We start from the raw sequence: 84,604 nt of genomic DNA, 5'->3' as shown, positions 1-84,604 counted from the left end.
GGTTACTTTAAGAAGTTTCAAAGTTTCCCCTGCAACTTCAACCACTTGCGCTTTCGATCTCTCGTTAGCGGGAGGCGAATTCTACAGCGTTACTCGCTGCTGTCAACACCTCTTTTACAGCGCTTCGATCGAGTAGATCGAATCGTTAACAAGGCTCAAACCCACCGCCTTATCAACTCCTTCCAGGCTTCCATGAACTGAAGCCAGTTACAACCTAAAATCGTTTAACTCATTGAAACTCAAGGAGTTTTCCGTTTCGACTGCGCCGGAAGTGGGGCGAATTATAGACCTCCAGGATTTGCCGTCAACCCCTATTTCACGCTTTTGTCGCCGGTGATTGCTTTTTCGTGATTAAACGCGGAATTCGCCGGCTAACAGGCGGGATCCGCAGCAGCATTAACAGCGCACCTATAGAAGCATAGATCGCCCACTCCTTCAGATCCGCCCGCACAATCCACAACATATGCAGTAAACCCAAGCCCAATATCACGTAGGCCAAGCGATGCAGCTTCTTCCAACGCGCACCCAAGCGCCGTTGACTGTAGCGATTGGATGTCACCGCCAGCGCCAGCAAACACAGGAACGCAAGGGCTCCGACAATAATGTAAGGCCGCTTACGCAACTCAACGCCCAACTGCGACCAATCGAAGCCGAGGATAAACGCCGCATAAGCGCAGAGATGAAGGGTCACATGAGCAAAACACCACAACCCCAACTGACGCCGAACCGCGATCCACCCCGCCCAGCCCGTCAGTTTCTGCAGCGGCGTCATGCTCAAGGTAATCAGCAACAGAATCAGCGTTCCAAGCCCAAGCCGATCCACCAGCACCTTACCAGGATCCGGCCCCAGCACGTCCGCCCAAGCCTGATACACCCAAAGCAAAGGCCAAACCGCTGTGACTATAAAGACGGCAACACGCCAAACGGGGAAGCGCATCAGTAGTTCTTCCTCAGATCGAGACCTGTATAGAGAGAAGCAACTTCATCCGAGTATCCGTTGAACATCTGTGTATCACGGACATTCGGTTTGAACAGGCCACTCGGCAGCCGTCGCTCCCGTGCCTGGGTCCAACGGGGATGGTCGACCGTTGGGTTCACATTGGCGTAGAAGCCATACTCGTCCGCCGCAATGCTCTGCCAGGTGGTCTTCGGTTGCTCACTGACCAGGCTGATACGCACGATGGATTTGACGCTCTTGAAGCCATACTTCCAAGGCACCACCAGACGTAACGGCGCGCCGTTTTGATTCGGCAGCTCCCGTCCGTACATGCCCACCGCAAGAATTGCCAACGGATTCATCGCCTCATCCAATCGCAGCCCCTCGACATAAGGCCAGTCGATCAGGGCAAACCCCGAGCGCTGCCCCGGCATGCTTTGGGGATCCTGCAGTGTTTCGAAACGGATGAATTTGGCCTTGGACGTCGGCTCCACCTCCTTGAGCAGGGCCGAGATTGGAAAGCCGATCCACGGAATGACCATCGACCAGGCTTCGACGCAGCGCAGCCGATAGATGCGCTCCTCCAACTGATAGGGCCTCATGAAGTCTTCGAGTGCATAGCGCCCGGGCTTACCAACCTCGCCGTCCACCACAACGCTCCAGGGTTCAGTTTTCAGCGAGCCCGCATTAGCTGCCGGGTCACCTTTGTCCGTACCGAACTCATAGAAGTTGTTGTAGTGCGTGGCGTCCTTGAACGGCGTGATCGCCTCATCCTTGACGTTGACCGCGCCCCATTTGGTTGAAGGCAGCTTCTCGGCAAACCAAGCCGGCGCCTTGCCGGGTTCGACGTCAGGATAATGCGCAGCTTCTTGCGCGCCGACCCAACGGGGAAGACCGGCGACGGCCAAACCGGCGGCGGCCGCACCGAGCACTTTACGACGGGAGAGATAGAAAGCTTCAGGCGTGACGTCCGACTCTTGGCAGTCGGACGCTTTGGGGACTTTGATCAGCATGGCAACTCCGCAGCGTTGGAAACAGATGCACCAATAGACTGCGGAGTATGAGGGAAATTACATCACTCGGCGCTTTTGCGACGACGAAGATGCAACAAATACTGGACCGGGCCGGACGCCGCGTAGGCGAGGAACACCAGCAGCAGAATGCGCGGCGGATCGCTGAAGACCACGGCGAACACCAGCACCACCGCCAATATCGCCACGAACGGTACGCGCCCCTTCAAGTCCAGCTCTTTGAAGCTGTTGTACTTGATATTGCTGACCATCAGCATGCCCGCCGCGGCCACCATCAGCGCCACCAGAAAGGACATCTTCGAGCCCTGAATTCCGAAATCGCTGAACGCCCAGACAATACCGGCCACCACACCGGCAGCCGCCGGGCTCGCCAGGCCGATGAAGTAGCGTTTGTCTGCGGTGCCGACCTGGGTATTGAAACGCGCCAGCCGCAATGCCGCGCCGGCAACGTAAATGAAGGCGACCATCCAGCCGACCTTGCCCATATCCCCCAGTGCCCAGCCAAATGCGAGCAATGCTGGCGCGACGCCGAAAGCGACCATGTCCGACAGCGAGTCGTACTCGGCGCCAAACGCGCTCTGGGTGTTGGTCATGCGCGCCACCCGGCCATCGAGGCCGTCGAGCACCATGGCGACGAAAATCGCAATGGCGGCGAACGCGAAATACTTGCTGGCATTGGCCGAGTCACCGGCGCTTAACGCCGCCTGTGCGCTCATGGAATTGATGATGGAATAGAACCCCGCGAAGAGGTTCGCGGTGGTAAACAGATTCGGCAGAAGATAGATCCCACGATGTCGGACTTTACGGCCTTCAGCGTCGTGCCCTTCTTCGATGTGTTCATCGATGGGCAGCAGGCTTTCGGCGTCAGAAGCCTGATGTGGCTCTTCGGGACGTTCGCTCATGGACATTACCTTACAACGGTGTGGAAAAATTTCGACAGGAGCCGGCGGCGGCGGTTCGCCCGGCAAACGATGCAGCTTTATACCAGAAGCCGCTGCCCAAACGAAAAAACGCGGCCTAGGCCGCGTTTTCCGTACAAGTGCGCGACTTAGTTTTTAGCTTTGTCGACGATCTTGTTGGCACCGATCCACGGCATCATGGAGCGCAATTGCTCACCGATGATCTCGATACCGTGGGCGGCGTTGTTACGACGCTTGGCGGTCATCGAAGGATAGCCGGTCGCACCTTCACTGATGAACATCTTGGCGTATTCGCCGTCCTGAATACGTTTCAGGGCGTTGCGCATCGCCTGACGGGATTCGGCGTTGATCACTTCCGGGCCGGTCACGTACTCGCCGTATTCAGCGTTATTGGAGATCGAGTAGTTCATGTTGGCGATACCGCCTTCGTACATGAGGTCAACGATCAGCTTCAGTTCGTGCAGGCATTCGAAGTAGGCCATTTCCGGGGCGTAGCCCGCCTCAACCAGCGTTTCGAAACCGGCTTTCACCAGCTCAACGGTACCGCCGCACAGAACGGCTTGCTCGCCGAACAGGTCGGTTTCAGTCTCGTCCTTGAAAGTGGTTTCGATGATCCCGGTACGACCGCCACCCACACCAGCGGCGTAGGACAGTGCAACGTTCTTGGCATTGCCCGACGCATCCTGGTAGATCGCGATCAGGTCAGGGATACCACCGCCTTTGACGAACTCGGAGCGCACGGTGTGGCCCGGCGCTTTCGGCGCGATCATGATCACGTCGAGGTCGGCGCGTGGTACAACCTGGTTGTAGTGGATCGCGAAGCCGTGGGAGAAGGCCAGTGTGGCGCCTTTCTTGATGTTCGGCTCGATTTCGTTCTTGTACAGCGCGGACTGGAACTCGTCCGGGGTCAGGATCATGACCAGGTCGGCAGCGGCAACAGCGGACGCCACATCAGTCACTTTCAGGCCATGAGCTTCAGCCTTGGCCACGGTGGCCGAACCTTTACGCAGGCCAACGGTAACGTCAACGCCGGAGTCTTTCAGGTTGCACGCCTGCGCGTGGCCCTGGGAGCCGTAACCGATGATGGCGACTTTCTTGCCCTGGATGATCGACAGGTCGCAGTCTTTATCGTAGAAAACTTTCATGAATTTCCTCTCTATATCCTGGCCGTTCAGGCCAATCGCTAATTTGGTTTAGATGCTGAGTACTTTGTCGCCGCGGGCAATGCCGGTGACGCCACTTCGCACGGTTTCAAGAATCGAGGCCGTACCGATCGATTGAATAAAGCTGTCGAGCTTGTCGCTGGTACCGGTCAGTTGAACGGTATAAACGCTGGCGCTGACATCGACGATCTGCCCACGATAAATATCGGTAGTACGCTTGATCTCGGCGCGCTGGGCGCCGGTGGCCTTGACCTTGACCAGCATCAGTTCGCGCTCGATGTGAGCACTCTCCGACAGGTCAACCAGTTTGACCACTTCGATCAGTTTGTTGAGGTTCTTGGTGATCTGCTCGATGACTTCATCGTGCCCTACGGTGGTCAGCGTCAGACGCGACAGGGTCGGGTCTTCGGTTGGTGCCACGGTCAGGCTTTCGATGTTGTAGTTACGCTGCGAAAACAGCCCGACTACACGAGACAGAGCGCCCGGTTCGTTTTCCAGAAGCAGGGAAATAATATGCCGCATGATTAAGTACGCTCCGTCTTGCTGAGCCACATATCGCGCATGGAGCCGTCTTTGATCTGCATCGGGTAGACGTGCTCACCGGCGTCGACCTTGATGTCAATGAACACCAGGCGATCCTTCATGGCGAACGCTTCTTCCATCATCGGCTTCAAATCCTTCAGATCCGTGATGCGCATGCCCACGTGCCCGTAGGCCTCGGCCAGCTTGACGAAGTCCGGCAGCGACTCCATGTAGGAATGCGAGTGCCGAGCACCGTAGCTCATGTCCTGCCACTGACGGACCATGCCGAGCACGCCGTTGTTGAGCAGGATGATCTTCACCGGCAAATCGTGCTGCAGACAGGTCGACAGCTCCTGGATGTTCATTTGGATGCTGCCTTCGCCGGTTACGCAGGCGACGTCAGCGTCCGGGAAGGACAGTTTCACACCCATGGCCGCCGGGAAACCGAAGCCCATCGTGCCCAGGCCACCGGAGTTGATCCAGCGGTTGGGCTTGTTGAAGCGGTAGTACTGCGCCGCGAACATCTGGTGCTGACCCACATCCGACGCGACGTAGGCATCGCCCTTGGTCACTTCGTGCAGGGTTTCGATCACGGTTTGTGGCTTGATGATGCTGCCGTCACCCTTGTTGTAAGGGAACATGTCGCGGCCACCGCGCCACTCTTCGACTTGCTTCCACCAGGAAGCGACAGACTCCTTGTTAGGGGTTTCGCCGATTTCCTTGAAGGTCGCGACCATCTCGGTCAAGACACTTTCCACCGGGCCAACGATTGGAACGTCGGCCTTGATGGTCTTGGAGATTGAAGCCGGGTCGATATCGACGTGGATGATCTTGGCGCTTGGGCAGAATTTTGATGCGCCGTTGATAACGCGGTCGTCGAAACGCGCGCCGACTGCCAGGATCACGTCCGCGTGGTGCATGGCCAGGTTGGCGGTGTAGCTGCCGTGCATGCCAAGCATGCCGAGGAACTGGCGATCGCTGCCCGGATAAGCGCCGAGGCCCATCAGGGTGTTGGTCACCGGCGCGTTCAGCAGTTGCGCCAACTCGGTCAATGCCGCCGAACCGTTACCGAGGATCACGCCGCCGCCGGCATAAACAATTGGCCGCTTCGCCGCCAACAGCATTTCCACGGCTTTGCGGATCTGGCCGGAGTGGCCACGGACCGCCGGGCTGTAGGATCGCAGCTTGGCTTTTTTCGGGAAAACGTATTCGAACTTCTCGGCCGGGTTGGTCATGTCTTTCGGGATATCGACCACGACTGGCCCCGGACGACCGGACTGCGCCAGATAGAAGGCCTTCTTCATGATTTCCGGGATTTCCGACGCATGCTTGATCATGAAGCTGTGTTTCACGATCGGCCGGGAGATACCGATCATGTCGGTTTCCTGGAACGCATCAGTGCCGACCATGGTGCTAGGCACCTGAGCGGTCAGGATCACCATCGGAATCGAGTCCATGTACGCGGTGGCGATACCGGTAATGACGTTGGTGGCCCCGGGACCGGAAGTCACCAGTACCACGCCGGCCTTGCCGGTGGCGCGCGCATAGCCATCCGCCATGTGAGTGGCAGCCTGCTCGTGACGGACCAGAATATGTTGAACAGCCGGCTCTTTGAACAATGCATCGTAGATATGCAATGCGGCACCGCCAGGGTACCCATAGATGTATTTGACGCCTTCGTCGCGCAAAAAGCGGACGAGCATCTCACCGCCAGATAAAAGCTCCACGTTGTTCACCTCTAAAACGCCAGAATACCGTCCACATAGCAGTGGGACGGGTCTTAATAGGTTTACTTCTCGGCAGAGCATGAGCGACGGTGGTCGCCGACTACGTCAGCACTGACTGAGCAAGTATTGGGATCGTCCCAAGTGTTGCGGGCCTTTCCCACCCAGCGCGAGGTAACGCGTTGCGGGTGTAACAGGTCGGCGCGGATGTGCGCCTCATGATCTGCCGAGTGGGCCTGCTTCTGGCAGTCCCTCTACAGCGGACTTTGGATTCTTCTGTTTCGCCCTCTGCAAGTCAAGTCGTCTATGTGCTTTATTCGAAGTAAGCGCATGAGAACGCAAGAAAAAACCCGGAAACCGCGAGTGTGTTAGCTTCAATTGCGCACTTACCGCAAGGAAACGCCATGCGAACGATGTTGTTTATAGCCAGTTTGTCGGTCAGCCTGAGCAGCGCCTGCCTGGCCGCCCCCATTTATAAGTGGGTCGATGCGCAGGGTGTCACGCATTTCGACGCCCAACCTCCGCAAGACCAGCCGGCCACCACTGTCATCACCGCGCCCTCGCCGCCCGCCAAGGCTCCACCGCCGCGCGCCAGCAAGGTGATCGGTGATCAGCAAGCGATCGACCAACAGGTCAAGAAAGAGGTCGCTCAACAGCAGGAGCAACTCAAGGTGTTTTGCCAGCAGGCGCGGACCAACCTCGCTCAGTTGCGTAACAACCCGAGATTGCGCGAAGAAACTGAAGGATCAATGCGTCGCCTGACAGAAGAAGACCGCCAGGCGCGCATCGTCGAGACCGAACAGCAGATTGCCGATAACTGCCAGTGAACGCTGGCAGTCATCGGCCTAGCGGGACTCGGTGATCAGCAGATCGAACTCTTTGAGCAGGACTTGGAGCTGCCGATCCTTGCCCTGGACACTGCGTCCGGCGAAAACCATCTCGGCCATTTCCTGAATGCCCGAGGCGTTGGGCAATGGCAGGTCCTGTTCGAGGATCATCTTCATCCGTGGCAGGAAAATCCATTGCAGCCATTGCTCGAAGTCCAGCGTATCGACCGAGAACGGCTCAACACTGGACAAGGCCTCGGCGCTCGGCGGCACGTCGTCCCACCAGCCTTGCACCCGCAGTTCGCGTTCGATCAGCAGCAACTGCTCAGCGATTTTCGGAAAACGTGCATCCATCACAGCGCAACCTTGGCCTTTTGTCGGGCCAGCGCCGCGCCAGCCGGGTCGCCCTGTTTCTCTCGGGCCTGGGCGATCAATTCCCACAAACTGGCCTGCAGATCCGGGCGGCCGTTGGCCATGGTCAGGCCGCGGCGGGCAAATTGCTCGGCTTGCGGGGCATCGCCCTGCGCCATGCGCACCTGAGCGAGGCGATACAGCACTTGCGGTTCACGCGGGGCAACACGTTGCGCGCGCTCGAGACTGGAAGACGCACCGTTCAAGTCGCCACCGGCCTGTTGTTGCTGCGCGGTGGTCAGCAGCGCCAGCACCGGGCCATCCAGCTGTTCATCGGCCGACAAACCGCCGGAACGCGCAGCGGACGGAATGCCGCTAGGGGTCGACGGCACGCTGTAGCTGCCCTGGTTGATCGGCGCCGACTGCACGGGCGCGGCATCGTAGGCGCCGGCGGAAATCGGTGCCGAGGATGGACCAGGCACGATCGGCGAGCTGCTGATCGGCGCGGACGTGGTTGCCCCGCCGCCCGGCACCATCACCACCACACCGGTGTCACCCTGAGGAATTTCCTGGGCCTGGGCCTGCACCGGACGCTTGACGGTGGTCTGGCGGAAGCCGCCGTTGGCCGACACGCGTTCGCTGTTGGACACAGCCGTGCCGGAATCCTGCACGGGGATAGAACCACGCTGCACGGAGGAGCAACCGCTGAGCAAAGCCAGAGCGGTGACAGTCACCGCTGGAATCAACCACTTGTTCACTTGAAACCCTCTTTGCTTAATTCATCCAGCCCTTGACCCAATCCATCACCGATTCGCCAGAGGCAGGGCTTTCGCCACCGCACGCGGCGCCGGGAGGCGGTTCACTGCCGCGAATATACGGCATCTGCACTGCACCTGGGCAGTTGGCGTCGGAACCTTGCCCGGTACGCGAATCGACCCAGGCCTGGACGATGTTATCCGGTTGCGGCATGTCCAGCGGCAACGGGTCGGCCTTGCGCATGAAACTGGTCCAGACCTGCAAGGCACCGGTGGCGCCGGTGAACGGCGTCTTGCCGTTGTCGTCGCGACCGAGCCACACCACCGCCAGCAGATCCTGGCTGAAACCGGCAAACCAGCTGTCACGGGAATCGTTACTGGTGCCTGTCTTGCCGGCCAGCGTCAGGGTTTTCGGCAACACGTTATAGACCGAGCTGCCGGTGCCTTCACGCATGACCCGCTGCATGGCGCTCTGGATCAGATAAATGGACGCCGGATCAAAACGCTGTTGAATCTGAAACGGATAGCGTTTGAGCGGCTCGCCCTCCGCGGTCAGCACGCTGCGAATCCCGCGCATCGGCGTGTTGAAACCACCGTTGGCCAGGGTCTGGTACATGGTCGCCACTTCGATCGGCGTCATGCCACCGGCGCCCAGCAGCATTGAGGGGAAGGCCGGGAATTCACGGGTGATGCCCAGTCGACCGAGAGTCTTGAGCACGTTCGGCACTCCGACCTCCAGACCGAGCCGGGCGGTCGACAAGTTGTAGGAGTGCGCCAGGCCCTGATAGAGGAACACCGTGCCGTGGGAGCGGCGATCATAGTTCTGCGGTTTCCACACCTGGCCGTCGGCGCCCTTCACCGAAAAGGATTCGTCCGACAACCAACTGGTCAAACTGTACTGGCTCGGTTTCTCCAGCGCTGTCAGATAAACCGCCGGTTTGATCAGCGAGCCGATTGGCCGCACCGCATCCAGCGCCCGGTTGAACCCGGCGAAACTGGCCTGGCGACTGCCGATCATGGCCTGAACTTCCCCGGTTTCCGGGTTAGTGACCACCATCGCCGCTTCCACATCGTCCGAACCTTTGCGGCCGGCCAGGCGTTTAAACGTATCGTTGACCGAGGCTTCAGCCTTCATCTGCAGGATCGGGTCGAAACTGGTGAAGATCCGCAGGCCTTCTTCGGTCAAGTCTTCGTCACGGTAATCTTCGCGCAACTGGCGCTTGACCAGATCGATGAAGCCCGGGAACGAACTGTCGGCCAATTTGCCGCGAGTGGTCACCCCCAGCGGCATTTTCTTCGCAGCGGCCACCTGCTCGGCAGTGGCGACGCCTTGCTGCTCAAGCACGTCGAGGACCAGGTTGCGCCGCTCCAGCGCCCGCTCCGGGTTACGGCGCGGGTTGTAATAAGACGGGCCCTTGACCATGCCCACCAGCAACGCTACTTGATGCAGCTTCAGCTCGGACAAAGGTTGGCCGAAGAAGAACTGACTCGCCAGACCAAAACCGTGCACGGCGCGCTGGCCGTCCTGACCGACGAACACTTCGTTGAGGTAGGCCTCGAGAATCTCGCGCTTGTCGTAGTGCAACTCCAGCAGCATCGCCATCATGGCTTCAGTGAGTTTGCGTGTCAGACTGCGCTCGCTGGTCAGGTAGAAGTTCTTGACCAGTTGCTGAGTCAGGGTACTGCCACCCTGAGTCATGCGGCCGCCGGAGGTGTTGACGTACACCGCGCGGGCAATCGATTTCGGCGAGACGCCCCAGTGACTGTAGAAATCCCGGTCTTCCACGGCGACCAGGGTTTCCAGCAGATACGGCGGCACCTGATCGATCTTGATCAGGATCCGGTCTTCGAGGTTTTTCGGGTAGATCCCGCCGATCAGCAGCGGCTCCAGGCGCACCACCGACAATTTCGTGCCGTTGGTGGCGGAGAGTTCGGCCACATAGTCGCCGGAGAAGCGCACGCGCACCGGCTGGGCTTTTTCCAGGCCTTCATAGAACTGGAAACCACGGGTGTTCAAATCGACCGTATTGCCATTCACCGCCGCCGCGCCGGGGCCGTTGCTCACGGCTTCGCGGCGATAACCCAAGGCATCGAGCTCGGTGAGAAAGTCTTCCTTGCTGAGCTTCTGCCCGGTAAACAGCTCCAACGGCCGGGCATACACCTTGGCCGGAATCGTCCAGCGCTTGCCGGAAAACTTTTCCTGGACGATAGCGTCAAGGTAAACCGCGAACCCGGCGAGCACCACGAGGCCGACCAGGCTGAGTTTAAGGGCCCAGCCCAACCAGGGACGCAAGCGGCTGGAGGGTGGTTTCTTGGGGGTGCGGGGGGATCGAGTACGAGTCATGGCGGCGGATTATACGCACTTTATTCATCCTCAACAGGAGCGCTCCGAGGTTTGCGTCAGGCGGACTTGCGGCCATAATGGCGGCCACTCTTTTTCCCCGACTCTGAAGGATCGCCTGTGAGCCAGTCCCTGATCGCTGCCCTGCAAAACCCTGCACTGTTTCCGCACCCTGTCGAGGGATTCCAGGTCATCGAGACCCACATTTCCTGGGTACTGCTCACCGGCCCCTTTGCTTATAAAGTGAAGAAACCCGTCAACTTCGGTTTCCTCGACTTCACCACGCTTGAGGCCCGCGAGCACTTTTGCACTGAAGAGCTGCGCCTCAACCAGCGCCTGACTCATGATTTGTATCTTGAAGTGTTGCCGATCACCGGCAGTGTCGAGTCCCCTGGATTCGGCGGCACTGGCCCGGTGCTCGATTACGCCCTGAAAATGCGCCAGTTCCCGCAGAGCCAGTTGCTCAGCACCCTGCAAGCCAACGGCGAACTGACCACCGCGCACATCGACGAGATGGCGGCGCAGATTGCGCAGTTCCACCTGAACGCGCCAAAAGTCCCGGCCGAACACGACGCCGGTACTCCGGACAGCGTAATGGCGCCGGTGCGTCAGAACTTCGAGCAGATTCGCCCGTTCCTCAGCGACAAAGCCGACCTGCTGCAACTCGACGCCTTGCAAGCCTGGGCGGAAAGCAGCTTCGATCGCCTCAAGCCGCTGTTCACCCAGCGCAAGGCCGACGGCTTCACCCGTGAATGCCACGGCGACATCCACTTGGGCAATGCCACGGTTATCGACGGCCAAGTGGTGATCTTCGACTGCATCGAGTTCAACGAACCGTTCCGCTTCACTGACGTGTACGCCGATACCGGTTTCCTGGCGATGGACCTGGAAGACCGTGGCCTGAAATCCCTGGCCCGCCGCTTTATCAGCCAATACCTGGAACTGACCGGCGACTACCAAGGCCTGGAAGTGCTGAACTTCTACAAAGCCTACCGCGCCATGGTGCGCGCCAAGGTTACGCTGTTCAGCATGCCGGCCGAAGCCGATCCGGTGCAACGCGCCACCACCCTGCGCCAGTACCGCAACTACGCCAACCTGGCGGAAAGCTACAGCACCATTCCATCGCGTTTCCTCGCCATCACCCATGGCGTGTCCGCAGTCGGCAAGAGCCGCGTGGCCATGCGCCTGGTCGAAGCCTTGGGCGCCATTCGCTTGCGCTCGGACGTGGAACGCAAGCGTCTGTTCGGCGAGCAGCAAGTACCGAACGATCCGCAAGCCGGCATCTATAGCAACGAGGCCAGCGTGGCCACCTACAAGCACCTGCATGGGATCGCCGACACCATCCTGCGCGCCGGTTTCCCAGTGGTGATCGACGCCACGTACCTCAAGCGCGAGCAACGCGATGGCGCAGCAAAAACCGCCGAAGCTACTGGCGCGCCGTTCCTGATCCTCGACTGCAACGCCCCGCAGGCTGTCATCGAAGGCTGGCTGAAGCTGCGTCAGGCCGATAATACCGACCCATCCGACGCCAATCTGGCCGTCATCGAAGCCCAGCACGCCAGCCGCGAAGCGCTGACCCCGGCGGAAATTCTCTGCAGCAAGCGCGTGCAGACCAATGAAAGCGGGACGCTTGACGTAGTTGTGGCGCAAATTCGCCAACGCCTGCCGGGCCTGTAAAAAACTATTTCAGTCGTGAGGCCGGCTTCGGCTTCACGACTGCAAGGTAGTGGCACTATACTGGCGTCATAAAACCATCAGGTGATGCGACATGAGCCAGCCCAAGCTTCTCGACAGTCTGCTGTATTCCTTGCTGCACAAGGACGACGTTGCCACCTTCAACAAGGAACGTCCCCTCGACGGGGCGATCGACATGCGCGATGGCGACTTTCGTGGCCTCGACCTGCGTGAACTGAATGCCGACGGCATCGACTTCACCAACGCTTACTTCCGCTCCGCCGACTTGCGCGGCATCGACTTCAGCAATGCGTCGCTGGAAGGTGCAAGCCTGGCCCATGCGCAGATCTCCGGGGCTTACTTCCCGCCTGAACTGAGCGCCGACGAAATTCTGATGTCGATGAATTTCGGCACTCGCCTGCGTTATCGCACTCGCTGATACCCGCAGCGCCTCCCTGATCCAGCGCAATACCTTGTGGAGCGAGCCTGCTCGCGAAAATGGCGTGTCAGGCAAACCGCCTTCGCGAGCAGGCTCGCTCTCACAAGACTTGCACCTCCCTCCGGGACTGAATTCGCAGACCCTTCGTACACCTCAAAGCCTTGCCTCTTAGAAGCTTTTGCGTCGAAACCGACCAAAGAATCACGCTTTTCCTACTGATGGCTACACTCCTCAGAAGCTTGCCCACGCACCATTCGGCCGTCGCAAGGAGGCTTGATGAATGATGAACTGCAACACCTGAAGAATCTTGGCAAGACGTCGGCGCAGTGGCTGCATGCCGTGGGCATTCACAGCGCTTCGGACTTGCGCCGATTGGGGGCGGTTGACGCCTATCGGGCCGTGCGCACGCGCGGATTCCGAGCCTCCAAGGTGTTGTTATATGCCATTGAAGGCGCACTGATGGATGTGCACTGGAACGACATTCCTGCTGAACGCAAGGAAGCCCTTAACCAGCAGCTGGACGCCATTTCTTCGCGCCACAAGAACTGACAGAACCAGGCACAGAAGTTGGGGCGTTTCAGCCACTCTCTGGGAGATTTCAAACCACTGCAAAATCAGTGGTTGACTTGGTAATGAGAATCGCTATGATTATCACAACTGGTCGCGAGACTAGTCGATCTTCTGAAAGACCTTGGTTCGGACTCTCAGAAAATCTCCTCATCAGGCTAATCACGGTTATTTGACCCGGCTCTTGCCGGGTCTTTTTTTGCCCGCAGAAAAGTGCCTCAGCGCTTGCCCATATGCTCGCGCATCTGCGCGCAATAATCTTTGGCCGGTTGCGCGGGCGTGTACCACACGTAATCCGCCATCGCCGCGGCCACCTCGTTGCCCTGCTCCGCCAACATCAACACCGCAAGGCGATCGCTCTCGCCTAAATCCAGCCCATGCAACGGTACACCAACATCCTTGCGCGCATGGTAAGCCCCCGCGAGCAACAAGGCGGGCGCAGGTGCCGCGAACAGCCGTTCAGCCATGCGTCGATCCCGTTGCTGCTGCACCGCCAGCATCGCCGGCATCTGTGTGGCAGGTAGCAAACCGCAGTGGGATTCGCTGATTTGCTCGAGCAACGTCGCTTTAACCGACGCCGCGTTGGCATGCGAGCCGCTTAAGCTCGGCGGCGTGGCATAGGTGCTGCGCACCTCGCCATCGTCGAGATTGGCCGCCAGCAGTGGATAAGGTTGTTGCACTGCGAACTCGACAATCGGCCCGTACAAGTTCCAGTCCCAACCCGGTTGCCAGGCCAGCGCGGCAGGCATATCCGCTGGCGGTGGCGATGCCTGGCGCACCGCATCTACCCGCGATTGCTGGGAAGGCGTGAGCATCTCCAGCAGCAGGCTGCCCTGCGTTCGTCGTTCGCCCAAGTCCTGCAACAGCCAAAGTTGCAATTGGTGATGATCACGATTGTCGTGCTGCTCGCCAACGATCACCCGCGAAGCCATGGCCAAGCGCTCGACCAATTGCTGCTCGGTCAGCGCTTGCCCGGTGCGTAAGTCCAGGATGTGTTCGCTGATCGGCGGCGGCGCCGTGACGTGCTGGCAGCCACCCAGCAGCAGGACGGCCAGCAGAAAAATCCTGTGCATGCATTCACCTCCATGATCGGATCAGCGGGCGATGATCAACGGATGACCGCGCTCCGGATGGGCCTGGACCAACACGTCCAGGCCAAACACCGCTTTCAGCGGCCCGGCCTGCAATACCTGCTGTGGCGTGCCGAGCACAAACGGCCGCCCGCCTTCCAGCAGCAACAGACGGTCACAATAACGCGCGGCCAGGTTCAAATCATGCAGGATCACCAATACCGCCGCGCCGCGGTCGGCGAAGTCGCGCACCGCTTGCAGGATGGTGTGCTGGTGCAGCGGATCTAGCATCGAAGTCGGCTCGTCCAGCAACAACGTTTGCCCGATTTGCCCCGGCCACAGCTGCGCCAGCACCCGCGCCAAATGCACCCGTTGCCGCTCGCCGCCGGACAAGCCCAGATAACTGCGTCCGTGCAAATGGCTGACATCGGCGGCGTCGAGGGCCGCGTTGACGATTTCGTCGTCACGCTGGCGACCGGTTTGATGCGGCAGGCGCCCCATGCCGACCACCTCCTCGACGCGGAAGGCGAAATCCAGGGTCGAGGCTTGCGGCAGCACCGCCAAACGCTGGGCTCGCTCGTTGCCCGGCCATTGGCTCAGCTCACGTTGATCTAGCCAGACCTGGCCCTGCTCGGCGCGCAACTCGCCGCTCAAGGCACCGAGCAAGGTGCTTTTGCCGGCACCGTTCGGGCCGAGCACACCCAGCACTTCGCCCGGTTGCACGGCCAAGGTGACGCCTGCCAACACGGTTTTGCGTCCACGCTGGATATGCAGATCCTCTGTGCGCAGCATCAGGCACGCCCCCGCAGCAACAGAAACAGGAAGAACGGCGCACCGATAAACGCGGTGACGATGCCGATCGGCAACTCCGCGGGCGCCAACGCCAGGCGCGCCACCAGATCGGCGAAAAGCAACAGGCTGGCGCCGGCCAATATCGAGGCCGGCAACAGCACTTTGTGATCGGGCCCGGCCAGCAGTCGCACCAGATGCGGCACCACCAGCCCGACAAACCCGATCATCCCCGCGGCCGCCACCGCCGCACCGACACCCAGCGCGGTGCAGAACACTAACTCGCGTTTTAACCGCTCGACATTAATCCCCAGGTGACTGGCTTCCGATTCCCCCAACAGCAAGACATTCAGCGCCTTGGCCCGTCGTGGCAGCCACAGCGCGACCGCGAGGCTGACCAGCAACAAGGGCCACAACCGCGCGTAACTGGCGCCGTTCAGGCTGCCGAGGTTCCAGAATGTCAGCGTGCGCAACGTGGCATCGTCCGCCAGGTAAGTGAACAGCCCGACCGCCGAACCGCCCAGCGCCGTCAGCGCGATCCCGGCCAACAGCATGGTGGCGACGTTGGTCTGGCCATTGCGACGACCGAGGCGGTACACCAAGGCCGTCACCCCGAGCCCGCCGATAAACGCACACAGCGACAACAGGTACGGGCCGAACGACTCCGGCAAACCGCCGAACAACGAGCCGCCGACAATCGCGATCGCCGCGCCCAGTGCCGCGCCGCTGGAGACACCGACCAGTCCTGGATCGGCCAGCGGATTGCGAAACAATCCCTGCATCGCCACGCCGGACAACGCCAGCACGCCGCCCACCGCCAGGCCGAGCAAGGTGCGGGGCAGGCGAATCTGTCCAAGGATCAGTTCAGCCTGTTCCAGGCCCTCAGCGGGTATCGGCAGGCCGAGCATCCGCAACGCCGCGCGCAAGGTATCGAGCAACGGCAAGCTGACCGGCCCCAGCGCCAGGGACAGCCAAATCGCCAACAGACACAACAGGCTCAAGCCGATAAACAAGGCTCGAGGTTTGAGCAGGGGTCTCATCGCGCAGTAGCGTCAGGGTAGAAACTGGCCGAGAGTTTCACCAGGCTGGCCGGTAGCCGTGGCCCGAGGCCGCCGACCAGCAGCGTCGGATCCAGCTCGAACACGCGTCCGGCCTTGGCGGCTGGCGTGGCGGAGAGGATCGGATTCTCCTTGAACAGCGCCGCGCGTGCCGCCTCGCCAGTCAGCGCGCGGTCCGAGATCACCAGCACTTCGGGACTGAGCCCGGCCAGGGATTCCAGGGAAAACGGTTTGTAGCCGCTATGAGTCGCCAGGTTGTGGCCGCCGGCCTGTTCCAGCAGCCAGTCCGCCGCCGTGCCCTTACCGGCGATCATCGGTTTGCCGCCCGCGTGGCCGAGCAGCAACAGCACACCCGGTGCCTTATGCGCGGTTTGCGCCTGAGCCACCCAGGCTTTCTGCTGCTCGATCTGCTGTTGATAAGTCGCATACAACGCGCCGGCCCGGTCCTCGGCGCCGAGCAGCGTGCCCAGGTGCTGGAGGTTTTTCTGCAACGTCGGCAAGTCCGGCTGGGCGGAGAACAACTCGACCTGCACCCCGGCGCTGCGGATCTGCGCCAACACCGGCGGCGGGCCCATTTCTTCGGTGCCCACCAGGATTTGTGGGCGCAAACTCAAGATGCCTTCGGCGGACAACGCCCGTTGATAGCCAATGCTTGGCAGGGCCTTGAGCGATTCCGGGTGCTGGCTGGTGGTGTCGACGCCCACCAGTTTCGCCTCGCCGCCCAGCGCGCTGACCCATTCCGACAACGCCCCACCGGCGCTGACCCAACGTTGAGGCAACTCGGCGGCGAGGCCCTGATGACTGGCCAGCAGGGCGACACACAGCGCGGCAACGCGGGTACTCAGGCGCATAAACAAGCTTCCTTCAAAGTTTTTCCCAAGGCGCCGGGCGCGGGTGCGACAAGCCAAGTATCCTCAACGCACCGTCTCGACCAATCGGGAGAAGGCGGCCATTTGATAATTGTTTGCATTTGAACGTCAAGCACAGACATTTCCCACAACACTTTGGGAAACCAGAGGATAGCCATGAAGCTTCTTTGCGCTGGCGCAGAATTGGCCGACGCCAGCAGTCGCGGTTTCGAGATGGACGGGCAAAAGCTTTTCGCCGTGCGCCGTGAAGGCAAGGCCTACGTTTACCTGAACCGCTGCCCGCATCGCGGCGTGGGCCTGGAATGGCGGCCGGATCAGTTCCTCGATACCAGCAACAGCCTGATCCAGTGCGCCACACACGGCGCACTGTTCCTGATCGAAGACGGCGAGTGCATCGCCGGGCCGTGCGCCGGGCAATCCCTGACCGCCATCGCCTGCCGCGAAGACGAACAGGGCCTGTGGATCAGCCTTTAACGGCCGAGGAACACCTCGAGTTTGCGATCCACCACCACTTCCTCGTTGGTCATGCGCACGCCGTAGGCCAGCACTTCGACGCCACTGGCCACCGCTTCGCGCAGCACCGCAGCGTAAGCCGCATCGATTTCCTCGGCCGGGCGCACCCCGTCGATGCCGGTGAGGTTGACGCAATACAACTGCACCGCACGAATCCCGTCCCGCGCCAAGTGCGCCAACTCCCGCAAGTGCTTGCCACCGCGCTGGGTCACCGCATCGGGAAACGCCGCGATCGACGTCCCGTCAAAGCCCAGGGTGACGCTTTTGACCTCGACGTAGGCCGGACCGCTTGGGTAATCCAGGCGAAAGTCGATACGGCTGCTTTCCTGACCATAGGCGACTTCACGCTTGAGTGCGGTAAACCCGCTCAACTCGCTGATTACCCCGGCGCGCAGCGCTTCCTCGATCAGGCTATTGGCGCGCCCGGTGTTGACGCAAAACAGCCGACCTTGCGGGGTTTCGCCGATTTCCCAGGTGCCCGGCAACTTGCGTTTCGGGTCGTTGGTACGGCTGAACCAGACCTGCCCGCCTTCCACCAGGCAATTGAGCATCGAGCCGGTGTTGGCGCAGTGAATGGTCAGCCGTTCGCCGGTCGAGGTTTCGATATCGGCCAGGAAACGCTTGTAGCGGCGGATCAGCCGGCCTTGTTCCAGAGGGGGATCGAAGCGCATCAGCCTTGCCAGCTCCGCAGTCCGCGACCAATGCGTTCCACCGCTTCCTGCAAGCGCGGCAGGCTCTGGGTGTAGGCAAAGCGCACGTGATGCCCGGCCTGATAGCGACCGAAATCCAGGCCCGGGGTGATCGCGACGTGCTCGGTTTCGAGGAAGTGCCGACAGAAAGCGAAGGCATCGCCGCCGAACGCACTGATGTCCGCATACAGATAGAACGCGCCCTCCGGCTCGACGGCAATGCCGAAGCCCAGTTCGCGCAAGGCCGGCAGCAGGAAGTCGCGACGGCGGCCGAACTCGGCGCGGCGCTCTTCGAAAATCTCGATGGTCGCCGGCTCGAAGCAAGCGAGTGCCGCATGCTGCGCCATACTCGGGGCACTGATGTACAAGTTCTGTGCGAGTTTTTCCAACTCGCTGACTGCCGCATCAGGCGCCACCAGCCAGCCGAGGCGCCATCCGGTCATGCCGAAATACTTTGAAAAACTATTAAGAACGAAGGCCTCGTCATCGACTTGCAGCACGCTGGCCGCGTCGGTGCCGTAGGTCAGGCCGTGATAAATCTCGTCCACCACCAGATGCCCGTGGCGCTCCTTGATCGCGGTCGCCAATCCGGCCAGTTCATCGCGGGTCAGGATGGTCCCGGTGGGGTTGGCCGGCGAGGCAACCAAGGCGCCAACGCTGTCGTGGTCCCAGTGCCGTGCGACCAGGTCGGGCGTCAGTTGATAACGCACATCCGGCCCGACGGGCACCAACTGTGCTGCGCCCTCGACCAGCCGCAGAAAATGCCGGTTGCACGGGTAACCCGGGTCAGCCAGCAGCCAGTGTTTACCAGGGTCGACCAACAAGGCACTGGCCAGCAGCAGGGCGCCGGAGCCACCCGGGGTGATCAGGATGCGCCGCGGGTCGATGCTCAAACCGTAACGTTGTTGATAGAAATTCGAGATCGCTTCGCGCAGCTCTGGGATACCGCGCGCCGCGGTGTAGCGGGTTTTGCCCGCCGTCAGCGCCGCTTGCCCGGCCCTGATGACCGGCTCGGCGGTGGTGAAGTCCGGCTCGCCGATTTCCAGGTGAATGACATCGTGGCCCGCCGCCTGCAATTCATTGGCCCGGGCCAGCAGCGCCATGACGTGAAAAGGTTCGATAGCGCGGCTGCGCGCACTGTAGGGCTGGGCCATGAGCCTTCCTTCAACGGAAAAAGAACCGATTCTACCCAAGCGCAGGAACGAGCGAGAATCTAAAGCGGTCAGAAGCCTCAGAGCAGACGAAAAACGGCCGGAGCGATTGCTCAGGCTTTGACTAAAATCAATATCTGATCAGGTCTCCAAAGCCGCCAGACAACGTAGCGCACCCTTTTGCAAGCTCCGCAGGACGCGGGCTCGACATCCGGGAGTAGCGCGCTCCGATTTGATCTGGTAAGTTCGCCCGCTTGCAGCCGCAGGGCCGGCAGGTGTCGGTGATGGAGCAATCCTGCGCAATGGATTACAAGAGTAGAGGCGGTCCATTCATGCCCACCCAAGCAAAGCAACAGCCAAACCAGTCGATCAGCGGTTTCGAACCCTATGTGGAATCCAAGGGTGAGGAATACATGGGCAAGCCCATGCGCGCGCACTTCACCAAGATCCTGAACAAGTGGAAACAGGACTTGATGCAGGAAGTGGATCGCACCGTGGATCACATGAAGGACGAAGCGGCCAACTTCCCTGACCCGGCCGACCGGGCCAGCCAGGAAGAAGAATTCAGCCTCGAACTGCGTGCCCGCGACCGCGAGCGCAAGCTGATCAAGAAAATCGACAAGACCCTGCAACTGATCGAAGACGAAGAATACGGTTGGTGCGAGTCCTGCGGCGTCGAAATCGGCATCCGCCGTCTCGAGGCCCGTCCGACAGCCGACATGTGCGTCGACTGCAAGACTCTGGCAGAGATCAAGGAAAAGCAAGTCGGCAAGTAACAGCGACTTGAAGCAACGACGGAGCGTGCGAACGCTCCGTTTTTGTTTCTGTCATTTATCGCGGCACACATCCTGTGGGAGCGAGCCTGCTCGCGAATCACGCAGTTGGACAGTCGACTTCAATGTCGGCTGACCCAGCGTTTTCGCGAGCAGGCTCGCTCCCACCGGGGGTTACTGCAGCCCCATACAAGTAACATCGCCACCATGACTGCCAAGACTTCCAGCTACATCGGCCGCTTCGCCCCAACCCCCAGCGGCCACCTGCATTTCGGCTCACTGGTGGCCGCCCTCGCCTCTTACCTCGATGCCCGCTCGGTCGGCGGTCGCTGGCTGGTGCGCATGGAGGATCTGGATCCGCCACGGGAAGAACCCGGCGCGCAGACCGCGATTCTCAAGGCCCTGGAAGCCTACGGTTTTGAATGGGACGGCGAAATGGTGCGCCAGAGCGATCGGCACGCCGCCTACGCCGAGGTGCTCGATAACTTGTTCAACCACGGGCTGGCCTACGCCTGCACCTGTTCGCGCAAGCAGCTTGAAGCCTACGGCGGAATTTACCCGGGCCTGTGCCGCAACGCCGGGCACGACAGCGCAGACGCGGCGATCCGTTTGCGCGTGCCGGAACTGAGCTACCACTTCATCGACCGGGTGCAGGGCGAATACCGCCAGCATTTGGGTCGCGAGGTGGGCGACTTTGTGATTCGGCGGCGCGACGGCCTCTACGCTTATCAACTGGCCGTGGTCCTCGACGATGCCTGGCAAGGCATCACCGACATCGTACGCGGCGCCGATTTGCTCGACTCCACACCGCGCCAGCTCTACCTGCAAGAACTGCTGGGCCTGCGCCATCCGCGCTACCTGCACCTGCCGCTGATCACCCAGCCCGACGGCAACAAGCTCGGCAAGTCTTACCGCTCGCCGCCGCTGCCCGAAGACCAGGCTACGCCATTGCTGCTGCGGGCACTGCGCGCGCTCGGTCAGCAACCGGATTCGGCCCTGCACGACGCAACGGCGCAAGACGTGCTGAACTGGGGCATTGCGCATTGGGATGCCAACTTGATCCCGCGCACCTTGACCCTGCCCGAAGCGCAACTGCAGTGATGCCGCTTGCAGTGGCGCGCCCATCCGTTACCATCGCCGCACGTTTTCGGGCACGCGCATAGAAAAGAGAGGCCGGGATGTACATCTACCGCTTGGTCCTGCTCCTGGTAGTGGGGATTTACCTGTTTTCCCCGGCCATCATGGATTGGTGGATCGACGCCACCGGTGCCTGGTACCGCCCGTATCTGCTCTGGCTGATTCTGATCGTCGTGACCTTTATTCTGCAGAGCCAAAAAGATGCCGATGAGCTTTAGCCTGACCCAGATGATCCTGATCAGCGCCGCCTACCTGGCCGTGCTGTTCGGCGTCGCGTGGATCAGTGAACGGGGCATGATCCCACGGGCGATCATCCGCCATCCATTGACCTACACCTTGTCGCTGGGCGTCTACGCCAGTGCCTGGGCGTTCTACGGCACCGTGGGCCTGGCTTATCAGTACGGTTACGGCTTCCTGTCCAGCTACCTCGGGGTGTCCGGGGCCTTTTTGCTGGCGCCGGTGCTGCTTTATCCGATTCTCAAAATCACCCGCACCTATCAGCTGTCATCCCTCGCCGACCTTTTTGCGTTTCGCTTTCGCAGCACTTGGGCTGGGGCGCTGACCACTATTTTCATGCTGATTGGCGTGCTACCGTTGCTGGCACTGCAAATTCAAGCGGTGGCCGATTCCATCAGCATCCTCACCCGCGAACCGGTGCAGCACCGTGTGGCCCTGAGTTTTTGTGCGCTGATCACCTTATTCACGATTTTCTTCGGCTCGCGGCACATCGCCACGCGGGAGAAACACGAAGGCCTGGTGTTTGCGATTGCCTTCGAGTCGGTGATCAAGCTGATCGCCCTCGGCGGTGTTGGCCTGTACGCCTTGTACGGTGTGTTCGACGGCCCACAACAACTGGAAATCTGGCTGCTGCAGAACCAGACCGCCCTCGCCGCCCTGCACACGCCGCTGCAAGAAGGCCCGTGGCGCACCTTGCTGCTGGTGTTCTTCGCCTCGGCGATCGTGATGCCGCACATGTACCACATGACGTTCACCGAAAACCTCAACCCGCGCTCGCTGGTCAGCGCCAGTTGGGGCCTGCCGCTCTTCCTGCTGCTGATGAGCCTGGCGGTGCCGCTGATTCTCTGGGCCGGGCTGAAACTCGGCGCCACCACTAACCCTGAATATTTCACCCTCGGCATCGGCATTGCCGCCAACAGCAAGGCCTTGGCGCTGCTGGCGTATGTCGGTGGATTGTCGGCGGCCAGCGGGCTGATCATCGTCACCACCCTGGCCTTGTCGGGGATGGCGCTCAATCATTTGGTGCTGCCGCTTTACCAGCCGCCGGCCGAAGGCAATATCTACCGCTGGCTGAAATGGACCCGTCGGGCGCTGATCGTCGCGATCATCATGGCCGGCTACGGCTTCTATCTATTGCTGGGCGCCGAGCAGGATCTGGCCAACCTCGGCATCGTCGCCTTCGTCGCCACCCTGCAATTCCTGCCGGGGGTGTTGTCGGTGCTGTATTGGCCGACCGCCAACCGGCGCGGGTTTATTGGCGGTTTGCTGGCGGGAATTCTGGTGTGGGTAGTCACCATGCTGCTGCCGTTGGTCGGCAATCTGCAGGGTTTCTACATTCCACTGCTGAACATGATTTACGTGCTGGACGACACCAGTTGGCACATGGCGGCGATTGCCTCGCTGGCGGCCAACGTGCTGATGTTCACCCTGATTTCACTGTTCACCAACGCCAGCGCCGAGGAAGCCAGCGCCGCCGAAGCCTGCGCGGTGGACAACGTGCGGCGCCCGCAACGCCGGGAATTGCACGCCGCCTCGCCGCAGGAATTTGCCACGCAACTGGCCAAGCCCCTGGGCGCCAAAGCCGCACAGAAGGAAGTCGAGCAAGCGCTGCGCGATCTCTACTTGCCGTTCGACGAGCGTCGGCCGTACGCCTTGCGCCGTTTGCGCGACCGCATCGAGGCCAACCTGTCCGGCCTGATGGGCCCCAGCGTGGCCCAGGACATGGTGGAAACCTTCCTGCCTTATAAGGCTGGCGGCGAAAATTACGTCACCGAAGACATCCACTTCATCGAAAGCCGTCTCGAAGACTACCACTCGCGCCTCACCGGCTTGGCCGCCGAACTCGACGCCTTGCGCCGCTACCACCGGCAGACTTTGCAGGAATTGCCGATGGGCGTCTGCTCTCTGGCCAAGGATCAAGAGATCCTGATGTGGAACAAAGCCATGGAGGAGCTGACCGGGATCGCCGCGCAACGGGTGGTCGGTTCGCGCCTCAGCACCATTGGCGAACCGTGGAAGGAATTGCTCCAGGGCTTTATCAACCGGCCCGACGAGCATTTGCACAAACAGCATTTGGCCCTGGACGGCCAGACCCGCTGGCTGAACCTGCACAAAGCGGCCATCGACGAACCCTTGGCGCCAGGCAACAGCGGCCTGGTGTTGCTGGTGGAAGACCTGACCGAAACACAGATGCTCGAAGACAAACTGGTGCACTCCGAGCGCCTGGCCAGCATTGGTCGGTTGGCCGCCGGGGTCGCCCACGAGATCGGCAACCCGATCACCGGCATCGCCTGCCTGGCGCAGAATCTGCGCGAAGAGCGCGAGGAAGACAGCGAACTGACGGAAATCAGCGGGCAGATCCTCGAGCAGACCAAACGCGTATCACGGATCGTCCAGTCGTTGATGAGTTTTGCCCACGCCGGCAGCCATCAGCACAACGACGAGCCCGTCTGTCTGGCGGAAGTGGCCCAGGACGCGATCGGCCTGCTGGCCCTCAACCGACGCAATTTCGAAGTGCAGTTCTACAACCTGTGCGACCCTGAACACTGGGTTGACGGTGACCCACAACGGCTGGCCCAAGTGTTGATCAACCTGCTCTCCAACGCCCGCGACGCCTCCAGTGCAGGCAGCGCGGTGCGGGTCAAGAGCGAAGCGTTTGAACACACGGTCGACCTGATCGTCGAAGACGAAGGCAGCGGAATTCCGAAGAACATCATGGATCGATTGTTCGAACCCTTCTTCACCACCAAGGACCCTGGCGAAGGCACCGGTCTGGGCCTTGCACTGGTCTATTCCATCGTTGAAGAGCATTATGGACAAATCACCATCGACAGCCCGGCTGATATTCAAAGCCAACGCGGCACCCGTATCCGGGTGACATTACCGCGCCATGTCGAAGCGACGTCCGCTGTGAACTGAGACCGTCGAGAGAATCGAATCAATGCCGCACATTTTGATCGTCGAAGACGAAACCATTATCCGCTCCGCCTTGCGCCGCCTACTGGAACGCAACCAGTATCAGGTCAGCGAAGCCGGATCCGTGCAGGAAGCACAAGAACGCTTCAGCATTCCCACGTTCGACCTGATTGTCAGCGACTTGCGTCTGCCAGGGGCGCCCGGTACCGAGCTGATCAAGCTCGGCCAGGGCAAACCGGTGCTGATCATGACCAGCTATGCCAGCCTGCGCTCCGCCGTGGACTCGATGAAAATGGGCGCGGTGGATTACATCGCCAAGCCGTTCGACCATGACGAAATGCTTCAGGCTGTGGCGCGCATCCTGCGTGATCGCCAGTCGGCGCACACTACAGCAGCCGAGCCGTCGGCGGCCAAGGCTGCCAATGGCGCGGGTAAATCCGGCGTCGACAACAGCAATGGCGAGATTGGCATCATTGGTTCGTGCCCACCGATGCAGGATCTCTACAGCAAGATCCGCAAGGTCGCGCCCACCGATTCCAATGTGTTGATCCAGGGCGAGTCCGGTACCGGTAAAGAACTGGTGGCCCGCGCCCTGCACAACCTGTCCAAACGCGCCAAGGCGCCGATGATTTCGGTGAACTGCGCGGCCATTCCGGAAAGCCTGATCGAGTCTGAACTGTTCGGCCACGAGAAAGGTGCGTTCACCGGCGCCAGTGCCGGGCGCGCCGGGCTGGTGGAAGCGGCGGACGGCGGCACGCTGTTCCTCGATGAGATCGGCGAACTGCCGCTCGAAGCCCAGGCGCGCCTGTTGCGGGTGTTGCAGGAAGGCGAGATTCGCCGGGTCGGCTCGGTTCAGTCGCAGAAAGTCGATGTGCGCTTGATCGCTGCGACCCACCGTGACCTCAAGAGTCTGGCCAAGATCGGTCAGTTTCGGGAGGACTTGTACTACCGTCTGCACGTAATCGCCTTGAAATTGCCAGCCCTGCGTGAGCGCGGTGCCGACGTCAACGAGATCGCCAACGCGTTCCTTGCGCGCCAGAGCGCCCGCATCAACCGCACCGACCTGAAGTTTGCCGCCGATGCCGAGCAGGCGATCCGGCATTATTCCTGGCCGGGCAACGTGCGCGAACTGGAAAATGCCGTCGAGCGCGCGGTGATCCTCAGCGAAAGCCCGGAAATATCCGCCGAGCTGCTGGGCATCGATATTGAACTGAGCGACCTGGATGACGACGACTTCATTGGCCTGGCACCGCAGCAGGGCGGTGCCAACAACACCAGCCATGAGCCGACCGAGGATTTGTCACTGGAAGATTATTTCCAGCACTTCGTCCTCGAGCATCAGGACCACATGACCGAGACCGAACTGGCGCGCAAGCTGGGCGTCAGCCGCAAATGTCTGTGGGAACGCCGTCAACGGCTGGGCATCCCACGGCGCAAAACCGGTGTCGCCAGCGAGAGCTGAGCCGCCGTAACAGACGGGGGAGTAACACCCCCAGCGGCGAACAAACTGTTACCTCAGTCATTTTCGCGTAACAAAGCCGGGGTTTACGGTAACGAAATCCCGGCTTTTTTTCGGCCTCGAAAAACTGCTGATTGCCGCCAGCCCCCGGTTTTACTGACCTTTACTAAAGTTGGCACGCACCCTGCTATATGTCTGGTACAACAACAATAACAAGCAATGCAAAAGACAATAAAAATAAGACGAATCGACTCACGCACAATAAAAACAAGACGGCGAGAGGCGTAGCTAACTGATTCTTTTGGAGAGGCGTTGTATTTGGGGCTTGCCCCGCGACCAGGCCGAGAACAACAAAAACTGTCCTAAGACAGAGCCTGAACTGGTTGGATCGATTGATCATTGCAGCACAGCGACCAAAGCAATCCGTTTGCTCTTGGCTCCCGATTGGGAGGGTCATGAAGCAAAGCTTCATGGCGAGGGCACTCAACAAAAACAAAAAGCCCGAAACCAATAATAAAAATAGAGCACGCAACTACTTCTGGGGGAGCTTCGGCTCCCCTTGTAGTTTCCGTTATCCGCACGTCACGCCTACCGCTTTTGAGCCTGAAGCTCGCGGCTTACAGCTCATATCTGCTGTGTCCTACACCATCCCCCGACTAAATGCTAGAATCCCCGCCCATCATGCGGTCATTCTTCTGGTATGGCCGAACATTCCTTCAAACAGTGCATCCCATGCTGAAGAAGCTGTTCCAGTCATTCCGTTCTCCCAAGCGTCATACGCAACACATCCGCAGCACGCCTGAAGTGCTCAACAGCGGCCAGCATTCGCTGCAGAAAGGGCAATTCAGCCGGTACGCGGTGAACATTGTCGAACGCCTGCAGAACGCCGGTTACCAGGCTTATCTGGTCGGCGGTTGCGTGCGCGACATGATGCTGGGCATCACGCCTAAAGACTTCGACGTCGCCACCAGTGCTACTCCTGAACAGGTCCGGGCCGAATTCCGCAACGCGCGGATCATCGGCCGGCGGTTCAAGCTGGTGCATATTCATTTCGGCCGCGAAATCATTGAAGTTGCGACTTTCCGCGCCAATCACCCGCAAAATGACGAGGAAGAAGACAGCAATCAGTCTTCCCGTAACGAGAGCGGCCGGATCCTGCGTGACAACGTCTACGGCACCCTGGAAGAAGACGCGCAACGTCGCGACTTCACCATCAACGCCTTGTATTACGATCCGGTCAGCGAGCGCATCCTCGACTACGCCAACGGCGTGCACGATATTCGCAATCACCTGATCCGCCTGATTGGCGATCCGAAGCAGCGTTACCAGGAAGACCCGGTGCGCATGCTGCGAGCGGTGCGTTTTGCCGCCAAGCTGAATTTCGGCATCGAGAAACATTCCGCCACGCCGATCCGCGAACTGGCGCCGATGCTGCGCGAGATTCCATCCGCGCGGCTGTTCGAGGAAGTGCTCAAGCTGTTCCTCTCCGGTTATGCCGCCGACACCTTCGAAATGCTGGTCGACTTGCAGCTGTTCGATCCACTGTTCCCGGCCAGCGCCGAGGCACTGGAACACAACCCGACCTACACCCACACGCTGATCAGCGAAGCGCTGGTCAACACCGACCTGCGCATCAAGCAGAACAAACCGGTGACCCCGGCGTTCCTGTTCGCCGCCCTGCTCTGGCCTGCCCTGCCGGCACGCGTGTTGCGCTTGCAGGACCGTGGCATGCCGCCGATTCCGGCGATGCAGGAAGCGGCGCACGAGTTGATCGCCGAACAGTGCCAGCGCATTGCCATTCCGAAGCGCTTCACCCTGCCGATCCGCGAGATCTGGGACATGCAGGAGCGCCTGCCACGGCGCAGCGGCAAACGTGCCGACCTGCTGCTGGACAACCCACGCTTCCGCGCCGGTTACGATTTCCTGCTGTTACGCGAAAGCGCTGGCGAGCAAACCGACGGCTTGGGCGAATGGTGGACCGACTACCAGGACGCCAACGACAGCGAGCGCCGCGACATGATCCGCGACCTCAGCGGCAAAGACGAAGCCGCCGGTGGCGCGCCACGCAAGCGTCGCCGCAGCGGTGGCGCCAAGCGCAAACGCACCGTGGGCGCACCGAGCGCCTCGGGCGAATAATCGTGGAACGGGTCTACATCGGCCTGGGCAGCAACCTCGCTGACCCGGCCGAACAACTGCGCAACGCGGTCCAGGCACTGGCACGGTTGCCGCACAGCGAACTGGCGGGCGTCTCGGCCTTCTATCAAAGCGATTCGCTGCTGCCCGGCCAACCGCGTTACACCAACGCGGTCGCCGCGCTGGACAGCGCCCTCGCGCCCCTGGACCTGCTCGATGCTTTGCAAGGCATCGAAAACGGCCAGGGCCGCGAACGCCTGGAACGCTGGGGCCCGCGCACCCTTGACCTCGACATCCTGCTGTTCGGCGATTGCCTGATCGACGAGTCGCGCCTCAAGGTGCCGCACTATCAGATGCAGGAACGGGCCTTCGTGCTCTATCCTCTGGCCGAACTGGCCCCCGCCGACCTGCGCCTGGCCGATGGCCGCACACTGCGCGATCTGCTGGCCGCCTGCCCGTTTGTCGGGTTGGAGCGCCTCTCCTGAGCTGATCGCAATCCCTGTGGGAGCGGGCTTGCCCGCGATGGCGTCTGTCCAGCCAACATCATTGTTGAATGAAAGCCCAATCCCACAGGTTTTCTATAGCCCGTGAAAAACTGCTGAATCGCATCACCCAACCCGGTAACACCGCCGACGTAACAGCCCGGTAACACACGCAATTGACTTCCCGAGTTCTCCTCACGACTATAGGCGTCCCGCTGCCGCCAACGCGGCGCATAGGGCGCAATCCAGGCCAAAAAAGCACGACAACAGAGCGTGCGCCTGAGTGAATGACGAACCACGCGCGTGACTCGCTGTAGTTTCCAGAGCGCCTGAACGAGGAATTTTTGACATGCCAGCCATTACCCTGACAACCCTTCAGAGCCTCAAGCAGAAGGGTGAAAAAATCACCATGCTGACCTGCTACGACGCGACCTTCGCCCATGCCTGCAATGAGGCTGGCGTCGAAGTGTTGCTAGTGGGGGATTCGCTGGGCATGGTGCTGCAAGGGCATGACAGCACCCTGCCGGTGACCACCGCGGAAATGGCCTACCACGTCGCCTCGGTAAAACGTGGTAACACCGACGCGCTGATCCTCGCCGACCTGCCTTTCATGGCTAACGCCACCCTCGAACAAACCATGCTCAACAGTGCCACGCTGATGCAGGCCGGTGCGCACATGATCAAGGTCGAGGGCGCGCTGTGGCTGGCGGACTCCATTCGCCTGCTGGCCGAGCGCGGCATTCCGGTGTGCGCGCACATGGGCCTGACCCCGCAAGCGGTGAACATTCTCGGCGGCTACAAGGTCCAGGGCCGTAACGAAAACCAGGCCCGGCAGATGCGCGCCGACGCGATCTCGCTCGAACAGGCCGGCGCGGCGATGCTGCTGCTCGAATGCGTACCCAGCGAACTGGCGGCGGAAATCAGCCAAGCAGTGAAGATCCCGGTGATCGGCATCGGTGCCGGCAGTGCCACCGACGGCCAGGTCTTGGTGCTGCACGACATGCTCGGCCTGTCGATTACCGGGCGGGTACCGAAGTTCGTGAAGAACTTCATGACTGGCCAACCTACCATTCAGGCTGCCCTGAGCGCCTACGTCACCGAAGTCAAAGCCGCGACCTTCCCCGGCGCCGAACACGGATTCTCTGCATGAACACCGTAAAAACCGTCCGCGAACTGCGGGCTGCCGTCGCCCGTGCCCGCAGTGAAGGCAAACGCATCGGCTTCGTGCCGACCATGGGCAACCTGCACAGCGGCCATGTGGCGCTGGTGACCAAGGCGTCGCAGCGGGTCGATTTCGTGGTCGCGAGCATTTTCGTCAACCCACTGCAGTTCGGCGCCGGCGAAGACCTCGACAAGTACCCGCGCACCCTCGCCGCCGACCAGGAAAAACTACTCGAAGCCGGCTGCCACTTGCTGTTCGCCCCCACCGTCGAGGAAATGTATCCCGACGGCATGGCCGGCCAAACCCGCGTCAGCGTTCCGCAATTGTCCGAAGGCCTGTGCGGCGCCAGCCGCCCTGGGCATTTCGAAGGCGTGGCGACTGTGGTCAGCAAATTGTTCAACATGGTCCAGCCAGACCTTGCGGTCTTCGGTCAGAAGGACTTCCAGCAGTTGGCGGTGATTCGCGCGCTGGTGCACGATTTGAACATGCCGATTCAGATCCTCGGCGAACCTACTGTGCGCGCCGCCGATGGCCTGGCGCTGTCGTCGCGCAACGGATTCCTCAGCGAAGCACAGCGAGCCACCGCGCCCGTGGTGTACCGCACGCTGTCGGCGATTGCCGAGGCGATCCAGCAAGGCGAACGCGACTACCCGGCCCTGCTCGGCGCACAGCGCCAGCAACTCGAAGGCGCCGGCTTGCGTCCTGACTACCTGGAAATCCGCCACGCCGTGACCCTGCGCCCGGCCACCGCCGAAGACCGCGACTTGGTGATTCTGGTGGCGGCGTTCCTCGGCACCACGCGGTTGATCGATAACCTGCACCTTAACCTCGACGCCACCGCTTGAATCCGCTGCCACGTTAGAAAACCGTTATAAAAAAGTACCGGCCGCAGGGCAGACAAAGCCGAGACAGAATCAGCGCCGAGGTTTACTGTTACCGCGCTGCGCAATTAAATCGTGATCACGCAGCCCGACCGGAATCCGCCGCCGTCATTGGCCAGGACATTCCGGTTTTTCAAGTGTCTCAAAAGGCAGTTCAAGCAAAAGGAAGCCCGCAGCGATGGCGTATTACCTCAATCCCCAAGACGTTACCGCTCTGCCCGCCTGGAAAGCGTTGAAAGATCACCGCCAGGCCATGCAGGATTTCAGCATGCGGGAGGCCTTCAATGCCGACCCGCAGCGCTTTACCCAATTCACCCTCAGCAGTTGCGGCCTGTTTCTCGACTACTCGAAGAACCTGATCACCGCCGAGACCCGCGACCTGCTGGTCGGCCTGGCGAATGCCGTGGACCTCAAGGGCGCGATCAAATCGCTTTTCGAAGGCGAGATCGTCAACACCTCCGAAGGCCGCCCGGCCCTGCACACCGCCCTGCGCCGCCCGGTGGGCGACAAGCTGTCGGTGAACGGTGTCAACGTGATGCCGGAAGTGCACAAGGTGCTTAACCAGATCACCGATCTGGTGGGCCGCATCCACGACGGTCTATGGCGCGGCTACACCGAGAAGCCGATCACGGACGTGGTCAATATCGGCATCGGTGGCTCGTTCCTCGGTCCGGAACTGGTGTCTGAAGCGCTGTTGTCCTACGCGCAAAAAGGCGTGCGCTGTCACTACCTGGCGAACATCGACGGCAGCGAGTTCCACGAGCTCACCATGAAGCTGCGCGCCGAGACCACACTGTTCATCGTCTCGTCGAAATCCTTCAACACCCTCGAAACCCTGAAGAACGCCCAGGCCGCCCGCGCCTGGTATCTGGCCCAGGGTGGTTCGGAAGCCGAGCTGTACCGGCACTTCATCGCCGTCTCGAGCAACAACGCGGCGGCCGTAGCCTTCGGCATCCGCGAAGAAAACATCTTCCCGATGTGGGACTGGGTCGGCGGCCGTTACTCGCTGTGGTCGGCCATCGGTTTGCCAATTGCGTTGGCGATCGGCATGTCCAACTTCAAGGAACTGCTGTCCGGTGCCTACACCATGGACCAGCATTTCCAGAGCGCACCGTTCGAACAGAACATGCCGGTGCTGCTGGCGTTGCTTGGTGTCTGGTATGGCAACTTCTGGGGCGCGCAAAGCCACGCGATCCTGCCGTATGACCACTACCTGCGCAACATCACCAAACACTTGCAACAACTGGACATGGAATCCAACGGCAAGAGCGTGCGCCAGGACGGCACGCCGGTGTCAACCGAGACTGGCCCGGTGATCTGGGGCGGCGTGGGCTGCAACGGTCAGCACGCGTACCACCAGTTGCTGCACCAGGGCACCCAGTTGATCCCGGCCGACTTTATCGTGCCGATCGTCAGCTTCAACCCGGTGGCCGATCATCACCAATGGCTGTACGCCAACTGCCTGTCGCAGAGCCAGGCGCTGATGCTTGGCAAGACCCGCGCAGAAGCCGAAGTCGAGCTGCGCGAAAAAGGCATGGCCGAAGACGACGTGCAGAAACTGGCATCGCACAAGGTGATCCCGGGTAACCGCCCGAGCAACACGCTGGTGGTCGAACGCATCAGCCCGCGTCGCCTCGGCGCACTGGTGGCGCTGTACGAACATAAAGTCTTCGTGCAAAGCGTGGTCTGGGGCATTAACGCCTTCGACCAGTGGGGCGTGGAACTGGGCAAGGAACTGGGCAAAGGCGTCTACAACCGCCTGGTCGGCAGCGAAGAAACCCCGGCTGACGACCCGTCCACCCAAGGCTTGATCAACTACTTCCGCGGACGTCACCGCGGTTAAATCGATCAACACCTGATCCCCTCGGTGGGAGCGAGCCTGCTCGCGAAGTCGGCCTGACAGTCAACATCAGTGTTGAATGCCGAGACGCTTTCGCGAGCAAGCTCGCTCCCACCGTTGTTTTAGGGGTGACTTGAACCCTCGCACCACTCGGCGCATCTTTATGACTTGTCGCAAAAACAAGAATAAGGAACCGTCATGTTCGATATCAGCACTTTCCCCAAAGCCGATGCCGTCCGCCGGGCTGCGCAACTGAGTCAGGACGAATACCGGCGCCTGTACCAGCAATCCATCCAGCAACCCGACCTCTTTTGGGCCGAACAGGCCACGCGCTTCCTCGACTGGTCCACGCCTTGGCAGACAGTCCAGCAGTCCGACATCCGGACCGGCCAGGCCCAATGGTTTGCCGGCGGCCAGTTGAACGTCAGCTACAACTGCATCGACCGCCACCTCGCCACGCGCGGCAATCAGACGGCGATCATTTGGGAAGGCGATGATCCTGCCGAGTCGGCAAACATTTCCTACAAGAAACTTCATCACAACGTCTGTCGCCTGGCCAACGTGCTGAAAAGCCGTGGTGTGAAAAAGGGCGATCGGGTGTGCATCTACATGCCGATGATTCCGGAAGCGGCCTACGCCATGCTCGCTTGCACGCGGATCGGCGCGGTGCACTCGGTGGTGTTCGGCGGTTTCTCCCCGGATTCGCTGCGCGACCGGATCCTCGATGCCGACTGCCGAACGGTCATTACCGCAGACGAAGGCGTGCGTGGCGGTAAATATGTACCGCTCAAGCACAACGTCGACAAAGCCCTGCAAAGCTGTCCGAACGTCAGCACGGTGATCGTGGTCGAGCGCACTCAGGGCGATGTCGCCTGGGTCGAGGGCCGTGACCTCTGGTATCACCAGGCCCTGCGCGACGTCAGCGACGACTGCCTGCCGGAGCCGATGAACGCCGAAGATCCGCTGTTCATCCTCTATACCTCCGGCAGCACCGGCAAACCCAAAGGCGTGCTGCACACCACCGGCGGCTATCTGCTGCAAGCGGCGATGACATTCAAGTACGTGCTCGACTATCAGGACGGCGAGGTGTTTTGGTGCACCGCCGACGTCGGCTGGGTCACCGGCCACAGTTACATCGTCTACGGCCCCTTGACCAACGGCGCCACCACCCTGATTTTTGAGGGTGTGCCGAGTTACCCGAGCAGCTCGCGCTTCTGGCAAGTGATCGATAAACATCAGGTCAACATCTTCTACACCGCGCCGACCGCCCTGCGCGCGTTGATGCGCGAAGGGGCCGAACCTTTGAAGGAAACGTCCCGCGCCAGCCTCAGACTACTCGGCAGTGTCGGTGAGCCGATCAACCCGGAAGCGTGGGAATGGTATTTCAACACCGTCGGCGAACAGCGCTGCCCGATCGTCGATACCTGGTGGCAGACCGAAACCGGCGGGATCATGCTCAGCCCGCTGGTGAGCGCGCAACGGATCAAACCGGGCTGCGCTACCCAGCCGATGTTCGGCGTTCAACCGGTGCTGCTCGATGAGCAAGGCAAGGAAATCAGCGGCGCCGGCAGTGGCGTCCTGGCGATCAAGGCGAGTTGGCCGGCGCAGATCCGCAGCGTCTATGGCGATCCGCAGCGGATGATCGACACCTACTTCAAACCCTACGCCGGCTACTACTTCACCGGTGATGGTGCGCGACGCGACGAGGATGGCGACTACTGGATCACCGGGCGCATCGACGATGTGATCAACGTGTCCGGCCACCGCATCGGCACCGCCGAAGTGGAAAGCGCCTTGGTGCTGCACGACAGCATCGCCGAAGCCGCCGTGGTCGGTTACCCCCACGACGTCAAGGGCCAGGGCATCTACGCGTTCGTCACGCCCATGAACGGCGTGGAACCGAACGACGAACTGAAGAAGGAATTGCTGTCCCACGTCAGCAAGGAAATCGGCAGTTTTGCCAAGCCGGACCTGATCCAGTGGGCCCCGGCGCTGCCGAAGACCCGTTCGGGCAAGATCATGCGTCGCATTTTGCGCAAGATCGCCTGCAATAAACTCGACAGCCTGGGCGACACCTCGACCCTGGCCGATCCGAGCGTGGTCGAGGGCCTGATTGATAAACGGCTGAACCAGTAAACAGCCTCTGAGACCAGGGCGCTCAGTGATGGCGGGCGAGCTTTCTTGTGGCGAGGGAGCTTGCTCCCGCTGGCCTGCGCAGCAGGCCCAATCTTTCGCGGCCGCCACCCGCCCAAGCAGGAGCAAGTCCGCTCGCCACAGACTTAATGCTGTTAGACTCCCGCGCCTTATTTCCCTGTTCGCAAGGCGCCCAGCATGTCTTCCTTGAATCAGGCGCTGCGCGCCGCCCTCGATCATCGTCAAGACCTGCTCGCCGAGCTGCATCAGCAAGGCACCGATTGCTATCGCCTGTTCCACGGCAGCCAGGAAGGTGCCGGCGGCCTGACTGTAGACCGCTATGGCCCGCAATTGCTGGTGCAAAGTTTCCATCAAGCGCTGGAACGCGACGACTTGCTGGCCTTGCACGACGCGATCAACCATCACCTCCAGCTCAACACCTTGCTGGTGTACAACGACCGCTCCCGGGGCAATTCGCGGATCGACCGCCAGGACACGGTGTACCGTGCCGATGACGCAGCGCTCGCTGATCTGGTCGGCCACGAATGGGGCCTGAACTACCGGGTGCGCGGCCGTCATGCCGGGCAAGATCCGCTGCTGTTTCTCGACCTGCGCAACACGCGCGGCTGGGTCAAGGCGCACAGCCAGGGCAAAAGCGTGCTCAACCTGTTCGCCTACACCTGCGGCGTCGGCCTAAGTGCCGCCGCCGGTGGCGCCCGTGAGGTGTGCAACCTCGATTTCGCCGAGGGCAACTTGGCGGTGGGTCGAGAAAACGGACAGCTCAATCCGAATCTTCCGACCATGGAATTCATCCAGTCCGACTACTTCCCGGCGATCCGCCAATTGGCCGGTCTGCCGATCAGCCAGCGACGCGGGCAGAAACTGCCCAGTTATCCGCGTCTCGAACAGCGCCAGTACGACCTGGTGCTGCTCGATCCACCGGCCTGGGCCAAGAGCGCATTCGGCACCGTAGACCTGCTGCGCGACTATCAGAGCCTGCTGAAACCTGCGCTCTTGAGCACCGCGGATGACGGCGTGCTGATCTGCTGCAACAACCTGGCGAAGGTCAACATGGACGACTGGCGCGAGCAAGTTTTGCGCTGTGCGGAGAAGGCCGGGCGGCCGGTCCGCGAATGCACAGTCATGACACCGGGTGCGGATTTCCCTTCGCTCGACGGCCAGCCACCCCTGAAAACCCTGATCCTGCAACTGTAGACACCGACGGCACTTTCAGACATTTCCTATGCCCCGTGGTTACTTCGGAACCGAAAACGCGTGCCATACTCCAAGGCACTCCGGTCAGACAGATGAAGCCACACATGCCCAAAGGATTGATCCGCGCCATCGGCGCCTTGTTGACTGCCATCGCGCTCTACAGTTTGTTGGGGTTTCTGATTTTGCCGGGCATCGCCTTGCGCGTGGCCAACCAGCAGTTGGCCAACTACGCCACCACCCCTGCGCATTTGCAGCGTATCGAGCTCAATCCGTTCAGCCTGGAAGTCACCCTCTGGGGCTTGGTCATTGGCGAACCGGGCAAGGAGCAGGTGGGCTTCGAGCGCCTGTACGCCAACCTGCAACTCGACAGCCTGTGGACCAAGGCGCTGCATCTGTCTGACATCGAACTGGATAAGCCCAAGACGGAAATCCTCTTCGCCAAAAACGGTCAGCTCAATTTGCGCGGCCTGTTCAAGCTGCCCGCCAGTGAACCCACGCCAGCGGACCCCGAGGCCAAGCCCTTCCCGTTGCGTATCGAACGCATCAAGCTCGCCGACGGCTACGTGCACTTCCAGGATGCGCGCCCCAGCGAGCCGATCGAGTTTCTCTACGACAAGCTCGACTTTGAACTGAAAAACCTCAGCACCTTACCGGAAGATAACGCCGACATGACCCTGGTCGCGGCCGGCCCCGAAGGCGGGCAGATCGACTGGACCGGTAATTTCAGCCTGATCCCGATCGCCTCCGAAGGTCAGTTGAAAATCACTGACGGCCAGATGAAGGTTTGGTGGCCGTACGTCCGTGACGCGCTGCCGCTGGTGCTGGAAAACGGCGTGCTTAATCTGAGCACCGACTACAAACTCAACCTGGCCAAGGAAACCGAACTGCTGCTGAGCAACGCCTCGGTCAGCATCGCGCCTTTTGCCATCAAGGCCCCGGACGGCCGGCCACTCGCCCGGCTGGAGCGGCTCGACGTCAGCGAAACCAGCGTCGACCTGGCCAAGCAGCAAGTGGTGGTCGGCAAGATCCGCAGCAACAAACTCGAAACCTGGGCCGCGCTGGAAGCCGACGGCCAACTCGACTGGCAAAAACTGTTCGCCAGCCAACCGGCCAAAACTGCGGCGAAAGCCAAGGCCGACGCCGAGCCGGTCAATACGCCCGCAGCGGCCGACTCGCCGAAACCGGCACCTGCCGCCCCAAGCAAACCCTGGCAAGTGCTGATCAAGGACGTGCAGCTGCGCAACTATCAGGTTCACTTGGCCGATCGTAAGGCCCAGCCGCCCGTGGTGATCGATGTCGGGCCACTGAACCTCGACCTGAAGAATTTCGACAGCCTCAACGGATCGCCCTTTGCCCTGAAGCTCGACACCGGCATCGGCAAGCAGGGCAAGCTGACCGCCGACGGCGAGGTCAACCTGGCACCGGTCGCGGCCAAGCTCAATGTGCAAACCAAGGACATCGACTTGCGTGTGGCGCAGTCCTACATCAGCCCGTTCATTCGCCTGGAACTGCGCAGCGGCATGCTCGGCAGTGACTTGGCGGTAGATCTGAAAAGTACCGATCCGCTGGCCTTCAGCGTGACCGGCCGGGCGCAAGTCGATCAACTGCATACCCTCGACACCCTCAAGACCCGCGATTTCCTCAAGTGGCAGCAACTGCTGGTCGAAGGCTTCAATTATCAACATGGCGACAGCCTGTCGATCGACCGCGTGAAACTGTTCCAGCCCTACGCGCGCTTCATGATCAACGACGATCGCAGCACCAACGTCGATGATCTGCTGATTCCGCAACCGGCCGACAGCGCACCGAAAACCGCCGCCGCCAAACCCGCTGCCAGCAAGGACAAGCCTCTGGGCATTCATGTGGGTGGCATCGATATCAACGATGGCTCGGCCAACTTCGCCGACTTCAGCCTGACACCTAACTTCGCCACCGCCGTGCAACAACTCAACGGTCAGATCGGCACCATCGACAGTCGTCAGGCCAAGCCCGCCACCGTCGACGTCAAAGGCAAAGTCGATCGGTATGCGCCGGTCACGATCAAAGGCGCGGTCAACCCGTTCGACCCCATGGCCAGTCTAGACATCGCCACCAGTTTCAAACGGGTCGAGCTGACCACCCTGACGCCCTACTCCGGCAAGTTCGCCGGTTACCGCATCCGCAAGGGCCGGCTTAATCTAGACCTGCATTACCTGATCACCAAGGGCCAATTGAAGGCTGAAAACAAAGTGGTGGTCGAGCAATTGCAACTCGGCGAGAAAGTCGACAGCCCGGACGCGGTCAACCTGCCGCTGAAACTGGCCATCGCCCTGCTCAAGGACGTCGACGGCAAGATTTCCATCGAGCTGCCGGTGACCGGCGACCTGAACAACCCGCAATTCAGTGTGATGCCTATCGTTTGGCAAACCCTGCGCAACCTGATCGTCAAAGCCGCCGCCGCGCCGTTCAAACTGATCGGCGGGCTGGTCAGTGGCGGCGGCTCACAGGATCTGGGCAGCGTGTCCTTCGCCCCTGGTTCCAGCGATCTGAGCAAAGACGCCGAAGCGGCCCTGGTTAAACTCGCACAAGCACTCAAGGAACGTCCGGCGCTGCGCCTGGAAATCGAAGGCACTGCCGCTGCCAGCAGCGACGGCCCGTTGATCGCCGAGCAACGCCTGGAACGTGAATACCAATACAACTACTACAAGATCCTGCAGCGCCGTGGCGACAAGGTGCCGGCGCAGGCATCGCTGCTGGAAGTGCCGGAAAGCGAGAAAGCACCGCTGTTGGAAGGCATCTACCGCACTCGCTTGAAAGTCCAGCCGCCGGTGGAATGGCAGGATTTGGGCAAGGAAGAACGCACGGCGAAATTGCGCGAGGGGCTGATCAAGTTCTGGGGCGCCAGCGATGTGCTGCTGCGGCAACTGGGCCAGGATCGCGCCAGCAGCATCAAGGATTACCTGGTGGACAAAGCCCAGCTTGAGGATGACCGCGTGTACTTCATCGACGCCCACCTGGGCCAGGCCGAAAGCGATGGCCGAGTGATCACCCCTATGCACCTGGATGCAGAGTGATGCGAGCCCTTTGGTGGTGTGCTGCGGCGCTCATACTGAGCGCGGGCCCGGTTGCGGCGGCGGATACCCTGCGCTGTGGCAGCCAGTTGATCAGCGTCGGCGACCGATCCAGCGAAGTGCTGCAGAAGTGCGGCCAACCCGTGGCGCGGGATGGGCTGGGCTACAAGCGCAGCGCCAATCGTCGGGAAGAGTTTCAGGTCGAGGAATGGACCTACGGGCCGAACGGCGGGATGTACCAGTACTTGCGCTTCGAGGGTAATAGGCTGGTGCAGATCACCAGCAAGCGCGGGAACTGATCCCCGCCGCTACCCTAATCCCTTGTGGGAGCGAACCTGCTCGCGAATGCAGTGGGTCAGATGCATGCGATGCTGAAAGTGCCGACGTCATCGCGGGCAAGCCCGCTCCCACAGGGATCTCGTCGACTTCAACTTTTCTGCAGCCACAATAGAACAGGCCCCGACACAAGTGCCGGGGCCTGTAATGGCCATGTCCGTATGGCCGTTCGCATGAACTCCTTAGAGCGACAGTCGTATTACTCGGCTCGGCTGTCGCATCTTCTCCTTGTTCAAGCGAGAAGCTTAAGCCTTACTCGGCTTTCAGGCCGTCAGCCGATACAGCTTTGACGCCTTTGATTTTTTTGGTGATGGCTACTGCGGTGGTTTTCTGCGCATCAGTTACAGCGACAGTCGACGACAGCGATACAACACCTTTGTTGGTTTCGACTTTAATGTCGGAACCTGGAATGCCTTTCTCGGTGAGCAGGTCGCTTTTGACCTTGGTGGTGATCCAGGTATCGGAGGTAGCTTCTTTAGCCTGGGTAACTTCACCGGCTGCCAGCACCATTGGCGACTGAGTAGCCTGGGTGGTTTGAGCGAATGCAGCGTTGGCCATGGTCAGGGTCAGCGCGGTTGCAGTTGCGGCAGCGATAGCGAACTTCTTCATACGAGTAACTCCTGTTTTTCTATAAAGTCTGCTGGTGTCAGATTCAGCAGGGTTATCGTAGATATTGCGAACGCTGTGCCAACTTTGAGACAGTTGTTTTTTCTATATAAATCAACAACTTAATAAATCTAAAATTTTCCGGAATCATGCAAATTGCATGACCTCGAAGATTTCTACATGCAAGTTGCGGTTTTTTGAAAAGTTCCTAAGGTGCTGAATTTTTTGCAGTTTTCCAAACTGCTACAGATGACCTTTCCGCAGGCAAAAAAAAGCCCCGCAGTATTGGCGGGGCGTTTGATTTTAGTTTTTTTATCCTGCAGCAGCGGCGGCAGTGCAGCCTTTCGGCGCATATTCGGAGGTAGCACTAGTTTTGCATGACCACCCAGATGTGACGTCGCGAGTGAGCGTCACAGTTGCGTTGGTTACTGGAGCCGGAGCGTCTTTAAGCGTGCAGATAATGCTGTTGGCGGGACTTGCTCCGACAGTAATCGTGCAATGCGTTGTGGTGGCGTTCGAAGTGATCTTGTCAACTGTGGGAGAACCCGTACCTGAGTTGACCTGGTCCTCATAGTTAACCTTCAGCGCCGAAATCTCCGCCAGTCCCGCCGTGACCTTAGCTCGCGCCTGGTACTTCGAGTATGCCGGAATGGCAAACGTCGCCAAGATCCCAATGATCGCCACAACGATCAGCAGTTCGATAAGGGTGAAACCTTTTTGACTATTCATAGGCAGCTCCATGCATGAGGCGAATTCTCATGACCTGAGCAGACCCAAGCACAGCACATGCCAACGGCGTTGCGCCCCGCCTGCGGGAGCTTTTTCTGACAGAGGTGATGAAGTCCTACCCCATTAACCGCACTATCTGACGCTTTTTGTCACCTTGGTGTGGGACGTTTGGCTCGCTGGCTTGACTAGGCTATAAGTCATGAACTGTCTGCTTGCGGTAACCCCATGAACGATATCGTCTTAAGCGGTCTGGCCAAGCAATTGGTCCAGGCCGAGCTGCTGACCGACAAAAGCGCACAACAGGCCTATCAACAAGCCCTGCGTGGACGTATCTCGCTGGTCAGCTATCTGGTGCAGAACAAGATGGTCAAGAGTCGGCAAATCGCCGAAATCGCCTCAGAGCATTTCGGCGTGGCCCTGCTTGATCTCAACTGCCTCGACAAAGAGACCCAGCCCAAAGGCCTGGTCAGTGAAAAACTGGTGCGCCAGCATCACGCCCTGCCCTTATGGCGGCGCGGCAACAAGCTGTTCGTCGGCATCTCCGACCCGACCAACCACCAGGCCATCAACGACATTCAGTTCAGCACAGGCCTCAGCACCGAAGCGATCCTGGTGGAGGACGACAAACTCAGCCTGGCCATCGACAAGTTTTTCGACAGCGACGCCACCGGCCTCGAAGACATGGCCGACGTCGACCTCGATGGCCTCGACATCGAAGCCGTCGACGATAAGCGCCAGGACTCGATTGCCGGCCAGGACGCCGACGACGCGCCGGTGGTGCGCTTCGTCAACAAGATGCTGCTGGACGCGATCAAGGGCGGCTCGTCCGACCTGCATTTCGAGCCCTACGAAAAAACCTACCGAGTGCGAGTGCGTACCGACGGCATCCTGCGTGAGGTAGCGCGCCCACCCAGCCAGTTAGCCAACCGCATCGCCGCGCGGCTCAAGGTCATGGCCAGCCTGGACATTTCCGAGCGGCGCAAACCCCAGGACGGGCGGATCAAGATGCGCTTGTCGAAAAGCAAGTCGATCGATTTTCGGGTCAACACCCTGCCGACCCTGTGGGGCGAAAAAGTGGTGATCCGGATCCAGGATCCGACCAGCGCACAAATGGGCATCGACGCCCTCGGCTACGAGCCCGACCAGAAAGACCTGTACATGGCCGCCCTCAAGCAGCCACAAGGCCTGATCCTGGTGACCGGACCCACCGGCTCGGGCAAGACCGTGTCGCTGTACACCGGCCTGAACATCCTCAACACCGTCGACATCAACATCTCCACCGCCGAAGACCCGGTGGAGATCAACATCGAAGGCATCAACCAGGTCAACGTCAATCCACGGCAAGGCCTGGACTTCGCCCAAGCGCTGCGCTCGTTCCTGCGTCAGGACCCGGATGTGATCATGGTCGGTGAGATCCGTGACCTGGAAACCGCAGAAATCGCCATTAAAGCCGCGCAAACCGGGCACATGGTGCTTTCGACCCTGCACACCAATAGCGCCGCCGAAACCCTGACCCGCCTGCACAACATGGGCATTCCCGGTTTTAACATCGCTACGGCGGTGCATCTGATCATCGCCCAGCGCCTGGCGCGCAAACTGTGCAGCCACTGCAAGAAAGCCATCGAAATCCCGCGGGAGACGCTGATCAAGGAAGGTTTCCCCGAAGAGCGCATCGGCAGCTTCACCATTTACGAGCCGGTCGGCTGCGAACACTGCAACGGCGGCTACAAGGGCCGTGTCGGGATCTACGAGGTGGTGAAGAACACGCCGGAACTGCAACGGCTGATCATGGCCGAAGGCAACTCGCTGGAAATCGACGTGCAGATGCGCAAGGACGGCTTCAACGACCTGCGCACTTCCGGACTGCACAAGGCGATGCAGGGCATCACCAGTCTTGAAGAAATCAACCGGGTGACCAAGGACTGAACATGGCGGTGAAAGCGGCAAAACTCAACGTCTACGCCTGGGAAGGCACCGACCGCAAAGGCACGAAAATGACCGGCGAACTGAGCGGTCTCAACCCGGCGCTGATCAAGGCCCAACTGCGTAAACAGGGGATCAACCCCGGCAAGGTGCGCAAGAAGTCAGTATCGATCCTCGACTTCGGCAAGCGCATCAAACCCCGGGACATCGCCCTGTTCACCCGGCAGATGGCGACCATGATGAAGGCCGGCGTGCCGCTGTTGCAGTCGTTCGACATCATCGGCGAGGGCTTCGAAAACCCGGCCATGCGCAAACTGGTGGACGAGGTCAAACAGGAAGTCGCCGCCGGTAACAGCTTCGCCACGTCGCTGCGCAAGAAGCCGCAATATTTCGATGAGCTCTACTGCAATCTGGTAGACGCCGGCGAGCATGCCGGCGCGCTGGACACCTTGCTGGAACGGGTCGCCACCTACAAAGAAAAAAGCGAAAGCCTCAAGGCCAAGATCAAGAAAGCCATGACCTATCCCACGGCGGTGATCTTCGTCGCGGCAATCGTGACCGGGATTCTGCTGGTAAAAGTGGTGCCGCAGTTCAAATCGGTGTTTGCCGGCTTCGGCGCCGAGCTGCCGGCGTTCACGGTGATGGTGATCGCCCTGTCGGAGTTTATGCAGCAATGGTGGTGGGCCATCCTCGGCGGCATGATCGCGGGAGTTTTCGGGCTGCGACATGCGCTCAAGACCTCGCAAGGCTTTCGCGACCGCATGGACACCTGGCTGCTGAAACTGCCGCTGGTGGGTACGCTGATGTACAAGTCGGCGGTCGCCCGATATGCGCGGACCTTGTCCACCACGTTTGCCGCTGGCGTGCCCTTGGTCGAGGCGCTGGACTCGGTGGCCGGCGCCACCGGTAACGTGGTGTTCAAGCGTGCAGTGCTTCGAGTCAAGCAGGACGTATCCACCGGCATGCAGCTGAATTTCGCCATGCGCACCGCGGGGGTATTCCCTAACATGGCGATCCAGATGACCGCGATCGGCGAGGAGTCCGGTGCCCTCGACGACATGCTCGACAAGGTCGCGAGTTTCTACGAGGACGAAGTGGATAACATGGTCGACAACCTCACCAGCCTGATGGAGCCCTTCATCATGGTGATCCTCGGCGTGGTGGTCGGTGGCCTGGTGGTGGCCATGTACCTGCCGATCTTTCAACTGGGTGCAGCAGTCTGATATGCCCTTGAGTGAATTCCTGATCACCTGGCCCCAGGCGTTTGTCCTTAGTGCGTTACTGCTCGGGCTGATTGTCGGCAGCTTTCTCAATGTGCTGGTCTGGCGCCTGCCGAAGATGCTGGAGCGCGAATGGCAGTCGCAAGCGCGGGATGTCTTGGGACTGCCGGCGCAACCGCCCGGCCCGACCTATAACCTGATGCTCCCGGCGTCGCAATGCCCGCACTGCGCTCACCGCATTCGCGCCCGGGAAAACATCCCATTACTCAGTTATGCGCTGCTACGCGGCCGCTGTTCCCGTTGCGCGGCGCCGATCAGTAAGCGTTATCCGTTAACCGAGCTGGCGTGCGGACTGTTGTCGGCCTTCATTGCTTGGCATTTCGGTTACGGCTGGCCGGCCGCCATGGCGCTGTTGCTGACCTGGGGCTTGCTGGCGATGAGCCTGATCGACGCCGACCATCAATTGCTGCCCGACGTGCTGGTGCTGCCGCTGTTGTGGCTGGGCCTGATCGTCAATAGCTTCGCGGTGTTTGTACCGCTGGACGATGCACTGTGGGGCGCCGTGGCCGGTTACTTGGCGCTGTGGTCGGTGTTTTGGGTATTCAAGCTACTGACCGGCAAGGACGGCATTGGCCAGGGCGACTTCAAACTCCTGGCGTTGCTCGGAGCCTGGGGTGGCTGGCAGATTCTGCCGTTGACCGTGCTCCTGTCGTCGCTGGTGGGCGCCGTCAGCGGCCTGATTTTATTGCGCCTGCAAGACGCGAAAACCTCGACGCCGATCCCCTTCGGCCCCTACCTGGCAATTGCCGGCTGGATTGCCTTGCTCTGGGGTGGTCAAATAACCGACTTCTATTGGCAGTTTGTCGGTTTCAAATGAATACCCCTGTGGATAAACCCTGGATTCTCGGCCTTACCGGCGGCATCGGCAGCGGCAAGAGCGCGGCGGCGGAGCATTTCATTACGCTCGGCGTGCATGTAGTGGATGCCGATCACGCCGCGCGCTGGGTGGTGGAGCCTGGTCGCCCGGCGCTGGCGAAGATCGCCGAGCACTTCGGCGCCGGTGTTCTCCAAGCCGATGGCAGCCTGGATCGTGCCGCCCTGCGCGCCCTGATCTTTGAAGTGCCGGAAGAACGGCGCTGGCTGGAAGCGCTGCTGCACCCGTTGATCGGCGAGGAAATCGTTCATCACCTGGCGCTGGCAAAATCGCCCTACGCGATTTTGGTGTCACCGCTGCTGATTGAGTCCGGCCAGTACAGCATGACCCAGCGCATCCTGGTCATCGATGCCCCGGAACAGTTGCAGATCGCGCGAACCCTGCAACGGGACCAGACCAGCGAACATCAGGTCCAGGCGATCCTCAAGGCCCAATCCAGCCGGCAAGACCGCATCCGGCACGCCGACGACGTGGTGGTCAACGACCGCGACCTCGCCTGGCTGCACAGCGAAGTCGAACGCCTGCATCATTTTTATCTTACTTTGCGTGGAGGCCAGTCATGAGCCAAACCCCTACCGTCGAATGCCCGACCTGCGGCGCCCCTGTGGAATGGAGCGCGGAAAGCAAATTCCGGCCGTTCTGTTCCGATCGTTGCAAGCTGATCGACCTGGGTGCCTGGGCCTCGGAAGAGCACAAGATTCCGGTCAGACCGGACGCCGAGGACGATTTGTTCAGCGAAGAGTTTGAGCCGCGCCACTGACCTCTAGCGCTTGTCGTCGTCCTTCCAGGGCGCCGACAAATAGCGGGTGCGGTTGAAGGTCTCCAGCCATTCCGGGCAGAACACCACCAGCGCACTGACCACCATGCCGTTGATAAACGCCTCGGGAAAAATGATCAGCCACAGGTAACCGACGAAATCCTCCAGCCATTCCGGCATCGCGAAGCGTTCGTCGAACCACAACACCCCGAGGGCGATCAGCAGGCACAACAGGGCGGACAGCGCGGCCGCGAGGAAACCGGAACAGAAGATGTACACGAAAGGATTACGCGGCTGGGCGCGCTCTACCAGGATCGCGCAGCATTCGGTGATCAGTACCGGTAACAGGATTAGCAGCGAGCCGTTGACGCCGACCGCCAGCAGATCCTGACGCCCCAGCAGCACCAGCCCGAGTTGCGCCACCAACCCGCCAATGATCGCCAGCGGCCAGTCCAGCAGCAGGGTGACCGCGGTCATGCCGATGAAGTGGTACGACACGCCCGTATCGAAATCCCGTCTTACCAACCACAGCATAAACAGCGCGAACACCGTGCCGAACAGCAAATGCTGCCGACGCCGGTCACTGAACAACTCGACCCACGGCGCCCGCGCAATTGCCCAGAGCAGCACCGGCGCATAGATCAGCCAGCCCAGCGTCAGGGTTTGCGGCGACAACAGTTCAGCGCCGATCATGCTTGACCACCCCGCTCACACGCGCCTCCTCGGCCGTTTCGATGTCCGTGTCCGCAGTCTACACCGACGCCCGGTGTGCTTGAGTTAATGCAATGCTTTCAGCAGATCGCGATTGAACGCTAAGCTTGGGCCTATGGATGATTCCGATTATTTACGCCTGCTGACCATCGCGGCCGAGCAAGCCAACGCGTTCCTGTCCAATGCCCGCAAATGGGAGCGTGAGCGTTGGGTCTGCCAGCGCCTGCTGCAAGGCCTGAACATCCCGTACCGCGCCGATGAATTCGCCCCCGCGGGCGAGCCGCCGGACGTGTTATTCCGCGATGCCAGTTTCGAGGTGTTCTTCGTGCTCGACGAAGGTCGTCGGCTTAACGACGAATGGCGCGACGAACTGCAACGAAGGCGCAGCGCGTTTTCCCTGAGCCAATTGGTGCGCCGCGAGGCCAAGCCCAAGCGCATCCCGGCCAACGAGTTTCTTACCCGCCTGGCGCCGACCCTGCGCAAGAAAGCCCACAACTACAAAGAGCGCGGCATGGACCTCGGCGAACTGGACATCATTGCGTTCGCCAGCCTCAAACGCGAAGTGCTCGACCTCAACAGCCACTTTCCGCCGCCCACCGAATACCTGCGCCAGGGCTGGCGCTCGTTGTCGCTGGTGGGCCCGACCTTCGCCCGCGTGCTGTTCGCGCATCCGGACGCCCCGGATTTCCTGCGCAGCAATCTGGGGCGCAGCATTGTTTTCGACGTGGGAATCAGCCTGTGAGCCCTTTGCAAGAATTGATCGCCCAAGTGCCGCAAATCGGCCGTGTGCGCTGGATCGGCGTGCGCCCCGAACCGCATGCACCGATGATTGAACTGGACGCCGTAGAAGCGCGACTGGAAGCCGGGTTGACCGGCGATCGCGCGCGCCCAGGGGTGCGCAATGCGCGGCAAGTGACCTTGATTCAGTGGGAGCATCTGCCGGTGATCAGCTCATTGATGGGCCGCCCCGCCGAGCAACCGGTACTGCCGATGGAGTTGCGACGCAACATCGTGGTCAGCGGCATCAACCTGTTCAGCCTCAAGGGCCGACGGTTTCGTATCGGCCAGGCGATTTTCGAGACCACCGGCTGGTGCCAGCCCTGCGCGCGCCTGCAAAACAACCTCGGCCCCGGCACCTTTCAAGCCGTGCGCGGACATGGCGGAATCACCGCCCGAGTGTTACAAAGTGGAATCATTCGCCTGGACGACTCGATCAGCGTCGAGCCCATTCCGGACAGCGGCTACGCGCCATTCAATCCCAATTGAAACTCGCCGTAGCCGCTACCCATTCAGCAACGTCTACCTGACGAGGCCTCTATGACCAGCCGCCTGAACCCCGACGACCAGAAGCATGTCGAAGACTACCTGCAGTTGTCGCAGCACCAAGTCGAGCGCCGGCCTTTCCGGCCGTGGATGCTCCTGGTGATCGTGCTGGCGGTGACCATTGGCTTGGGCCTGCTGAGCCGCCTTATCAGTTACCTGACGCTATGAGTCGCTTTGCACTCGCGCGGGTTAACACACCGATTTCTTTTAGCCTTGCGAGATATTCCCATGACTCATCGTATTGTTATCGTTGGCGGCGGCGCCGGCGGTCTGGAGTTGGCTACCCGTCTGGGTAAGACTCAGGGCAAGCGCGGCACCGCCAGTGTGATGCTCGTCGACGCGAACCTGACGCACATCTGGAAACCCTTGCTGCACGAAGTGGCCGCTGGGTCGCTTAACTCTTCCGAAGACGAACTCAACTATGTGGCCCAGGCCAAATGGAACCACTTCGAGTTCCAGCTGGGGCGTATGAGCGGGCTCGACCGCACGCAGAAGAAAATCCAGTTGGCTGCCACCTACGACGAAGCCGGCATTGAGCTGGTCCCGGCGCGGGAAGTGCCTTACGACTCACTGGTCATCGCGGTCGGCAGCACCACCAACGACTTCGGCACAGAAGGCGCTGCGCAGCACTGCCTGTTCCTCGACACCCGCAAGCAGGCCGAGCGCTTCCATCAGCAACTGCTCAACCACTACCTGCGCGCCCACGCTGGCCAGACCGATGTGGTCGAGCAAATCAGCGTGGCCATCGTTGGCGCCGGTGCCACTGGTGTGGAGTTGGCGGCTGAGCTGCACAACGCGGCCCATGAACTGGCGGCCTACGGCCTGGACCGGATCAAACCGGAAAACATGCACATCACGCTGATAGAAGCCGGGCCACGGGTGTTGCCAGCATTGCCGGAGCGAATTGGCGGGCCGGTGCATAAAACCCTGGAGAAACTCGGGGTCAATGTGATGACCAATGCGTCGGTCAGTGAAGTCACCGCCGAGAGCCTGATCACCGCCGATGGCAAAGAGATCAAGGCCAGCCTGAAGGTGTGGGCGGCGGGGATTCGCGCGCCGGGTTTCCTCAAGGACATCGATGGCCTGGAAACCAATCGCATCAATCAACTGCAAGTGTTGCCGACCTTGCAAACCACCCGCGACGAGAACATCTTCGCCTTTGGCGACTGCGCCGCTTGCCCGCAACCTGGCACCGATCGCAACGTACCGCCGCGGGCCCAGGCCGCGCATCAGCAAGCGTCGCTGCTGGCCAAATCGCTGAAGTTGCGCATCGAAAACAAGCCGCTGCCTGAGTACAAGTACACCGACTATGGCTCGCTGATTTCGCTGTCGCGGTTCTCGGCGGTGGGTAACCTGATGGGCAACCTGACCGGCAGCGTGATGCTAGAAGGCTGGTTGGCGCGGATGTTTTATGTGTCGCTGTACCGCATGCACCAGATGGCGCTGTACGGCGCGTTTCGTACCGCGATGCTGATGCTCGGGAGCAAAATCGGACGCGGGACCGAGCCGCGACTCAAGCTGCACTAAGGTCTGCGTCGACAGGGCCTCATCGCGGGCAAGCCCGCTCCCACAGGGATTTGTGTTGAGCCACCATTGCGCGGATGGCCCCAGCCCCTTGTGGGAGCGAGCCTGCTCGCGAAGAGGTCAGCCCATTCAACATCATCGCTGACTGGACCGACGCTTTCGCGAGCAGGGCTCGCTCCCACAGGGATTTTGAAGTGCCACCATTTCGCTTATGGCGCAGGACACTGTGGGAGCGGGCTTGCCCGCGATAGCGTCAGGCCAGTCAACGGCGATTGGCGACGCTTTCGCGAGCAGGCTAGCTCCCACTTTTTCAGTGATCAACTCATGGATCTGTGTCTCACTGTATCCCCGCCATGCATTCCTGACCTTCGCTTACAAACTCCCCGCGTCACGACACAGTAGCGATACACCAGGGCCGCTTAATGGCCACACCCGAGCAAGGCAAGGCCTGCTCCGGGGAAGAGCCGCAATCACGCGGCGCCCCTAATCGTGCGGTTGTGTCGTGCAACCCTGGAGAATGTAAATGTCCCGTACCACTACTCTCAGCAAAAACACCCTTGGCATGCTTGGCGCCGTTCTGGCCGGTGGCATGATGTTGTCCGGTTCGGTTTTCGCTGCACAGCCGCTGACCCAGGGTTACATGGTCGCCTCGGCCGAAACCTCGGTAAAAACCCCAGAAGGAAAATGCGGTGAAGGCAAGTGCGGTGACGCATCGATGGCCAAGACCGACACCGATGGCGACGGCAAAGTCTCCCGCGCGGAGTTTCAGAAAGTCGCGCCGAAGTCCAACTTCGACAAAATCGACACCAACCACGATGGCTTCATCGACGAGCAAGAGGCTTACGACAACGTCAAAGCGAACTACGAAGCCAACGGCAAGAAAATGCCAAAAGGCCTGTTCGAACACTTGAAAGACCAAGACGGTAACTGAGTCAGCGACAAAACAAAGCCGCGCCTCCCATTGAGAGGCGCGGCTTTTTTGTGCCTGGCGGCTTTACACGCGGAAGCGTTGCACCATGCCTTGCAGCGCATTGGCCAGTTTCGACAGTTCATGGCTCGACGCGCTGGTCTGATCTGCGCCCGCCGCTGAGCGCACCGACAGATCGCGGATGTTCACCAGGTTGCGATCGACTTCCCGCGCCACTTGCGCCTGCTCTTCAGCGGCGCTGGCGATCACTAGATTGCGTTCGTGGATTTCATGCACCGACGCGGTAATCGTCTGCAACGCTTCACCGGCTCGCTCTGCCAGCACCAGAGTGCTGGAGGCTCGGGAGGCACTGGCCTGCATCGAATCCAGGGCCAGGGTCGAACCGTTGCGCATGCCCTGGACCATTTGCTCGATTTCCTGGGTCGACTGCTGCGTCCGCCCGGCCAGTGCGCGCACTTCATCGGCGACCACCGCAAAACCACGCCCGCTCTCCCCCGCCCGCGCCGCTTCGATGGCGGCATTAAGCGCCAACAGGTTGGTTTGCTCGGCAATGGCGCGGATCACGTCCAGCACCTTACCAATGTCCTGGGATTGATTGGCCAGGGATTGCACCAGTTCGCCGGTGTGCTGCACGTCGCTGGCCAGGGCGCTGATGGCATGGGCCGTTTCGCTGACGCGCTCTTGGCCCAGGTGCGCCGACTCGCTCGACTGACGGGTAGCGTCCGACGTGGACACCGCGTTGCGTGCGACTTCTTCGACTGCCGTGGTCATCTCGTTCACCGCGGTGGCCGCTTGTTCGATTTCGTTGTTTTGTTGCTGCAGACCTTGGGTGCTGTCGAGGGTGACCGCGTTCAGCTCATCGGCCGCGGCGGCCAGCTGCGTGGCCGAGCCGCTGATCCCTTGCAGGGTTTCCCGCAGGTTCTGCTGCATGGTGGCCAAGGCCTTGAGCAAACGACTGACTTCGTCATTGCCGTGGGTGGCGATCGGCCGGGTCAGGTCGCCGCTGGCCACGTGTTCGGCAGCGGTCACAGCCTCGCTCAACGGGCGCACGATGCTGCGGGTCAGCAACATCGCCAGGCCGACGGTAGCCAATGCGGCGAGGGCGATGAACAGGCTGACGATCATCCGCGAGGTGTCGTAATGCGCCTGGGAGTTCTGGCTTTCGATGGCGACTTGCTTGGAGAACATCTCGGCCAGATCGCTGAGTTGCTTGCCGGAGCCGTCGACCACGGTCTTCATGTCCACCAGCAGCAATTTGGTCAGCTCATCGCGGCGACCCTGCTCGGCCAAGGTAAAGGACTGGGCAATGCCCGCGCGATAGGTAGTGAAAGTGGTCTTGAACTGGTCATACAACGCCTGGCCTTCCGGCGTGGTGACGAGGCGGTCGTAAGCGCTGATCTTCTCGCTCAGCTCCTTGTCGCGGGTGTCCATTTGGCTGCGGTAGGTGGGGATGTTCTTCGGATCCTGATCCAGCGCCATGCGCAGGGAAATCGTGCGGATGCGCAGCATGATCTCGCGGATCTCGTCACCGCCGCGAATACTCGGCAGCCATTGATTTTCCACGGCCACTTCGCTGTCGCGAATGCTCGACATCTGCCCCAGGGCAAACACCCCGAGCAACGCAACCAGAACCGCGATCAAGGCAAACCCCAGGGCTGCACGGGGGGCAATATTCAACTGACGGAGCAACATGACGGGCGCCTTATTCTTGTGGGCAGAAATGAGGGGCGTCGTTGGGCAGTCCCCTGTTTGCGGGTTATCGGCGAGTTGTATGACGACTTGAATGAAGAATGCGGGGTTTTGTCGGACAAAAAAAATCCCCGCATCTTTCGATACGAGGATTTTCAATATGGTCGGGGTAAGGGGATTCGAACTCCTGACATCCTGCTCCCAAAGCAGGCGCGCTACCGGACTGCGCTATACCCCGGTAAAAAAAAGGCACCTTTGAAAGGCGCCTTCTGCGAACAGAGCTTTTGGCGTCTGATCTTAAGATTCGATTCCAGCGTTAACTGGTTTCAAAAATGGTGGGTCGTGTGGGATTCGAACCTACGACCAATTGGTTAAAAGCCAACTGCTCTACCAACTGAGCTAACGACCCAAAAATGGTCGGGGTAAGGGGATTCGAACTCCTGACATCCTGCTCCCAAAGCAGGCGCGCTACCGGACTGCGCTATACCCCGGTTTGAAATTGGCTCCGTGACCAGGACTCGAACCTGGGACCCAATGATTAACAGTCATTTGCTCTACCGACTGAGCTATCACGGAATTATTTCAAGTGCTGCATTACAACTTACTGCGTTCTCTACACCCGTTCGCATCGCTGCGTTCGTGTGTCTGAGGCGCGCTATTCTACAATCTCAAGCGCCTCTGTCAACCCCTTAAATTGCTTTCAAGACAATGATTTGCAACTTATTTCAGATTCCAGCTTGGGGAGCTGAAACCCTTGAGGTGACGTACTGCGGGGCGCACTTTACAAGCCTTTTCCTTTGAGTTCAACGCTCTAGGAGAAAAAAGAGGCCACGTAACGCGAGGCCTCTTCATCTGCGCCGCCTAATGGCTTAGCTGAAAACGATTTCGTCGTTTTCTACCGTGCCTTTGGCGGTCTCGCCGGGCATGAAGCGACCCGACAGAATCAACTGCGCCAGCGGGTTCTCGATCCAGCGCTGAATCGCCCGCTTCAGCGGTCGTGCGCCGTAGACCGGGTCGTAGCCCACTGCAATCAGCTTGTCCATGGCCTCGTCGCTCAGCTCGAGCTTCAACTCGCGCTCGGTCAAGCGGCCGCGCAAGCGTCCCAGTTGAATCTCGGTGATGCCGGCAATCTGATCCCGCGCCAGCGGTTCGAAGATCACCACTTCGTCGACCCGGTTGATGAATTCCGGGCGGAAGTGCGTGGAAATCGCATCCATCACCGCCGCACGCTGGGCTTCACGGTCGCCGACCAGTTCCTGGATCTGCGCCGAACCGAGGTTGGAGGTCATGACGATCACCGTGTTCTTGAAGTCCACCGTGCGCCCATGACTGTCCGTCAAACGGCCATCTTCCAACACTTGCAGCAAAATGTTGAACACGTCCGGGTGGGCCTTCTCGACCTCGTCCAGGAGGATCACCGAATACGGCTTGCGACGCACGGCTTCGGTCAGGTAACCGCCCTCCTCGTAGCCCACGTAGCCCGGTGGTGCACCGATCAGCCGAGCCACGGAGTGTTTCTCCATGAACTCCGACATGTCGATCCGCACCATGGCCTCTTCGGTGTCGAACAGGAACTCGGCCAAGGCCTTGCACAGCTCGGTTTTACCCACGCCGGTCGGGCCGAGGAACATGAACGAGCCGCTCGGGCGATTCGGGTCGGACAACCCGGCACGGGAACGTCGCACTGCGTTGGCAACCGCCACCACAGCCTCGTCCTGGCCGATCACCCGTTGGTGCAACAGGCTCTCCATTTTCAGCAGCTTGTCGCGCTCGCCTTCGAGCATCTTCGAGACTGGAATCCCGGTCCACTTCGACACCACTTCAGCGATTTCTTCCTCAGTGACCTTGCTGCGCAGCAACTGGTTTTCGCTCTTGCCGTGCTGGTCGACCATTTGCAGGCTGCGCTCCAGGTCCGGGATCACCCCGTACTGCAACTCGGCCATGCGGTTCAGATCGCCTTTGCGGCGCGCGGCTTCCAGCTCCTGGCGGGATTGTTCGATCTTCTGCTGGATCTGCGCCGAGCCTTGGACTTCGGCTTTTTCCGAGTTCCAGATTTCTTCAAGGTCGGAATACTCGCGCTCGTGGCGAACGATTTCTTCCTGGAGTTTTTCCAGGCGCTTCTTCGCTGCATTGTCGCTTTCTTTCTTCAAGGCCTGGGATTCGACCTTCAACTGAATCAGGCGACGCTCCAGACGATCCAGCACTTCCGGCTTGGAATCGATTTCCATGCGGATACGGCTGGCGGCTTCGTCGATCAAGTCGATGGCTTTGTCCGGCAACTGGCGGTCGGTGATGTAGCGATGGCTCAGTTTGGCTGCCGCGATGATCGCACCGTCGGTGATCGCCACTTTATGGTGGACCTCATAACGCTCCTTGAGGCCACGCAGGATGGCGATGGTGTCTTCTTCGCTCGGCTCTTCGACGAGTACTTTCTGGAAACGCCGCTCGAGCGCCGCATCCTTCTCTATATATTGCCGGTACTCGTTGAGCGTGGTCGCGCCGACGCAATGCAGCTCGCCCCGGGCCAAGGCCGGCTTGAGCATGTTGCCGGCATCCATCGAGCCCTCGCCTTTACCGGCGCCGACCATGGTATGCAGTTCGTCGATGAACAGAATGATCTGCCCTTCCTGCTTCGACAGCTCATTGAGCAACGACTTGAGGCGTTCTTCGAACTCGCCACGGTACTTGGCGCCGGCAATCAGCGAGCCCATGTCGAGGGACAGCAGACGCTTGCCCTTGAGGCCATCCGGCACTTCGCCGTTGATGATCCGTTGCGCCAGACCTTCGGCGATCGCGGTTTTACCCACGCCCGGCTCACCGATCAATACCGGGTTGTTCTTGGTGCGACGCTGCAGGACCTGGATGGTGCGGCGGATTTCATCGTCACGACCAATCACCGGATCAAGCTTGCCTTCTTCGGCGCGTTTGGTCAGGTCGACCGTGTACTTGTCGAGCGCCTGCCGCGACTCTTCGTGGTTGGCGTCATTCACCGCCTCACCACCGCGCAGGTTGTTGATGGCATTTTCCAGGGCTTTCTTGCTCACGCCCTGGCCGAGCAGCAATTTGCCGAGCTTGCTGTTCTCGTCCATGGCCGCCAGCAGCACCAGTTCGCTGGAGATGAACTGGTCGCCCTTCTGCTGCGCCAGGCGATCCGCCTGGTTGAGCAGGCGCGCCAAGTCCTGCGACATGTTCACATCACCGGTGGGATTCTGGATTTTCGGCAACTGATCGAGCTCTTTGGTCAGCTCTTTACGCAAGCTGCTGACGTCAAAACCGACCTGCATCAACAGGGGTTTGATTGAACCACCCTGTTGTTCAAGCAAAGCCTGCATCAAATGCGCAGGCTCAATGCCCGGATGATCAAGACCGACGGCAAGGGATTGGGCGTCGGATAAGGCTAACTGTAATTTGCTGGTTAAACGGTCGATACGCATGGGTCACCTTCCTAAATGGGCAGGCCGGAGCGATAACTACACCTTAATAAAGAAAACCTGCCAGATACCCCTGTAGATGCGGTCGATTCTGGAAGATTCAAGCGCCACAGCATTGACGCAGATCAGCAGAGTCTAGCGTTCGAGCCAGACCAGAGAGGCGAACCGGCCAGTGCGCGACGCACGGCGGTAAGAAAAGAAGCGCGGATCGGTGACCGTACAGAAACCGCCGCCGAACACCGCATTCACGCCACGGGCGGCCAGGCGCAGACGCGCCAGTTCGTAGATATCCGCCATGTACTTGCCGGCATTTACGCTCGGCACAAACGCCCGCTCGGCTTGCGGCAACGACGATACAAAGGCCTCGCGCACTTCCGGGCCGACTTCAAAGGCTTGCGGGCCGATGGCCGGACCGAGCCAGACCAACACGTCTTGCGGCGCGACCGCGAGACTGTCGAGGGTGGCCTCCAGCACGCCGGCCGCCAACCCGCGCCAACCGGCGTGGGCCGCCGCCACGCGGGTGCCGGCGCGGTCGCAGAACAGAGCAGGCAAGCAGTCGGCGGTCATGACGGCGCAGGCAACGCCCGGCGTCGCGGTCCAGCTGGCGTCGGCCTGGCTGACCTGGAACGGGTCGGCATCAGCCACGACAATGCCGTGAACCTGCTGCAACCAGGCCGGTTGAATAGCGAAATGATCGGTGAGGCGACGACGATTTTCCGCCACCGCTTCAGGAGTGTCCTCGACATGCGCGCCGAGGTTGAGGCTGTCGAACGGCGCCTCGCTGACGCCGCCCGCCCGGGTGGTGACGCAGGCTTTGACGCTGGCCGGCGCAGGCCAGTCCGGCGTCAGCCAGTTCATCCGACGAATGCCTCGCGGTCTTGCTTGAGCAACGTCAGCAACCAGACAAAATCGTCCGGCAGGGGCGATTCCCAGCTCATGCGCTTACCGGTGGTCGGATGATCCAGTTCCAGGAAACGCGCATGCAGCGCCTGACGCGGGAAGGTTTTCAGCGAATCGACCATGGTCTGGCTGGCGGCAGGAGGAATACGGAAGCGACCACCATAGGCCGGATCGCCGACCAACGGAAAGTTGATGTGCGCCATGTGTACGCGAATCTGGTGGGTGCGGCCGGTTTCCAGCTTGACCCGCACATGGGTGTGGGAGCGGAAACGCTCGAGCACGCGGTAGTGACTCACCGCCTGCTTGCCACCTTCCATCACCGCCATGCGTTGGCGCTGCTGGCCGTGGCGACCGATCGGGGCGTTGATCTTGCCACCGGCGGTGACCACGCCGATCACGATGCACTCGTAGATGCGGCTGACACTGCGGCTCTGCAATTGGGTAACCAGTTGCGTCTGCGCCTGGATGGTCTTGGCCACCACCATCAAACCGGTGGTGTCCTTGTCCAGACGATGCACGATACCGGCGCGCGGCACATTGATAATGTCCGGCACGTGGTGCAGCAGGGCGTTGAGCAGGGTGCCATCGGCGTGGCCGGCGGCCGGGTGAACCACCAGGCCCGCAGGCTTGTTGATCACCAGGATGTCGTCATCTTCATAGACGATATCCAGTTCAATGTCCTGAGCGACCCATTCACCCTGAGCTTCCTGCTCGGCGGTCAACTCAAGGATGGCGCCGCCGTGCACGATGTCTCGCGGGCGGATAACCGCTCCATCCACAGTCAGGCGGCCGTCTTTGATCCAGGCGGAAAGGCGCGAGCGCGAGTGCTCAGCGAATAGTTGTGCGGCGACTTGATCGAGGCGTTGGCCGCCCAATTCGGACGGCACCTCTGCGCGGAGTTCAATTTTATCGGACATGCTCAGACTAGGCGTCGGCTACAGCCTTTGGTTTCGGCTGCGCGCTTGTGGTTAAATACGGCGTCTTTTGCCCCGGGGCTTTCAACGGGGCGCTCATCATAACAGGACGGCCCCGCCCAAGACAGCGGCCGTCATAGGGACGCAAGCCGCCATGCAAGTGAAACACCTGCTGCTGATCGCCATCCTCGCATTGACCGCTGCTTGCTCATCGAAGGAAGTCGTAGACGAAAACCTGAGCGAAGTCGAGCTGTACCAACAAGCTCAGACCGACCTGGACAACAACAGCTATACCAGCGCCACCTCGAAGCTCAAGGCCCTGGAATCGCGTTATCCGTTCGGGCGCTATGCGGATCAGGCTCAACTCGAGCTGATCTACGCCAACTACAAGAACGCCGAGCCGGAAGCCGCCAAGTCCGCCGCCGAGCGTTTCATTCGTCTGCACCCGCAGCATCCGAACGTCGACTACGCCTACTACCTCAAGGGCCTGACGTCGTTCGACCAGGACGTCGGCATCCTCGCGCGCTTCCTGCCGCTGGACATGACCAAGCGTGACCCGGGCGCCGCCCGCGACTCTTACAACGAGTTCGCCCAGCTCACCAGCCGCTTCCCGAACAGCCGTTATGCGCCGGACGCCAAGCAGCGCATGATCTACCTGCGCAACCTGCTGGCTTCCTACGAAATTCACGTGGCCGACTACTACCTGACCCGTCAGGCCTACGTCGCCGCTGCCAATCGCGGTCGCTACGTGGTGGAAAACTTCCAGGAAACCCCTTCGGTCGGCGACGGCCTGGCGGTGATGGTCGAATCCTACCAGCGTCTGCATCTGGATGACCTGGCTGCCACCAGCCTGGAAACCCTGAAGCTCAATTTCCCTAACCACCCGAGCCTGGTGGACGGTGAGTTCCGCCCTTCGGTCGACGAAGCCGACAACCGTTCGTGGCTGAGCAAGGCCACCCTCGGCCTGATCGAGTCCCGTCCGCCGTTGCCGCCAGGTGAAACCCGCGCCAATCAGGACGTGCAGAAGCAGTTTCAGGACGCTAAGGAAGCGATCCCGAACGAGTTGAAGCCGAAAGACGCGAACGGCGACGTGATCGAAGAAGAGGAACACGAGTCCGAAGGCAACAACGAAGACCGCTCGTGGTTCAGCTACATGACCTTCGGTGTGTTCGACTGACACCGGTTGTCGTGCACAAAAGGAGACTTCGGTCTCCTTTTTTCATGGGCGCCTGAGAAGCGACGGTCAGCTGTTTTTGCCGCCGACGCGCATTGCGCTGTGCGCCCGTCGAGTCCTTGGCTAAACTGCCCCATCACTGGTCAAAAAGCAGCTCATCATGCTTCGTTTACTGTTCTGGATTGTCCTGATTGCCGCCGCGTTCTGGTTGTGGCGCAAGTTCAAGGGCAAAGCACCCGAAGCCCGACGCCCCGGCGAGCAAGATGCCGCGCCCATGGTGCGTTGCGCCCACTGCGGCGTGCACCTGCCCCGCGACCGCGCCCTGAGTCTTCAACAACAGTGGTATTGCAGCCAGGCTCACCTTGAGCAAGGCCCCGGCTCCAGTGCTCACTGAGGCTTTCGGCTCCGGCGACAAACAGGCGCAGCGACTGCTGCGCCTTTATCACCTCTACCGCCTCAGCGTCGGCATCATCCTGGTGCTGCTGATTTCCAGCAACATGGACAACCAGTTGCTGGCATTCGCCAAAGATGACTTGCTGCGCAGCGGCAGTTGGCTGTACCTGATACTGAACATCCTGCTGGTGGTGCTCCTCGAAAATCCTCGCCTGCGCGGCCAGCTCCTGGCGCTGGCGGTGCTCGACATCCTGATGCTGTGCGGCCTGTTCTATGCCGCTGGCGGAGTAAATAGCGCCATTGGCAACTTGATGATCGTCTCGGTGGCTATTAGCAACGCCCTGCTGCGTGGCCGCATCGGCCTGCTGGTCGCCGCCGTCGCGGCGATCGGCGTACTGCTGTCGAGTGCATACCTGGGCTTGAACCACCCCACCATCGCCAATGAATACCTGCAGGCCGGCACCCTGGGCGCGATGTACTTCGCCGCAGCGCTGCTGGTGCAAGGTCTGACCCAACGCCTGGATGTCAGCGAAAACCTGGCGCAACAGCGCGCCAGCGAAGTGATCAGCCTGGAAGCCTTGAACGCCCTGATCCTGCAACGCATGCGCACGGGCATTCTGGTGCTCGATGATGAGCGACGGGTGCAGCTGGCCAATCACAGCGCCTTACGCCTGCTGGGCGAGGACAACCTGCACGGCCAGCGGATTGACGATTGCCTGCCGCTGCTGGTCGAGCGCCTGCAACTGTGGTTCAACAACCCGACCCTGCGCCCGCAAAGCCTGAAAATGGCTGATCCGAGCCTGGAAGTGCAGCCCAGCTTCATCGCCCTCGGCCAATCGCCCACTCACCAAACCCTGGTGTTTCTCGAGGACCTCGCCCAGGTTGCGCAACAGGCCCAGCAACTCAAGCTCGCTGCGTTGGGCCGGCTGACTGCCGGTATTGCCCACGAGATCCGCAACCCGCTGGGCGCCATCAGTCACGCCGCGCAGTTGCTACGGGAATCGGAGGAACTCACAGCCGCCGACCGGCGTCTGACACAAATTGTTCAAGACCATTCACAGCGCATGAATCGAGTCATCGAAAACGTTTTGCAACTGTCCCGACGCCAACAGAGCGCGCCGCAGCGACTCGATCTCAGGGTCTGGCTCGAAAAGTTCGTCGCGCAAACCCGCGAGCCACTGAGCGAGCGCCAACAGATCCACCTGCACATCGCCTCTGGCGATGTCCGCACCTTGATGGACCCGGAACAATTGGGCCAAGTGCTCGACAACCTGCTAACTAACGCTTGGCGCCATAGCGCGATGGTCCATGACCGGGCGCAGGTGTGGCTGAACCTGAGCCTCGACCCCGGCAGCCAGTTACCGGTGCTCGAAGTGCTCGACGACGGCCCCGGTGTGCCGCTCGACCAGCAGAGCCATTTATTCGAGCCCTTCTTCACCACCAGCAGCCAGGGCACCGGCCTGGGCCTTTATCTGTCCCGTGAGCTGTGCGAAAGCAACCAAGCACGCCTAGACTTCCAATCACGCCAAGGCGGCGGCTGCTTTCGCATCACCTTTGCTCACGGACGGAAACAAAGTTGAATAAAAGCCCACGGCAAAAAGTTTTAATCGTCGACGACGAACCGGATATCCGCGAACTCCTGGAAATCACCCTGGGACGGATGAACCTCGACACCTTCAGCGCGCGCAACCTCGGCGAGGCCCAGGCCCTGCTCGGTAAAGAGGCGTTTGACTTGTGCCTGACCGACATGCGCCTGCCCGACGGCACCGGCCTGGACCTGGTGCAGCACATCCAGCAACGCTTCCCGCAATTGCCGGTGGCGATGATCACCGCCTACGGCAACTTGGAAACCGCAATCAATGCACTGAAGGCCGGCGCCTTCGACTTCCTTACCAAACCGGTGGACCTGACGCGGCTGCGTGAACTGGTCAGCAGTGCCCTGCGCCTGGCTGCCAATAGCGGCGCGGCGACTTCGATCGACCGGCGCTTGCTGGGTGACTCCCTGCCGATGCGCGCCGTGCGCAAGCAAGTAGACAAACTGGCGCGCAGCCAGGCCCCGGTGTACATCAGCGGCGAATCGGGCAGCGGCAAGGAGCTGGTCGCCCGCCTGATCCACGAACAGGGCCCGCGCGCACAGCAAGCCTTTGTTCCGGTCAATTGCGGGGCGATACCCTCGGAGTTGATGGAGAGCGAGTTTTTCGGCCATCGCAAAGGCAGTTTCAGCGGCGCCATCGAGGACAAGCCCGGGCTGTTCCAGACCGCCGATGGCGGCACCCTCTTTTTGGATGAAGTGGCGGACCTGCCGCTGGCGATGCAGGTCAAGTTGCTGCGGGTCATCCAGGAAAAAGCCGTGCGCAGCGTTGGCGAGCAGCAGGAAACCGTGATCGATGTGCGCATCCTTTGCGCCACGCACAAGGACCTCGCCGCCGAAGTCAGCGCCGGGCAATTTCGCCAGGACTTGTATTACCGCTTGAACGTGATCGAACTGCGGGTGCCGCCGTTGCGTGAACGCCGCGATGACATCGAACCGTTGGCCAGCCATGTGCTCAAGCGCTTGGCGAGCAGTACCGGGCAACCGGTGGCCAAACTGCAGCCCGACGCTTTGGAGGCGTTGAAGGCCTATCGCTTTCCGGGCAACGTGCGCGAACTGGAAAACATGCTCGAACGTGCCCATACCTTGTGTGAGAACAAACAGATCGGCGCCGGCGACCTGCGCCTGGCCGAAGGCAATTGCACCGCCGATGCCGGCGCACCTGACCTGACGCAGATCGACAACCTGGAAGATTATCTGGAGAACGTCGAGCGCAAACTCATCCTCCAGGCCCTCGAAGAAACCCGCTGGAACCGCACAGCGGCGGCGCAGCGGTTGAACCTTTCATTCCGCTCGATGCGTTATCGCCTGAAAAAACTCGGGCTGGATTAGAACCCGTGTCGCTAGGGCGCTCGCTGATCGCCTTTGTGGCGAGGGAGCTTGCTCCCTCGCCACAAAAAAGCAGCGCCTCGATAAAAAATCGACGTGAACTAGATCCGTCCCGCCGGTGCATACGGAGCCGGGTCAATAATCGGCTTACGGCCCAGCAGCACGTCGGCGAACAATTGGCACGATGCCGGCGCCAGTACCAGGCCGTTACGGTAATGCCCGCAGTTGAGCCACAGCCCCGCGAAACCCGGCACAGCCCCAATAAACGGAATACCTTCCGGCGAGCCCGGCCGCAATCCGGCCCAGTGCCCCACCCGCTCGGCATCGGCCAGGGCCGGTATCAAGTCGATCGCGGACGCTTTCAAGCTTTCCAAGGCAGCCTCGGTCGGGGTTTTGTCGAAACCTTCATGTTCCAGGGTGCTGCCGATCAAAATGTGTCCGTCCCGCCGGGGGATCGCATAACGCCCCTTGGCCAGGACCATCCTCGGCAGGAAATCCGCCGCGCATTTGTAGAGGATCATCTGACCTTTGACCGGCTCCACCGGCAATTCAAGCCCCAAGGACTTGAGCAGGTCACCGCTCCAGGCGCCGGCCGTGAGCACCACCTGATCCCCGCGGATTTCCCCTTGCTTCGTTTGTACGCCGACCACCCTGTCGCCATCGCGGACGAATCCGCTGACTTCGCACTGCTCATGAAGGGTGACGTTGGGCAACGCCAGCAACGCCGCTTTCAGTGACTTCACCAGCCGTGGATTGCGCACATTGGCGACGTCGGCCATGTACACCGCCCGATTGAAACCCGGGCCCAGCACCGGCACCGCATCGTGTACCGCCGAGATATCAACGGCACGCAACGGCCGACTCTCCCGTTGCGCCCAGGCCAGCGCTTCAGCTTCGTCATCGAGATCGAGCCAGTACAGGCCGGTGGTGTGCACTTCAGGGTCAAGGCCAGTCCTGGCCAGCAGGTGCTCGCCGAGTTGTGGATAAAAATCCTGCGACCAATGCGCCAGCGCCGTCACCGCCGGGCTGTAGCGCCACGGGTACAGCGGCGAAACGATCCCGCCGCCGGCCCAGGACGATTCCTGGCCAACGTTCGAGCGATCCAGCAGCACGATACTGTCCACGTCAGCGGCGAGATTGAACGCCGTCAGCAGGCCAATGACTCCGCCGCCGACAATCACCACTTGCTGTTGCTTGGCCATCTTGTGTTCCAACTATTCAATGAGACAGAGGGCGCAAAAGGCGCCCGGAAGGTAACTCAGCGGCCCCAGCAATCCTTGGTGGTAAGCCCGGCGGTAGCATTTTCCATGTTCCTGACGCCGGTGTTGCTGAGGGTGAAGTCGCCACATTTGTCGGTGGCCATCGAGGTCCCGGCCTTGCGCGTTGCAATCAGCCGGAACGTGGTCTCGGTCAAGGTCGGGGTGATCGTATAGAAATCATTGCCTGCGCTCAGGCCGGTCGGCATGGTGTTGTAGACGTTGGTCCTGGAATAGGTGCGCTCGAGGATCTGCGCCTGCTCCGACAGCAACCCGGCGATCTCGGTGCGACGGCCCTTCTTCAGGTACTCGGTGAGGCTCGGGTAGCCGATGGTGATCACGATCCCGATGATCGCAATCACGATCATGATTTCGATCAGGGTGAAACCTTGGTTGGGTCTACGCATGCTCAACGCTCGCTTACTGGATTTGTCGCCACATGATGCGACGGCTACCGCCGCCGGATTTTTCCACCAAGGTGGTAATACCGCCACTGGAATCGTTCACGATCTTGCGGGTGGCGCCATTGACGATGGCGTTCAGGGTCGGGATGCCGCCGCTGAAGATCACCCCGCTGGAGATCGTGTCATTGGTGTCGACCACCCCATCGTTGTTGGTATCGAGCACCGCATAGTTGAGCATCTTACCGCTGAACGCCTCGAGTTCGACCAGTTTGCCGGTGCCGAAGCTGGCGCAGGGGTCCGTGGTATCGACGCCTGCGGTGGTGAAAACAATGCGCCCGAGTACCAGGCTGGCCTGGTTGATTACCCGCTCGCCGGTCAGGGCGTTGTTGTAGATCAGCGGCAAGTACCAGCCCTTTTCACCAGGGTAGGTGGTGTCGTTCTGGCTGGTGGTAATGAATTGCCCGCTGCTGCCGCTGAACACCCCGGTGACCGCTTGCGCCTGCAAATTGGCCACCGTGATTTGACCCGATCCGCCGTCGGCGTCCCAGATGGAGTAAAACGCCTGCAAATCCTTGTTGGTCTTGTCCGCTGTCTCGTTGAATTTGCCGGTGCCGAAGAACACTTGCTTGCCACCCTGAGCATTGTCCGCCAGCAAGGGTTGCGCGGTAATCGGCTGCGTGGCACCGCCGGGCGCGGTAAACAACGGTTTGCCGGCGAATGCCACACCCCAGGAGTCAGCGCTGGTGCTGCTCAGGTCAAATTTCCACAATCGCCCTCTCAGGTCACCGCCATAGGCCGCCTGGACCACGTTCAGCGAGTTGACCCTGAGTTTCACCGAAGACAAACCGTTGTTGGTGTCGGTGCTGTCGACCACGATTTTCTTGATCAGCGAGCCGTCGCGAATATCCACCACGTACAGCGCCGCCAGTCCGGAGTTGCTGCCATAGCCGTTGGCGATGAACGCCGCCCAGCGACCGTCGGACAAGCGCGCCACTTCCGGCCGCGCGTAGGCGTAACCCAGGTCATTGAAGGCGTTCGCGGGGTTGGCGGTGGTCGGCGCGCTGATTTCCCACTGCGCTCGGTACGCATTGCCCGCCGCGGCATCGAACAGTTGCACCGCGTAAAACGTTTTGCCCCCCGCCCCCATGCCGCCCAGGGCCAGGGTTTTCCAGACGCCGTTGAGTTGCGCGTCGAATACCCCGATCTGGCCATCCGCCAGGAACTTGTGACTGACGCCGTTGATGTAACCGGTATCGGCGATGTAGCGCAGCGATGGCAACACGCTGGACGGCATGTAGGCGTAGCGGCGCGCACCGTTGGCGCTGTTGATGACATTGAGGAAGCCATCGTTGGCGTTCACCACCAGGCTGCTGCTCATGTTGCTGGCCTTGGTGGTCAGGTAGGTGCTGTAACTGGTATCGCCGGTGAGGTCGGACGCGGTTTGCTCGGTAGGCGAGGCCAGGGCCAACGGCGAGTTGATGATGTCGCCGAGCAACACGCTGCGAACCTTGAGCCCGGTCTTGTTGGTGCCCTTGCTCCATTCCACCAGGTCGTTGCCGGTGATCCCGGTGGGCAACCCGGCATTCAGCGTGGCTTGCTGGGCGGCGGAAAAGTTACCGAACGCCAGGGTTACCGGAGTATTGCTCGCAGTGTTCCAGGATTGATAGATCGCCGGCGTTGAGGCTGGGGTGATCGCCGTGTCCGTGGTCCACAGTACTGCCGAAGTATTGACCGCGCCGCTGGCATTGAAGCCGAACGACTTGATGGTGCCGCGCCAGTCCTTGGGATCGTAACTGGTCTGGAAATAACGGGTGCCGCTGGCAACGGTCGTGCCGCTGGTGACGCCGCTGCCACCGGAGCCGGCCTTCGAGGTGATATCGCTGAGGGCTGAAGACAGCGCGGCGTTCAGGCCAGTACTGTCAGTCGCTTGGTAATACTTGCCCTGACCATAGCTGGCAGCATCCGACAGCATCTGGTTGGTGGCGGTGAAGCCGACGGTGTAGGTGTTCATGTTCTGTTTCGGGAAATCCACCGCGTTCCAACTCTTGCCGGAGGCGTCGATACCGGTGGAGCGCATGTCGATATCAAAGGCGAACTTGGCAATGTCGTCGAGGTACAGGGTGTCACCCTCGCCGTCGCCATTGAGATTGTCGCCATCGTTGTTGATCCCGTCCCAGTTCGGCAGGCGCGTACCGCCCAGTGGGTCGTTGGTCGGGAAGGTGCGGTCAAAGGTCGGCAAGCCATCGGTGATCACCACCCCGTAGTTTTTCTGGCAGCGGTACTGAATCGGACTGGTGTAGGTGGCGGGCGTACTGTTGTAGTAAGGCGTCATGCCGCGAAAGTAGCGGGTGATCTCGTAATAGGTTTCCGCCAGCGGCGTGTTGGCCACCGCGTTCAGGTTGTTGATGGCGTTGATCAGCCCGTTGTAATCGTTGATCTGCGCCTGGGTATAGTTACCGCTGGTGCCCCCCAGATCGGCGATCGGCCGTGCAATAAAGCCACCGTTGCCCGAGTTGTTGTTGGTCGGCGGATTGAAGGTGGACAGGCCAATGCGCAATCCGCGATTACTGGCCACCAGCGCCGTGGACACGTTACGGGCGACGTTGATCCGATAATCGTTGGGGATTGAACCGTTGGTGAAGTCGCGGTTACTGCCGTTGGCCAGTCCCACCAGGTAGGAGATGTAATCGGCCGTATAGCGCGTGTTGCCGTTGCCCACCGGGTCCGGCAGGTTGATGCATTGCGGTGCCAGGCTGTTGTTGAAAAACGCATAGGCGCCGCGGGAGCAACCAGAGGTCGGGAGGCTGGACAGGAAGATCGAGTCGCCGGTGATTTCCGAGTTGCCCAGGCACAGCCCCAGCAAGGCGTTGCACTGGCGAGCGGGCGTGCGATTGATCGTCGGATCGAATCCTGCGGCAAACATGATGGTGTTCATGCTGCCCGAGTCGTCAATCAGCAGCATCACGTTGGGCGGCACGGCGGCCGCGCTCAACAACGGCGAGTCCGACGGGGTAAAGGCGTACACCGGTGCGGCCAGGTACAGGCCCAGCAACGCGCCGACGCAACAGCGGGCGAAGCGTTCAATACTTCGCATAGATGCTCTCCACCACGCTGCGGGTGCTGCCGGCCATACCGACCGCAGTGACGCGATACAGGGTCGCCGAGGTATTGCTCGGCACGTTCACCGCCGTCAGCGTAGTGCCGATATTTTGCACCGCATACAAACCGCTGCCGGCGGCAATCCAGGTCACGCCGGACGTGGGGTTGGCTCCGGCGCCGGTCACCACGGCCGATTCCGCCGGCGGCGCGCACTGCACGGTGGTGGCGCACACCGGCAACGAATAACTGTCGAGTTGTACTGCGCTCTCGCCAACCCGCAGCGTCGCTTCCGCGCTCTGGAAGGATTGGTTGCGCAGGCTGACGCTGCCGGCCATTTTTTCTTGCAGGGTGGCGTTCTGCATCGATGAAAGACCGAGCAAGGTCAGCAACAGCAGAAACACCAGGCTGATCAGCAAAGCCATGCCGCGCTGGGTGGACGGTGGATTGAACGTCATACGCATCGGCCCTCCCCTCACAGCAAGCGGTTGCGCAAAGCGGCAACCACATTGAAGGTTTGGTTGCGTACCCGGTTGTTCGGGTCGGTGAGGGTCAGCGACAGACGCACGCTGCGAATCAGTGCAGGGTCTGGCGGGTTGCTGCTGTAACCGGACGCCGCGGTGTCGCTGGCACTGGCGGCGACGCCGAAAGTCACGTTGAACGCGCTGACATTGTTGACCAACACTGCCTGCGCCGGATTACCGCTGCCAGTGCCCATCAGCAGCTGGCCATTGGCAAAGCTGTAGACCAGCCGCCGGATCGGGAACGCCAGTTGTCCCGCCACCGGCGCGCGCAGCCCCGTGTAAGCGGTGGCGTTGTTACGGCAATCGGAGAGCACGGTCCAGGTCGGCGTGCCGCCGTTGCTGCCGATGTCCGCCGTGACCAGAGTCAGCTTGAGCGAAGCATTGTCCCAGCGAACCGGGGTGATCTGGCTGGCGTTGAAATCCCCGGCGGAGCTGGCATCGGTGATGGTGCCCAGGCAGCCGAACATGCCGACCATGCGGATCTCCTGAATCATCTTGCTCAAGACGAAACGCGCATCCTCCTGCATGCCGGCGGCGGCGTTCTGGCTGACCAACGTATTTTTCGCGGCGATGAACACCTGCGCCACCCCGAGCACCACGATCAGGCTCAAGGCCAGGGCGATCATCAATTCGATCAGGCCGAAGCCACGGGAAAGGCTGGGATCGAACGGCTTCATGGCGTGGCCACCGGATCGACCGTGGCACGACTGGTCAGCACGAAGCTGCGACGGTCGTTTGCGACATTGGCGGCGCGGGAGTCGTCCCAACTGATGGTGATGGTGTAGACCCGCTGATTCAGGGTGATGCTTGCGGTCGCGGTGGGGCCGCCGAAATCGATGACGTTCTGCTTGAAGTCGTAGAGGTCCTGGTCGCGGGCGACGCCGAGGTTGCCCGACGAGGGCGGCGAAACGGTGTAGTCGGCACCGGAATTGGCACGGATGCGGTCGAGCATGTCATAGGCGATAAAACTGGCCTGGCTGGTCATCCGCGCACTGTCGGTGTATTTCAACGCATTGAGCTGGATCGCCGCCGCCCCCAGCAGCCCGACGCCGAGAATCAGCATCGCCACCAGCACTTCAATCAGCGTCATGCCCTCCTGGGCCCCCCGGTTCCTTCCCGTCATCCGCAATTTCCACCCAGTACGATTCGTCCATTCAGGCATACGCTCAGCGTCCTGCTTTGCGTGCCCAGTACATAGTTCATGACCACCGCCGCGGCGGGCACCGACAACCCGCCGAGGTTGTTGAAATCGATGCTGGTCACCCCTGAGGGTAGCGTCAGAGTCGCGCCGCTGCTCATCGCTGGAACAACCCGCAATACATTGGCCGAATTGCCAGTACCGTCGTAGACCGCCAGTTCGCCGGTCCAGACGCTGCCGCCAGCGGTCGGCCGAATGCGCGTGGTCACTCCTCGATTAATCGCTTCAAGCCGCGCGTAGTTGAGGCCGCGCTGCAGGTCGCCGATCTCAGTGTCGGCCTTGGTACTTTGCGTGACGCGGGTAAACATCGGCACCGCCAGCGTAAGCAGAACCAGCAACACGGCGATCGCTACCAGCAACTCGATCAGCGTGAAACCTTTTGTACGATGATCCATCGATGCCCTCCGTTGCCGTCGGCTATACCTGCTTCTACACGCTAGAACATCCTGCCGTATCCCGTGCAGATGTTTTGCCATGACCCGGGCACGGATTGCCCGGACCCGGCTGGCTCCACGGAGGGAGACTCATGCCACAACAGGGCTTCAGCCTGATCGAACTGTTAATGGGACTGGCGATTGCGACAATTGTTCTGCTGTGGATCAGCCCGACGTTTAAGGACGTGATCCAGTCGAGCCGCCGCGAAGAGGCCGCGCAGGCGCTGATCAGCGGTTTGAGCCATGCCCGCAGCGAAGCCGTCACGCGTAATCAGACGTTGCTGATCCATGGAATCAACGACGACTGGAGCCAGGGTTGGCGAATCATTGTGGATATCAGCGGCCAGGGCCACGAGGACCGCAGCAATCCGCTACTGGTGGAACGCCAGGGCGACGTTCGAGTGCCGGTGGTGGGCAACCGGCCAGTGCACCACTTCATTCGCTTCAGCAGCGCGGGCGAGCCGTTGCTGCCCAGTGGCGCCTTCCAGGCCGGAACGCTGCACATCTGCGATGGCCGGGAAGCGCTCAGCCACCATCAAATCGTACTGAGCCGCACCGGGCGTATCAGCCTGCGCAGCGAGAAAGCCGAGCAGGCGTTGTGTGTTGCGGGTCAGGCATCACAGCAAGGATTTGACCCGTAGTTCCTTAGGCATGGAGAAGGTGATGTTCTCCTCGCGGCCGGCCAGTTCATCGGCCCCGGTCGCGCCCCAGGCTTGCAACTGCTGGATCACGCCGCGCACCAGCACTTCCGGTGCCGAGGCTCCGGCGGTGATGCCTATGCGCTCGACACCTTCGAACCAGCTCTGCTGCATGTCTTCAGCGCCGTCGATCAGGTAGGCCGGCGTGGCCATGCGCTCCGCCAGCTCCCGCAGGCGGTTGGAGTTGGAACTGTTGGGGCTGCCGACCACCAGCACCACGTCGCACTCGTCAGCCAGTTGCTTGACCGCGTCCTGGCGGTTTTGCGTGGCGTAGCAGATGTCGTCCTTGCGTGGCCCGCCGATGGCCGGGAAACGCGTGCGCAGGGCGTCGATCACTCGGCTGGTGTCGTCCATGGACAGGGTGGTCTGAGTCACGAAGGCGAGTTTTTCCGGGTTGCGCACGTTCAGCGCCGCTACGTCTTTCTCGTCTTCGACCAGGTAGATCGCGCCGCCATTGCTGGCGTCGTACTGACCCATGGTGCCTTCGACTTCCGGGTGCCCGGCGTGGCCGATCAGGATGCACTCACGGCCATCGCGGCTGTAGCGGGCGACTTCGATGTGGACTTTGGTCACCAGCGGACAGGTGGCGTCGAATACTTTCAGGCCACGGCCCGCGGCTTCGCTGCGTACTGCCTGGGAAACACCGTGGGCACTGAAGATGACGATGACGTCATCCGGCACCTGGTCCAATTCTTCGACGAAGATTGCCCCACGGGCGCGCAGGTCTTCGACGACGAATTTGTTGTGGACCACTTCGTGGCGCACGTAGATCGGCGGCCCGAAGACTTCCAGGGCGCGGTTGACGATTTCGATCGCCCGGTCCACGCCGGCGCAGAAGCCACGGGGGTTGGCGAGTTTGATGTGCATGCTGTGCCTCGTGTCTTGCGCGCAAGAAATGAAATGCCTGCAGCCGAACACCAGGTTGGCCACAGTGAACATCCTGTGGGAGCGAGCCTGCTCGCGAAAGCGGCGTACCAGACGACATCAGTATTGGATGTCAGTCAGTATTCGCGAGCGGGCTCGCTCCCACACCAAATCGAATTCAATCGATTACAGCGCTTTAACGCTGAAGATCTCAACGTCAAAGGTCAATGTCTTGCCGGCCAGCGGGTGGTTGAAATCGATGGTCACTTCGGTGTCATCGAACGCTTTTACTACCCCTGGCAACTCAGTATTGGCCGCATCGTTGAAGATCACCAGTAAGCCTTCGGACAGGTCCATGCCTTCGAATTGCGAACGCGGGATGATCTGTACGTTTTGCGGGTTTGGCTGGCCGAACGCGTTTTCCGGCTCGATGCTCAGGGTACGCTTGTCGCCGGCCTTAAAACCGAACAGCGCCGCCTCGAAACCTGGCAACAGGTTGCCGTCACCGACCTTGAAGGTCGCCGGGGCCTTGTCGAAGGTGCTGTCCACCGTGTCGCCGTTCTCCAGGCGCAATGCAAAGTGCAAGGTGACTTCCGTGTTCTGGCCGATGCGTTGCTCAGCCAATACCTGTTCAGTCATGAACGGCTTCTCCGGTTTTCTTGGATTTGAACATGTCCAGGGCCAGCATCACTGCACCGACGGTAATCGCACTGTCGGCAAAGTTGAACGCCGGGAAGTACCAGCGGTTCTGCCAGTGGACCAGAATAAAATCGATCACATGGCCCAGGGCGATGCGGTCGTACAGGTTGCCCAGCGCGCCGCCCAGCACCAATGCCAGGGCCACCGCCAGCCAGGTTTCATTGCGCCCCAAGCGCTTGAGCCAGACCACCAGCACCGCACTGACCACAATCGCGATCAGGGCGAACAGCCAGCGCTGCCAGCCGGAGCTGTCGGCGAGGAAACTGAAGGCCGCGCCGGTGTTGTAGGCCAGGGTCCAGCTGAAGTAGTCCGGAATGACCACGATCCGTTGGTACATGGTCAACGAGCCTTCGAAGTAGAACTTGCTGGCCTGGTCGATGACCAGAACCAGCACGCTCAACCACAACCAGCTCAACCGCCCGAAGCGGCCAGCGACATTAGGCATAGTGACGAACCTCGCCGGCGCCGCTGATGTTGTCGACGCAACGACCGCAGATTTCCGGGTGCTCCGGGTTCACACCGACGTCTTCGCGGCAGTGCCAGCAACGGGCACATTTCGGGAACGCCGACTTGACGATCTTCAGCTTCAGGCCGCTGACCTCGGTGACCACCGCATCCGCTGGCGCTTGCACGAACGGTGCGACGCTGGCGGTGGAGGTGATCAGTACGAAGCGCAGTTCGTTGCTCAGCTTGGCCAGGTCGGCGCTCAAGGCGTCTTCGGCGAACAGCGTCACTTCGGCTTGCAGGTTGCCACCGACGGCTTTGGCCGCGCGCTGAATTTCCATTTCCTTGTTGACCGCGACCTTGACCGCCATCACGCGATCCCAATAGGCGCGACCCAGTTCGAAGCCTTCCGGCAGTTCAGTCAAGCCTTCGTACCAAGTGTTGAGCATCACCGATTCGTTGCGCTCGCCCGGCAGGTATTCCCACAGTTCGTCGGCGGTGAAGGCCAGGATCGGAGCGATCCAGCGCACCAGCGCTTCAGAGATGTGATACAGCGCGGTTTGCGCCGAACGACGCGCCTTGCTGTTGGCGCCGGTGGTGTACTGGCGATCCTTGATGATGTCGAGATAGAAACCGCCCAGCTCCTGCACGCAGAAGTTGTGGATCTTCGAGTAGACGTTCCAGAAGCGGTATTCGCCATAGTGCTCTTGCAACTCGCGCTGCAGCAGCAGCGTGCGGTCCACGGCCCAACGGTCCAGCGCCAGCATGTCTTCGGCGGGCAGGATGTCGGTGGCCGGATTGAAACCGGTCAGGTTGGAAAGCAGGAAGCGCGCGGTGTTACGGATACGCCGGTAAGCATCGGCGCTGCGCTGCAGGATTTGCTCGGAAACCGCCATTTCGCCGGAATAGTCGGTAGATGCAACCCACAGACGCATGATGTCGGCGCCCAGGGTGTCGTTGACTTTCTGCGGCGCGATCACGTTGCCCAGCGACTTGGACATCTTGCGCCCGGCTTCGTCGACGGTGAAACCGTGGGTCAGCAGTTCGCGGTACGGCGCGTGGTTGTCGATGGCGCAACCGGTCAGCAGCGACGAGTGGAACCAGCCGCGGTGCTGGTCGGAACCTTCCAGGTACAGGTCGGCGCGCGGGCCGCTGTCGTGGCCCATCGGGTGCGAACCGCGCAGGACGTGCCAGTGCGTGGTGCCGGAATCGAACCAGACGTCGAGGGTGTCGCTGATCTTGTCGTACAGCGGTGCCTCGTCGCCGAGCAATTCGGCGGCATCCATCTTGAACCAGGCTTCGATGCCTTCGACTTCGACGCGCTGGGCAACTTCTTCCATCAGCTCAGCGGTGCGCGGGTGCAGCTCGCCGCTTTCCTTGTTGAGGAAAAACGGAATCGGCACGCCCCAGTTGCGCTGGCGGGAGATGCACCAGTCCGGGCGGTTGGCGATCATCGAATGCAGGCGCGCCTGACCCCAGGCCGGGACGAACTTGGTGTCTTCGATGGCTTTGATCGCGCGGTTGCGCAGGGTGTCACCACGGGTGGGCGCTTTGTCCATGCCGATGAACCACTGCGCGGTGGCGCGATAGATCAGCGGGGTCTTGTGGCGCCAGCAGTGCATGTAGCTGTGTTCGATGACGGTGGTGTGCAGCAGCGCACCGACTTCGGTCAGTTTTTCGACGATCGCCGGGTTGGCTTTCCAGATGAACTGGCCGCCGAAGAATTCTAGCGACGGCACGTACACGCCGTTGCTTTGCACTGGATTGAGGATGTCGTCGTTGACCATGCCGTACTTCTTGCAGGTCACGAAGTCGTCCACGCCGTAAGCCGGGGCGGAGTGAACCACGCCGGTGCCTGCGCCCAGTTCCACATACTCAGCCAGGTAGACCGGCGACAAGCGATCGTAGAACGGGTGACGGAAATTGATCAGTTCCAGCGCGGCGCCGGTGGTGGTGGCGATCACCGAGCCTTCGAGGTTGTAGCGCGCCAGGCACGACTCGACCAGTTCTTCGGCCAGCACCAGCAGCTTGTCGCCAACGTCGACCAGCGCATAGGTGAATTCCGGGTGAACGTTGAGCGCCTGGTTGGCCGGAATGGTCCACGGGGTGGTGGTCCAGATCACGATTGCAGCAGGCTTGCTGAGGGACGCCAGACCGAACGCCGCGGCCAGTTTGGCCTCGTCGGCGATTGGGAAAGCGACGTCGATGGTCGACGACTTCTTGTTTTCGTACTCGACTTCCGCCTCGGCCAGGGCCGAACCGCAATCGAAGCACCAGTTCACCGGCTTGAGGCCCTTGAACACGAAGCCACCCTTGACGATTTCCGCCAGGGCGCGGATTTCACCGGCCTCGTTCTTGAAGTCCATAGTCTTGTACGGGTTGGCCCAGTCGCCCAGCACACCGAGACGGATGAACTCGGACTTCTGCCCTTCGATCTGCTCGGTGGCGTAGGCACGGCACAGCTCGCGGGTCTTGTCGGCGCCCAGGTTCTTGCCGTGGGTCACTTCGACCTTGTGTTCGATCGGCAGACCGTGGCAGTCCCAGCCCGGTACATACGGCGCGTCGAAACCTGACAGGGTTTTCGAGCGGATGATCATGTCTTTGAGAATCTTGTTCAGCGCATGACCGATGTGAATCGTGCCGTTGGCGTACGGTGGACCGTCGTGCAGGACGAACTTCGGACGATCCTTGCCAATTTCGCGCAACTTTCCGTACAGGCCAATGCTGTCCCAGCGCTGCAGAATCTGCGGTTCGCGCTGAGGCAGGCCGGCCTTCATTGGGAAGGCGGTGTCCGGAAGGTTTAGCGTGGCTTTATAGTCGGTCATTTAAGGCTCTTCATTAGCGATTAGCGCTAGGTGCGGCTAGTGCACGGGCGGCGGCGACATCCGCATTGATCGCCGTCTTAAGCGCCTCCAGAGAGGCGAAACGCTGCTCTTCACGCAGCTTGTGGTGGAAAACCACTGTCAAACGCCGGTCATACAAATCGGCGGCAAAATCCAGTAGGTGTACTTCGAGGTGGGCTTTGCCATCCCCTTGAACCGTGGGCCGCACGCCGATATTGGCGACGCCGGGCCAGGTCTTGCCGTCGATATCGACGTTGACCAGGTAAACACCGGTCAGCGGCACACGACGGCGCTTGAGTTGAATATTGGCTGTGGGTGTTCCCAACTGGCGAGCGAGTTTCTGGCCGTGCAGCACTCGCCCGGCGATCCGGAACGGTCGGCCGAGCAAGCGTTCGGCCAATTCAAAATCAGCGGCGGCCAGGGCATTACGCACCTGGGTGCTGCTGACGCGAATGCCATCCAGCTCGACGGTTTGCGCGGCCTCAACGGTAAAACCCTGGACGGTGCCGGCCTGTTGCAGGAAATCGAAATCACCGACCCGGTCACAGCCGAAGCGGAAATCGTCGCCGACTTCCAGATGCTGCACGCCCAGGCCATAGACCAGGATGGTGTCGACGAATTCGGCGGCGCTGAGTTTGCTCAAGCGCTGGTTGAACGCCAGGCAGAGCACCCGGTCGACGCCTTCGTCGGCCAGCAGCTGCAGCTTGTCACGCAGACGGGCCAGGCGAGCGGGCGCGGTGTCCGGGGCGAAAAACTCCCGGGGCTGCGGCTCGAAAATCACCACGCAGCTGGGCACGCCCAACTCAAGCGCACGCTCACGCAGACGCGCCAGGATGGCCTGGTGGCCGCGGTGAACACCGTCAAAGTTGCCAATAGTGGCGACACAGCCCCGATGCTGGGGGCGCAGGTTGTGGAGGCCTCGAACCAGCTGCATAACGCGCTTCTTGCTCATAAAGTGGGCGATTATAACCACACCCGGTGGTCGACGACAGGCAACAGAGTAACGCAAAGTGAGGCAACCGATGAAACCGCTGCCTGATGCGGTTTCATCGGCTGGATGTCTTCAGCTCAACGACTTGCGATTGAAGTCGCGCAAACGGAAGCCCAGCAGCAGCAACATGCCGAAATATGCCACCACGCCCGCCACGACCAGCGCACCCAGCCGCAGGAATCGCTCCAGCATTTGCCCGTCTTCCCAGGCTGGCATGAAATGCATCAACCCGAGCAGCACCGCCGACATCACCGCCACGGCGACGATCAGCTTGGCGCCAAATTTTGCCCAGCCAGGCTGCGGCTGGTACATCTGCTGCTTGCGCAGTTGGTAAAACAGCAATCCGGCATTCAGGCAGGCGCCGGCGCTGATGGCCAGCGCGAGTCCGGCGTGGGCCAGCGGGCCGATCAATGCCAGGTTGAACAATTGCGTCACCACCAGGGTGAAGATGGCGATCTTCACCGGGGTGCGGATGTTCTGCTGTGCATAAAAGCCCGGGGCGAGGACCTTGATCACAATAATCCCCAGCAGGCCCACCGAGTAGGCAATCAGCGCGCGCTGAGTCATGGCGGCGTCGAAGGCACTGAATTGGCCGTACTGGAACAGCGAGACGGTCAGGGGCTCGGCAAGAATCCCCAAAGCCAGTGAGCACGGGAGCACCAGCACGAAGCATAAGCGCAGACCCCAGTCGAGAATCCGCGAGTATTCGTGACGATCCTGGCTGGCGTAGGTCTTGGCCAGGGTTGGCAGCAAAATGGTACCCAGCGCCACGCCGAGCACGCCGGACGGCAGCTCCATCAAACGGTCGGCGTAGTACATCCATGACACCGAACCGGCCACCAGGAACGACGCAAAAATGGTGTTGATGATCAGCGAAATCTGGCTCACCGAGACCCCGAGAATCGCCGGCAGCATTTGCTTCATCACCCGCCATACACCGCTGTCACGCAGATTGAGGCGAGGCAGCACCAGCATGCCGATCTTTTTCAGGTGCGGCAGTTGATACAGCAACTGCGCCAGGCCACCCACCAGCACCGCCCAGCCCAGGGCCATCACCGGCGGATCGAAATACGGCGTGAGGAACAGCGCGAAAATAATCATGCTGACGTTCAGCAGCGTCGGCACGAAGGCCGGCACCGAGAAACGGTTATAGGTATTGAGGATCGCCCCGGCCAGGGACGACAGGGAGATCAGCAATATATAAGGAAAGGTCACCCGCAACAGATTGGAGGTAAGTTCGAACTTCTCTGGCGTATCGGTAAACCCCGGCGCGGTGGCCCAGATCACCCACGGCGCGGCGAGCATGCCCAGTGCGGTGACGACCGCCAGCACCAGGGTCAGCAGGCCAGACACGTAGGCAATAAAGGTACGCGTCGCCTCCTCGCCTTTCTGGCTCTTATACTCGGCGAGAATCGGCACGAAAGCCTGGGAAAACGCACCCTCGGCGAAGATCCGCCGCAGCAGGTTGGGCAATTTGAAGGCGATGAAGAAGGCATCCGTCGCCATCCCGGCCCCGAATGCCCGGGCAATAAGGGTGTCACGCACGAACCCCAGAATCCGGGAAAGCATCGTGATAGAGCTGACGGCGGCCAACGATTTGAGCAAATTCATTGAGGGGTTTTTTGCCTGTCGATAAACAGCAGGCGAACAATGCGCCCACTTATGCGATACTCCGCGCCGCGCAACAGCACAGAGCCAAAGCTCGCGAGTTTACAGGTCAAGCGCCGGAAATAAATATCCCGGAGTTCCACACCTACCACTTAGCGGAACGTCTCAGCCGCCCTTGACAAGACTTCAACTCATCGGCATGATTCGCGGCCTATTTTGTTTGCTATTTCCTAAAAAGTCTTTCGAGGAGCTCGACGGTGGCCAACTCACCTTCCGCCAAAAAACGTGCAAAACAGGCTGAGAAGCGTCGCAGCCACAACGCCAGCCTGCGTTCCATGGTCCGTACCTACATCAAAAACGTAGTTAAGGCCATCGACGCAAAAGACGCTGAAAAAGCGCAAGCTGCTTACGTTCTGGCTGTGCCAGTTATCGACCGCATGGCCGATAAAGGCATCATCCATAAGAACAAAGCCGCTCGCCATAAGAGCCGCCTGAATGGCCACGTTAAGGCCCTGAACGTTGCCGCTGCTGCCTAAGCGACACGCTCATTAAAAAACCGACCTCAGGGTCGGTTTTTTATTGCCTGCGATTTATCGGGTATCACACAAAAAATAGGTGGGAGCGAGCCGGCTCGCTCCCACCTCTGGAATTACTGAACGTGCGCCCACGGCAAGATCGGAATCGCCGTCACCGCGTTCTGCGGGCTGCCTTCGATCAAGCGGTCGCTATAGACCAGGTACACCAGGGTATTGCGCTTCTTGTCGAGGAAACGCACCACCTGCATGGTCTTGAACACCAACGAGGTGCGCTCCTTGAACACTTCATCGCCGTCCTTCAGCTCACCCTTGAAGCTGATCGGGCCCACCTGGCGGCAGGCGATCGAGGCTTCGGCGCGATCTTCGGCCAGACCCAACCCACCCTTCACGCCGCCAGTCTTGGCCCGGGACAGGTAGCAGGTCACGCCTTCGACTTTGGGATCATCGAACGCCTCGACCACGATCCGGTCATTCGGCCCGACAAACTTGAACACTGTCGATACCTGGCCAATCTCTTCGGCCGAGACCAGCAGCGGCACGGCCAACAGCAAGCCCAACAATCCTTTTGCGATGCGCATTGAGCGTTTTCCTCAGACCAGAATCAGGTTGTCGCGGTGCACCAGTTCCGGCTCCGCCATGTAACCGAGCAATCCGACAATCGCGTCAGACGATTGGCCGATGATTTTTTGCGCTTCCAAAGCGCTGTAGTTAGCCAGGCCACGGGCGATCTCACGACCGTCCGGCGCCACGCACACCACCATCTCGCCCCGGCGAAAGCTGCCTTGCACCAGCTTCACCCCGACCGGCAGCAGACTCTTATTGCCCTGAGACAGCGCCGAGACAGCGCCCGCGTCCAGCACCAGCGTGCCACGGGTTTGCAGATGCCCCGCCAGCCATTGCTTGCGCGCGGCGAGCATGCCGCGCTCGGGCGAGAGCAAAGTGCCGATCCGCTCGCCCGCCTTCAAACGATCCAGCACCCGCTCGAGGCGGCCACCAACGATGATCGTGTGCGCCCCGGACCGCGCCGCCAGCCGCGCAGCACGCAGCTTGGTCTGCATGCCGCCACGCCCCAGCGCCCCGCCGGTACCGCCGGCCACTGCGTCCAGCGCCGGGTCGTCGGCACGCGCTTCGTAGATCAGGTTGGCGTCCGGATTGCTGCGCGGGTCGGCGTCGAACATGCCATCGCGATCGGTGAGGATCACTAGCAAGTCCGCCTCGACCAGGTTGGCCACCAGCGCCGCCAAGGTGTCGTTGTCGCCGAAGCGGATTTCATCGGTGACCACGGTGTCGTTCTCGTTGATCACCGGGATGACCTTCAGCTCAACCAATGCGCGCAAAGTGCTGCGGGCGTTGAGGTAGCGCTTGCGGTCGGACAAGTCGTCGTGGGTCAGAAGAATCTGCGCGGTGTGCCGGCCATGCTCGCCGAAGCTCGACTCCCAGGCCTGCACCAGGCCCATCTGGCCAATCGCGGCGGCAGCCTGCAGTTCATGCATCGCACTGGGTCGAGTGGTCCAGCCCAAGCGGCTCATACCCGCCGCTACCGCGCCTGACGAGACCAGCACCAATTCCACGCCAGCTTCGTGCAACGCCACCATCTGCTCGACCCAGACACCCATTGCCGCGCGATCCAGGCCCTTGCCGTCTGCTGTCAGCAACGCGCTGCCGATCTTTACGACCCAACGCTGCGCACCTGTCACCTTGCTCCGCATCATTTTCAACCTTAGCTTGAGGACAGCGCGACCTGGCACTGCCCGTGACGTTATTCGTGGTTATTCGTGACCAACGATCGATTTCCAGATACTAAAACGCCGCTCGATTGAGCGGCGCTTAAGTTTACTGCAACGAATCAGTCGCGCACGTAAATGATTTCCGGACCGTCTTCATCATCCACGTCTTCTTCGTCCCAATCATCGTCGCCGATGTCGTGGACCGACTTGACGCCGCTGCGACGCAGGGCGCGCTGGTCATCCAGCGCCTGCAACTGGGCGCGGGCTTCGTCTTCGATGCGCTGGTCGAGATCGGCCAGTTCTTCCTTGTACACCGGATCGCTGGCCAAGCGGTCAGCACGATCTTCCATGTAACGCATGATGTCGTGGCACAGACGCTCGGTGCCGAGCTTGGAGATTGCCGAGATCACGTAGACCGGACCGGTCCACTCCAGACGATCGACGATTTCCTTGACCCGGGCATCGTGCTCCTCTTCGAGGAGCTGGTCGCACTTGTTCAGCACCAGCCAGCGATCACGCTCCGCCAGGGACGGGCTGAACTTGGTCAGCTCGCTGACGATCACTTCAGCGGCGTCCGGTGCGCTGGCGTCATCCAGCGGCGCCATGTCGACGAGGTGCAGCAACAAACGGGTACGGGCCAAGTGCTTGAGGAAGCGGATCCCCAGGCCAGCGCCGTCGGAAGCCCCTTCGATCAGCCCCGGAATGTCGGCGACCACGAAGCTCTTCCAGCGATCGACGCTGACCACGCCCAGGTTGGGCACCAGGGTGGTGAACGGGTAATCAGCGACTTTCGGCTTGGCGGCGGACACCGAACGGATAAACGTACTCTTACCGGCGTTCGGCAAGCCCAGCAGACCGACGTCGGCCAGCACTTTCATTTCCAGCTTCAGGTCGCGCGCCTCACCAGGCTTGCCCGGGGTGGTTTGACGCGGTGCGCGGTTGGTACTGGATTTGAAACGGGTGTTGCCCAGACCGTGCCAGCCGCCGTGGGCCACCAGCAAACGCTGGCCAGCCTTGGTCAGATCACCAATGACTTCCTGAGTAGCGGAGTCAATTACTGTGGTGCCGACCGGCACGCGCAGCACCAGTTCTTCGCCTTTCTTGCCGGTGCAGTCGGTGCTGCCGCCGTTCGAGCCACGCTCGGCATCGAAATGCCGGGTATAGCGGTAGTCGACCAGGGTGTTGAGGTTTTCGTCGGCCACCATGTACACCGAACCACCATCACCACCGTCGCCGCCGTTAGGGCCGCCGTTCTCGATGAATTTTTCGCGACGGAAGCTCATGCAACCATTGCCGCCGTCGCCGGCCTTTACTCGAATCGATACTTCATCAACAAACTTCATAACAAAACGCCTCTCGCCATACGGACGAGCCGAAAAAACCTAGACATAAGACTCTTGCAAAAATGAGCGCAGCGACCTCAATCAACGACCGCAAATCCAGCGCTGGAGCCCATTACAAACAGCTTTGCAAGAGACTCACCCCACAAACGAAAAAGCCCCGTCGCGAGACAGGGCTTTTCCAGCAACCACGTAATTATGCAGCGACGACGTCAGTCTTCGGAACAATGCTTACGTAACGGCGATTGAAAGCGCCTTTTACTTCGAACTTGATCACGCCGTCGATTTTCGCGAACAGGGTGTGATCTTTACCCATGCCAACACCGTAACCGGCGTGGAATTGGGTGCCGCGCTGACGCACGATGATGTTGCCCGGAATGATGACCTGGCCGCCATACATCTTCACGCCAAGGCGTTTGGCTTCTGAGTCGCGACCGTTACGGGTACTACCACCAGCTTTTTTGTGTGCCATGAGTTCAATTCTCCTAGTGAGGAATTAGGCTGAAATTAAGCCTGAATACCGGTGATTTTGATCTCGGTGTACCACTGGCGGTGGCCCATACGCTTCATGTGGTGCTTACGACGACGGAACTTGATGATGCGGACTTTATCGTGACGACCTTGGGAGATCACTTCAGCCACAACGGTAGCGCCAGCAACAACTGGAGCACCGATATTCACGTCATCGCCATTGGCGACCAACAGAACGCGATCAAAAGTCACGGATTCGCCGGTAGCGATTTCCAGTTTTTCAATCTTCAGGTATTCACCTGGGGCGACTTTGTATTGCTTGCCACCAGTAACGATTACTGCGTACGACATGGTATTTCTCCGATAATCCTGCTCACCCAGCTCTTTATAGGAAGAGGTATTGGCTGGCATGGCTGCATAAGGCTGGAAGGCCCGATTGCAATTGCGTAAGGCAGGTGCTGCCCAGGAAGTTCAGGGTGCGCGATTGTACGCAAGCTGCTTGAGGCTTGCAAGGGGCTGTCTAACGCGCCTTGACACCTGCCGATGCGGGTCCTAGCATGCCGCGCAACCCTTCTGGAGCGACTGTCGCTGATGCAACCCCAAGCTTTTTACCGCGCGGTGGCGGACGATTTTAGCGCCGTGGACGGCATTATCAAGAAACAGCTGACCTCCAGGGTGCCGCTGGTCTCGAAAATCGGCGATTACATCACCTCGGCGGGCGGCAAACGCCTGCGTCCTTTATTGGTGTTGTTGTGCGGCAAGGCGCTGGGTCGCGAAGGCGATGACTTGCGCCTGCTGGCGGCAACCATCGAATTCCTGCACACCGCCACCCTGCTGCATGACGATGTGGTCGACATGTCCGGCATGCGCCGTGGCCGATCGACCGCCAACGCCATGTGGGGCAACGCCCCGAGCGTGCTGGTCGGCGATTTCCTGTACTCGCGCTCGTTCGAGATGATGGTCGAACTGGGCTCGATGCCGGTGATGAAGATCCTCTCGCAAGCCACGCGCATCATCGCTGAAGGCGAGGTGTTGCAGCTGTCCAAGGTGCGCGACGCCAGCACCACCGAAGAAACCTACATGGAAGTCATCCGCGGCAAGACCGCAATGCTCTTCGAGGCGTCGACCCACAGCGCCGCCGCTCTGTGCGAGGCGACGCCGGAACAGCGTGAAGCCTTGCGCAAGTTCGGCGATCACCTGGGTGTGGCGTTCCAACTGGTCGACGACCTGCTGGACTACAAGGGCGACGCCGAGACCCTGGGCAAGAACGTCGGTGACGATCTGGCCGAAGGCAAGCCGACCTTGCCGCTGATCTACACCATGCGCGAAGGCACGCCGGAGCAGGCGGCGCTGGTCAAGCAGGCGATCCAGAAAGGCGGCATTGAAGACCTGGAGAGCATTCGCATTGCCGTGGAAGCCTCCGGTTCGCTGGAGTACACCGCACAACTGGCCCGCGATTACGTCGCCCGTGCCATTGAATGCCTCGACGCCCTGCCCGCCAGCGAGTACCGCGACGCGCTGGTGGAGCTGAGTGAATTTGCCGTGGCCCGCACGCACTAAACGCTGATCCTCAAGGGGGCAAGCCTGCTTGCCCCTACAGGTTAAACCGCGCGCCGCGCCCCCTCCGGTCTAAATCCCTATACAATGTGCGCTTTTTAGCGATCCTCACCCCAAGGAGCCCTAGTGAGCACGTTGCCTCCCTGCCCGAAATGCAATTCCGAATACACCTACGAAGATGGCGCACAGCTGATCTGCCCTGAGTGCGCGCATGAATGGTCTGCCTCGGGCGAAACCGAAGTCGCTGCCGACGACGCTGTAAAAAAGGATTCGGTGGGTAACGTCCTGCAAGACGGAGACACCATCACCGTCATCAAGGACTTGAAGGTCAAGGGCACGTCGCTGGTGGTCAAGGTCGGCACCAAGGTCAAAAACATCCGCCTGTGCGATGGCGATCACGATATCGACTGCAAGATCGACGGCATTGGCCCGATGAAACTCAAATCCGAGTTCGTCAGAAAAGTCTAATGTGCAGCACTCCCCCTCCCGCGCCTGGCGCGGGACGGCGCATCACCCTCCCCGCTATATCCGCGCAAATACACAATAGCCAAACGCCGGCCAAGTTGATCCCGCGCAAGCCTTCGGCACAAATAATCAGAAACCGCCAATAGGCCCTTGCTATTTGATGAATAAGAATTATTCTCATTGAACCCTTCAAAGGAGATGAGAACCATGACTTATTTGATCGATGCCTGGCTGGACCGTCCACACCCTTACCTGCGAATCCTGCATCGGGAAACCGGGGAAGTCTGTGCGGTGCTTGAGGAAGAAGCCTTGAACGAACTGCAGGATCAGGGCGACCTGGACGTCAACGGCTTGAGTTCCAGCGAGCCGGTGGTGCTGAAGGAACTGGTGCGCAATCTGTTTCTGTTCTGCTATGCCCGGGCATTGCGCCCTTCGCATGAACTGCACCACAAGATAGAACTATGAAAATGCAACATGTCGGAGCGAGCCCTGTGGGAGCGGGCTTGCTCGCGAAGAGGCCATAAGGTTCAACATCATCGTTGAATAAAACACCGCTTTCGCGAGCAAGCCCGCTCCCACATGATCGAGCCCGCTCCAACAATCAGGTCTTACAGAACTTCCAGCAACTCAACGTCAAACACCAGCACGCTGTGCGGCGGAATGCTGCCAACGCCTTGAGCGCCGTAAGCCAGTTCGCTCGGCACGTACAGTCGCCATTTGCTGCCGGCGTTCATCAGTTGCAGGGCCTCGGTCCAGCCAGCGATCACGCCGCCAACCGGGAATTCCGCAGGCTGGCCGCGATCGTAGGAGCTGTCGAACACAGTGCCGTCGATCAGGGTGCCGTGGTAGTGAGTGCGCACGGTGTCTTCACGGGAAGGCTTGGCGCCCTCGCCAGCGGTCAACACTTCGAATTGCAGGCCGGACGCCAGGGTGGTGATGCCGTCACGCTTGGCGTTTTCCGCCAGGAATGCCAGGCCTTCGCCAGCGGCTGCTTCTGCTTTGGCAGCGGCTTCAGCCTGCATGATTTCGCGAATGACTTTGAAGCTGGCGGCCATTTCTTCCTGACCCACACGGCTCGGCAGCCCGCCAAAGGCGTCGGTCAGGCCAGCCAGGATGGCGTTCAGGTCAACGCCCGGCGGCGGGTTGTCGCGCAGTTGGTCGCCCAACTGACGGCCAATACCGTAGCTGACGCGGGTTTCGTCGGTGGACAGATTTACTTCGGACATGACACTGCTCCGCTGTGCGGACGGCCCTGGAGTTGCCGTGCGTGCACAGCGCCTCCCGGAACGCCCGGAACCAAAAGGGCGAGCAGACTAGCACAGATGCCAGGGTGGTGATGAGCGCCTCAGCGCGCCCACACCGAGCGAAAGTGGATCGGCACCTTCAGGCTCTCTTCGGCGCTGGGGCCCAGGCCGCACATTTCATCGTGCACCGAGGTGTGTACCAGATTGAACGGCAGTTCCGGACAGGCCTGCAACACATCACGCGCATGCTCCACCGAGCGCAGGCGGAACATGCCGCCATGGATATCGCTCAGTGGATACGCCGCGCCATGCATGCGCGCTTCCAGCAGGTAGATCCCGCCTTCGAGGGAAATCAGATTGAGCTCATCGACCTTGCCGGCGATGGCATAGGCGTTCAGTTCTTGCAGGTTCATGGACGTACCTCACGCGATGGAGAGCCAGGACCTGTACAGGCATAAGCCTGGATGCTTGAAAGCACAAGGTGTGGGGATTGCCGCTGGTCGGGTTGGCGTGTTGGGGATGGGGGGGCTGCTTCGCAGCCCAGCGGGAGCAAGCTCCCTCGCCACAGCTAGCCCCCTCGCCACAGGTAAGCGCTCTCACCTCAGAGCGCGTCGGCGCTTAGTGCTTGGTCAGCTTGTCCAGGTAGCCCATGGCAAACGCCGACACCACGAAGGTCATGTGGATGATCACGTACCACATCAGGTGTTGGGGATCGACGTTCTTGGCGTCCATGAAGATCCGCAGCAGGTGAATCGACGAAATCGCCACGATCGAGGCGGCGACTTTCATCTTCAGCGACGAGGAGTCCATGGTGCCGAGCCAGTTGAGCTTCTCTTTGTTCTCGTCGATGTCCAGTTGCGAGACGAAGTTCTCGTAGCCGGAAATCATCACCATCACCAGCAAGCCACCCACCAGCGCCATGTCGATCAACGACAGCAGCACCAGGATCAGCTCGGATTCAGCCATGGCAAACACATTAGGGATG

82 protein-coding genes and 4 tRNA genes (1 of these 86 cut by a window edge) are annotated in these 84,604 nt (G+C 60.6%); 39 read left to right on the top strand and 47 right to left on the bottom strand.

Annotated elements, in window-relative coordinates; all coding sequences use genetic code 11:
- Positions 1-316: 316 nt before the first annotated feature.
- The 6 genes from msrQ to RG836_RS16995 all read right to left on the bottom strand — a co-directional run bounded on the left by msrQ (position 317) and on the right by RG836_RS16995 (position 6,300).
- Positions 317-937 carry a protein-methionine-sulfoxide reductase heme-binding subunit MsrQ gene (msrQ, locus tag RG836_RS17020; RefSeq protein ID WP_310847725.1) on the bottom strand — a complete coding sequence of 207 codons (621 nt, stop codon included), beginning with the start codon at positions 935-937 and terminating at the stop codon, positions 317-319.
- Positions 937-1,950 (bottom strand): protein-methionine-sulfoxide reductase catalytic subunit MsrP, encoded by a 1,014-nt coding sequence (msrP, locus tag RG836_RS17015; RefSeq protein WP_310847723.1) that lies wholly within the window; start codon positions 1,948-1,950, stop codon positions 937-939. The genes msrQ and msrP overlap by 1 nt, the downstream gene beginning before the upstream one ends.
- 62 nt (positions 1,951-2,012) lie before the next feature.
- Positions 2,013-2,870 carry a CDP-diacylglycerol--serine O-phosphatidyltransferase gene (gene pssA, locus RG836_RS17010; protein ID WP_310847722.1) on the bottom strand — a complete coding sequence of 286 codons (858 nt, stop codon included), beginning with the start codon at positions 2,868-2,870 and terminating at the stop codon, positions 2,013-2,015.
- Positions 2,871-3,016: 146 nt separating this feature from the next.
- Positions 3,017-4,033 carry a ketol-acid reductoisomerase gene (gene ilvC, locus RG836_RS17005; RefSeq protein WP_003185459.1) on the bottom strand — a complete coding sequence of 339 codons (1,017 nt, stop codon included), beginning with the start codon at positions 4,031-4,033 and terminating at the stop codon, positions 3,017-3,019.
- A 48-nt stretch (positions 4,034-4,081) separates the two neighbouring features.
- A complete protein-coding gene (gene ilvN, locus RG836_RS17000; RefSeq protein ID WP_003176102.1) occupies positions 4,082-4,573 on the bottom strand; it encodes an acetolactate synthase small subunit in 492 nt (163 codons plus the stop codon).
- Between the two features lie 2 nt (positions 4,574-4,575).
- The gene (locus RG836_RS16995) at positions 4,576-6,300 is read right to left on the bottom strand and encodes an acetolactate synthase 3 large subunit (RefSeq protein WP_310847707.1); all 1,725 of its coding nucleotides are present in this window, start codon (positions 6,298-6,300) and stop codon (positions 4,576-4,578) included.
- A gap of 401 nt (positions 6,301-6,701) precedes the next feature.
- Between RG836_RS16995 and RG836_RS16990 the strand changes: the two genes are divergently transcribed.
- Entirely contained in the window at positions 6,702-7,124 is a 423-nt protein-coding gene (locus RG836_RS16990; protein WP_310847704.1) for a DUF4124 domain-containing protein, read from the top strand.
- A gap of 18 nt (positions 7,125-7,142) precedes the next feature.
- On the opposite strand, the gene RG836_RS16985 is transcribed toward RG836_RS16990, so the two are convergent.
- The 3 genes from RG836_RS16985 to mrcB are packed head-to-tail and all read right to left on the bottom strand — an operon-like array spanning position 7,143 to position 10,574.
- A complete protein-coding gene (locus RG836_RS16985) occupies positions 7,143-7,478 on the bottom strand; it encodes a YqcC family protein (RefSeq protein WP_310847701.1) in 336 nt (111 codons plus the stop codon).
- The gene (locus tag RG836_RS16980; protein WP_310847698.1) at positions 7,478-8,233 is read right to left on the bottom strand and encodes a tetratricopeptide repeat protein; all 756 of its coding nucleotides are present in this window, start codon (positions 8,231-8,233) and stop codon (positions 7,478-7,480) included. Before RG836_RS16980 ends, RG836_RS16985 begins: the two co-directional genes overlap by 1 nt.
- 16 nt (positions 8,234-8,249) lie before the next feature.
- Positions 8,250-10,574: a penicillin-binding protein 1B gene (gene mrcB, locus RG836_RS16975; RefSeq protein ID WP_310847695.1), complete on the bottom strand. Its 2,325-nt coding sequence runs from the start codon at positions 10,572-10,574 to the stop codon at positions 8,250-8,252.
- Between the two features lie 117 nt (positions 10,575-10,691).
- On the opposite strand from mrcB, the gene RG836_RS16970 reads away from it, so the two are divergent.
- The 3 genes from RG836_RS16970 to RG836_RS16960 all read left to right on the top strand — a co-directional run bounded on the left by RG836_RS16970 (position 10,692) and on the right by RG836_RS16960 (position 13,233).
- Positions 10,692-12,248 carry a bifunctional aminoglycoside phosphotransferase/ATP-binding protein gene (locus tag RG836_RS16970; RefSeq protein ID WP_310847692.1) on the top strand — a complete coding sequence of 519 codons (1,557 nt, stop codon included), beginning with the start codon at positions 10,692-10,694 and terminating at the stop codon, positions 12,246-12,248.
- A gap of 91 nt (positions 12,249-12,339) precedes the next feature.
- Positions 12,340-12,684: a pentapeptide repeat-containing protein gene (locus RG836_RS16965; protein WP_310847690.1), complete on the top strand. Its 345-nt coding sequence runs from the start codon at positions 12,340-12,342 to the stop codon at positions 12,682-12,684.
- Between the two features lie 276 nt (positions 12,685-12,960).
- Positions 12,961-13,233 carry a TfoX/Sxy family protein gene (locus RG836_RS16960; RefSeq protein WP_205886690.1) on the top strand — a complete coding sequence of 91 codons (273 nt, stop codon included), beginning with the start codon at positions 12,961-12,963 and terminating at the stop codon, positions 13,231-13,233.
- Between the two features lie 236 nt (positions 13,234-13,469).
- Here RG836_RS16960 and RG836_RS16955 read toward each other — a convergent pair whose 3' ends face one another.
- The 4 genes from RG836_RS16955 to RG836_RS16940 are packed head-to-tail and all read right to left on the bottom strand — an operon-like array spanning position 13,470 to position 17,019.
- Positions 13,470-14,324 (bottom strand): ChaN family lipoprotein, encoded by an 855-nt coding sequence (locus RG836_RS16955; RefSeq protein WP_310847685.1) that lies wholly within the window; start codon positions 14,322-14,324, stop codon positions 13,470-13,472.
- 21 nt (positions 14,325-14,345) lie between these two features.
- On the bottom strand, positions 14,346-15,113 hold the full coding sequence (locus RG836_RS16950; protein ID WP_310847683.1) for a heme ABC transporter ATP-binding protein: 768 nt from the start codon (positions 15,111-15,113) through the stop codon (positions 14,346-14,348).
- The gene (locus RG836_RS16945) at positions 15,113-16,096 is read right to left on the bottom strand and encodes a FecCD family ABC transporter permease (RefSeq protein WP_310847740.1); all 984 of its coding nucleotides are present in this window, start codon (positions 16,094-16,096) and stop codon (positions 15,113-15,115) included. The genes RG836_RS16950 and RG836_RS16945 overlap by 1 nt, the downstream gene beginning before the upstream one ends.
- A 50-nt stretch (positions 16,097-16,146) precedes the next feature.
- Positions 16,147-17,019 carry a heme/hemin ABC transporter substrate-binding protein gene (locus RG836_RS16940; RefSeq protein WP_310847681.1) on the bottom strand — a complete coding sequence of 291 codons (873 nt, stop codon included), beginning with the start codon at positions 17,017-17,019 and terminating at the stop codon, positions 16,147-16,149.
- 174 nt (positions 17,020-17,193) lie between these two features.
- Here RG836_RS16940 and RG836_RS16935 point away from each other — a divergent pair, with 174 nt between their 5' ends.
- On the top strand, positions 17,194-17,511 hold the full coding sequence (locus RG836_RS16935) for a Rieske (2Fe-2S) protein (RefSeq protein WP_310847679.1): 318 nt from the start codon (positions 17,194-17,196) through the stop codon (positions 17,509-17,511).
- Here RG836_RS16935 and sfsA read toward each other — a convergent pair.
- Positions 17,508-18,221 carry a DNA/RNA nuclease SfsA gene (gene sfsA / locus RG836_RS16930; protein WP_310847677.1) on the bottom strand — a complete coding sequence of 238 codons (714 nt, stop codon included), beginning with the start codon at positions 18,219-18,221 and terminating at the stop codon, positions 17,508-17,510. The two genes, RG836_RS16935 and sfsA, sit on opposite strands and share 4 nt — an antisense overlap.
- Complete coding sequence (locus tag RG836_RS16925) at positions 18,221-19,393, bottom strand: pyridoxal phosphate-dependent aminotransferase (RefSeq protein ID WP_310847674.1); 1,173 nt, start codon at positions 19,391-19,393, stop codon at positions 18,221-18,223. Before RG836_RS16925 ends, sfsA begins: the two co-directional genes overlap by 1 nt.
- A gap of 329 nt (positions 19,394-19,722) precedes the next feature.
- On the opposite strand from RG836_RS16925, the gene dksA reads away from it, so the two are divergent.
- The 15 genes from dksA to RG836_RS16850 all read left to right on the top strand — a co-directional run bounded on the left by dksA (position 19,723) and on the right by RG836_RS16850 (position 39,107).
- Complete coding sequence (gene dksA, locus RG836_RS16920) at positions 19,723-20,166, top strand: RNA polymerase-binding protein DksA (RefSeq protein ID WP_310847673.1); 444 nt, start codon at positions 19,723-19,725, stop codon at positions 20,164-20,166.
- A gap of 204 nt (positions 20,167-20,370) precedes the next feature.
- Positions 20,371-21,264 carry a tRNA glutamyl-Q(34) synthetase GluQRS gene (gluQRS, locus tag RG836_RS16915; protein ID WP_310847670.1) on the top strand — a complete coding sequence of 298 codons (894 nt, stop codon included), beginning with the start codon at positions 20,371-20,373 and terminating at the stop codon, positions 21,262-21,264.
- Between the two features lie 77 nt (positions 21,265-21,341).
- Complete coding sequence (locus tag RG836_RS16910; protein ID WP_003176118.1) at positions 21,342-21,518, top strand: hypothetical protein; 177 nt, start codon at positions 21,342-21,344, stop codon at positions 21,516-21,518.
- Positions 21,502-24,456: a sensor histidine kinase gene (locus tag RG836_RS16905; RefSeq protein WP_310847668.1), complete on the top strand. Its 2,955-nt coding sequence runs from the start codon at positions 21,502-21,504 to the stop codon at positions 24,454-24,456. The genes RG836_RS16910 and RG836_RS16905 overlap by 17 nt, the downstream gene beginning before the upstream one ends.
- 22 nt (positions 24,457-24,478) lie before the next feature.
- A complete protein-coding gene (locus tag RG836_RS16900; protein ID WP_310847667.1) occupies positions 24,479-25,915 on the top strand; it encodes a sigma-54-dependent transcriptional regulator in 1,437 nt (478 codons plus the stop codon).
- Between the two features lie 452 nt (positions 25,916-26,367).
- Positions 26,368-26,715 (top strand): hypothetical protein, encoded by a 348-nt coding sequence (locus RG836_RS16895; RefSeq protein WP_310847665.1) that lies wholly within the window; start codon positions 26,368-26,370, stop codon positions 26,713-26,715.
- Entirely contained in the window at positions 26,645-28,048 is a 1,404-nt protein-coding gene (locus RG836_RS16890) for a polynucleotide adenylyltransferase PcnB (protein ID WP_310847663.1), read from the top strand. The genes RG836_RS16895 and RG836_RS16890 overlap by 71 nt, the downstream gene beginning before the upstream one ends.
- Before the next feature lie 2 nt (positions 28,049-28,050).
- The gene (gene folK / locus RG836_RS16885) at positions 28,051-28,530 is read left to right on the top strand and encodes a 2-amino-4-hydroxy-6-hydroxymethyldihydropteridine diphosphokinase (RefSeq protein ID WP_310847661.1); all 480 of its coding nucleotides are present in this window, start codon (positions 28,051-28,053) and stop codon (positions 28,528-28,530) included.
- 346 nt (positions 28,531-28,876) lie between these two features.
- Positions 28,877-29,677, top strand: a complete 801-nt coding sequence (panB, locus tag RG836_RS16880) for a 3-methyl-2-oxobutanoate hydroxymethyltransferase (RefSeq protein WP_310847659.1) — start codon at positions 28,877-28,879, stop codon at positions 29,675-29,677.
- Positions 29,674-30,534: a pantoate--beta-alanine ligase gene (gene panC / locus RG836_RS16875; protein ID WP_310847657.1), complete on the top strand. Its 861-nt coding sequence runs from the start codon at positions 29,674-29,676 to the stop codon at positions 30,532-30,534. The genes panB and panC overlap by 4 nt, the downstream gene beginning before the upstream one ends.
- Positions 30,535-30,748: 214 nt before the next feature.
- Positions 30,749-32,413, top strand: coding sequence for a glucose-6-phosphate isomerase (gene pgi, locus RG836_RS16870; RefSeq protein WP_310847655.1), 1,665 nt, complete (start codon positions 30,749-30,751; stop codon positions 32,411-32,413).
- Positions 32,414-32,608: 195 nt separating this feature from the next.
- Entirely contained in the window at positions 32,609-34,546 is a 1,938-nt protein-coding gene (gene acs, locus RG836_RS16865) for an acetate--CoA ligase (RefSeq protein WP_310847653.1), read from the top strand.
- A 195-nt stretch (positions 34,547-34,741) separates the two neighbouring features.
- The gene (locus RG836_RS16860) at positions 34,742-35,758 is read left to right on the top strand and encodes a class I SAM-dependent rRNA methyltransferase (protein ID WP_310847651.1); all 1,017 of its coding nucleotides are present in this window, start codon (positions 34,742-34,744) and stop codon (positions 35,756-35,758) included.
- A 104-nt stretch (positions 35,759-35,862) separates the two neighbouring features.
- On the top strand, positions 35,863-38,811 hold the full coding sequence (locus RG836_RS16855; RefSeq protein WP_310847649.1) for a DUF748 domain-containing protein: 2,949 nt from the start codon (positions 35,863-35,865) through the stop codon (positions 38,809-38,811).
- Positions 38,811-39,107 (top strand): DUF2845 domain-containing protein, encoded by a 297-nt coding sequence (locus tag RG836_RS16850; protein ID WP_310847647.1) that lies wholly within the window; start codon positions 38,811-38,813, stop codon positions 39,105-39,107. The genes RG836_RS16855 and RG836_RS16850 overlap by 1 nt, the downstream gene beginning before the upstream one ends.
- A 289-nt stretch (positions 39,108-39,396) precedes the next feature.
- On the opposite strand, the gene RG836_RS16845 is transcribed toward RG836_RS16850, so the two are convergent.
- The gene (locus RG836_RS16845; RefSeq protein WP_310847645.1) at positions 39,397-39,753 is read right to left on the bottom strand and encodes a BON domain-containing protein; all 357 of its coding nucleotides are present in this window, start codon (positions 39,751-39,753) and stop codon (positions 39,397-39,399) included.
- A gap of 309 nt (positions 39,754-40,062) precedes the next feature.
- On the bottom strand, positions 40,063-40,479 hold the full coding sequence (locus RG836_RS16840) for a pilin (protein ID WP_310847642.1): 417 nt from the start codon (positions 40,477-40,479) through the stop codon (positions 40,063-40,065).
- Between the two features lie 225 nt (positions 40,480-40,704).
- On the opposite strand from RG836_RS16840, the gene pilB reads away from it, so the two are divergent.
- Genes pilB through yacG form a run of 5 tightly spaced genes read left to right on the top strand, consistent with a single transcriptional unit; the run spans position 40,705 to position 45,316 of the window.
- Positions 40,705-42,405 (top strand): type IV-A pilus assembly ATPase PilB, encoded by a 1,701-nt coding sequence (pilB, locus tag RG836_RS16835; RefSeq protein ID WP_310847639.1) that lies wholly within the window; start codon positions 40,705-40,707, stop codon positions 42,403-42,405.
- A 2-nt stretch (positions 42,406-42,407) separates the two neighbouring features.
- A complete protein-coding gene (locus tag RG836_RS16830; protein ID WP_310847636.1) occupies positions 42,408-43,625 on the top strand; it encodes a type II secretion system F family protein in 1,218 nt (405 codons plus the stop codon).
- 1 nt (position 43,626) lies between these two features.
- Entirely contained in the window at positions 43,627-44,499 is an 873-nt protein-coding gene (locus RG836_RS16825; RefSeq protein WP_310847632.1) for a prepilin peptidase, read from the top strand.
- Positions 44,496-45,119, top strand: a complete 624-nt coding sequence (gene coaE / locus RG836_RS16820; protein ID WP_310847630.1) for a dephospho-CoA kinase — start codon at positions 44,496-44,498, stop codon at positions 45,117-45,119. The genes RG836_RS16825 and coaE overlap by 4 nt, the downstream gene beginning before the upstream one ends.
- Positions 45,116-45,316 carry a DNA gyrase inhibitor YacG gene (gene yacG, locus RG836_RS16815; RefSeq protein ID WP_310847628.1) on the top strand — a complete coding sequence of 67 codons (201 nt, stop codon included), beginning with the start codon at positions 45,116-45,118 and terminating at the stop codon, positions 45,314-45,316. The genes coaE and yacG overlap by 4 nt, the downstream gene beginning before the upstream one ends.
- A 3-nt stretch (positions 45,317-45,319) precedes the next feature.
- On the opposite strand, the gene RG836_RS16810 is transcribed toward yacG, so the two are convergent.
- Positions 45,320-46,006: an energy-coupling factor ABC transporter permease gene (locus tag RG836_RS16810; protein ID WP_310847624.1), complete on the bottom strand. Its 687-nt coding sequence runs from the start codon at positions 46,004-46,006 to the stop codon at positions 45,320-45,322.
- Between the two features lie 133 nt (positions 46,007-46,139).
- Here RG836_RS16810 and RG836_RS16805 point away from each other — a divergent pair, with 133 nt between their 5' ends.
- The 5 genes from RG836_RS16805 to RG836_RS16785 all read left to right on the top strand — a co-directional run bounded on the left by RG836_RS16805 (position 46,140) and on the right by RG836_RS16785 (position 49,802).
- Entirely contained in the window at positions 46,140-46,766 is a 627-nt protein-coding gene (locus tag RG836_RS16805) for a DUF1780 domain-containing protein (RefSeq protein WP_310847621.1), read from the top strand.
- The gene (locus RG836_RS16800) at positions 46,763-47,290 is read left to right on the top strand and encodes an MOSC domain-containing protein (RefSeq protein ID WP_310847618.1); all 528 of its coding nucleotides are present in this window, start codon (positions 46,763-46,765) and stop codon (positions 47,288-47,290) included. Before RG836_RS16805 ends, RG836_RS16800 begins: the two co-directional genes overlap by 4 nt.
- Positions 47,291-47,341: 51 nt before the next feature.
- The gene (locus tag RG836_RS16795) at positions 47,342-47,515 is read left to right on the top strand and encodes a DUF3094 domain-containing protein (RefSeq protein ID WP_310847615.1); all 174 of its coding nucleotides are present in this window, start codon (positions 47,342-47,344) and stop codon (positions 47,513-47,515) included.
- A gap of 60 nt (positions 47,516-47,575) precedes the next feature.
- Entirely contained in the window at positions 47,576-48,874 is a 1,299-nt protein-coding gene (locus RG836_RS16790; protein ID WP_310847614.1) for an NAD(P)/FAD-dependent oxidoreductase, read from the top strand.
- Positions 48,875-49,394: 520 nt separating this feature from the next.
- Positions 49,395-49,802, top strand: a complete 408-nt coding sequence (locus tag RG836_RS16785; RefSeq protein WP_310847611.1) for an HvfA family oxazolone/thioamide-modified RiPP metallophore — start codon at positions 49,395-49,397, stop codon at positions 49,800-49,802.
- A 63-nt stretch (positions 49,803-49,865) separates the two neighbouring features.
- Here the strand turns inward: RG836_RS16785 and RG836_RS16780 are convergent, their stop codons facing one another.
- The 8 genes from RG836_RS16780 to rluD form a co-directional block, all read right to left on the bottom strand.
- Positions 49,866-51,491 carry a methyl-accepting chemotaxis protein gene (locus RG836_RS16780; protein ID WP_310847609.1) on the bottom strand — a complete coding sequence of 542 codons (1,626 nt, stop codon included), beginning with the start codon at positions 51,489-51,491 and terminating at the stop codon, positions 49,866-49,868.
- 158 nt (positions 51,492-51,649) lie between these two features.
- Positions 51,650-51,726 (bottom strand) — tRNA-Pro (locus RG836_RS16775).
- Positions 51,727-51,821: 95 nt separating this feature from the next.
- Positions 51,822-51,897 (bottom strand) — tRNA-Lys (locus RG836_RS16770).
- A gap of 5 nt (positions 51,898-51,902) precedes the next feature.
- A tRNA-Pro gene (locus tag RG836_RS16765) sits at positions 51,903-51,979 on the bottom strand.
- A 9-nt stretch (positions 51,980-51,988) separates the two neighbouring features.
- Positions 51,989-52,064 (bottom strand) — tRNA-Asn (locus RG836_RS16760).
- A 293-nt stretch (positions 52,065-52,357) separates the two neighbouring features.
- A complete protein-coding gene (gene clpB / locus RG836_RS16755) occupies positions 52,358-54,922 on the bottom strand; it encodes an ATP-dependent chaperone ClpB (protein WP_310847606.1) in 2,565 nt (854 codons plus the stop codon).
- 132 nt (positions 54,923-55,054) lie between these two features.
- Entirely contained in the window at positions 55,055-55,777 is a 723-nt protein-coding gene (gene pgeF / locus RG836_RS16750) for a peptidoglycan editing factor PgeF (protein WP_310847603.1), read from the bottom strand.
- Positions 55,774-56,736, bottom strand: a complete 963-nt coding sequence (gene rluD / locus RG836_RS16745) for a 23S rRNA pseudouridine(1911/1915/1917) synthase RluD (protein WP_310847599.1) — start codon at positions 56,734-56,736, stop codon at positions 55,774-55,776. The genes pgeF and rluD overlap by 4 nt, the downstream gene beginning before the upstream one ends.
- Positions 56,737-56,887: 151 nt before the next feature.
- On the opposite strand from rluD, the gene RG836_RS16740 reads away from it, so the two are divergent.
- The 4 genes from RG836_RS16740 to RG836_RS16725 all read left to right on the top strand — a co-directional run bounded on the left by RG836_RS16740 (position 56,888) and on the right by RG836_RS16725 (position 61,223).
- Positions 56,888-57,910, top strand: a complete 1,023-nt coding sequence (locus RG836_RS16740) for an outer membrane protein assembly factor BamD (protein ID WP_310847596.1) — start codon at positions 56,888-56,890, stop codon at positions 57,908-57,910.
- 157 nt (positions 57,911-58,067) lie between these two features.
- The gene (locus tag RG836_RS16735; protein WP_310847594.1) at positions 58,068-58,301 is read left to right on the top strand and encodes a PP0621 family protein; all 234 of its coding nucleotides are present in this window, start codon (positions 58,068-58,070) and stop codon (positions 58,299-58,301) included.
- Complete coding sequence (locus RG836_RS16730; protein WP_310847592.1) at positions 58,291-59,880, top strand: sensor histidine kinase; 1,590 nt, start codon at positions 58,291-58,293, stop codon at positions 59,878-59,880. Before RG836_RS16735 ends, RG836_RS16730 begins: the two co-directional genes overlap by 11 nt.
- Positions 59,877-61,223: a sigma-54-dependent transcriptional regulator gene (locus RG836_RS16725; protein ID WP_310847590.1), complete on the top strand. Its 1,347-nt coding sequence runs from the start codon at positions 59,877-59,879 to the stop codon at positions 61,221-61,223. The genes RG836_RS16730 and RG836_RS16725 overlap by 4 nt, the downstream gene beginning before the upstream one ends.
- 98 nt (positions 61,224-61,321) lie before the next feature.
- On the opposite strand, the gene thiO is transcribed toward RG836_RS16725, so the two are convergent.
- Genes thiO through RG836_RS16690 form a run of 7 tightly spaced genes read right to left on the bottom strand, consistent with a single transcriptional unit; the run spans position 61,322 to position 68,093 of the window.
- Positions 61,322-62,422 carry a glycine oxidase ThiO gene (thiO, locus tag RG836_RS16720; protein WP_310847587.1) on the bottom strand — a complete coding sequence of 367 codons (1,101 nt, stop codon included), beginning with the start codon at positions 62,420-62,422 and terminating at the stop codon, positions 61,322-61,324.
- A 56-nt stretch (positions 62,423-62,478) separates the two neighbouring features.
- On the bottom strand, positions 62,479-62,883 hold the full coding sequence (locus RG836_RS16715) for a type IV pilin protein (RefSeq protein ID WP_310847584.1): 405 nt from the start codon (positions 62,881-62,883) through the stop codon (positions 62,479-62,481).
- A gap of 13 nt (positions 62,884-62,896) precedes the next feature.
- Entirely contained in the window at positions 62,897-65,974 is a 3,078-nt protein-coding gene (locus tag RG836_RS16710) for a pilus assembly protein (RefSeq protein WP_310847581.1), read from the bottom strand.
- Positions 65,961-66,440, bottom strand: coding sequence for a pilus assembly PilX family protein (locus RG836_RS16705; RefSeq protein WP_310847579.1), 480 nt, complete (start codon positions 66,438-66,440; stop codon positions 65,961-65,963). The genes RG836_RS16710 and RG836_RS16705 overlap by 14 nt, the downstream gene beginning before the upstream one ends.
- 11 nt (positions 66,441-66,451) lie before the next feature.
- Positions 66,452-67,177: a PilW family protein gene (locus RG836_RS16700; RefSeq protein ID WP_310847576.1), complete on the bottom strand. Its 726-nt coding sequence runs from the start codon at positions 67,175-67,177 to the stop codon at positions 66,452-66,454.
- Positions 67,174-67,623, bottom strand: coding sequence for a type IV pilus modification protein PilV (gene pilV, locus RG836_RS16695; RefSeq protein WP_310847574.1), 450 nt, complete (start codon positions 67,621-67,623; stop codon positions 67,174-67,176). Before pilV ends, RG836_RS16700 begins: the two co-directional genes overlap by 4 nt.
- Entirely contained in the window at positions 67,620-68,093 is a 474-nt protein-coding gene (locus tag RG836_RS16690) for a GspH/FimT family pseudopilin (protein ID WP_310847570.1), read from the bottom strand. The genes pilV and RG836_RS16690 overlap by 4 nt, the downstream gene beginning before the upstream one ends.
- Before the next feature lie 131 nt (positions 68,094-68,224).
- Between RG836_RS16690 and RG836_RS16685 the strand changes: the two genes are divergently transcribed.
- A complete protein-coding gene (locus tag RG836_RS16685) occupies positions 68,225-68,773 on the top strand; it encodes a GspH/FimT family pseudopilin (RefSeq protein ID WP_310847567.1) in 549 nt (182 codons plus the stop codon).
- Here RG836_RS16685 and ispH read toward each other — a convergent pair.
- The 6 genes from ispH to murJ all read right to left on the bottom strand — a co-directional run bounded on the left by ispH (position 68,750) and on the right by murJ (position 76,282).
- On the bottom strand, positions 68,750-69,697 hold the full coding sequence (ispH, locus tag RG836_RS16680; protein WP_310847564.1) for a 4-hydroxy-3-methylbut-2-enyl diphosphate reductase: 948 nt from the start codon (positions 69,695-69,697) through the stop codon (positions 68,750-68,752). The two genes, RG836_RS16685 and ispH, sit on opposite strands and share 24 nt — an antisense overlap.
- Before the next feature lie 183 nt (positions 69,698-69,880).
- The gene (gene fkpB / locus RG836_RS16675; RefSeq protein WP_310847739.1) at positions 69,881-70,318 is read right to left on the bottom strand and encodes an FKBP-type peptidyl-prolyl cis-trans isomerase; all 438 of its coding nucleotides are present in this window, start codon (positions 70,316-70,318) and stop codon (positions 69,881-69,883) included.
- A 7-nt stretch (positions 70,319-70,325) separates the two neighbouring features.
- Positions 70,326-70,838, bottom strand: a complete 513-nt coding sequence (lspA, locus tag RG836_RS16670; protein ID WP_310847561.1) for a signal peptidase II — start codon at positions 70,836-70,838, stop codon at positions 70,326-70,328.
- On the bottom strand, positions 70,831-73,662 hold the full coding sequence (gene ileS / locus RG836_RS16665) for an isoleucine--tRNA ligase (RefSeq protein WP_310847558.1): 2,832 nt from the start codon (positions 73,660-73,662) through the stop codon (positions 70,831-70,833). The genes lspA and ileS overlap by 8 nt, the downstream gene beginning before the upstream one ends.
- Before the next feature lie 13 nt (positions 73,663-73,675).
- The gene (gene ribF, locus RG836_RS16660; RefSeq protein WP_310847555.1) at positions 73,676-74,614 is read right to left on the bottom strand and encodes a bifunctional riboflavin kinase/FAD synthetase; all 939 of its coding nucleotides are present in this window, start codon (positions 74,612-74,614) and stop codon (positions 73,676-73,678) included.
- 129 nt (positions 74,615-74,743) lie between these two features.
- On the bottom strand, positions 74,744-76,282 hold the full coding sequence (murJ, locus tag RG836_RS16655) for a murein biosynthesis integral membrane protein MurJ (protein ID WP_310847552.1): 1,539 nt from the start codon (positions 76,280-76,282) through the stop codon (positions 74,744-74,746).
- Positions 76,283-76,536: 254 nt separating this feature from the next.
- On the opposite strand from murJ, the gene rpsT reads away from it, so the two are divergent.
- Entirely contained in the window at positions 76,537-76,815 is a 279-nt protein-coding gene (gene rpsT, locus RG836_RS16650; RefSeq protein WP_020798646.1) for a 30S ribosomal protein S20, read from the top strand.
- Between the two features lie 113 nt (positions 76,816-76,928).
- Here rpsT and RG836_RS16645 read toward each other — a convergent pair whose 3' ends face one another.
- The 5 genes from RG836_RS16645 to rplU all read right to left on the bottom strand — a co-directional run bounded on the left by RG836_RS16645 (position 76,929) and on the right by rplU (position 80,704).
- Positions 76,929-77,393 carry a CreA family protein gene (locus RG836_RS16645; protein WP_310847544.1) on the bottom strand — a complete coding sequence of 155 codons (465 nt, stop codon included), beginning with the start codon at positions 77,391-77,393 and terminating at the stop codon, positions 76,929-76,931.
- A 12-nt stretch (positions 77,394-77,405) separates the two neighbouring features.
- Positions 77,406-78,524, bottom strand: coding sequence for a glutamate 5-kinase (gene proB, locus RG836_RS16640; protein ID WP_310847541.1), 1,119 nt, complete (start codon positions 78,522-78,524; stop codon positions 77,406-77,408).
- Between the two features lie 137 nt (positions 78,525-78,661).
- Entirely contained in the window at positions 78,662-79,885 is a 1,224-nt protein-coding gene (gene cgtA, locus RG836_RS16635; protein ID WP_310847538.1) for an Obg family GTPase CgtA, read from the bottom strand.
- Between the two features lie 193 nt (positions 79,886-80,078).
- Positions 80,079-80,354 (bottom strand): 50S ribosomal protein L27, encoded by a 276-nt coding sequence (gene rpmA / locus RG836_RS16630; protein WP_007943982.1) that lies wholly within the window; start codon positions 80,352-80,354, stop codon positions 80,079-80,081.
- 35 nt (positions 80,355-80,389) lie between these two features.
- On the bottom strand, positions 80,390-80,704 hold the full coding sequence (gene rplU, locus RG836_RS16625) for a 50S ribosomal protein L21 (RefSeq protein WP_003176051.1): 315 nt from the start codon (positions 80,702-80,704) through the stop codon (positions 80,390-80,392).
- A 240-nt stretch (positions 80,705-80,944) separates the two neighbouring features.
- On the opposite strand from rplU, the gene RG836_RS16620 reads away from it, so the two are divergent.
- From RG836_RS16620 to RG836_RS16610, 3 genes are all read left to right on the top strand, one after another.
- Positions 80,945-81,913: a polyprenyl synthetase family protein gene (locus RG836_RS16620; RefSeq protein ID WP_310847532.1), complete on the top strand. Its 969-nt coding sequence runs from the start codon at positions 80,945-80,947 to the stop codon at positions 81,911-81,913.
- A 123-nt stretch (positions 81,914-82,036) separates the two neighbouring features.
- Complete coding sequence (locus RG836_RS16615; protein WP_310847528.1) at positions 82,037-82,378, top strand: zinc ribbon domain-containing protein YjdM; 342 nt, start codon at positions 82,037-82,039, stop codon at positions 82,376-82,378.
- A gap of 204 nt (positions 82,379-82,582) precedes the next feature.
- Positions 82,583-82,840, top strand: a complete 258-nt coding sequence (locus RG836_RS16610; protein ID WP_123514520.1) for a PA4570 family protein — start codon at positions 82,583-82,585, stop codon at positions 82,838-82,840.
- A gap of 143 nt (positions 82,841-82,983) precedes the next feature.
- On the opposite strand, the gene RG836_RS16605 is transcribed toward RG836_RS16610, so the two are convergent.
- From RG836_RS16605 to RG836_RS16595, 3 genes are all read right to left on the bottom strand, one after another.
- Positions 82,984-83,601 (bottom strand): FKBP-type peptidyl-prolyl cis-trans isomerase, encoded by a 618-nt coding sequence (locus RG836_RS16605; RefSeq protein ID WP_310847524.1) that lies wholly within the window; start codon positions 83,599-83,601, stop codon positions 82,984-82,986.
- 119 nt (positions 83,602-83,720) lie between these two features.
- Complete coding sequence (locus RG836_RS16600; RefSeq protein WP_310847521.1) at positions 83,721-84,032, bottom strand: DUF6482 family protein; 312 nt, start codon at positions 84,030-84,032, stop codon at positions 83,721-83,723.
- A 205-nt stretch (positions 84,033-84,237) separates the two neighbouring features.
- On the bottom strand, positions 84,238-84,604 hold the 3' portion of the coding sequence (locus tag RG836_RS16595) for a TIGR00645 family protein (protein WP_310847518.1). 122 nt of this gene lie beyond the right edge of the window; 367 of the gene's 489 nt are visible here — the last part of the coding sequence; the start codon falls outside the window, past its right edge; its stop codon occupies positions 84,238-84,240.

Source organism: Pseudomonas rhizozeae, from assembly GCF_031583775.1.
Taxonomy (GTDB): Bacteria; Pseudomonadota; Gammaproteobacteria; order Pseudomonadales; family Pseudomonadaceae; genus Aquipseudomonas.
This window is presented reverse-complemented; position numbering and strand designations above follow the sequence as displayed.

Bases quoted from the DNA above. Each gene is read 5' to 3' on its own strand.
- sfsA (WP_310847677.1), bottom strand. From the start codon at position 18,221: ATGCGCTTCGATCCCCCTCTGGAACAAGGCCGGCTGATCCGCCGCTAC.
- rluD (WP_310847599.1), bottom strand. From the start codon at position 56,736: ATGTCCGATAAAATTGAACTCCGCGCAGAGGTGCCGTCCGAATTGGGC.
- RG836_RS16610 (WP_123514520.1), top strand. From the start codon at position 82,583: ATGACTTATTTGATCGATGCCTGGCTGGACCGTCCACACCCTTACCTG.
- RG836_RS16690 (WP_310847570.1), bottom strand. From the start codon at position 68,093: ATGGATCATCGTACAAAAGGTTTCACGCTGATCGAGTTGCTGGTAGCG.
- RG836_RS16890 (WP_310847663.1), top strand. From the start codon at position 26,645: ATGCTGAAGAAGCTGTTCCAGTCATTCCGTTCTCCCAAGCGTCATACG.
- msrQ (WP_310847725.1), bottom strand. From the start codon at position 937: ATGCGCTTCCCCGTTTGGCGTGTTGCCGTCTTTATAGTCACAGCGGTT.
- RG836_RS16785 (WP_310847611.1), top strand. From the start codon at position 49,395: ATGTCCCGTACCACTACTCTCAGCAAAAACACCCTTGGCATGCTTGGC.
- thiO (WP_310847587.1), bottom strand. From the start codon at position 62,422: ATGGCCAAGCAACAGCAAGTGGTGATTGTCGGCGGCGGAGTCATTGGC.
- RG836_RS16860 (WP_310847651.1), top strand. From the start codon at position 34,742: ATGTCTTCCTTGAATCAGGCGCTGCGCGCCGCCCTCGATCATCGTCAA.
- RG836_RS16840 (WP_310847642.1), bottom strand. From the start codon at position 40,479: ATGAATAGTCAAAAAGGTTTCACCCTTATCGAACTGCTGATCGTTGTG.
- RG836_RS16645 (WP_310847544.1), bottom strand. From the start codon at position 77,393: ATGCGCATCGCAAAAGGATTGTTGGGCTTGCTGTTGGCCGTGCCGCTG.
- RG836_RS16850 (WP_310847647.1), top strand. From the start codon at position 38,811: ATGCGAGCCCTTTGGTGGTGTGCTGCGGCGCTCATACTGAGCGCGGGC.
- RG836_RS16605 (WP_310847524.1), bottom strand. From the start codon at position 83,601: ATGTCCGAAGTAAATCTGTCCACCGACGAAACCCGCGTCAGCTACGGT.
- RG836_RS16940 (WP_310847681.1), bottom strand. From the start codon at position 17,019: ATGCGCCTGAGTACCCGCGTTGCCGCGCTGTGTGTCGCCCTGCTGGCC.
- RG836_RS16965 (WP_310847690.1), top strand. From the start codon at position 12,340: ATGAGCCAGCCCAAGCTTCTCGACAGTCTGCTGTATTCCTTGCTGCAC.
- coaE (WP_310847630.1), top strand. From the start codon at position 44,496: ATGAATACCCCTGTGGATAAACCCTGGATTCTCGGCCTTACCGGCGGC.
- rplU (WP_003176051.1), bottom strand. From the start codon at position 80,704: ATGTCGTACGCAGTAATCGTTACTGGTGGCAAGCAATACAAAGTCGCC.
- panC (WP_310847657.1), top strand. From the start codon at position 29,674: ATGAACACCGTAAAAACCGTCCGCGAACTGCGGGCTGCCGTCGCCCGT.
- pgi (WP_310847655.1), top strand. From the start codon at position 30,749: ATGGCGTATTACCTCAATCCCCAAGACGTTACCGCTCTGCCCGCCTGG.
- murJ (WP_310847552.1), bottom strand. From the start codon at position 76,282: ATGAATTTGCTCAAATCGTTGGCCGCCGTCAGCTCTATCACGATGCTT.
- RG836_RS16710 (WP_310847581.1), bottom strand. From the start codon at position 65,974: ATGCGAAGTATTGAACGCTTCGCCCGCTGTTGCGTCGGCGCGTTGCTG.
- RG836_RS16935 (WP_310847679.1), top strand. From the start codon at position 17,194: ATGAAGCTTCTTTGCGCTGGCGCAGAATTGGCCGACGCCAGCAGTCGC.
- RG836_RS16955 (WP_310847685.1), bottom strand. From the start codon at position 14,324: ATGCACAGGATTTTTCTGCTGGCCGTCCTGCTGCTGGGTGGCTGCCAG.
- RG836_RS16795 (WP_310847615.1), top strand. From the start codon at position 47,342: ATGACCAGCCGCCTGAACCCCGACGACCAGAAGCATGTCGAAGACTAC.
- yacG (WP_310847628.1), top strand. From the start codon at position 45,116: ATGAGCCAAACCCCTACCGTCGAATGCCCGACCTGCGGCGCCCCTGTG.
- RG836_RS16805 (WP_310847621.1), top strand. From the start codon at position 46,140: ATGGATGATTCCGATTATTTACGCCTGCTGACCATCGCGGCCGAGCAA.
- RG836_RS16740 (WP_310847596.1), top strand. From the start codon at position 56,888: ATGCAAGTGAAACACCTGCTGCTGATCGCCATCCTCGCATTGACCGCT.
- RG836_RS16925 (WP_310847674.1), bottom strand. From the start codon at position 19,393: ATGGCCCAGCCCTACAGTGCGCGCAGCCGCGCTATCGAACCTTTTCAC.
- pilV (WP_310847574.1), bottom strand. From the start codon at position 67,623: ATGACGGGAAGGAACCGGGGGGCCCAGGAGGGCATGACGCTGATTGAA.
- ilvN (WP_003176102.1), bottom strand. From the start codon at position 4,573: ATGCGGCATATTATTTCCCTGCTTCTGGAAAACGAACCGGGCGCTCTG.
- RG836_RS16810 (WP_310847624.1), bottom strand. From the start codon at position 46,006: ATGATCGGCGCTGAACTGTTGTCGCCGCAAACCCTGACGCTGGGCTGG.
- rpmA (WP_007943982.1), bottom strand. From the start codon at position 80,354: ATGGCACACAAAAAAGCTGGTGGTAGTACCCGTAACGGTCGCGACTCA.
- RG836_RS16895 (WP_310847665.1), top strand. From the start codon at position 26,368: ATGAAGCAAAGCTTCATGGCGAGGGCACTCAACAAAAACAAAAAGCCC.
- RG836_RS16950 (WP_310847683.1), bottom strand. From the start codon at position 15,113: ATGCTGCGCACAGAGGATCTGCATATCCAGCGTGGACGCAAAACCGTG.
- RG836_RS16705 (WP_310847579.1), bottom strand. From the start codon at position 66,440: ATGCGTATGACGTTCAATCCACCGTCCACCCAGCGCGGCATGGCTTTG.
- RG836_RS16715 (WP_310847584.1), bottom strand. From the start codon at position 62,883: ATGCGTAGACCCAACCAAGGTTTCACCCTGATCGAAATCATGATCGTG.
- pssA (WP_310847722.1), bottom strand. From the start codon at position 2,870: ATGAGCGAACGTCCCGAAGAGCCACATCAGGCTTCTGACGCCGAAAGC.
- RG836_RS16700 (WP_310847576.1), bottom strand. From the start codon at position 67,177: ATGAAGCCGTTCGATCCCAGCCTTTCCCGTGGCTTCGGCCTGATCGAA.
- RG836_RS16600 (WP_310847521.1), bottom strand. From the start codon at position 84,032: ATGAACCTGCAAGAACTGAACGCCTATGCCATCGCCGGCAAGGTCGAT.
- RG836_RS16985 (WP_310847701.1), bottom strand. From the start codon at position 7,478: ATGGATGCACGTTTTCCGAAAATCGCTGAGCAGTTGCTGCTGATCGAA.
- RG836_RS16780 (WP_310847609.1), bottom strand. From the start codon at position 51,491: ATGTTGCTCCGTCAGTTGAATATTGCCCCCCGTGCAGCCCTGGGGTTT.
- RG836_RS16910 (WP_003176118.1), top strand. From the start codon at position 21,342: ATGTACATCTACCGCTTGGTCCTGCTCCTGGTAGTGGGGATTTACCTG.
- ileS (WP_310847558.1), bottom strand. From the start codon at position 73,662: ATGACCGACTATAAAGCCACGCTAAACCTTCCGGACACCGCCTTCCCA.
- RG836_RS16855 (WP_310847649.1), top strand. From the start codon at position 35,863: ATGCCCAAAGGATTGATCCGCGCCATCGGCGCCTTGTTGACTGCCATC.
- gluQRS (WP_310847670.1), top strand. From the start codon at position 20,371: ATGACTGCCAAGACTTCCAGCTACATCGGCCGCTTCGCCCCAACCCCC.
- mrcB (WP_310847695.1), bottom strand. From the start codon at position 10,574: ATGACTCGTACTCGATCCCCCCGCACCCCCAAGAAACCACCCTCCAGC.
- msrP (WP_310847723.1), bottom strand. From the start codon at position 1,950: ATGCTGATCAAAGTCCCCAAAGCGTCCGACTGCCAAGAGTCGGACGTC.
- lspA (WP_310847561.1), bottom strand. From the start codon at position 70,838: ATGCCTAATGTCGCTGGCCGCTTCGGGCGGTTGAGCTGGTTGTGGTTG.
- RG836_RS16845 (WP_310847645.1), bottom strand. From the start codon at position 39,753: ATGAAGAAGTTCGCTATCGCTGCCGCAACTGCAACCGCGCTGACCCTG.
- pgeF (WP_310847603.1), bottom strand. From the start codon at position 55,777: ATGAACTGGCTGACGCCGGACTGGCCTGCGCCGGCCAGCGTCAAAGCC.
- cgtA (WP_310847538.1), bottom strand. From the start codon at position 79,885: ATGAAGTTTGTTGATGAAGTATCGATTCGAGTAAAGGCCGGCGACGGC.
- ilvC (WP_003185459.1), bottom strand. From the start codon at position 4,033: ATGAAAGTTTTCTACGATAAAGACTGCGACCTGTCGATCATCCAGGGC.
- ispH (WP_310847564.1), bottom strand. From the start codon at position 69,697: ATGCACATCAAACTCGCCAACCCCCGTGGCTTCTGCGCCGGCGTGGAC.
- RG836_RS16825 (WP_310847632.1), top strand. From the start codon at position 43,627: ATGCCCTTGAGTGAATTCCTGATCACCTGGCCCCAGGCGTTTGTCCTT.
- RG836_RS16900 (WP_310847667.1), top strand. From the start codon at position 24,479: ATGCCGCACATTTTGATCGTCGAAGACGAAACCATTATCCGCTCCGCC.
- pilB (WP_310847639.1), top strand. From the start codon at position 40,705: ATGAACGATATCGTCTTAAGCGGTCTGGCCAAGCAATTGGTCCAGGCC.
- clpB (WP_310847606.1), bottom strand. From the start codon at position 54,922: ATGCGTATCGACCGTTTAACCAGCAAATTACAGTTAGCCTTATCCGAC.
- proB (WP_310847541.1), bottom strand. From the start codon at position 78,524: ATGCGGAGCAAGGTGACAGGTGCGCAGCGTTGGGTCGTAAAGATCGGC.
- RG836_RS16620 (WP_310847532.1), top strand. From the start codon at position 80,945: ATGCAACCCCAAGCTTTTTACCGCGCGGTGGCGGACGATTTTAGCGCC.
- RG836_RS16830 (WP_310847636.1), top strand. From the start codon at position 42,408: ATGGCGGTGAAAGCGGCAAAACTCAACGTCTACGCCTGGGAAGGCACC.
- RG836_RS16990 (WP_310847704.1), top strand. From the start codon at position 6,702: ATGCGAACGATGTTGTTTATAGCCAGTTTGTCGGTCAGCCTGAGCAGC.
- acs (WP_310847653.1), top strand. From the start codon at position 32,609: ATGTTCGATATCAGCACTTTCCCCAAAGCCGATGCCGTCCGCCGGGCT.
- RG836_RS16905 (WP_310847668.1), top strand. From the start codon at position 21,502: ATGCCGATGAGCTTTAGCCTGACCCAGATGATCCTGATCAGCGCCGCC.
- panB (WP_310847659.1), top strand. From the start codon at position 28,877: ATGCCAGCCATTACCCTGACAACCCTTCAGAGCCTCAAGCAGAAGGGT.
- RG836_RS16735 (WP_310847594.1), top strand. From the start codon at position 58,068: ATGCTTCGTTTACTGTTCTGGATTGTCCTGATTGCCGCCGCGTTCTGG.
- RG836_RS16960 (WP_205886690.1), top strand. From the start codon at position 12,961: ATGAATGATGAACTGCAACACCTGAAGAATCTTGGCAAGACGTCGGCG.
- dksA (WP_310847673.1), top strand. From the start codon at position 19,723: ATGCCCACCCAAGCAAAGCAACAGCCAAACCAGTCGATCAGCGGTTTC.
- RG836_RS16790 (WP_310847614.1), top strand. From the start codon at position 47,576: ATGACTCATCGTATTGTTATCGTTGGCGGCGGCGCCGGCGGTCTGGAG.
- ribF (WP_310847555.1), bottom strand. From the start codon at position 74,614: ATGCAGCTGGTTCGAGGCCTCCACAACCTGCGCCCCCAGCATCGGGGC.
- RG836_RS16685 (WP_310847567.1), top strand. From the start codon at position 68,225: ATGCCACAACAGGGCTTCAGCCTGATCGAACTGTTAATGGGACTGGCG.